The sequence below is a fragment of the Burkholderia sp. BCC1047 genome (assembly GCF_902833155.1).
GTDB lineage: Bacteria > Pseudomonadota > Gammaproteobacteria > Burkholderiales > Burkholderiaceae > Burkholderia > Burkholderia sola.
On the sequence record NZ_CADFEH010000001.1, the window covers coordinates 176,711 to 292,053 of the forward strand.

99 protein-coding genes and 2 pseudogenes (1 of these 101 cut by a window edge) are annotated in these 115,343 nt (G+C 66.6%); 72 read left to right on the top strand and 29 right to left on the bottom strand.

Annotated features, from left to right (window positions below):
• The first annotated feature begins 97 nt into the window (after window positions 1–97).
• The 5 genes from pqqA to pqqE are packed head-to-tail and all read left to right on the top strand — an operon-like array spanning window position 98 to window position 3,297.
• The gene (pqqA, locus tag HWX55_RS00680) at window positions 98–172 is read left to right on the top strand and encodes a pyrroloquinoline quinone precursor peptide PqqA (RefSeq protein ID WP_006485436.1); all 75 of its coding nucleotides are present in this window, start codon (window positions 98–100) and stop codon (window positions 170–172) included.
• A 60-nt stretch (window positions 173–232) separates the two neighbouring features.
• Entirely contained in the window at window positions 233–1,156 is a 924-nt protein-coding gene (pqqB, locus tag HWX55_RS00685; RefSeq protein ID WP_089492683.1) for a pyrroloquinoline quinone biosynthesis protein PqqB, read from the top strand.
• 2 nt (window positions 1,157–1,158) lie between these two features.
• Window positions 1,159–1,878: a pyrroloquinoline-quinone synthase PqqC gene (gene pqqC / locus HWX55_RS00690; protein WP_175973166.1), complete on the top strand. Its 720-nt coding sequence runs from the start codon at window positions 1,159–1,161 to the stop codon at window positions 1,876–1,878.
• Window positions 1,875–2,156 (top strand): pyrroloquinoline quinone biosynthesis peptide chaperone PqqD, encoded by a 282-nt coding sequence (pqqD, locus tag HWX55_RS00695; protein WP_006480620.1) that lies wholly within the window; start codon window positions 1,875–1,877, stop codon window positions 2,154–2,156. Before pqqC ends, pqqD begins: the two co-directional genes overlap by 4 nt.
• Window position 2,157: 1 nt before the next feature.
• Window positions 2,158–3,297, top strand: a complete 1,140-nt coding sequence (pqqE, locus tag HWX55_RS00700) for a pyrroloquinoline quinone biosynthesis protein PqqE (protein WP_175973168.1) — start codon at window positions 2,158–2,160, stop codon at window positions 3,295–3,297.
• Window positions 3,298–3,550: 253 nt separating this feature from the next.
• Here the strand turns inward: pqqE and HWX55_RS00710 are convergent, their stop codons facing one another.
• Window positions 3,551–3,889, bottom strand: coding sequence for a helix-turn-helix transcriptional regulator (locus HWX55_RS00710; protein ID WP_050012264.1), 339 nt, complete (start codon window positions 3,887–3,889; stop codon window positions 3,551–3,553).
• A 79-nt stretch (window positions 3,890–3,968) separates the two neighbouring features.
• Here HWX55_RS00710 and HWX55_RS00715 point away from each other — a divergent pair, with 79 nt between their 5' ends.
• Together HWX55_RS00715 and HWX55_RS00720 are read left to right on the top strand one after the other, a co-directional pair.
• Complete coding sequence (locus HWX55_RS00715) at window positions 3,969–4,868, top strand: hypothetical protein (RefSeq protein WP_050012265.1); 900 nt, start codon at window positions 3,969–3,971, stop codon at window positions 4,866–4,868.
• Window positions 4,869–5,075: 207 nt separating this feature from the next.
• The gene (locus HWX55_RS00720; protein ID WP_050012266.1) at window positions 5,076–5,306 is read left to right on the top strand and encodes a hypothetical protein; all 231 of its coding nucleotides are present in this window, start codon (window positions 5,076–5,078) and stop codon (window positions 5,304–5,306) included.
• A 28-nt stretch (window positions 5,307–5,334) separates the two neighbouring features.
• Here the strand turns inward: HWX55_RS00720 and HWX55_RS00725 are convergent, their stop codons facing one another.
• From HWX55_RS00725 to HWX55_RS00730, 3 genes and pseudogenes are all read right to left on the bottom strand, one after another.
• Entirely contained in the window at window positions 5,335–6,210 is an 876-nt protein-coding gene (locus HWX55_RS00725) for an alpha/beta hydrolase family protein (protein WP_175973538.1), read from the bottom strand.
• Between the two features lie 108 nt (window positions 6,211–6,318).
• Window positions 6,319–6,444, bottom strand: a pseudogene (locus HWX55_RS36400) (alpha/beta hydrolase); the annotation flags it as partial.
• A gap of 47 nt (window positions 6,445–6,491) precedes the next feature.
• Complete coding sequence (locus HWX55_RS00730; protein ID WP_175973172.1) at window positions 6,492–6,923, bottom strand: YciI family protein; 432 nt, start codon at window positions 6,921–6,923, stop codon at window positions 6,492–6,494.
• 213 nt (window positions 6,924–7,136) lie between these two features.
• Here HWX55_RS00730 and HWX55_RS00735 point away from each other — a divergent pair, with 213 nt between their 5' ends.
• Window positions 7,137–7,367, top strand: a complete 231-nt coding sequence (locus HWX55_RS00735) for a hypothetical protein (RefSeq protein WP_050012270.1) — start codon at window positions 7,137–7,139, stop codon at window positions 7,365–7,367.
• A 191-nt stretch (window positions 7,368–7,558) separates the two neighbouring features.
• Here HWX55_RS00735 and HWX55_RS00740 read toward each other — a convergent pair whose 3' ends face one another.
• The 3 genes from HWX55_RS00740 to HWX55_RS00750 all read right to left on the bottom strand — a co-directional run bounded on the left by HWX55_RS00740 (window position 7,559) and on the right by HWX55_RS00750 (window position 10,854).
• Complete coding sequence (locus HWX55_RS00740; RefSeq protein WP_175973174.1) at window positions 7,559–8,983, bottom strand: MFS transporter; 1,425 nt, start codon at window positions 8,981–8,983, stop codon at window positions 7,559–7,561.
• Window positions 8,984–9,144: 161 nt separating this feature from the next.
• A complete protein-coding gene (locus tag HWX55_RS00745; protein ID WP_175973177.1) occupies window positions 9,145–9,906 on the bottom strand; it encodes an ABC transporter permease in 762 nt (253 codons plus the stop codon).
• A gap of 3 nt (window positions 9,907–9,909) precedes the next feature.
• The gene (locus HWX55_RS00750; protein ID WP_050012273.1) at window positions 9,910–10,854 is read right to left on the bottom strand and encodes an ABC transporter ATP-binding protein; all 945 of its coding nucleotides are present in this window, start codon (window positions 10,852–10,854) and stop codon (window positions 9,910–9,912) included.
• Between the two features lie 424 nt (window positions 10,855–11,278).
• Between HWX55_RS00750 and HWX55_RS00755 the strand changes: the two genes are divergently transcribed.
• The 6 genes from HWX55_RS00755 (at window position 11,279) to HWX55_RS00780 (ending at window position 18,013) form a co-directional block, all read left to right on the top strand.
• Entirely contained in the window at window positions 11,279–11,575 is a 297-nt protein-coding gene (locus HWX55_RS00755) for a cupin domain-containing protein (protein ID WP_175973179.1), read from the top strand.
• Window positions 11,576–12,217: 642 nt separating this feature from the next.
• Window positions 12,218–13,822, top strand: coding sequence for a DUF2957 domain-containing protein (locus HWX55_RS00760; protein WP_175973181.1), 1,605 nt, complete (start codon window positions 12,218–12,220; stop codon window positions 13,820–13,822).
• A 71-nt stretch (window positions 13,823–13,893) separates the two neighbouring features.
• Entirely contained in the window at window positions 13,894–15,147 is a 1,254-nt protein-coding gene (locus HWX55_RS00765) for a DUF2957 domain-containing protein (protein ID WP_175973183.1), read from the top strand.
• Window positions 15,148–15,220: 73 nt separating this feature from the next.
• The gene (locus HWX55_RS00770) at window positions 15,221–16,045 is read left to right on the top strand and encodes an OmpW family outer membrane protein (RefSeq protein WP_050012277.1); all 825 of its coding nucleotides are present in this window, start codon (window positions 15,221–15,223) and stop codon (window positions 16,043–16,045) included.
• Between the two features lie 121 nt (window positions 16,046–16,166).
• Entirely contained in the window at window positions 16,167–16,670 is a 504-nt protein-coding gene (locus tag HWX55_RS00775) for a hypothetical protein (RefSeq protein WP_050012278.1), read from the top strand.
• Between the two features lie 239 nt (window positions 16,671–16,909).
• Complete coding sequence (locus tag HWX55_RS00780) at window positions 16,910–18,013, top strand: hypothetical protein (protein ID WP_175973185.1); 1,104 nt, start codon at window positions 16,910–16,912, stop codon at window positions 18,011–18,013.
• A gap of 74 nt (window positions 18,014–18,087) precedes the next feature.
• On the opposite strand, the gene betA is transcribed toward HWX55_RS00780, so the two are convergent.
• The 3 genes from betA to betI are packed head-to-tail and all read right to left on the bottom strand — an operon-like array spanning window position 18,088 to window position 21,891.
• The gene (gene betA, locus HWX55_RS00785; protein ID WP_175973187.1) at window positions 18,088–19,788 is read right to left on the bottom strand and encodes a choline dehydrogenase; all 1,701 of its coding nucleotides are present in this window, start codon (window positions 19,786–19,788) and stop codon (window positions 18,088–18,090) included.
• Between the two features lie 16 nt (window positions 19,789–19,804).
• Window positions 19,805–21,274 carry a betaine-aldehyde dehydrogenase gene (gene betB, locus HWX55_RS00790; RefSeq protein WP_089436947.1) on the bottom strand — a complete coding sequence of 490 codons (1,470 nt, stop codon included), beginning with the start codon at window positions 21,272–21,274 and terminating at the stop codon, window positions 19,805–19,807.
• A gap of 32 nt (window positions 21,275–21,306) precedes the next feature.
• Complete coding sequence (gene betI, locus HWX55_RS00795) at window positions 21,307–21,891, bottom strand: transcriptional regulator BetI (protein ID WP_175973189.1); 585 nt, start codon at window positions 21,889–21,891, stop codon at window positions 21,307–21,309.
• A 718-nt stretch (window positions 21,892–22,609) separates the two neighbouring features.
• Here betI and HWX55_RS00800 point away from each other — a divergent pair.
• The 8 genes from HWX55_RS00800 to fdhA all read left to right on the top strand — a co-directional run bounded on the left by HWX55_RS00800 (window position 22,610) and on the right by fdhA (window position 32,473).
• On the top strand, window positions 22,610–23,512 hold the full coding sequence (locus tag HWX55_RS00800; protein WP_050012283.1) for an alpha/beta hydrolase: 903 nt from the start codon (window positions 22,610–22,612) through the stop codon (window positions 23,510–23,512).
• 67 nt (window positions 23,513–23,579) lie between these two features.
• Window positions 23,580–24,149, top strand: a complete 570-nt coding sequence (locus HWX55_RS00805) for an isoprenylcysteine carboxylmethyltransferase family protein (RefSeq protein ID WP_175973191.1) — start codon at window positions 23,580–23,582, stop codon at window positions 24,147–24,149.
• A gap of 17 nt (window positions 24,150–24,166) precedes the next feature.
• A complete protein-coding gene (locus HWX55_RS00810; protein WP_175973193.1) occupies window positions 24,167–25,450 on the top strand; it encodes a glycosyltransferase in 1,284 nt (427 codons plus the stop codon).
• Entirely contained in the window at window positions 25,447–27,042 is a 1,596-nt protein-coding gene (locus tag HWX55_RS00815; protein WP_175973195.1) for a DHA2 family efflux MFS transporter permease subunit, read from the top strand. The genes HWX55_RS00810 and HWX55_RS00815 overlap by 4 nt, the downstream gene beginning before the upstream one ends.
• Before the next feature lie 10 nt (window positions 27,043–27,052).
• Window positions 27,053–27,991: a glycosyltransferase family 2 protein gene (locus HWX55_RS00820; RefSeq protein WP_175973198.1), complete on the top strand. Its 939-nt coding sequence runs from the start codon at window positions 27,053–27,055 to the stop codon at window positions 27,989–27,991.
• A gap of 2 nt (window positions 27,992–27,993) precedes the next feature.
• Entirely contained in the window at window positions 27,994–29,844 is a 1,851-nt protein-coding gene (locus HWX55_RS00825) for an efflux transporter outer membrane subunit (protein ID WP_175973200.1), read from the top strand.
• The gene (locus HWX55_RS00830; RefSeq protein ID WP_175973201.1) at window positions 29,844–31,034 is read left to right on the top strand and encodes an efflux RND transporter periplasmic adaptor subunit; all 1,191 of its coding nucleotides are present in this window, start codon (window positions 29,844–29,846) and stop codon (window positions 31,032–31,034) included. Before HWX55_RS00825 ends, HWX55_RS00830 begins: the two co-directional genes overlap by 1 nt.
• Window positions 31,035–31,276: 242 nt before the next feature.
• On the top strand, window positions 31,277–32,473 hold the full coding sequence (fdhA, locus tag HWX55_RS00835; RefSeq protein WP_027781331.1) for a formaldehyde dehydrogenase, glutathione-independent: 1,197 nt from the start codon (window positions 31,277–31,279) through the stop codon (window positions 32,471–32,473).
• A 130-nt stretch (window positions 32,474–32,603) separates the two neighbouring features.
• Here the strand turns inward: fdhA and HWX55_RS00840 are convergent, their stop codons facing one another.
• Together HWX55_RS00840 and HWX55_RS00845 are read right to left on the bottom strand one after the other, a co-directional pair.
• Entirely contained in the window at window positions 32,604–33,362 is a 759-nt protein-coding gene (locus HWX55_RS00840; RefSeq protein ID WP_175973203.1) for a hypothetical protein, read from the bottom strand.
• 188 nt (window positions 33,363–33,550) lie between these two features.
• Window positions 33,551–34,987 (bottom strand): PLP-dependent aminotransferase family protein, encoded by a 1,437-nt coding sequence (locus HWX55_RS00845; protein ID WP_175973205.1) that lies wholly within the window; start codon window positions 34,985–34,987, stop codon window positions 33,551–33,553.
• 266 nt (window positions 34,988–35,253) lie between these two features.
• Here HWX55_RS00845 and HWX55_RS00850 point away from each other — a divergent pair, with 266 nt between their 5' ends.
• Window positions 35,254–36,663, top strand: coding sequence for a discoidin domain-containing protein (locus HWX55_RS00850; RefSeq protein ID WP_175973207.1), 1,410 nt, complete (start codon window positions 35,254–35,256; stop codon window positions 36,661–36,663).
• Window positions 36,664–36,719: 56 nt separating this feature from the next.
• Here HWX55_RS00850 and HWX55_RS00855 read toward each other — a convergent pair whose 3' ends face one another.
• The gene (locus tag HWX55_RS00855; protein WP_175973209.1) at window positions 36,720–37,835 is read right to left on the bottom strand and encodes a GlxA family transcriptional regulator; all 1,116 of its coding nucleotides are present in this window, start codon (window positions 37,833–37,835) and stop codon (window positions 36,720–36,722) included.
• Window positions 37,836–38,190: 355 nt separating this feature from the next.
• Between HWX55_RS00855 and HWX55_RS00860 the strand changes: the two genes are divergently transcribed.
• From HWX55_RS00860 to HWX55_RS00910, 11 genes are all read left to right on the top strand, one after another.
• Window positions 38,191–39,465 (top strand): serine hydroxymethyltransferase, encoded by a 1,275-nt coding sequence (locus tag HWX55_RS00860; RefSeq protein ID WP_089436937.1) that lies wholly within the window; start codon window positions 38,191–38,193, stop codon window positions 39,463–39,465.
• A 42-nt stretch (window positions 39,466–39,507) separates the two neighbouring features.
• Entirely contained in the window at window positions 39,508–40,479 is a 972-nt protein-coding gene (locus HWX55_RS00865; RefSeq protein ID WP_050012295.1) for a dipeptidase, read from the top strand.
• 138 nt (window positions 40,480–40,617) lie between these two features.
• Window positions 40,618–41,151 (top strand): DUF5943 domain-containing protein, encoded by a 534-nt coding sequence (locus tag HWX55_RS00870; RefSeq protein ID WP_175973211.1) that lies wholly within the window; start codon window positions 40,618–40,620, stop codon window positions 41,149–41,151.
• A gap of 76 nt (window positions 41,152–41,227) precedes the next feature.
• Window positions 41,228–43,291 (top strand): NADH:flavin oxidoreductase, encoded by a 2,064-nt coding sequence (locus tag HWX55_RS00875; RefSeq protein ID WP_006488987.1) that lies wholly within the window; start codon window positions 41,228–41,230, stop codon window positions 43,289–43,291.
• A gap of 3 nt (window positions 43,292–43,294) precedes the next feature.
• Window positions 43,295–45,220 carry a (Fe-S)-binding protein gene (locus HWX55_RS00880; protein ID WP_175973214.1) on the top strand — a complete coding sequence of 642 codons (1,926 nt, stop codon included), beginning with the start codon at window positions 43,295–43,297 and terminating at the stop codon, window positions 45,218–45,220.
• A 4-nt stretch (window positions 45,221–45,224) separates the two neighbouring features.
• Window positions 45,225–46,394: an electron transfer flavoprotein subunit alpha/FixB family protein gene (locus HWX55_RS00885; RefSeq protein ID WP_175973216.1), complete on the top strand. Its 1,170-nt coding sequence runs from the start codon at window positions 45,225–45,227 to the stop codon at window positions 46,392–46,394.
• Window positions 46,391–47,176 (top strand): drug:proton antiporter, encoded by a 786-nt coding sequence (locus tag HWX55_RS00890; protein WP_089489634.1) that lies wholly within the window; start codon window positions 46,391–46,393, stop codon window positions 47,174–47,176. The genes HWX55_RS00885 and HWX55_RS00890 overlap by 4 nt, the downstream gene beginning before the upstream one ends.
• 53 nt (window positions 47,177–47,229) lie before the next feature.
• Window positions 47,230–48,471, top strand: a complete 1,242-nt coding sequence (locus tag HWX55_RS00895; RefSeq protein WP_050012300.1) for an aromatic ring-hydroxylating dioxygenase subunit alpha — start codon at window positions 47,230–47,232, stop codon at window positions 48,469–48,471.
• 30 nt (window positions 48,472–48,501) lie between these two features.
• Window positions 48,502–49,650, top strand: coding sequence for a hybrid-cluster NAD(P)-dependent oxidoreductase (locus tag HWX55_RS00900; RefSeq protein WP_175973218.1), 1,149 nt, complete (start codon window positions 48,502–48,504; stop codon window positions 49,648–49,650).
• Window positions 49,651–49,784: 134 nt separating this feature from the next.
• Window positions 49,785–50,648, top strand: coding sequence for a glycine betaine ABC transporter substrate-binding protein (locus HWX55_RS00905; RefSeq protein WP_124594758.1), 864 nt, complete (start codon window positions 49,785–49,787; stop codon window positions 50,646–50,648).
• Window positions 50,649–50,873: 225 nt separating this feature from the next.
• Window positions 50,874–52,529, top strand: a complete 1,656-nt coding sequence (locus HWX55_RS00910; protein ID WP_175973219.1) for an APC family permease — start codon at window positions 50,874–50,876, stop codon at window positions 52,527–52,529.
• 163 nt (window positions 52,530–52,692) lie between these two features.
• Here HWX55_RS00910 and purU read toward each other — a convergent pair whose 3' ends face one another.
• Window positions 52,693–53,577: a formyltetrahydrofolate deformylase gene (purU, locus tag HWX55_RS00915; RefSeq protein WP_124503586.1), complete on the bottom strand. Its 885-nt coding sequence runs from the start codon at window positions 53,575–53,577 to the stop codon at window positions 52,693–52,695.
• 203 nt (window positions 53,578–53,780) lie between these two features.
• Window positions 53,781–54,686, bottom strand: a complete 906-nt coding sequence (locus HWX55_RS00920; protein WP_175973221.1) for a LysR family transcriptional regulator — start codon at window positions 54,684–54,686, stop codon at window positions 53,781–53,783.
• Between the two features lie 240 nt (window positions 54,687–54,926).
• Here HWX55_RS00920 and betC point away from each other — a divergent pair, with 240 nt between their 5' ends.
• From betC to HWX55_RS00935, 3 genes are all read left to right on the top strand, one after another.
• Window positions 54,927–56,462 (top strand): choline-sulfatase, encoded by a 1,536-nt coding sequence (betC, locus tag HWX55_RS00925; RefSeq protein ID WP_175973223.1) that lies wholly within the window; start codon window positions 54,927–54,929, stop codon window positions 56,460–56,462.
• Window positions 56,463–56,507: 45 nt separating this feature from the next.
• A complete protein-coding gene (gene choX, locus HWX55_RS00930; RefSeq protein ID WP_175973225.1) occupies window positions 56,508–57,476 on the top strand; it encodes a choline ABC transporter substrate-binding protein in 969 nt (322 codons plus the stop codon).
• Between the two features lie 258 nt (window positions 57,477–57,734).
• A complete protein-coding gene (locus HWX55_RS00935) occupies window positions 57,735–58,874 on the top strand; it encodes a porin (protein WP_050012308.1) in 1,140 nt (379 codons plus the stop codon).
• Window positions 58,875–59,215: 341 nt separating this feature from the next.
• Here the strand turns inward: HWX55_RS00935 and HWX55_RS35960 are convergent, their stop codons facing one another.
• On the bottom strand, window positions 59,216–59,752 hold the full coding sequence (locus HWX55_RS35960) for a YadA C-terminal domain-containing protein (RefSeq protein WP_244140466.1): 537 nt from the start codon (window positions 59,750–59,752) through the stop codon (window positions 59,216–59,218).
• A gap of 34 nt (window positions 59,753–59,786) precedes the next feature.
• Here HWX55_RS35960 and HWX55_RS35965 point away from each other — a divergent pair, with 34 nt between their 5' ends.
• The gene (locus tag HWX55_RS35965) at window positions 59,787–60,071 is read left to right on the top strand and encodes a hypothetical protein (protein ID WP_244140468.1); all 285 of its coding nucleotides are present in this window, start codon (window positions 59,787–59,789) and stop codon (window positions 60,069–60,071) included.
• A gap of 2,840 nt (window positions 60,072–62,911) precedes the next feature.
• Here HWX55_RS35965 and HWX55_RS35970 read toward each other — a convergent pair.
• Window positions 62,912–63,673, bottom strand: a pseudogene (locus HWX55_RS35970) (ESPR-type extended signal peptide-containing protein); the annotation flags it as partial.
• A gap of 18 nt (window positions 63,674–63,691) precedes the next feature.
• Window positions 63,692–65,278: a tetratricopeptide repeat protein gene (locus HWX55_RS00945; protein WP_175973229.1), complete on the bottom strand. Its 1,587-nt coding sequence runs from the start codon at window positions 65,276–65,278 to the stop codon at window positions 63,692–63,694.
• A gap of 726 nt (window positions 65,279–66,004) precedes the next feature.
• Between HWX55_RS00945 and HWX55_RS00950 the strand changes: the two genes are divergently transcribed.
• Entirely contained in the window at window positions 66,005–67,255 is a 1,251-nt protein-coding gene (locus HWX55_RS00950) for an MFS transporter (protein ID WP_175973232.1), read from the top strand.
• A 13-nt stretch (window positions 67,256–67,268) separates the two neighbouring features.
• On the opposite strand, the gene HWX55_RS00955 is transcribed toward HWX55_RS00950, so the two are convergent.
• The 5 genes from HWX55_RS00955 to HWX55_RS00975 all read right to left on the bottom strand — a co-directional run bounded on the left by HWX55_RS00955 (window position 67,269) and on the right by HWX55_RS00975 (window position 73,293).
• Window positions 67,269–67,631, bottom strand: coding sequence for a YbjQ family protein (locus HWX55_RS00955; RefSeq protein WP_175973234.1), 363 nt, complete (start codon window positions 67,629–67,631; stop codon window positions 67,269–67,271).
• A 133-nt stretch (window positions 67,632–67,764) separates the two neighbouring features.
• A complete protein-coding gene (locus tag HWX55_RS00960) occupies window positions 67,765–69,018 on the bottom strand; it encodes a M20/M25/M40 family metallo-hydrolase (protein ID WP_124594763.1) in 1,254 nt (417 codons plus the stop codon).
• A 79-nt stretch (window positions 69,019–69,097) separates the two neighbouring features.
• Window positions 69,098–70,810, bottom strand: a complete 1,713-nt coding sequence (locus HWX55_RS00965) for a M36 family metallopeptidase (RefSeq protein WP_175973236.1) — start codon at window positions 70,808–70,810, stop codon at window positions 69,098–69,100.
• Window positions 70,811–71,287: 477 nt separating this feature from the next.
• The gene (locus tag HWX55_RS00970; RefSeq protein WP_050012313.1) at window positions 71,288–72,232 is read right to left on the bottom strand and encodes a GlxA family transcriptional regulator; all 945 of its coding nucleotides are present in this window, start codon (window positions 72,230–72,232) and stop codon (window positions 71,288–71,290) included.
• 98 nt (window positions 72,233–72,330) lie between these two features.
• The gene (locus HWX55_RS00975) at window positions 72,331–73,293 is read right to left on the bottom strand and encodes a helix-turn-helix domain-containing protein (RefSeq protein ID WP_175973238.1); all 963 of its coding nucleotides are present in this window, start codon (window positions 73,291–73,293) and stop codon (window positions 72,331–72,333) included.
• Window positions 73,294–73,534: 241 nt separating this feature from the next.
• Here HWX55_RS00975 and HWX55_RS00980 point away from each other — a divergent pair, with 241 nt between their 5' ends.
• Genes HWX55_RS00980 through HWX55_RS01010 form a run of 7 tightly spaced genes read left to right on the top strand, consistent with a single transcriptional unit; the run spans window position 73,535 to window position 79,040 of the window.
• Complete coding sequence (locus HWX55_RS00980) at window positions 73,535–74,692, top strand: amine dehydrogenase large subunit (RefSeq protein WP_175973240.1); 1,158 nt, start codon at window positions 73,535–73,537, stop codon at window positions 74,690–74,692.
• A 7-nt stretch (window positions 74,693–74,699) separates the two neighbouring features.
• A complete protein-coding gene (locus HWX55_RS00985) occupies window positions 74,700–75,254 on the top strand; it encodes a MauE/DoxX family redox-associated membrane protein (protein WP_175973242.1) in 555 nt (184 codons plus the stop codon).
• Entirely contained in the window at window positions 75,251–75,886 is a 636-nt protein-coding gene (mauD, locus tag HWX55_RS00990; protein ID WP_175973245.1) for a methylamine dehydrogenase accessory protein MauD, read from the top strand. The genes HWX55_RS00985 and mauD overlap by 4 nt, the downstream gene beginning before the upstream one ends.
• 39 nt (window positions 75,887–75,925) lie before the next feature.
• A complete protein-coding gene (locus HWX55_RS00995) occupies window positions 75,926–76,471 on the top strand; it encodes a methylamine dehydrogenase light chain (RefSeq protein ID WP_175973247.1) in 546 nt (181 codons plus the stop codon).
• On the top strand, window positions 76,468–76,968 hold the full coding sequence (locus HWX55_RS01000; RefSeq protein WP_175973249.1) for a cytochrome c: 501 nt from the start codon (window positions 76,468–76,470) through the stop codon (window positions 76,966–76,968). The genes HWX55_RS00995 and HWX55_RS01000 overlap by 4 nt, the downstream gene beginning before the upstream one ends.
• A complete protein-coding gene (locus HWX55_RS01005; RefSeq protein WP_175973251.1) occupies window positions 76,965–77,501 on the top strand; it encodes a cytochrome c in 537 nt (178 codons plus the stop codon). The genes HWX55_RS01000 and HWX55_RS01005 overlap by 4 nt, the downstream gene beginning before the upstream one ends.
• Before the next feature lie 33 nt (window positions 77,502–77,534).
• On the top strand, window positions 77,535–79,040 hold the full coding sequence (locus tag HWX55_RS01010; protein ID WP_175973253.1) for an aldehyde dehydrogenase family protein: 1,506 nt from the start codon (window positions 77,535–77,537) through the stop codon (window positions 79,038–79,040).
• Between the two features lie 53 nt (window positions 79,041–79,093).
• Here the strand turns inward: HWX55_RS01010 and HWX55_RS01015 are convergent, their stop codons facing one another.
• Window positions 79,094–79,537: a DMT family transporter gene (locus HWX55_RS01015; RefSeq protein ID WP_175973255.1), complete on the bottom strand. Its 444-nt coding sequence runs from the start codon at window positions 79,535–79,537 to the stop codon at window positions 79,094–79,096.
• Window positions 79,538–79,658: 121 nt separating this feature from the next.
• Here HWX55_RS01015 and HWX55_RS01020 point away from each other — a divergent pair, with 121 nt between their 5' ends.
• Window positions 79,659–80,540 carry a LysR family transcriptional regulator gene (locus HWX55_RS01020; protein ID WP_175973257.1) on the top strand — a complete coding sequence of 294 codons (882 nt, stop codon included), beginning with the start codon at window positions 79,659–79,661 and terminating at the stop codon, window positions 80,538–80,540.
• A 39-nt stretch (window positions 80,541–80,579) separates the two neighbouring features.
• Here HWX55_RS01020 and HWX55_RS01025 read toward each other — a convergent pair whose 3' ends face one another.
• On the bottom strand, window positions 80,580–80,873 hold the full coding sequence (locus HWX55_RS01025; RefSeq protein WP_175972950.1) for a hypothetical protein: 294 nt from the start codon (window positions 80,871–80,873) through the stop codon (window positions 80,580–80,582).
• A 321-nt stretch (window positions 80,874–81,194) separates the two neighbouring features.
• Here HWX55_RS01025 and HWX55_RS01030 point away from each other — a divergent pair, with 321 nt between their 5' ends.
• The 6 genes from HWX55_RS01030 (at window position 81,195) to HWX55_RS01055 (ending at window position 86,928) form a co-directional block, all read left to right on the top strand.
• Window positions 81,195–82,148 carry a choline ABC transporter substrate-binding protein gene (locus HWX55_RS01030; protein WP_175973259.1) on the top strand — a complete coding sequence of 318 codons (954 nt, stop codon included), beginning with the start codon at window positions 81,195–81,197 and terminating at the stop codon, window positions 82,146–82,148.
• A gap of 61 nt (window positions 82,149–82,209) precedes the next feature.
• Window positions 82,210–83,139 (top strand): 3-keto-5-aminohexanoate cleavage protein, encoded by a 930-nt coding sequence (locus tag HWX55_RS01035; RefSeq protein ID WP_050012324.1) that lies wholly within the window; start codon window positions 82,210–82,212, stop codon window positions 83,137–83,139.
• A gap of 90 nt (window positions 83,140–83,229) precedes the next feature.
• Window positions 83,230–84,195 carry an L-carnitine dehydrogenase gene (locus HWX55_RS01040; RefSeq protein ID WP_175973261.1) on the top strand — a complete coding sequence of 322 codons (966 nt, stop codon included), beginning with the start codon at window positions 83,230–83,232 and terminating at the stop codon, window positions 84,193–84,195.
• A gap of 10 nt (window positions 84,196–84,205) precedes the next feature.
• Window positions 84,206–84,694, top strand: coding sequence for a thioesterase family protein (locus tag HWX55_RS01045; RefSeq protein ID WP_175973263.1), 489 nt, complete (start codon window positions 84,206–84,208; stop codon window positions 84,692–84,694).
• 57 nt (window positions 84,695–84,751) lie between these two features.
• A complete protein-coding gene (locus HWX55_RS01050; protein WP_175973265.1) occupies window positions 84,752–85,708 on the top strand; it encodes an alpha/beta hydrolase in 957 nt (318 codons plus the stop codon).
• 23 nt (window positions 85,709–85,731) lie between these two features.
• Window positions 85,732–86,928 (top strand): TauD/TfdA family dioxygenase, encoded by a 1,197-nt coding sequence (locus HWX55_RS01055; RefSeq protein ID WP_175973267.1) that lies wholly within the window; start codon window positions 85,732–85,734, stop codon window positions 86,926–86,928.
• A 194-nt stretch (window positions 86,929–87,122) separates the two neighbouring features.
• Here HWX55_RS01055 and HWX55_RS01060 read toward each other — a convergent pair whose 3' ends face one another.
• From HWX55_RS01060 to HWX55_RS01070, 3 genes are all read right to left on the bottom strand, one after another.
• On the bottom strand, window positions 87,123–87,422 hold the full coding sequence (locus HWX55_RS01060; RefSeq protein ID WP_050012329.1) for a DUF4148 domain-containing protein: 300 nt from the start codon (window positions 87,420–87,422) through the stop codon (window positions 87,123–87,125).
• 214 nt (window positions 87,423–87,636) lie between these two features.
• The gene (locus HWX55_RS01065; RefSeq protein ID WP_089489788.1) at window positions 87,637–88,623 is read right to left on the bottom strand and encodes an oxidoreductase; all 987 of its coding nucleotides are present in this window, start codon (window positions 88,621–88,623) and stop codon (window positions 87,637–87,639) included.
• 152 nt (window positions 88,624–88,775) lie between these two features.
• Complete coding sequence (locus HWX55_RS01070; RefSeq protein ID WP_006484717.1) at window positions 88,776–89,066, bottom strand: DUF3331 domain-containing protein; 291 nt, start codon at window positions 89,064–89,066, stop codon at window positions 88,776–88,778.
• Window positions 89,067–89,730: 664 nt separating this feature from the next.
• Here HWX55_RS01070 and HWX55_RS01075 point away from each other — a divergent pair.
• The 10 genes from HWX55_RS01075 to HWX55_RS01120 all read left to right on the top strand — a co-directional run bounded on the left by HWX55_RS01075 (window position 89,731) and on the right by HWX55_RS01120 (window position 100,310).
• The gene (locus tag HWX55_RS01075) at window positions 89,731–90,495 is read left to right on the top strand and encodes an SDR family oxidoreductase (protein ID WP_175973268.1); all 765 of its coding nucleotides are present in this window, start codon (window positions 89,731–89,733) and stop codon (window positions 90,493–90,495) included.
• Between the two features lie 57 nt (window positions 90,496–90,552).
• Window positions 90,553–91,395, top strand: a complete 843-nt coding sequence (locus tag HWX55_RS01080; RefSeq protein WP_089470377.1) for an ureidoglycolate lyase — start codon at window positions 90,553–90,555, stop codon at window positions 91,393–91,395.
• A gap of 23 nt (window positions 91,396–91,418) precedes the next feature.
• Window positions 91,419–92,696: an L-fuconate dehydratase gene (locus HWX55_RS01085; protein WP_175973270.1), complete on the top strand. Its 1,278-nt coding sequence runs from the start codon at window positions 91,419–91,421 to the stop codon at window positions 92,694–92,696.
• Between the two features lie 88 nt (window positions 92,697–92,784).
• Window positions 92,785–93,561 carry an SDR family oxidoreductase gene (locus HWX55_RS01090; protein ID WP_175973272.1) on the top strand — a complete coding sequence of 259 codons (777 nt, stop codon included), beginning with the start codon at window positions 92,785–92,787 and terminating at the stop codon, window positions 93,559–93,561.
• Window positions 93,562–93,573: 12 nt separating this feature from the next.
• Window positions 93,574–95,112: a sugar ABC transporter ATP-binding protein gene (locus HWX55_RS01095; RefSeq protein ID WP_175973274.1), complete on the top strand. Its 1,539-nt coding sequence runs from the start codon at window positions 93,574–93,576 to the stop codon at window positions 95,110–95,112.
• A 27-nt stretch (window positions 95,113–95,139) separates the two neighbouring features.
• Entirely contained in the window at window positions 95,140–96,177 is a 1,038-nt protein-coding gene (locus HWX55_RS01100) for an ABC transporter permease (RefSeq protein ID WP_175973276.1), read from the top strand.
• 83 nt (window positions 96,178–96,260) lie between these two features.
• Window positions 96,261–97,202 carry an ABC transporter substrate-binding protein gene (locus tag HWX55_RS01105; protein WP_175973278.1) on the top strand — a complete coding sequence of 314 codons (942 nt, stop codon included), beginning with the start codon at window positions 96,261–96,263 and terminating at the stop codon, window positions 97,200–97,202.
• A 64-nt stretch (window positions 97,203–97,266) separates the two neighbouring features.
• Window positions 97,267–98,157: an amidohydrolase family protein gene (locus HWX55_RS01110; RefSeq protein WP_175973540.1), complete on the top strand. Its 891-nt coding sequence runs from the start codon at window positions 97,267–97,269 to the stop codon at window positions 98,155–98,157.
• A gap of 68 nt (window positions 98,158–98,225) precedes the next feature.
• A complete protein-coding gene (locus HWX55_RS01115) occupies window positions 98,226–98,993 on the top strand; it encodes a FadR/GntR family transcriptional regulator (RefSeq protein WP_175973280.1) in 768 nt (255 codons plus the stop codon).
• A gap of 171 nt (window positions 98,994–99,164) precedes the next feature.
• Complete coding sequence (locus HWX55_RS01120) at window positions 99,165–100,310, top strand: alpha-hydroxy acid oxidase (protein WP_175973281.1); 1,146 nt, start codon at window positions 99,165–99,167, stop codon at window positions 100,308–100,310.
• 52 nt (window positions 100,311–100,362) lie between these two features.
• On the opposite strand, the gene HWX55_RS01125 is transcribed toward HWX55_RS01120, so the two are convergent.
• On the bottom strand, window positions 100,363–101,604 hold the full coding sequence (locus HWX55_RS01125) for an FAD-binding oxidoreductase (RefSeq protein WP_175973283.1): 1,242 nt from the start codon (window positions 101,602–101,604) through the stop codon (window positions 100,363–100,365).
• Between the two features lie 679 nt (window positions 101,605–102,283).
• Between HWX55_RS01125 and HWX55_RS01130 the strand changes: the two genes are divergently transcribed.
• The 9 genes from HWX55_RS01130 to HWX55_RS01170 form a co-directional block, all read left to right on the top strand.
• Complete coding sequence (locus tag HWX55_RS01130; RefSeq protein WP_175973542.1) at window positions 102,284–102,991, top strand: YfiR family protein; 708 nt, start codon at window positions 102,284–102,286, stop codon at window positions 102,989–102,991.
• On the top strand, window positions 102,988–104,256 hold the full coding sequence (locus tag HWX55_RS01135; RefSeq protein ID WP_175973285.1) for a diguanylate cyclase: 1,269 nt from the start codon (window positions 102,988–102,990) through the stop codon (window positions 104,254–104,256). Before HWX55_RS01130 ends, HWX55_RS01135 begins: the two co-directional genes overlap by 4 nt.
• Before the next feature lie 86 nt (window positions 104,257–104,342).
• On the top strand, window positions 104,343–104,852 hold the full coding sequence (locus tag HWX55_RS01140; RefSeq protein WP_175973286.1) for an OmpA family protein: 510 nt from the start codon (window positions 104,343–104,345) through the stop codon (window positions 104,850–104,852).
• Between the two features lie 277 nt (window positions 104,853–105,129).
• Window positions 105,130–107,004: a type VI secretion system baseplate subunit TssF gene (gene tssF, locus HWX55_RS01145; RefSeq protein WP_175973288.1), complete on the top strand. Its 1,875-nt coding sequence runs from the start codon at window positions 105,130–105,132 to the stop codon at window positions 107,002–107,004.
• Window positions 107,005–107,137: 133 nt separating this feature from the next.
• The gene (gene tssI / locus HWX55_RS01150) at window positions 107,138–109,258 is read left to right on the top strand and encodes a type VI secretion system tip protein TssI/VgrG (protein WP_175973291.1); all 2,121 of its coding nucleotides are present in this window, start codon (window positions 107,138–107,140) and stop codon (window positions 109,256–109,258) included.
• A gap of 21 nt (window positions 109,259–109,279) precedes the next feature.
• Entirely contained in the window at window positions 109,280–109,702 is a 423-nt protein-coding gene (locus HWX55_RS01155) for a DcrB-related protein (RefSeq protein WP_089489619.1), read from the top strand.
• Window positions 109,703–109,709: 7 nt separating this feature from the next.
• Window positions 109,710–114,179 (top strand): DUF6531 domain-containing protein, encoded by a 4,470-nt coding sequence (locus HWX55_RS01160; RefSeq protein ID WP_244140460.1) that lies wholly within the window; start codon window positions 109,710–109,712, stop codon window positions 114,177–114,179.
• Complete coding sequence (locus HWX55_RS01165; protein ID WP_175973293.1) at window positions 114,169–114,537, top strand: hypothetical protein; 369 nt, start codon at window positions 114,169–114,171, stop codon at window positions 114,535–114,537. The genes HWX55_RS01160 and HWX55_RS01165 overlap by 11 nt, the downstream gene beginning before the upstream one ends.
• Window positions 114,538–115,145: 608 nt before the next feature.
• Window positions 115,146–115,343, top strand: partial view of a hypothetical protein gene (locus HWX55_RS01170; RefSeq protein ID WP_175973296.1) — the 5' end (the start) only. Its footprint extends 600 nt past the window's final position; 198 of the gene's 798 nt are visible here — the first part of the coding sequence; the start codon lies at window positions 115,146–115,148; its stop codon lies off the right edge, out of view.

The window sequence follows — 115,343 nt, forward strand, 5'->3', positions numbered from 1 at the left end:
TGCTGAATAGAAACCGACCGCTCGATTGCCGCGGTCGTTCGATTCATCCAGCAACGCATCGACTCATCGACTCATCAATTCAGACAGGAGACACACCATGCAGTGGACGACACCGTCTTACACCGACCTGCGCTTCGGCTTCGAAATCACGATGTACATCGCCAACCGCTGATCGCCGTGCGTGCCGCCCGTTTCGCCGTGATCGGCGCGGGCGGCCTCGGGAGCTGACGCCATGAAGATCAAGATACTCGGCTCGGGAGCCGGCGGCGGGCTGCCGCAATGGAACTGCAATTGCGCGAACTGCCGCCGTGCGCGCAGCGGAAGCGGCCATGTGCTGCCGCGCACGCAGTCGTCGATCGCGGTCAGCGACGACGGCGTCGACTGGGTCCTCGTCAACGCGTCGCCCGACATCCTTTCCCAGTTGCGCGCGGATCCGGACCTGCAACCGGCGCGCGCGATTCGCGACAGCGGCATCGCCGCCGTCGTGCTGTGCGACGCGCAGATCGATCACGTGACGGGCCTGCTGATGCTGCGCGAGCGTTCGACGCCGCTGCCGCTCTACGCGAGCGCGCCGGTGCTCGACGACCTGTCGACCGGCTTGCCGCTCGTGCCGCTGCTCGGCCATTACTGCGGCGTGGCCGCGCACACGATCGTGCCCGGCGAGCCGTTCGCGGTGCCGGCCGCGAGCGGGATCCGTTTCACCGCGCTCGCCGTCGACAGCAAGCCGCCGCCTTATTCGCCGCGACGCGCGTCGGCCGCGCCCGGCGACAACATCGCGCTGTCGATCGAAGACGTCGCGAGCGGGCGGCGCGCGTTCTATGCGCCGGGGCTCGCGTCGGTCACCGACGAGGTACGTGCGGCCATGGACGGCGCCGATCTCGTGCTGGTGGACGGCACGTTCTGGACCGGCACCGAGATGATCGATCTCGGCCTGTCGGGCAAGCACGCGGCCGACATGGGGCATCTCGCGCAGTGCGCGGAACCCGGGCGGCCCGGCATGATCGACTGGCTCGACACGCTGCCCGCGCGCACGCGCAAGGTGCTCACGCACATCAACAACACGAACCCGATTCTCGATCCGCATTCCGTCGAGCACGCGCACCTGCGCGCGCACGGCATCGACGTCGCGCACGACGGCATGCAATTCCAGGTCTGACGATGAACGCACCGATCCCCGCTACGGCGTTGCACGCGACGCCCTGGACCGCGACCGAATTCGAGGCGCGCCTGCGTGCGCTCGAATCGCGCTATCACATTCATCATCCGTTCAACCGGCGGCTCAACAGCGGCGCCTGTTCGCCCACGCAGATCCGCGGCTGGGTCGCGAACCGCTTCTATTACCAGATCTGCATCCCGCTCAAGGATGCGGCGATCCTGTCGAACTGCCCCGATCGCGAAACGCGGCGCCGCTGGATCCAGCGGCTGATCGACCACGACGGGCAGGGCGACAACGAAGGCGGCATCGAGGCGTGGGTGCGGCTCGGCGAGGCATGCGGCCTGACGCGCGACGAGCTGTGGTCGCTCGAACACGTGCTGCCCGGCGTGCGTTTCGCGGTGGATGCGTATGTGAACTTCGCGCGGCGCGCGCCGTGGCAGGAAGCGGTGTGCTCGTCGCTGACCGAGATGTTCGCGCCGCAGATCCATCTCGACCGGCTCGCGGGCTGGCCGTCGCATTACCCGTGGATCGAGCCGGCCGGGCTGCATTACTTTCGCAGCCGCGTGCCGCTCGCGCAGCGCGACGTCGAGCATGGGCTCGCGGTCACGCTGCAGCATTTCACGACACCGGACGCGCAGCAGCACGCGCTCGGCATTCTGCAATTCAAGCTCGACATCCTGTGGTCGATGCTCGACGCCGTCGAAAAGGCCTACCCGTTATGAACGCGATCGAAGCCGCCAGCGGCGTGCCGCTGCGCCCCTGCCTCAGGGGCATGTACCGCCTGCAATGGGAGGCGGCCCAGGATGCGTACGTGCTGCTCTATCCGGAGGGCATGGTCAAGCTCAACCCGAGCGCCGGCGAGATTCTCGCGCGCTGCGACGGCACGCGCGAACTGGACGACATCATCGGCGAGCTCGAGCGCCTGTTCATGCAATCGGATCTCGCGACCGACGTCTACCGTTTCCTCGATCATGCGCGACTGCGCGGCTGGCTGGACTGACATGACACCCGACACGCCCCGTCCGTCCGCGCCGCTGTGGCTGCTCGCGGAACTCACGTACCGCTGCCCGCTGCACTGCGCGTTCTGCTACAACCCGGTCGACTTCGCGACGCACGGCGCGGAACTCGACACCGACACGTGGCGCACGGTCATCAGCGATGCACGCGCGCTCGGCGCCGCGCAAATCGGCTTCTCGGGCGGCGAGCCGCTGCAGCGCGGCGACCTCGAGACGCTCGTCGCGCATGCGCGCGGGCTCGGCTTCTATACGAACCTGATCACGTCGGGCATCGGGCTGAACGTCGCGCGCATCGAGCGGCTCAAGGCGGCCGGGCTCGACCACATCCAGTTGTCGCTGCAGGATTCGACGCGCGAGCTGAACGATTTCCTGACCAGCACGCGCACGTTCGGACTGAAGCGCGACGTCGCGCGGCTGATCAAGGCGCACGGCTACCCGATGGTGCTCAACTGCGTGCTGCATCGCTACAACCTGCCGCACGTGGGGCAGATCATCGAGATGGCGCTCGACCTCGGCGCCGATTACCTGGAACTCGCGAACACGCAGTACTACGGCTGGGCGATGCTCAATCGCGACCAACTGATGCCGACCGTGGAGCAGGTGCGCGAGGCCGAGGAAACGGTCAACCGCTATCGCAAGCTGGTCGGCGAGCGCTGCAAGATCCTGTTCGTCGTGCCGGACTATTTCGAGCAGCGCCCGAAGGCATGCATGAACGGCTGGGGCTCGGTGTTCCTCGGCGTCGCGCCGGACGGCACCGCGCTGCCGTGCCATGCCGCGCGGTCGCTGCCGGGGCTCGCGCTGCCGAACGTGCGCGACCGGTCGCTGCGGGACATCTGGTACGACAGCGATGCGTTCAATGCATTTCGCGGCGACGACTGGATGTGCGAGCCGTGTCGCACGTGCGACGAGCGGCATGCGGATCACGGCGGTTGCCGGTGTCAGGCGTACCTGCTGGCCGGCGATCCGCGGGAAGCCGATCCGGTGTGCGCGAAGTCCGCCCATCACGGGCAGGTCGAACAGGCCGTGCAGTTCGCGCGACGTAGTGCGCCGCGCGACGAACAGCCGCTGGTTTTCCGCAGTAAGGACAATTCGCTCGCGCAATGCGGCGCGGCGTGCGACGGCTGACGGGCGCCGCCAGGACGACGGCACGGGCGAGCACGGCACCGCGCTCGTCGAACTGGAAACCGATGCGGCCGGCCGGGTGGTCGCCGCGCGTGTCGTGACCGGCAGCGGCTATCCGCGCCTCGATGCTGCCGCGCGCGATGCGGCGCTGGCGAGCCGCTGCGCTACACACGTAGAAAACGGCGTGCCGTCGCCGATGCGGGCGCGCGCGCCGATCCCGTTCAATCCCGATGAATGACCGGGCACGTTGGCGACATCACCCGTCGTCCGCCTTCGCCTGCAAACCCTTCAGCCCCTGAATCACAACCAGCAGCGCGCGTCCGTGCTCGTCCGACCCGTCCCACGCGTCGACGATCGCGTCGCGCAGCAGGTCGTTGTACCGGCGCCGCGACGGCTCGGTGTCGACACCATAGAAACTGCATAGCTTGTTGAATGGCGCGCTGCGGCGCAGCCGGCGCCCGTTCGACAGCCGAAGGCGCGACACGGTTGGCTGGCTGACCCCGGAAAGTCGTGCGATTTCGCTTGACGAGCGTGTGTCTGCCATCAAGCGGCGCAACAGGTCTTGAACGGGAAAATCTTGGTCCGGGGCTTCCATGCGATGCATTATACCTATACAGTTACGGCTGTTGAATGGGCTTGCTGTCAGCAGCGAGGCTGTATCCCCGAGAAAGTTGATGACACTGAAACACCTCCCACCCACGTTCTGCTGGACCAAGATCGGCGCCGAATCCGGCGAGGAATTGCCGACCGTCGTGCTCCGCAAGGAATGGGAGCGCCGGCTCGGCGGCGGGCGTTTTCTGTGGGGCATCAACCAGCCGCTCGGCAGCAGCGCGCAAGTCGCCGCGCATCGCACGGGTTCGCTGCTCGCATTGTTTTCGCCGGTCGCGTCGCGTCCGCGCGCGGGCGAGCGCAAGGACGCGCTGCTGTGGAATGCGTGGGTCGACGCAAGCGGTCAGGTGCGGCCGTTGCCGCCGCACACGTTCATCGCCAGCCGCTCGACGTTGCCGTCGGGCCGGCGTCGCGAGCAGCATTACGCGCTCGTGTGCGCGTCGTCCACCGCGCTGACGGTCGGTACGCAGTTGCGCGTGTTTCCCGACCATCTGCGCAGCGTGAGCACGGGCAGGCCGCTGGGCGCCGCGCAGGGCGCGGCCGTGGTCGACTGCATCGGGCGTGCGAAGGAGCAGACGGGCAAGAGCTATCCGCTCGCGCTGTCGGTCGAGCTCGAGGCACCGTATTTCGTGCGGCTCGCGCAGCCATGCGTGCTGAAGGCGCGCGATCTCGCGGAAGTGAACAAGGCCACGCGCGCGGGCGATTTCGATCGCTTCGTCGAGCTGGTCGCGCGCTTGCGCGGCCGTTCGCCGACCGACGCCGTGCGCGGCGTCACGCGCGATCTGTTCGACGTGCCGCCGCTCGAAACGGCGGCCGCGTACGTGGCGCCCACGCATGTCGCGCGCCTGCGCAACCGGCCGGCGGCCGAGCATCCCCGCGATCTCACCGGCGATCTGTTCGACCTGTCGCCGGGCGAGGCGGCCGCGTTCGCCGGGCTCGCGCATCCGCGCATCGGGCGCGCGTGACGCCGGGCGCGACGCCGTTCGCGCAAGAATTTGTTGCAATCTCGCCGTAGCGGATCGGCGAGCGCGGAGCGACAATCGGCACGAAGCGCGCGGTGCGGCGGCCGATGCGTCGACACGCGACGGGTCGTGGTTCACGTCGCCGACATGCGTACCACGCACACTGAGCGTCGGCGTGCTTCACACTGCAATCCTGACGGAGGAGTGTCGATGTCGACCCACATCTGTTCGCCGGAAGCCCGGGCCGCACAACGCTTCGTCGAAGCGACGCGCAACGTCGATCAGGCGTTTCGCGCGGTGCGCGGCGAAAGCGACGACGACGGCTCGTCGGCCGAATACGCACGCGCGATGTCGCGTCTCGATCGCGCGCTCGACGAGCTGGCGCGTGCGCAGGAATTCTTCGATCGCGTCGTCGGCGCGGACACCACGCACGGCAACTGACGGCTTCGTCGTTTCTCTTTTTCGTGCGTCAGCCCGCGCGCGTCATAGCCGGTGCAGGCGGCGCGGCACGGTACGCGTAGCCGCGATGCTGGAACGACGTCGCGAAGAACCGCATCTGGTAGCGGATCGCATTCGCCCAGTAATCCCACGTATGGCCGCCCGGCCGCTCCGCATAGTCGTGCGGCACGCCGAGCGCGACGAGCCGTTCGTGCAGCGTGCGGTTCGAGTCGACAAATGCGTCGTCGCGGCCGCAATCGATCGTCAGGTCGAGATGGGCGCGCACGAATGCCCGCGCGTTTTCGACGATCACGTTGCGGTTCCAGAACGACGGATGGCGATCGGGATCGCCGAACACGTGTGCGATCCCCGGCTCGTCCGTGCAGCAGCGCGGATCGACCGCGCCGCTGATGCTGCCCACCGCGCCGAACGTGTCGGGCCGGTCGAGCGCGATGCGCAGTGCGCCGAAGCCGCCCATGCTGAGCCCGGTGATCGCGCGCGCGTGCTGGGCGGCGATCGTGCGGAAATGCAGGTCGACATAGGACACGACTTCATCGCCGACGAAGGTCTCGTAGCGGCTGCCCGAATCGAACGGGCTGTCGATGTACCAGCTTTCATGTCCGCCGTCGGGCATCACGAGGATCACGCGATAGCGGTCGGCCAGCGCGGCGATGTGCGTGTTCGACGTCCAGTCGGTATGGTCGCCGCCGGAGCCGTGCAGCAGATAGACGACGGGGTAACGTTCGCCATGGTTGTCGCGCGCGTAATCGTCGGGCAGCACCATGGTGGCCTTCAGCGTTTCGTTCATCGCGGCGCTCGGAATCGCGACGACCCGCGCATGAAAGGCGAACGCAGGGCTCGTGACGGCGAGCAGCAGTAGCAGCCAGAAGGTACGTGCCAGGCGCATCGATCCTTGCATGTGTCGTTCCAGTCCGGGGCGGGGCCGGGAAAACCCTGTTCCGACGACTTTAGCAATCGCGCCTTTCAACCATATTTCGGCGAACCCTACGGGTTGTCAGGCGGACGGCTTGCATACGATGCGCGCGATGGCGGCGCGCAACGCATCGGGCCGCTCGGCCGCGACCAGGTGCCCGCAGCCGGCGATCGTGTCGAAACCGGCGCAGCGTGCGAGCGCGTGGTCCGCTTTGGCACCCCGCGGACCGCGCCCACACCGCCCGCTTGCCCCGCTCAGCGCTTCTGCCGCGCGTCCATTTCCGCGACGATGCGCGCTTCCTGCTCCTGAAGCTCGGGCGTAAACGCGTCGCCGAATTCCTCGAGTTCGTACAGCGGGCGGATCTCGATGTCGGAGTCGCCGGGCATCGGGTTCGGGCAGCGCTTCACCCATTCGACGGCTTCCTCCATCGATTTCACCTGCCACAGCCAGTAGCCGGCGACGAGCTCCTTCGTTTCGGCGAACGGGCCGTCGACGACCGTGCGGTTCCTGCCGGAAAAGTGCACGCGCTTGCCGCGGCTGCTCGGGTGCAACCCATCGGCGGCGAGCAGGATGCCGGCTTTCACGAGTGCCTCGTTGAACTGGCCCATCGCGGCCAGCATGTCGGTGTCGGGCAGCCGACCGGATTCGGAATCGGCGGTGGCTTTGACGATGACCATGACGCGCATTGTCGTCTCTCCTTGAAAGGGAACAGGGCGCTTGCCGACGGTGCGACGGCAAAACGATCGGTTACGACAACACGACGCGCGACGGCGACGCGAATCGACATCACGGGCGAGAAATTTTCACGCGCGAGGGAGTCGGTGCGCCGCGGCCGCTGTCACGGAGCGCATCGGCAAAACTGGTATGCTGATCCGCATCACGTGTACGCGGAGGGCGCCATGGCTGCTAAGGAAGTCTCGAAGAAGAAGTACCTGAAAATCCTGAACAAACGCCTGCGCGCGGAGCCGGCGGCCCCGGCCGGCGCGTCGTTCGTCTTTTTCCCGCTGGGCGCGAAGGCGAAGCACGCGACGGGCGTCGTGTCCGGCGACACGCGCAGCAAGCGCGAACTGGCCGTGATGGCCGCGGTCCAGCGCAAGGCGGCCGAAGAGTTCGTCGTCGCCGACGCCTGACGGGCGCCGCTGTACCCGTGCCGGATGACCGCCGCCGCGGCTTACGCGGCGGCGGCCTCGTACTGGACGATCGCGCGGCGAGCACGCGCGGAATGTCATGCGCGATCGCCGTGCCGTACATCGGCAGGATGAGGTCGAGATCGAGGAGCACCTGGATTCGCCTCGAAACGGCCTGAAAACCCACCCGGCGATCAGGACGCCTCGTCCGCCGCCGCTGCCGGATACCGCCCGCTGCCACCCGCGTCGTCGCCTGCCGCCAGTTGCTCCAGCGCGAGCCCCTTCGTCTCGATCCCGAGCGTCCACACGGCGATGGCCGCCGCGATGAACGACAGCGCGCCAAGCGTGAACACGCCGCCCTGGCCGAACACCGGCAACACCACGCCGACCACGTAAGGCCCGATCAGCGAGCCGATCCGGCCGATCGCCGACGCGAAGCCCGAACCCGTCGCGCGGGCGCCGGTGCCGTACAGCTCGGGCGTGTACGTGTACAGCGCCGCCCACATCCCGAACAGGAAGAACTGCATCGCGAGGCCCGTGACGATCAGCAGCGTCGTGCTGCCGCCGTACAGTGCGCTCTGGCCGTACGCGTACGCCATCGCGCCGCCGCCGATCAGCGACGCGATGCAGGTCGGCTTGCGGCCCCAGCGCTCGACGAGCCACGCGGCGCACAGGAAGCCGGGCACGCCGCCGAGCGAGATCAGCACCGTGTAGAACACCGATTTCGTGACTTCGAAGCCGGCCTGCTGCAGCAGCGCGCCGAGCCACGACGTGAGGCCGTAGAAGCCGAGCAGCGCGAAGAACCACAGCAGCCACACCATCACCGTGCGGCGGCGGTACACGCCGCTCCAGATCTCGCGCAGCGCGCCGTGGCCGCGCGCGGCGGCCGGCTCGGCGAGCCGCGACGGCGGCGGCAGCGTCGTGACGCCGGCCGAGCGCATCACCTTCGCCTCGATCGTCCGCATCACCGTGTCGGCTTGTGCGTGCCGGCCCGCATGTTCGAGCCAGCGCGGCGATTCCGGCACGATGCGGCGCACGACCAGCACGAACACGGCCGGAATCGCGAGCAGCGCGAACACGGTCCGCCAGCCGAATTGCGGCAGCACGAAATACGCGACGATGCCGGCCGTGATGAAGCCGAGCGGCCAGAAGCCGTCCATCAGCGCGATCAGGCGGCCGCGCTTCTCGGTCGGCACGAATTCGGACAGCAGCGTCTGCGCGACCGGAAACTCCATCCCCATCCCGATGCCGAGCAGCACGCGGTAGACGATCAGCGCGTCGACGCTCTGCGCGGTCGAGCACAGGTACGACGCGGCGCCCCACAGCACCATGCTCCACTGGAACACGGGCCGGCGGCCGAAGCGGTCGGCGAGCAGGCCGGCCACGGCCGCGCCGAGCACCATCCCGAAGAAGCTCGCGCTCGCGACGAGGCCGGCGGCGGCCGTCGACAGCCCGAACTCCTTGCGGATCGAGCCGAGCACGAACGTCATCGTGCCGAGATCGACCGAGTCGAAGAAGAACGCGATCGCGATGATGAAGAAGATCCGCTTGTGATAGCCGGAGAACGGCAGGCGTTCGAGCCGGGCGGCGGCGGAGGCGGGAGCGGTGGCGGTGGGCATGGCGTCCTCTGAAATGAAAAAGGGGCCGCGCAGCGCATGCTCGACGGCCCCGATGCTTCGTATTCAGTAGACGCGACCACAAACTGCCGCATCGGAGGAAAAGCGCCGCCTGCTTGCCCAAATGCGTCATCGTCGGGCGGCGCGCGCGACGCTCGCCGGCGTCAATTCTTCAGTTTGTAGCCGGTGCGGAACATCCACGCGACGATCGCGAGCAGGATCACGAGGAACAGCGCGGTCGCGGCGAGGCTGATCCACACGTGCACGTCGGCGATCCCGTAGAACGACCAGCGGAAGCCGCTGATCAGGTAGACGATCGGATTGAACAGCGTGACCACGCGCCACGCGGGCGGCAGCATGTCGACCGAATAGAAGCTGCCGCCGAGGAACGTGAGCGGCGTGATGATCAGCAGTGGCACGAGCTGCAGCTTCTCGAAGCTGTCGGCCCAGATGCCGATCACGAAGCCGAACAGGCTGAACGTGACGGCCGTCAGCACCAGGAACAGCACCATCCAGACCGGGTGCAGGATGTGCAGCGGCACGAACAGGCCGGCCGTGGCGAGGATGATCACGCCGAGCAGGATCGACTTCGACGCGGCCGCGCCGACGTACGCGATCACGATCTCCCAGTACGACACGGGCGCGGACAGGATCTCGTAGATCGTGCCGGTGAAGCGCGGGAAGTAGATGCCGAACGACGCGTTCGAGATGCTCTGCGACAGCAGCGACAGCATCACGAGGCCCGGCACGATGAACGACCCGTAGCCGATGCCGTTCACGTCGCTGATGCGCGAGCCGATCGCCGAGCCGAACACGACGAAATACAGCGACGTCGAGATCACCGGCGCGATGATGCTCTGCATCAGCGTGCGGCGCGTGCGAGCCATTTCTGCGCGGTAGATCGCGCGGATTCCTTGCCAGTTCATACGTCAGGCTCCTTGCACGCCGTTGCGGCGGTTGTCGATCAGGCTGACGAAAATGTCCTCGAGCGAGCTCTGCGTCGTGTGCAGGTCGCGAAAGCCGATGCCGGCCGAGCCGAGCGCGTTGATCAGCTTCGCGATGCTCGCGTCGTCGCGCTGCGAGTCGTACGTATAGACGAGCGCGGCGCCGTCTTCCGCGCGTTCGAGCCCGAACGGCGCGAGCGCGGGCGGCACGTCCGCGAGCGGCTGCTCGAGCTGCACGGTGAGCTGTTTCTTGCCGAGCTTGCGCATCAGTTCGCGCTTTTCCTCGACGAGCACGAGCTCGCCGCCGAGGATGATGCCGATCCGGTCGGCCATTTCCTCCGCTTCCTCGATGTAGTGCGTGGTCAGCAGGATCGTCACGCCGCTTTCGCGCAGCGAATCGACGAGCTTCCACATGTCGCGGCGCAGCTCGACGTCGACGCCGGCCGTCGGTTCGTCGAGGAACAGGATGCGCGGCTCGTGCGACAGCGCCTTCGCGATCATCACGCGGCGCTTCATGCCGCCCGACAGCGTCATCAGCTTGTTGTCGCGCTTGTCCCACAGCGACAGCGCCTTCAGCGTCTTCTCGATGTACGCGGGGTCGGGCGCCTTGCCGAACAGGCCGCGGCTGAACGATACGGTGGCCCAGACGGATTCGAACGCGTCGGTGGTCAGCTCCTGCGGCACGAGGCCGATCATTTCGCGGGCCGCACGGTATTGATCGCGGATGTCGTGGCCGCCGACCGTCACGCGGCCTTCGGTCGGCGTGACGATGCCGCAGATCGAGCCGATCAGCGTCGTCTTGCCGGCGCCGTTCGGCCCGAGCAGCGCGAAGATCTCGCCGGGGCGGATGTCGAGGGTCACGTGCTTCAGCGCCTGGAAGCCGGACGCGTAAGTCTTGGAGAGGTCGGAGACGGAAAGGATCGGTTGCATGCTCACGGATGGCACGGCCGGCCGGCGCGACGGCGGGCGCCGCGCGTGCCCGGCGCCGCCGCCGCTGCGAAGCGGCCGGGACCGGGGACGGCATGGCGAACGGGCGTCATGTCGAACGGCAGGGTGGTGCGGGATCGCGGGACCGCCATATTAGCAATCGGCAGATCGAAATGCATTCTGATGGAAAGGCCGGGTCGTGCCGGTGCCGAATTTGGGTGGATTGCGGTGATATTGCTCAATGATTCGGTGCTTTATTCGAGTGGTGCGAACAATTCCGGTCGTTTTCCGTCAATCGGCCCGCGCTCGCGTGGCCACCCGGCCGGCTGGCCGACTGTGCCGCCCGCCGGCCCTCGCGCCGTACCGGGACGACACGCGTGGCGCTCGCGATAATGCGTTCCTTTCCCGGCGATACGGAGCGGCGCGCATGTCTTTGATCGATTTGAAATCCGTGGCAAACGCGCAGGCCTGCGCATGGCAATCCACGATCGTCGGCGAAGTGGGGCAGGCTCGGATCAAGGTGCTGCGCATGGATGCCCAGCCTTACGAAGCGGAAGTGCACGACTACAACGAGGGGCTGCTGGTGCTCGACGGCACGCTGATGCTCGAGGTCGAAGCGGAAACGGTCGTGGTCGGCGCCGGGCAGATGTATCTCGCGCGCGCCGGCACGCGCCACGCGGTGCTGCCCGGCAGCCACGGCACGCTCGCGATCATCGACGTGTGAGGGTGCGCCGCAGCATGCATGCTGGCCGCTGAAGGCCGACGGGCTTGGCCCGGCGCGGATTCGCAGGGCCGTTCAAACGCGTGTTCCACGCGGCGTTTATTTGTCTGAGCAAATAAAATGAAGGCCGTTTGAAAATCTGTTAAATACCGTATAAACGCTACGATCGCGCGGCGTCCTTCGTTTGGAACTCTGCATCCATTTACTTGCGGGAATGGTCCGATCATAGTCTCGACACACGACGCATCACGAAAACGAATCAAGCGTACGTATGGAGACCAACATCATGAGACGCCTATCCGCCGGGCCGGCGGGACTGCCGCTTCCCGATTTTTCGCTGAATGCAGGCGCGACGCAGGTCGCATGCCTGCGCCGTCACCTCGCCGTGTAGCGGCAGGCCGTAGCGGCGAGCCGTAGCGGCAAGCCACTTTCCGTTTCGATCGTTCCGACGGCGCTGTGCCGCATGACGGCGCCGCGGGAGCGCGTTTGTCCGCCGCCGCCGCGTGTGCCGCCTATGCCCGACCGGTTCGCGGCGGTCCCGCGTGCAGCGTCATGCGCCGCGCATTCGTGCGGCGGCGCGATACCAACCGGCAGGCCATGCAGCCCGGCCGGACGAGACTTGTCGTACCTGAAAAGGAGGGGTTAATGATTTGCATTCCTGAATGGCGGAAGGCGATCCTGTCGTGCGCGGTGCTGGTGCTGCCGTTCGTCGCCGGTTGCGGCGGCGGCGACGATCCGGGGCCGATCACCGTGCCGCAGTGCTCGGGCAGCGCATGCGGGCCGAGCGGCGCCGAAACGACGCCGCCCGTCGTGACGAAGCTGTGCCCGGACGCGCTCGATTACACGACGACGTATACGGGCGGCGCCGGCAGCGGCGAGTACGTGAAGGTGAAGTTCGACACGACGAAGCTGACTTACCAGATGCAGTTCATCGACTCGTCGGTGCCGACCTCGGCAGGGCAGATCAACGACACGCGCGCGGGCCTGACGATCAGCGGCGCGTTCCATCATCCGACCAACCTCCCGACGGCCGAGCAGAATCGTTGCGCATTCGTGCTCGACAGCGGCGCGACGAGCGACGGCGCGTATTCGGTGACGATCAATCGCGCCGATCCGCCGATGCTGTTCGTCGGCAACGGCGTGGTCGGCGGCGGCATTCCGGGCGCGACGATCGCGTTCCAGGGCATCGAACTCGCGCCGGGTTTCTTCCTCGGCTCGGTGCCGTCGCGCACGTTCGACTTCTATCCGTTCATCGGCTTTACCGACACCGAAACGGACTTCACGAAGGTGGCCGGCGTATACAACGAAGTCGGCATTCATCTGTCGCCGACCGGCACAACCTATCAGACCACCACGCCGCAGGGCTGGCAGCCGGACGTCGTGAACTGGAACCAGACGCTCAATGCGGACGGCTCCTGCACGATCACGCAAGGCAGCGACTACTCGTGTCAGACGACCGGTTCGCCGTGGACCTTGCGCAAGAATGCGGACGGTACGCCCGACAACGTATTCGTCAGCCATGCGCAATCGGGGCAGGCCTATCCGTCGGCAGGCCAGGGACAGCCGCTCGTGATCCTCGTACCGAGCCAGGCGCACGGCGTGATGATCGTCGGCAAGCTGAACGGTGCGCTGGTGCCGGTCGTGATCCGCGTCGGGTATGCGTTTGCCGCGCCGGGCAATCCGCTGGGCTCGGTGGCCGATGCGGAGGTCGGCATCTCGATGCTCGCGCCCGCCAAAGCCGTCGCGCCCAACGTGCTGAAGGGCGGGTTCATCGGGGCGACGAGCGCATCCGCATGCGGCGTGGTGACCAACGACGGGCCGTCGGGCAGCGCGGCAGGCCAGGGGCCGAGCTTCAATCCGTTCGTTCCGCATCCGGACCTGCCCGGCGCGTTCAACACGACTTTCAATTACTTCACGCCGTCTGCCGGCAACTGCAGCGACGGCGCCGCCGTGTCGACCATCGCGGCGAACTACACGTCGACGCTGTTCCAGGGCAATACCGCGGCGTTCATCGATCCGCAAACGTCGTCGCCGACCGCGCAGTTCGGGCTCGACTACACGCAGGCATCGCCCGGCAAGGTGAAGGTCACGGCCAACAGCGACTTCAACGCGAAGGGCGCGGCCGGCAACGTGGCGATCTTCAAGAAGGGCGATACGGGGTGGATCGTGACGGCCGGGAACGTCTACGCGATGGTCGTCAACAACAGCCAGGTCAACCCGTTCTTCACGGTCGGCGCGTTCGTCCAGTAACCCGGCATCGAACACGTCACACCGGCGGCGCATGCGCTGCCGCCGGTGAATCGAATTTCAAGAGGATTCCTATGAATTTGAAGCATTGGATGGCCGCGGCATCGCTCGCACCCGTGCTGGCCGCATGCGGCGGCGACGGCGACCCGCCGCCCGCGCCGGTGGTCCGGCTGTGCCCGCAGACGATCGACTACAACACGGTGTTCGTCGGCGGCTCCGGGTCGGGCGAGCTCGTGAAGGTGCAGCTCGACACGACGAAGATGACGTACCGGATGACCTACCTCGCGTCGCCGGTGCCGACCACCGCGGGCACCGTGCAGCCGACCCGCGACACCGCGCCCGCGAACGTGGTCGACGGCACGCTGGCCGACGAAACGGGGCTGCCCACGGTGAAGCTGAACCAGTGCACGTTCCGGATGCAGAACGCGAGCCTCGACCCGAGCCGGCCGGCGCGGCTGTTCCTCGGCGAAGGCGTGCTGGGCGGCGCGATCCCCGGCGCGACGATCCAGTTCGACGGCGTGATCGGCGTCGGCAAGATCCCGAAGACGACGTTCCCGTACTACCCGTTCATCAGCTTCTCGTCGCTCGAAACCGACCTGACGAAGATCGCCGGCACGTACAACCAGCTCGGCTATCACCAGGTGCCGTCGCAGAACTTCCAGCCGGTGGCGCTCGACCAGAAGGTGACGATCAACGCGGACGGCAGCTATACGGAAACCGACAACTTCGGCAAGAAGAACGGCGGGCAGCCGCTGGCGTCGAGCGCGACCGTGAACCAGCCGTTCACGCTGCGCCCCGATGCGCCGGCATTCCAGTCGCTCAACTACCAGCCGCAGATTCCGCCGACGCTCGCGGCGCTCGATCCGGCGAAGGCCGGCAAGGGGATCCTGATCGTCGGCAAGCTGCGCAACCAGCTCGTGCCGATCTTCATCCGCACCGGCGCCGCGAACGCGGACCTCACGCAAGGGGCGCCGAGCGCGGACGACGAATCGGGCATCTCGTTCCTGAGCCCGCAGACGGCGGTCTCCCAGGGCTCGCAGAACGGCGAGTACACGGGCGTCGACAGCGCGTTCAACTACCGCGCGACCGCGCTCGTCGGCGCGCAGGCCACGCTGCTCGATCCGTTCAATGCGTCGCAGGCCGCGCTCACGCGCGCGCTGAACCTCGACTACACGCAGACAGTGCCGGGCGTCGTGACGACCGTGCACGCGGACGCGGCGTCGGGGCCGGCGACCGGCAAGTTCGTGTTCACCGGCGGCGTGTTCGGGTTCCTCGACATGGCCGATACGAGCAATCCGTACTTCACGGTCGGCGCGTTCGTGCAGTGACCGCGTGTGGATGGAGACACGGCGGCGCCGCGCGCGAATGCGCGGCGCCCCGACAGAATGAGGGGGAGACTTCATGAAGAAGCTGATTGTCGCGGGTGTCGTCGCAGGCGTGTCGACGCTCGCATCGGCCCAGCAGGCGGGCGACAACGTCGCGACGCTGGGCTGGCTGCACATCATGCCGCAGGATTCGACCAACGGGCTGACGACGAATCTTGCAAGCATGCCGATCAACGGGCCGCTGCGCCTGCCCGGTTCGTTCACGTCGCCGGGCACGAGCCTGACGGTCAACAACGCCGACACGGTCGGCCTCACGCTCACGCACTTCTTCACCGATCACATCGCGGTGACGTCGGTGCTCGGCGTGCCGCCGGAATTCACGCTGACCGGACACGGCGTGATCAGGCCGCCCGGCCCGGCCGGCGCGCTCGGCAACGTCGACATGGACAAGTCGGCGAACCAGCCGGCCGTGAAGAACGCGCGGCAGTGGAGCCCGACGGTCATTCTGCAGTACTACTTCAATTCGCCGACGGCGAAGTTCCGTCCGTTCGTCGGGATCGGCGTGGCCTACAGCTGGTTCAGCAACATCGAACTGAACGGCAACTTCGCGAAGGACATCAACGAGAACCTCGGCAGCGTGCTCGCGGCGGGCGCCGGCAAGCCGGGCGCGACGTCGGTCGAGGGCAAGGCGTCGTCGTCGTTCACGCCGGTCTACAACGTCGGCGCGAGCTATGCGATCGACAAGCACTGGGGGCTCACGGCGACGCTGACGTATATGCCGCTGAAGACCTATTCGTCGCTGGTGATCAAGGCGGCCGACGGCTCGACGCTCGCGACCACGCGCACGCGACTGAAGGCCGACCCGTTGATCACGTTCGTCGGGATTTCCTACAAGTTCTGAGCCGACCGGCGCGCATGACGCGTGCCGGCGGCTTCCTGCGATCGGTCGGCCGGATCGTTCCGGCCGGAAGATCGCGTTCCTGGCGGCGTGCCGCCATTTGTGAAGAGAGGGGGCAGTTCAAATGAGCATTCGCAAAATCGTATCGCTTGTTGCTGCAGTGGCTTTCACCGCGGTTTCGGCCGCGCCTGCTTTCGCGGTCACCGTTTCGCGCGCGGACGGTCAGCCGATGAACCCGAACGGCGAGCCGTTCTCCGCATCGGGTCTCACGAACCTGAGCAAGGGGTCGATCACGGCGGCCTGTACCGCGACCTTCAACGGCACGATCACGTCGACCGGCATCGTCAACATCACGTCGACGACGTTCACGGGCGGCGCGACGTGCTCGCTGATCAGCGGCAGCGCGAGCAGCACGTCGCCGTGGACCGGGCAGGCCGACAGCACGACGCAGCTGTCGATCAACAACGTGAAGGTGAACGTCACGCTGCTCGGCGCGTGCGGGCCGAGCAAGGTCGTGACGGCGTGGAGCGATGCGAACTCGTCGCTGACGTTCAACAACGCGACGCTGACGCCGGATTGCACGGTGGGCGGCACGGTGCTGACGTCGCCGAAGTTCCACGTGCAGTAAGCGTCGCGCGATCGACGCGGAACCCGCCGCGCGCGAGGGCCGTGCGGCAAGCGCGGCGGGCTTTCGCGGCTTGATGCTTCGATGGGGTCGAGCCGTCGTGCGTATCGGCGCGGCGGCCGGTTGACCGCCCGTGTCGCGATCCGGCACGGGCGGAGTGGCAGGGCGGCGTCGCGTACTGCGCCGCCCGATTCGATTGAAACAAAACCAGGTCAATTAGCCAGAACCATCCCGGACGACCCATGCTTACCGATCCAGCAAAGTATGGCGACGCCCGCGGCGCGACGCCCGACCGGCTGCGCACGGCCGCGTGGCTGCAGTACCTGATCGAACATCTCGACGGGGCGGCTTGCGCCGGCGACCCGGTTGTCGTCCCATCGCACGCGATACATCTGGGCGCTGGCGCGAGCCTGTCCCGCGAAGCGAGGGCCGTGCTTCACCGGCTGGTCCCGTGGATCGCGACGGACGGCAGCGGCTGCGCGTGCGATCCGGCCGATTCGCCCGGCGCATGCTCGCACGTGCCTTCCGCGCGGCAACTCGCGCAAGCCGAACGTTGCTGTCCGGGCTCGCGTGCCGTATTCGACACCGCGCACGGCGTGATCGATGCGTGCGCATTCGACGATCCCGAACTCGGCTGGGCCGCGCTCGAACGGATTGCCGGCGGCGTCGAACGCAGCGGCGACGACGCGGGCGCATGCATCGCGAACGAACACGACGGGCCGCGCGAGACGCCGCCTGCGAAGAACCTGAGAGAAAAGCTGACGGCGGTCGCGACAACGGGCACGGAAACGCCGACCCGTCCCGGCGCCGTGATCGACGCGATCGTGCTGCGCGCCTGTGGCCCGCGCGACGACGCCGCGCGTATCGACGAGATGGCCGCGCTCGCGATGTTCTCCGCGGAGCTTGCGGCTGGCCACGGCGTTTCCGTTCAGGCGTACGGCGGTCAGCACAATCTCGTCGCGCGCGCGATCCGCGTGCATCGCGCCGATCTCGCATCGACGGACGGGCTGCTTGCCGCGCTCGCCGTGTGCCGGCTCGATCGGCTCGTCGGTGCGGGCAGCTTCTGGGCCTATTACCTGTTGGCGGGCATCGCGATCGCCGCACCGGATACGGTGCGGGAAATCGGCCGCAGGTTTCATGGCGACACGTGGCAGACGTGTGTCGACCACGTGCTCGCGTGGCCGGCGGTCAGCCGCTTCGGGCCGACGGAGGATGCCGCGTTCGAGCGCCTGCGCGACGCGATGAGCCTGACGTCGCGCTGGAACCCGATCGTCCGCGCCAAGCGGATGCGGACGCGGAGCGTGTCGGCCGCGCGGCCGCGCAGCGCAAACGAGCCGGCCCAATGAAACGCGGCTCGCGGCGAGAACGCCGCGAGCCGCAGGAGTGGTATCGCGGCGCCCGGTGCGGGCGGCCGCCTTCGTCAGACCGTCTCGGGCTGCCGCACGGCCTTCGCGACGTTGCGCGCCGGTGCGCCGTTCGCGACGAAGTACGGCACGTCGACACGCGCGAGCGGCGTGCGGCCGCGGATCTTGTCGGCGATCTTCTCGGCGATCATGATCGTCGGCGCATTGAGGTTGCCGGTCGTGATGATCGGCATGATCGACGCATCGACGACACGCAGCCCGTCGAGCCCGTGCACGCGGCCTTCCTCGTCGACCACCGCCATGTCGTCGTAACCCATCTTGCACGAGCACGACGGATGGAACGCGGTTTCCGCGCGGGCGCGCACGAACGCGTCGAGTTCCTTGTCGCTCTTGCAATCGGCGCCCGGATTCAGCTCGCGGCCGCGATAGCGGTCGAGCGCCGGCTGCCGCATGATCTCGCGCGTCGCGCGGATCGCATCGCGGAACTCGCGCCAGTCGAGCGCTTCGGCCATGTAGTTGAACAGGATGCTCGGATGGTCGTTCGGGGCGCGCGAACGCAGCTTCACGCGGCCGCGGCTCGGCGAGCGCATCGAGCCGACGTGCGCCTGGAAGCCGTGCATCTCGATCGCGTTCGAGCCGTTGTAGTTGATCGCCACCGGCAGGAAGTGATACTGGATGTTCGGCCACGGGTCGTCGTCGCGCGTGCGGATGAAGCCGCCCGCCTCGAAGTGATTGCTCGCGCCGAGGCCCGTGCCGTTCAGCATCCATTCGAGGCCGATCTTCGGCTGGTTCCACCACTTGAGCGCCGGGTACAGCGACACCGGCTCCTTGCACTCGTACTGGATGTACATCTCCAGGTGGTCCTGCAGGTTCTGGCCGACGCCGGGCAGATCGAGCACGACGGGGATGTCGAGTGCCTTAAGCCATGCGCCGGGGCCGACGCCCGAGCGCTGCAGCAGTTGCGGCGACGCGATCGCGCCGCTGCACACGAGCACTTCGCGGCGCGCATGCGCGGTCGCGCGCTCGCTGCCGCGCAGGTACGTGACGCCCGACGCGCGCTTGCCGTCGAACAGGATGCGATCGGCGAGCGCGTGCGTGACGATCTCGAGGTTCGGCCGCACCTTCGCCTGGTCGAGATAGCCGCGCGCGGTGCTCGCACGGCGGCCCTTCGGCGTGACGGTGCGATCCATCGGGCCGAAGCCTTCCTGCTGATAGCCGTTCAGGTCGTCGGTGCGCGGATAGCCGGCCTGCACGCCCGCGTCGACCATCGCCTCGAACAGCGGGTTCGCGCCCGGCTTGCTGGTCGTGACCGACACGGGGCCGCTGCCGCCGTGATAGTCGTTCGGGCCGACGTCGCGCGTCTCGGCTTTCTTGAAGTACGGCAGGCAGTCGAGATACGTCCAGTTCTCGAGGCCCCTGTGCGTCGACCAGTTGTCGTAGTCGAGCGCGTTGCCGCGGATGTAGCACATCCCGTTGATCAGCGACGAGCCGCCGAGCCCCTTGCCGCGCCCGCACTCCATCCGGCGGTTGTCCATGTGCGGCTCGGGATCGGTTTCGTACGCCCAGTTGTAGCGGCGGCCCTGCAGCGGATAGGCGAGGGCGGCCGGCATCTGCGTGCGGAAGTCGAAGCGGTAGTCGGGACCGCCCGCTTCGAGCAGCAGCACCGTGACGTCCAGATCTTCCGTCAGGCGCGTTGCGAGCACGTTGCCCGCGGAACCCGCGCCGCAGATGATGTAATCGTATTCGCGTGTCGTCATGACGGATCTCCTTGTCTTAGAACACCGGGTTGTAGCGGCCGAGCTCGACCTGCACCGACTTGATTCGAGTGTAGTGCTCGAGCGTCGTGATGCCGTTCTCGCGTCCGACACCGGATTGCTTGTATCCGCCAACCGGCATTTCGGCCGGCGATTCGCCCCACGTGTTGATCCAGCAGATGCCGGCTTCGAGGCGATGAATCGTGCGGTGCGCGCGCGACAGGTTCTCGGTCACGACGCCGGCCGCGAGCCCGTAGTGCGTGTCGTTCGCACGCGCGATCACTTCGTCCTCCGATTCGAAATCGAGGATGCTCATCACCGGCCCGAAGATTTCCTCGCGCACGATCTTCATGTCGTCGCGGCAATCGCCGAACACGGTCGGCGCGACGTACTGACCGTTCGCGAAGTGGCCGTCGGTCAGGCGCGTGCCGCCCGCGAGCAGCTTCGCGCCTTCGGCCTTGCCGCTCTCGATGAAGCCGAGCACCTTGTCGAGCTGCGCGGCCGACACGAGCGGGCCGAAGTTGGTGTCGGCATCGGTCGGCTTGCCGACGCGGATGCGCTTCACGCGTTCGAGCACCTTCTGCGTGAACGCGTCCTTGATCGAGCGGTGCACGAACACGCGCGTGCCGTTCGTGCAGACCTGGCCCGAGCTGAAGAAGTTGGCGGTCACCGCGATGTCGGCCGCGCGATCGAGGTCCGCATCGTCGAACACGATCAGCGGCGACTTGCCGCCGAGTTCCATCGTCACTTCCTTCAGCGACGACGCGCCGGCGAGCGACATCACCTTCTTGCCGGTTTCGACGCCGCCGGTGAACGACACCTTCGCGATGTCCGGATGGCCGGTGAGCAGCGCGCCGACCGAGCCGTCGCCCTGCACGACGTTGAACACGCCGGCCGGCACGCCGGCTTCCGTATAGATTTCCGCGAGCTTCAGCGCGGTCAGCGGCGTGACTTCGCTCGGCTTGAACACCATCGCGTTGCCGGCCGCGAGCGCGGGCGCGGTCTTCCAGCACGCGATCTGGATCGGGTAGTTCCACGCGCCGATGCCCGCGCACACGCCGAGCGGCTCGCGGCGCGTGTAGACGAACGATTCGGCGCGCAGCGGCACCTGCAGCCCTTCGATCGCAGTCGCGAGGCCCGCGTAGTACTCGATCACGTCCGCGCCGGTGACGATGTCGACCGCGAGCGTCTCGCCGATCGGCTTGCCGGTGTCGCGCGTTTCGATCGCTGCGAGTTCGTCGTTGCGCTCGCGCAGCAGGTCGACCGCGCGGCGCAGGATGCGCGAGCGCTGCATCGCGGTCATCGCGGCCCATTCGCGCTGGCCTTCCTGCGCGGACGCGACCGCGCGGTCGACGTCGGCCGCGCTCGCCTGCTGCACCTGCGCAAGCAGTTCGCCGGTGGCGGGATCGAAGGTGTCGAAAGTCTTGCCGCTGGTGGCGTCGACGTAACCGCCGCCGATGTAGAGGCGCTGCAAACCGTATACGGACATGAGGATCTCCTTGAGGGCGACTGCGTCGCGCGTCAGTCGGACGCGAGCAGCAGGTCGATGTAATCGTGGGCGAGCTTCAAAGCAGCCCGGGTGTCGATCGGGCCGCCGGCGAGTGCGCCGCGCAGCCACAGGCCGTCGATCAGCGCGGCGAGGCCGCTGGCGGCCTCGCGCGCCTTCGCGAGCGGCAACGCCTTCGCGAATTCGGCGCACAGGTTCGAATGCAGGCGCCGCGTGTTCACGTGCTGCAGGCGCTTGAGCATCGGGTCGTGCATGCTCTGCGACCAGAACGCGAGCCACGTCTTCATCACGGGCGTGCTGACCTGCGTCACGTCGAAGTTCGCGGCGACGACCGCGCGCAACCGCGAACGCGGGTCTTTTCGTGCGGCGACGCGGCGGCGCGTGGTGGCCGACCACAGGTCGCGCAGTACGTGCCGCATCGTCGCTTCGAGCAGGCCGTCCTTGTCGCCGAAGTAATGGCTGACGATGCCCGTCGAGATGTTCGCGCGTTGCGCGACCGACGCGAGCGTCGTGCCGGGCAGGCCCGCTTCGTCGATCGAGCGCAGCGTGGCGTCGATCAACTGCGCGCGGCGTATTTCCCGCATTCCGACTTTCGGCATCGCGACTCCCTTCGCCCGGGCGGGCCGTCCATGGAAGTCGACAGCTTAGCGGTTTTTTATTGATCGTTCAATCAACAAAAAATCGGGGCCGAACGGCGGGCTGCGTTCCAAACGGGAAGAATCGCCGCCGCCGGAGCCATGTGCAAGTGCGGAAAAACGAGTTGAAAGAAGGTTAATTAAGTTTGAATCTGTTTAAAACGGTTCGTGAAAAGATGATGCAATGCGGAGGACCGTTTCCATGCGTGATTTCATTACAAATGGAAAGAATGTCGAAATCTGAAAAATCATTCACGATATGAAATCGTAAAATCGGATGGTGAAGGTGGGTGGTTCTATGGAAACCGTTTAAATCCGGCGATTAAAACTTCGTAACTTGTTGATTTAAATAGATAAATATGGATTTTTTAACGCTGAGGTGGATTGTTCGCAAACGATTGCCATCGTCATTTTTGAGATTCCGCATATCATGGAAATCGACAAATAAATTTGAATCTCGCGGATTTTCGGGCCGAGTAGAGGGATTTTTGGAATGACTTGAGTGAGCAATGTCGACCGTATTAGTATGGCGCCGCACCACGAGGAATGAATGGCGCCGCCGGCAATTGCCGCGGTGCGTCGGCAATCGGCGCGTCATCGACCGCGCACGGGCCCGACGTCAGCCATTGCGCAGTTGCAGCATGCCGCGACGTCGAGACGCCGCATTCACCGGAGAACGACGATGCCGACCGAAAAACACGTGGTCCCGCTGCCGAATGGTCTGAAGGTTTACGTCGAACGGAACGTGTTCGATCCGGCCTTCGACACGGCGATGCTCGTCAACGGCGCGCTCGCGACGACCGCGTCGTTCGGCCAGACCGTCCAGTATCTCGGCGAGCGGATCAACACGATCTGCTTCGACCTGCCGTATGCGGGGCAGTCGCGCCAGCACAACCCCGGCTGCTCGATCCTGACCAAGGACGACGAAGCCGCGATCCTCCAGTATCTGGTCGAGCACTTCGCGCCAGCGTTCCTCGTGTCGGTGTCGTGGGGCGGCGTCGCGTCGCTGTTCGCGCTCGCGCGCGGCTGCCCGAGCGTGCGGCGCGCGGCGATCTGTTCGTTCTCGCCGTTCCTGAACGACGCAATGATCGACTACGTGACGCGGGCCCGCGACCACATCGCGGCCGGCGAGAACCTGAAGGCCGCGCAGCTGCTGAACGACACGGTCGGCCGCTATCTGCCGCGCATCATGAAGCTGTACAACTACCGCTATCTCACGCGCCTGCCGCGCGACGAGCAGGACCAGGTCGCGTTCCACGTCGACCAGATCCTGTCGCTGCAGCCCGAGCGCTACTTCAGCGAGTTCTCGAACATCGGCTGCGAACTGCTGTTCCTGAACGGCGAGCGCGACGAATACACGACGCCGGCCGACGTGCGGCAGCTTGGCGCGCACGTGGCGCGCGCACGGTTCGCGACGGTGCCCGACGCAGGCCATTTCCTCGACATCGAAGGCCGCGCGCAGCGCGAAGCCACCCGTACCGCGCTGCTCGATTTCTTCTGCGGCGAAGCGCCCGCCGCGGCCGGCATCGCGCGTGCCGCCGCGCACGCATGCGTGCCCGCGCCGATGCACGCGCTGTCGTCGTGACGCCGTCCGTCGCGCAGCGGGCACGTCCCGCGCATCCGAATTCTCATCCCAACGAGGCAGGCCAGCCGTGAATATCGTTCAGACCATCGCCATCGTCGTTCCGTGGGCCGCGTGGCTCGCTTACTGGATCGCCACGTCGCAGGGCGTCAAGACGACCGTACGCAAGGAGGCGTCGCGCTCGCGCACGCTCCAGTCGATTCCGCTGATCGTCGGCGGCGCGCTGATCATCCTGCCCGATCCATCGTGGCAGGCGCTCGCGCCCGACTGGCAGCGCTTCGGCCTGCAGGCGCAGTGCGGGCTCGCGGTGCTGGTGGCCGGCCTGCTGTTCTCGGTATGGGCGCGGCTGCATCTCGGCACGAACTGGAGCGTGTCGGTCACGCTGAAGGAAGACCACGAACTCGTGCGCACGGGGCCGTATGCGTTCGTGCGTCACCCGATCTACACCGGCTGCCTGATCGCGCTGGTCGGCGCCGCGCTGATCGGCAGCGAATGGCGCGGCGCGCTCGGCGTGCTGCTCGTGTTCGCGTCGCTCGCGTACAAGGTGCGCGTCGAGGAGAGCTGGCTGACCGGGTATTTCGGGCCGGCCTATGCGCAGTACCGCCGCGAGGTCGCGGCGCTGATCCCCGGCTTCTACTGACACCCGCGAGGCGCGCGATGGCGAAGATGATCGTGACCGCGATCGGTTCGGCGGGCGACGTGCATCCGTTGCTCGGCGTCGCGCGCACGCTCGCCGCGCGCGGTCACGACGTCGTGTTCTGCACGCACGCGCCGTTCGAGGCGGCCGTGCGCCGCTGCGGGTTCGCGTTCGTGCCGGTCGGCACCGCGGCCGACTATGACGCGGCGATGGCGAACCCCGCGCTGTGGGATCCGCGGACGTCGTTCCGCACGCTGTGGCGAGTAATCGCGCCGACGCTGCGCCCACATTACGACGCGCTGCGCGCGCTGACCGATGCCGACACGGTGCTGGTCGGCACGCTATGGGCGTTCTCCGCGCGCTTCATGCAGGAATTGCACGGCACGCCGTACGTGTCGGTGCAGGTGTCGCCGTCGACGCTGCTGTCCGCGCATGCGCCGCCGACTCATCCGCGCCTGACGATTCCGGCGCGCTGGCCGTTGCCGGTGAAGTCGGCGCTGATGACGCTGATCGAGCGGCAGGTGCTCGACCGCGTGTGCGGCCCGGCGCTCGACGCGGTGCGCCGCGAGCTCGGGCTTGCGCCCGCGCGGCGCGTGCTCGGCCGCTGGCTGCATTCGACCGACGGCGTGCTGTGCCTGTTTCCCCAGTGGTTCGCGCCGCCGCAGCCGGACTGGCCGTCGAACCATCTGCAAAGCGGTTTTCCGCTGTTCAACGATATTTCGACCTCCGACGATGATGGGGCACTCGATGCGTTTCTCGCGGCCGGCGAAGCCCCGGTCGTGTTCACGGCCGGTTCGACGCTCGTCGATCACGCGGCGTATGCGCGCGCGGTGGCGGACGCGCTGCGCGCGACCGGCGCGCGCGGCATCCTGCTGACGCCGCACGATGCGGCGCAGGATGGCGACCGGCTGCTCGTGCGCCGCTTCGTGCCGATGCGCACGCTGCTGCCGCGTTGCCGCGCGCTCGTGCATCACGGCGGGATCGGCACGGCGGCGCTCGCGTGCGAAGCCGGGATCGTGCAGGTCGTCACGCCGTTCGCGCACGATCAGTTCGACAACGCGCAACGCGTCGTCGCGAACGGTTGCGGCGTGCGGGTCGACGGGCCGCTCGACGGCGCGCGGCTCGGCGCGGCGCTCGCGCGCGTGCTCGACGAACCCGCGTTCGCGGTGCATGCGGCACGGACGCGTGCGCTGCTTGCGGCCGCGCCGGACGGCTGCGGCGCGGCCGCCGATTTCATCGAACGCTTCGTGCCCACGCGCGGGCGGCCGGCCGCGCGGGCCGATGTCGCGGTGGCCGGCACATGAGCACCGCGTCGCCGCTGCACGACGGGCCCGTCGCGCCGTCCGCGCTCGACGTGTCGGCGCCGGTGCCCGCCGCGCAGCCGGTACGCGGCATCCGGCTCGCGCTGCTGACGTTCGCGCTGTCGCTCGCGACCTTCATCGAGGTGCTCGACTCGACCGTGACCAACGTCGCGGTGCCGGCGATCTCCGGCAGTCTCGGCGTGTCGAACAGCCAGGGCACGTGGGTAATCAGCTCGTATTCGGTCGCGGCCGCGATCGCGGTGCCGCTCACCGGCTGGCTCGCCCGCCGCGTCGGCGAGTTGCGGCTGTTCGTCGGCGCGGTGCTGCTGTTTACGCTGACGTCGCTGCTGTGCGGGCTCGCGCGCGACCTGCACGTGCTCGTGATCTGCCGCGCGCTGCAGGGGCTGTGTTCGGGGCCGATGGTGCCGCTGTCGCAGACGATCCTGCTGCGCACCTTTCCTCCGACCCAACGCACGATCGCGCTCGCGCTGTGGGCGATGACGGTGCTGCTCGCGCCGATCTTCGGGCCGGTGGTCGGCGGGTGGATCGTCGACAACTTCTCGTGGCCGTGGATCTTCCTGATCAACTTGCCGATCGGACTGTTCTCGTTCGCGGTGTGCACCGCGATGCTGCGCCCCGACGCGCAGCGCGGCGCGGCCGGCCCGATCGACGTGCCGGGCATCGTGCTGCTCGTGATCGGCGTCGGCTCGCTGCAGGCGATGCTCGATCTCGGCCACGACCGCGGCTGGTTTGATTCGCCGCTGATCGTCACGCTCGCGGTGGTCGCGACGCTCGCGATCGTGTCGCTGCTGATCTGGGAAGCAGGCGAAGCGCATCCGGTGGTCGACCTGAGCCTGTTTCGCGACCGCACGTTCTCGTTCTGCGTGCTGATCATCTCGCTCGGGATGATGAGCTTCTCCGTGGTCGGCGTGGTGTTCCCGCTGTGGATGCAGGCCGTGATGGGCTACAACGCGTTTCATGCGGGGCTCGCGACCGCGTCGCTCGGCGTGCTCGCGCTCGTGTTCTCGATCCTCGTCGGCCTGCATGCGCACCGCTTCGACGCGCGCGTGCTCGCGACGTTCGGCTTCCTCGTGTTCGCGGCCGTGCTCGCCTGGGACGCCCATTTCACGCTGAAGATGACGTTCGCGCAGATCGCAGCACCCGGGCTGATCCAGGGGATCGGGCTGCCGTGCTTCTTCATTCCGCTGACCGCCGCGACGCTGTCGCGCATTCCGGACGACCGGCTCGCCGCCGCGTCGAGCCTGTCGAATTTCCTGCGCACGCTGTCGGCCGCGTTCGGCACCGCGATGAGCGTGACGCTGTGGGACAACCGCGCGACCTATCACTACGACGTCGTGTCGCAATCGGTCACGCACGCGTCGGCGAACACGCAACGCTTCGTGCATGCGCTGAACGCGATGGGCGTGGACGGCGTGCGCGAGCTGACGACGCTGCATCACGTCGTGATGCAGCAGGCCTACATGATGGCGACCAACGACATGTTCTGGATGGCGAGCATGACGTGTGTCGCACTCGCCGCGATGATGTGGCTGACGCGGCCGAAACGCGGCGCGGCCGCATCGTTCGGACATTGAGGAGCAGACCATGACGACACTCGGCGCACTCGTGATCCTGTATCACCCGAGCGACGCGCAGCTCGACGCGTTGCGCGGATGGCGACACGCGTGCGACGCGCTGCTCGTCGTCGACAACACGCCGCAGCCCGATGCGCGGGCCCGTGAACTGTGCACACGCGAAGGCATCGCGCTGCTGCATCACGGCAATCGCGGCGGCATCGCGGGCGCGTACAACGCGGGGCTCGCGGCGCTGTTTCGCGACCGCATCGACGCGGTCGCGCTGTTCGATCAGGATTCGTCGGTGCCGGCTGCCTATTTTCCGACGATGCGCGACGTCTGCGCGGGGCTCGCCGGGCGCGCGTTCCTGGCCGGCCCGCGCATCTTCGACGAGAACGCGCGCAGCTTCCTGCCCGAACTCGCGACGAACGGCATCGGCGTGCGCCGCCTGCACATCGAGCCGGGCACGCCGATGCAGCGCTGCGCGTTCCTGATTTCGTCGGGCTGCGTCGTGTCGCGCGACGCGTTCGACGTGCTCGGCCGTTTCGACGAAACGCTGTTCATCGATCACGTCGATACCGAATACAGCTTCCGCGCGCTGTCGCGCAACGTGCCGCTCTATGTCGTGCCGTCGCTGGTGCTGCCGCACCGGATCGGCGCGAAACGGCGGCACGCGATCGGCCCTTTTGAAATGACGTCGATGAATCACTCGTGGCAACGGCGCTACTACAGCGCGCGCAACGCGGTGCAGCTCGGGATGCAGTACGGGCTGCGCTTTCCGGTGGCGCTCGCGCCGAACCTGCTGACCGTGTGGCAGGTCGTGCAGATCGCGCTGGTCGAGCGCGACAAGCGCGCGAAGCTGGCCGGCATCCTGTTCGGCGTCGCGGACGGCCTGTTCGGCCGGCTCGGCCCGCTCGAGCGCACGCGGCCGCGTCTGGCCGCGCGGGCGCAGCGCATTCGGCAGGGGTGACGATGCGGCGGACGAAGCAAGCGGCGGGTACGCCGCGTGGCGTGAGGGGCGGCTCGATGATCGCGGCCGCGGCGGCGTTGCTCGCCTTGGGCGGATGCGTGCCGTCGGGCTTCCTGCCGTCGCTGTCGATGCGCGCGCCGGCTGACGATGCGCTCGCGCATACCGCCGGCCTCGGCGCGAACGGCGCATGGCCGGCGCCCGACTGGGTGAAGCAGTTGCAGGACCCGCAGCTCGACGACCTGGTCGCGGAGGCGTCGCAGCACAGCCCCGATCTGCAGGTCGCACAGGCGCGGCTGCGGATCGCCCAGGCGCAGCTTCAGCAGTTCGATTCGCTGACCGGGTTGACCGGCACGGCCGGCGCGACGATCAGCCGGGCACGGATGCCGAAGCCCGGCGACATCGCCGACGTCACGGCCGGCGGCTATCGCGTGCCGGTGCAGATTTTTGGCGATCCGAACGTATCGCCGTCGTCGATCTTCGTCGGGCTCAACTACCAGCTCGACCTGTGGGGCAAGAACCGCGCGGCGACGAAGGGCCTGATGTCGCTGCGCGATGCGGCCGGCGTCGAGGCCGAACAGGTGCGGCTCACGCTTGCCGTCGCGATCGTCACCGTGTATTGCCAGCTCGACCAGGCGTACGCGGTGCGCGACCTGTTGCAGCAGAAGCTGAAGATCAGCCAGCGCGTGACGGCCGTGCTGCGCGAGCGCACCGCGCGCGGCCTCGACAACGCGTACGACGCGAGCGACGCGTCGATCAAGCGCAGCCGCCTGCTCGAACAGATCGCATTGAACGACGAGCAGATCAAGCTCGCGCAACTGCAACTCGGCGTGCTGTCGGGCCGTGGCCCGGAGCGCGGGCTCGCGCTGCAGCGGCCGCGCGTCGGCGCGTTCGCGGGCGGCGCGGTGCCCGCCCGGCTGCCGGCCGACCTGCTCGGCCGCCGGCCCGATATCGTCGCCGCGCGGCTGCGGGTCGAGGCCGCGTTCGCGAATGCCGACTCGACGCGTGCGCAGTTCTATCCGGACGTGAACCTCGTCGCGCTCGGCGGCGTGTTCGCGTTGACGCCCGCGTCGCTGTTCTCGCGCGATTCGCTCGCGGGCTCCGTCGGCCCCGCGATCTCGCTGCCGATCTTCGATCGCGGCCGGCTGAAGGCGAAGCTCGGCGCGGACGTCGCGCAGGCCGACGTCGCGATCGGGCTGTACAACAAGACCGTCGACGACGCGCTCGGGCAGGTCGCGCAGCTCGTCACGTCGCTGCAGACGTCGCAGACGCTCGTCGCGCAGCAGCAGGACGCGGTCGCGGCCGCGCAGAAGATCGTGCAGATCGCGACCGATCGGCATCGACGCGGCGTGCTGATGCAGAAGGACGTCGATGTCGCGGATCTCACGCTGATCGACGAGCGCGCGCAGATGATCGCGCTGCTCGGCAAGCAGCGGACATTGCGCGTCGGGTTGATCGGCGCGCTGGGCGGCGGGTTCGATGCGGGCGCAACGGTCGTGCAGGCGCAGGCGCCGGTCGGGCAGCGGGCGCGTAGCGGGGCGGCCAGACGCGGGGCGGCAACTGCCGTGGCCGCGAACCGGGGAGCGGTGGCGGGCCCTTCGAACGATTCGCAAGCGGGGCGCGCGGCCATGTCGCCGGCTGCCGCCGCGACGAGTGCTGCGTCCGCGCCGGAACCCGCACGACGTGACGATACGGCGCGCCCGTCCACCGTCGGTGCGCCTCAACCCAACGCAACCCCGCGCGGCATACCCGTTCTCGCGCGCACAGCCCCGGCCAACCCGACGCGGGGCTTGTCGCCGACGCCCGCGATTCCCGTCTTCCAGCACGATCGTCTGATCGTTACGCAAAGCGACTGATGCACCACGACAACCTTCATTCCGCCGCGCCGCCGGCCGCGCTGAACGATCCGGCCCTCGATGCGCGCCGCGCGACGCGCCGCAAGCGCTTCACCGTGTTCTTCGCGATCGTGCTGCTGGCCGCGATTGCGTGGACCGCCTACTGGCTGTTGAGCGACCGGTACTACGAAGACACCGACGACGCATACGTCGCGGGCAGCATCGTGCAGGTCGCCGCGCAGATCCCGGGCGCGGTGACCGACGTGGTGGTCGCCGACACGCAGGCCGTGCGCGCGGGGCAGACGCTCGTGAAGCTCGACGACACCGAGGCGTCCGTCGCGTTCGCGCAGGCGAAGGCGCAGCTCGCGCAGGCCGTGCGGCAGGTCGCGAACGCGAAGATCTCGAACACGATGTACGTCGAGGCCGTGAATGCGCGGCGCGCCGACCTGTCGCTCGCGCAGCGCGCGCTCGCCGCGCGTTCCGGCGCATCGGTCGAGATCGTCGCGCCGGAAGAACTGGCGCGGGCGCGCGCGGCGGTGGCCGGCGCGCAGGCGAACCTCGCGGCCGCGCAGGCCCAGCTCGACGCGGCGCGCGCGCTCGGCAGCAAGCTGCCTGTCGACGAAAGTCCGGCCGTCGTGCAGGCGGCCGCGCAGTTCAAGCTCGCGTACCGGAACCTGAAGCGTACGACGATCGTCGCGCCCGTCGACGGCACGATCGGGCAGCGCTCGGTGCAGGTCGGCCAGCAGGTCGGGCCCGGCGTGCCGCTGATGTCGATCGTGCAGCTCAACCGGCTGTGGGTCGACGCGAATTTCAAGGAAGGGCAGATCCGCCACATGCGCGTCGGTCAGCCGGTCGAGGTCGTGTCGGATCTCTACGGCTCGCGCATCGCCTATCGCGGCCGCGTGCAGGGCTTCTCGGCGGGCACGGGCAGCGCGTTCTCGATGCTGCCGTCGCAGAACGCGGCCGGCAACTGGATCAAGGTCGTGCAGCGCGTGCCGGTCGTGATCGCGCTCGATCCGCGCGATCTCGCCGCGCATCCGCTGCGCGTCGGGCTGTCGATGCGCGCGACGGTCGACACGCACGACCGCAACGGCCACGCGCTCGACAGCGAGCCGCCGACGCCCGCCGTCAGCACGCGCGTGCACGACGGCGTCGCGGGCGACGCGGAAGCGGCCGCCGCCGCGATCATCCGCGAGAATCAGGGCGGGTAGCGGCTGCCGGTCGGGGCGCGGCCGGCAGCAACGGCCGGTCCGGCCCCGGTGCGTCTCGCGCCCGGTAGATTTGCGCCCGACTTTCGTATTTCCGCCATCGATGTCGGCGCCGATCAAACGCATGTCGCGTTTGAGACATCGGCGCCCCTGCCTCCGGGACTACTCTCGAACAGCACGTTGCGCGTGCGCCGCATGGCGCCGGCGCGCCGCGGCGCCATCCAACGAGACATGGAGACAATACGATGAGCAGCAATCGAGGTGTCGTCTATCTTGGGCCGGGCCAGGTCGAAGTCCAGAAAATCGATTATCCGAAGATGGTCGACCCGAGCGGCCGCGCGATCGGCCACGGCGTAATCCTGAAAGTGGTCAGCACGAACATCTGCGGCTCCGATCAGCACATGGTGCGCGGCCGGACGACCGCGCCGGTCGGCCTCGTGCTCGGTCACGAGATCACCGGCGAAGTGGTCGAAGTGGGGCGCGACGTCGAGACGCTGAAGATCGGCGATCTCGTGTCGGTGCCGTTCAACGTCGCGTGCGGCCGCTGCGCGATGTGCAAGGACACGCATACGGGCGTGTGCCTGAACGTGAACCCGTCGCGTGCGGGCGGCGCGTACGGCTACGTCGACATGGGCGGCTGGATCGGCGGCCAGGCCGAGTACGTGCTCGTGCCGTATGCCGATTTCAACCTGCTGAAATTCCCGGATCGCGATCAGGCGATGGCGAAGATCCGCGACCTGACCTGCCTGTCCGACATTCTGCCGACCGGTTATCACGGTGCGGTGAGCGCGGGCGTGAAGCCCGGCTCGACGGTGTACATCGCGGGCGCGGGCCCGGTCGGGATGGCGGCGGCAGCGTCGGCGCGCCTGCTCGGCGCGGCCGTGACGATCGTCGGCGACATGAACGCGGAACGCCTCGCGCATGCGCGGGCGATGGGCTTCGAGACGGTCGACCTGTCGAAGGACGCGTCGCTCGGCGAGCAGATCGAGCAGATCCTCGGCGTGCCCGAGATCGATTGCGCGGTCGACTGCGTCGGCTTCGAGGCGCACGGCCACGGTTCGTCGGGCCATTCGGAGGAAGCGCCCGCGACGGTGCTGAACTCGCTGATGGAAATCACGCGCCCGGCCGGCGCGATTGGCATCCCGGGCCTGTACGTGACGGACGATCCGGGCGCGAAGGACAAGGCGGCGCAGCACGGCAGCCTGAGCATTCGCTTCGGCCTCGGCTGGGCGAAGTCGCATTCGTTCTTCACGGGCCAGACGCCGGTGCTGAAGTACAACCGCAACCTGATGCAGGCGATCCTGTTCGACCGGCTGCCGATCGCGAAGATCGTCAATGTCGAAGTGATCTCGCTCGACCAGGCGCCGGAAGGCTACAAGAAGTTCGACGGCGGCGCGCCGCGCAAATTCGTCATCGACCCGCACGGGTTGCTGGCGGCGTGATGTGCTAGCGTTCGACACGCACCACGCGAAGCGGGCGGTTCCGGAAACGGGCCGCCCGCTTTTTTCGTTGCGGGAGCGACGGTGACGGCAGTGCAACGCGACGACCGCTGAGCCCGAGCCCGGGTCATGCTCAGTGGCCGCGATAGAGCTTCGCGAGTTCGGCGTTGCTGGCCGCGGCGCGACGTGTGCGCCCGGTGTGCACGCTGACGCGGCGGATCGCGCGCGTGCGATGGGCGGTGTCGCGGCTGCCTTTCCAGTCGGCCACGCGGACCGCACCGGCGCGCGTCCGGTCAGGCGTACGCAACGATGGCGCAGCTTGTGCAACCGCCATCTTGCGAGCAGGTTTGGCTGCGAGTGGGGCGCCTGGTGGCGGACTGGCCGCCACTTGCGTTTCGTCGGGCGAATGAAACGGGTAGACGGGTGCCGGCACGACCGGCAGCAACGGATCGTTCGACGCGGGCAGCATGGCTTCGGTCGCGACGGCGGCCGGCGCACCGGATCCGCGACAAACGGGATCGGCCTTGCAGGTCTGGTCGACCGCCACGTAGCCGCCGACCAGCAGCACGAGCGTAAGGATGCTCAGGATCGGCGCGCTCGACGCGCGCGGCCGCTGGAAAGCCGCGTTGCGCAGCGCGCGTGCGACGCGCGATGACCACGTATGGAATGACCGCGGCGCATGTGTGGCATGCGCGTCGGCCGGCGTGTGGCGGATCGGTTCGAACGGCCCGTTCCATTGACCGCAGACGGGGCAGTGCTCGAGCGCACGGAACGCCACGAAGCCGCATTCGCGGCAGCGGCAGCACGTCGCGTGCCGCGATTCGGCGCGCGCATTCAGCACGGCACGCCAGGCATCGCGCGCGCGGACGCTGCGGCTAGGCAAGACGCGCATGTCAGCGACAGGCGTGCGCGATCGTCGGGCTAGAGATCGGCGGTCGTTCGCATGCGGTGCTCATGGGATTCTCCATAACATCGGACGGGTGGAACCCGTTCGTCCACGTCTGCCTGCTGCTTCATTCTTGGTCGTTCGCGCGCGAAACGCAAGGCGCATGTCGCGCATTCCGCTCCGCACGTTTCGTCCTAGCCGCCGTGCCGCTGTCGGGCCGCGAGCGTGCCGAGCGTCTCCAGCGCGCGCTCGACCGCCGGTGTCCACGGCCGCCCGTAATTGAGTCGCAAATAGCGGCGGAAACCGCCGGTCGTGGAGAAGATCGGTCCGGGTGCAATGCTCACACCGTTCTCCATCGCCTCGCCGAACAGGTGCATCGCATCCATGTGCGGCGGCAGCTCGATCCACAGGAAATACCCGCCGCGCGGCGCGAATACTTCGGTATCCGTCGGAAAATACGCGCGCACGGCGGAGAGCATCTGCGCCTGGTGCGCGGCGAGATTGCGGCGCAGCTTGCGCAGGAAGCGGTCGTATGCGCCGTCGCGCAGGTAGCTCGAAATCGCCATCTGCGCGGGTACGTCGGCGGCCGGCGCGCTCGCGCCTTTGGCCGCGCGGATCTGCCGGACGAAGCGGCCGGCTGCGACCCAGCCGATCCGGAATCCGGGCGCGAGGCATTTCGAGAACGATCCGCAATGCAGGACGAGCCCGCTGTCGTCATACAGTTTCGCGGGGCGCGTGGGCGCCGTGCCGAACTGCAGTTCGCCATACACGTCGTCCTCGATCAGCGGCACGCCGCGCGATGCGAGCAAGTCGATCAGCGCGCGCTTGCGCTCGTCGGTCAGCGTCGCGCCGGTCGGGTTGTGGAACGACGTCATGAACCAGCACGCGCGCACCGGATGCGTGTCGAGCGCCTCGGCGAGCGCATCGAGATCGAGGCCCGTGCGCGGGTCGACCGGAATCTCGACGGCCTTCAGATGCAGGCTCTGAACGGCCTGCAGCACCGCGTGGAAGGCCGGCCGTTCGATCGCGACGATGTCGCCCGGGCGCGTCAGCGCCTGCAGGCTGAGCGTCAGCGCTTCGGTCGCGCCCGTCGTGATGACGATTTCCTCGAGCGGCAGCGACGCGCCCGCGTTCAGGTAGCGCAACGCGATCTGACGGCGCAGCGCTTCGTTGCCGGGCGGCAAGCCTTCGAGCAGTTTCGTGCGGTCCATGTGGCGCGCGGCCGACGCGACCTGGCGCCACAGGCTGCTCATCGGGAACAGCGAATAGCTCGCGAATGCCGAGCCGAGCGGCACGATGTCGTCGCATTTGAGCGAGTCGAGCAGACGGAACAGCGCATCGTCGTCGCCGGGTTGCGCGGCTTCGTTTTGCGCGGCGCCCGGCTTGCGCGGCGGATCGCGCGCGAACCGCACGTGCTTGTCCGCGACGTTCGCAACGAAATAGCCGGAGCGCGCCCGCGCGACGATCAGGCCCTCGCTTTCGAGCGCGTAGTACGCACGAAACACCGTGGAAGGACTCACGCGATGCGCGCGGCATGCCGCCCGCACGGTGGGGATGCGCGCGCCGGGCGCCAGATCGCCGCGCCGGATCGCGTCGGCGATCGTCTGTGCCAGCACCGCATAGCGCTTCATGCGCGTCCTCCCGGCCATCGACCTCGATGACAAAGAGTAGTACGGCAGCCGTCACGTGCAAGCGCGCCCCACATCGCTGATCCGTATGTTTTATCGGCGCTCTGATCCTGTTCTTTCGTTTGACAAACGGGCATCCTCTCGCAAGCTTTGTTCCCGCTGTCCGACCGATACGGAATTCACGCTGCCCGACCGCGAATCCGTGACGCCCGCGCGTGTCGCGCGAGTCCTTTTCTGCGGCGTCCGTACCTTACCCGGAAGTATCCAGCGTGACATTGAAGACCCTCGTCGCGGGCCTCGCGGCCGGCATCGCCCTCAATCTGTTCAGCGGCGTGGCCGCCGCAGCCTGCGTCAACAATCCGGCCGCCCAGCCGAACGCGACGTTCCCCGCCGCGCTGACCGGCAAGCTCGTCTATCACAGCTACGTCAAGTACGGCGACGGCACGAGCCAGTTGTTCCTCTACGATTTCTCGGCCCATACGCTGACGCAACTCAGCAAGAGCGCGTGGGGCATCACCGATCCGATGAACGGCGTGTTCAGCCCCGACGGCAAGTGGCTCGCGTTCATGGGCATCCGCAACGGCGCATGGAACGTGTTCATGCTGCAGCTCGGCGCCGGCACGCCGCCCGTCAACATGACGAACAGCACGGGCGCCACGCGCAACGAAGACCCGAAGTTCAGCACGGACGGCAAGACGCTCGTGTTCAAGCAGAACGGCGACGTCAAGCAGGCGACGCTGTCGTACACGAGCGCGGGCCCGGTGTTCACGTCGGTCGTGAGCCTGACGAACGCGCCGGCCGGCGCCGAATACTCGATGCCGTTCCTCGCGCCGGACGCGAGCGCCGTGTACTACGCGACCGGCACCGGCTCGAACATGGGGCTGATGAAGCGGACGATCGCGACCGGCGCGACCGCCGTGTTCGATCGTCCGGCCGGGCTGCAGACGTACTACCCGACCGTGCGCGCGGACGGCATGGTGTACTACGCGCGCTGGAAGGACAGCGGCGGGGCCGACCAGATCTATGCGAAGACGGCGGACCCGGCCTCGACGCCGAGCGCGCTGGCGCTCAACGACTGCATGAGCAACAACTCGGATCCGGCGCCCGTCAGTGGTACGAACTACCTGTTCTTCTCGTCGACGACGGCCGGTGGTTATCAGCTCTATGTGGGCGACGTGACGACCGGCCAGCGCTGGAGCCTGTCGCAGTTCGGCGTGAATGCCGATGCGACGAAGGCGAAGCTCGGCGCGAACTACTACGGCGGCGCGGCCGCGGCACGCACGCTGCTGTCGCAGGGACGGCCGGCCGCGGCGTCGGCAAGCTACAACGCATCGCTCACGCCGGACAAGGCATTCGACGGCAACACGACGAGCACGCGCTGGGATTCGCCGGAAGGCACTGGCGTCGATCCGCAATGGATCTCCGTCGATCTCGGCGCGACGAAGACCATCAGCAGCATCGATCTGTACTGGGATGCGGGCGCGCTCGTCTACCAGATCCAGACGTCGAACGACAACGCGAACTGGACGACGATCTACTCGACGAGCAACGGCGGTTCATATAGCCACGTCACGCTGCCGAATCTCAACGGAAGCGGCCGCTACGTGCGGATGCTCGGCACCAAGCGGGCGACGCAGTGGGGGTATTCGCTCTATGAAATGCAGGTGTGGGGATCGTAAGGGCAAGGAAAAAAGCGACCTTCGAGGTCGCTTTTTTGCTTCATGCACCGCCCGCCTCACGCATGCAGCACACGCGCCGGAAACGCCGGCCCAGCACTTACCGCGCCCTGCGCGAGCGGCGCCACCTGCTTGCGTCGCTCACGCGTCGGCGCGACGCCGAACGCATCGCGATAGCTCTTGCTGAAGTGGCATGCCGACTGGAAGCCGCACGCCATCGTGATATGCATGATCGACATGTCGGTCTGGAGCAGCAGCTCGCGCGCACGGCGCAGCCGCAGCGTCAGGTAGTAATGCGTCGGCGTCATCCCGAGATGCTCGCGGAAGAGGCGCTGCAATTGCCGCTGCGACATGTTCGCGAGCCGCGCGAGCTCCTCGCGCGACAGCGGCTCCTCGATGTTGTTCTCCATCAGCGAGATCACTTCGAACAGCGACTTGTTCGCCGAGCCGAGGCGGGCGACGAGCGGCATGCGCTGCTGTGCGCTCGTGTCGCGCACGTGTTCGACGATGAACTGCTCGGCGATCTGCGTGACGCGCGCGGTGCCGACGCGTGCGGCGATCAGGTTCAGCATCATGTCGAGCGGCGCGACGCCGCCCGTGCAGGTGATGCGGTCGCGGTCGATCACGAACAATTCCTTCAGGAAGCGCGTGTCCGGAAACTCTTCCTTCAGCGCCGACATGTTCTCCCAGTGGATCGCGCACGCGTAGCCCGCGAGCAGCCCCGACTTCGCGAGTGCATAGGTGCCCGTGCACAGGCTGCCGAGCGGCAGCCCCAGGCGCGCGAAGCGGCGCAGGGTCGACAGGTGGGCGGGCGTGGTCGCGCGCTGCACGTCGACGCCGCCGCACACGAATACGATATCCGGTTGCCCCACGCATTCGGCCGGCCCCGTGTCGACCGTGAGGCCGTTGCTCGCCGTGACCGGACCGCCGTCCGGGCTGATCACCGACCAGCGGTAGAGCGGCTGGCCGCTCAGGTAGTTCGCCATCCGAAGCACCTCGATCGCATTGGTGAACGCGATCATCGTGAAGTTCGGTAAAGGCATGAACGCGAAGTGGGACAGCGACGCTGTGCGGTCGGGCGACATGGGGAGCGTTCCTTGAATCTCTAATAGCTTTTGGCCCGGGGCACGAATCGGGCTGCGGTATTGTGTGAGCGAGTGCAACAAGCGTGCCATACGGCTAAACCCTAGCTCCATACGTTGTCTGGGCATCCGGCCGTTGCTGCACTGCACCGTATCCGGGAGAAGCCGCACGCGAACGTGCGGCAAACGCACTGCCGGTGTGCGTGTCCATAGGTGAACCATCGATACCGTTTCGGGCGCTCGTCCCGAAAAGCACGACCGGTCACTTGTACAAAACGGACGCGCATGGCGGAAAAGGCAAAGAACGCGTCTAAATTCATCAATCCGCCGAAAATCCGAACGACAAGAATAGAGCCGTCGGCAGCCTTGCACTGGACGAGCGGGAAACCCAGTGATGGCGGGCCTTGAGCTTCGGTTGCAGCCCTTTATTCTTCGTCACGGACGCACTATGTCGAACACTCAGCCTTTCTTCTCGCAGACCCTTGCCGAGCGCGACGCGCCGGTGCGCAGCGCCATCCTGAAGGAACTCGAGCGTCAGCAGTCGCAAGTCGAGCTGATCGCGTCGGAAAACATCGTGTCGCGCGCCGTGCTCGAGGCGCAGGGCTCGGTACTGACCAACAAGTACGCGGAAGGCTATCCCGGCAAGCGCTACTACGGCGGCTGCGAATTCGCCGATGAAGTCGAGGCGCTCGCGATCGAACGCGTGAAGCAGATCTTCAACGCCGGCTATGCGAACGTGCAGCCGCACTCGGGCGCGCAGGCGAACGGCTCGGTGATGCTCGCGCTCGCCAAGCCGGGCGACACGGTGCTCGGCATGTCGCTCGACGCGGGCGGCCACCTGACGCACGGCGCGAAGCCGGCGCTGTCGGGCAAGTGGTTCAACGCGGTCCAGTACGGCGTGAACCGCGACACGCTGCGCATCGACTACGACCAGGTCGAGGCGCTCGCGCACGAGCACAAGCCGAACCTGATCATCGCCGGCTTCTCGGCATACCCGCGCGCGCTCGACTTCGCACGCTTTCGCGCGATCGCCGACAGCGTCGGCGCGAAGCTGATGGTCGACATGGCGCACATCGCCGGCGTGATCGCCGCGGGTCGCCACGCGAACCCGGTCGAGCACGCGCACGTCGTCACGTCGACCACGCACAAGACGCTGCGCGGCCCGCGCGGCGGCTTCGTGCTGACCAACGACGAGGACATCGCGAAGAAGATCAACTCGGCCGTGTTCCCCGGCCTGCAGGGCGGCCCGCTGATGCACGTGATCGCCGGCAAGGCCGTCGCGTTCGGCGAAGTGCTGCATGCGGATTTCAAGACCTACATCGACAGCGTGCTCGCGAACGCGCAGGCGCTCGGCGAAGTGCTGAAGGCCGGCGGCGTCGATCTCGTCACGGGCGGCACCGACAACCACCTGCTGCTGGTCGACCTGCGCCCGAAGGGCCTGAAGGGCGCGCCGGTCGAGCAGGCGCTGGAACGCGCTGGCATCACCTGCAACAAGAACGGCATTCCGTTCGACACCGAGAAGCCGACGGTCACGTCGGGCATTCGCCTCGGCACGCCGGCCGGCACGACGCGCGGCTTCGGCGTCGCGGAGTTCCGCGAGATCGGTCGCCTGATCCTCGAAGTGTTCGACGCGCTGCGTGCGAACCCGGAAGGCGACCCGGCAACCGAACAGCGCGTGCGCCGCGAGATCTTCGCGCTCTGCGAGCGCTTCCCGATCTACTGATCGACCCACCCCACAAGAACAGTCACACGAGCGAGAGCAGATATGAGCACGCTGCATCAGGACAGCATCATCATCGACGGACTGAACATCTCGAAGTTCGAGAAGCCGGTGTTCGAGGACATGCGCAAGGGCGGCATCACGGCCGCGAACTGCACGGTGTCGGTGTGGGAGAACTTCACGAAGACCGTCGACAACATCGGCGTGATGAAGAAGAAGATCCGCGACAACGGCGAGCTGCTGACGCTCGTGCGCACGACGGACGACATCTTCCGCGCGAAGCAGGAAGGCAAGACAGGGATCATCCTCGGCTTCCAGAACGCGCATGCGTTCGAGGACAACCTCGGCTACATCGAGGCGTTCGCCGACATGGGCGTGCGCGTCGTGCAGCTTTGCTACAACACGCAGAACCTGGTCGGCACCGGCTGCTACGAACGCGACGGCGGCCTGTCGGACTTCGGCCGCGAAGTGATCACCGAGATGAACCGCGTCGGCATCATGGTCGACCTGTCGCACGTGGGCGGCAACACGTCGTCGGAAGCGATCGCGTTCTCGAAGAAGCCGGTGTGCTATTCGCACTGCCTGCCGTCGGGCCTGAAGGAACATCCGCGCAACAAGAGCGACGCGCAGCTGAAGGAAATCGCCGATGCGGGCGGCTTCGTCGGCGTGACGATGTTCGCGCCGTTCCTGAAGCGCGGCATCGAGGCGAACATCGACGACTACATCGAGGCGATTGACTACGTCGTGAACCTGATCGGCGAAGACGCGGTCGGCATCGGCACGGACTTCACGCAGGATTTCGCGAAGGAATTCTTCGACATGCTGACGCACGACAAGGGCCGTTATCGCCAGCTGACGAACTTCGGCAAGGTGATCAACCCGGACGGCATCCGCACGATCGGCGAATTCCCGAACCTGACCGCGGCGATGGAACGCCACGGCTGGAAGGAGTCGCGGATCCGCAAGATCATGGGCGAGAACTGGGTGCGCGTGTTCAAGGACGTGTGGGGCGCGTAAGCGCCCGCCGAGCCGAACCGCACCCGTCGTTTCAACATAAAAAAATCGGGACGTGCCAGCGCTTGCCGCGCGGGCACGCGGACGATGTCGCGCCTGCGCACTGAGCCGCGCGGCCACTTTCCTCACGGAGTCACCACGATGCAACCGCAACTGCCGATCAACGTCGATCCCGATACCGGCGTCTGGACCACCGACGCGCTGCCGATGCTGTACGTGCCGCGCCACTTCTTCACGAACAACCACGTCGCCGTCGAGGAAGCGCTCGGCGTCGAAGCGTATGCCGAGATCCTCTACAAGGCCGGCTACAAATCCGCCTACCACTGGTGCGACAAGGAAGCCAAGCTGCACGGCCTGACCGGCATGGCCGTGTTCGAGCACTACCTGAAGCGCCTGTCGCAGCGCGGCTGGGGCCTGTTCTCGATCATCGAGGCCGACCCGGCGAGCGCCCGCGCGAAGATCGAACTGCGCCACTCGTCGTTCGTGCTCCAGCAGCCGGGCAAGGAAGGCAAGCTCTGCTACATGTTCGCGGGCTGGTTCGCGGGTGCGATGGACTGGGTCAACGACACGACGCCGGAAGGCAAGGGCGCGCCGCGCGCGTACTCGAAGGAAGTGCAATGTGCGGCCGAGCATCACGACCACTGCATCTTCGAAGTGTCGCCGATCGCGCACTGATGCACTGACGCATTGATTCACTGAAGCAGAACAACACCCGCAACACGAGACATTCGAACGCCAGAGGTCGCCAGCGATGCGTTATCCCCACCTGTTCAAACCCATGCAGCTGAACCAGCTGACGCTGCGCAACCGGATCGTCAGCACCGCGCACGCGGAGGTGTATGCCGAGCCGGGCGGCCTGCCGGGCGACCGCTATATCCGCTACTACGAAGAAAAGGCGAAGGGGGGCGTCGGCCTGGCCATCTGCGGCGGGTCGAGCCCGGTATCGATCGACAGCCCGCAAGGCTGGTGGAAATCGGTGAACCTGTCGACCGACAAGATCATCGATCCGCTCACGCGCCTGGCCGACACGATGCACAAGCACGGCGCGAAGATCATGATCCAGGCGACGCACATGGGCCGCCGCTCGTCGTTCCACGGCGAGCACTGGCCGCACCTGATGTCGCCGTCGGGCGTACGCGAACCCGTGCACCGCGGCAACGCGAAGATCATCGAGATCGAGGAAATCCGCCGCATCATCGGCGATTTCGCGGCGGCCGCGAAGCGCGTGAAGGCGGCCGGCATGGACGGCATCGAAATCTCCGCCGCGCACCAGCACCTGATCGACCAGTTCTGGAGCAAGCGTTCGAACCACCGCACCGACGAATGGGGCGGCAGCCTCGAAAACCGCCTGCGCTTCGGCATCGAAGTGCTGACGGCCGTGCGCGAGGCGGTCGGCAAGGACTTCTGCGTCGGCCTGCGCATGTGCGGCGACGAATTCCACGAGGACGGCCTCGATCACGAAGCGCTGAAGGAAATCGCGCAGGCGATGTCGGAGACGGGCCTGATCGACTATCTGAGCGTGGTCGGCTCGGGTGGCGATACGCACAACACGATCGCCAACTGCATGCCGCCGATGGCGTTGCCGCCGGAGCCGTTCGTGCACCTCGCGGCCGGCATCAAGTCGGTCGTGAAGATTCCGGTGATGCACGCGCAGAGCATCCGCGATGCGGGCCAGGCCGAGCGCCTGCTCGCGAACGGCATGATCGACCTGGTCGGCATGACGCGCGCGCAGATCGCCGATCCGCACATGGTGATCAAGATCCGCGACGGCCGCGAGGACGAAATCAAGCAGTGCGTCGGCGCGAACTACTGCATCGACCGCCAGTACAACGGCCTCGACGTGCTGTGCATCCAGAACGCGGCGACGTCGCGTGAAGCGACGATGCCGCACATCATCGAGAAGTCGCGTGGCCCGAAGCGCAAGGTCGTGGTGGTCGGCGCCGGCCCCGCGGGCCTCGAGGCCGCGCGTGTCGCGAAGCTGCGCGGCCACGACGTCGTGCTGTTCGAGAAGAACGCGGAAGTCGGCGGCCAGGTGATGATCGCCGCGAAGGCGCCGCAGCGCGAGCAGATGTCGGGGATCATCCGCTGGTTCGACATGGAAACGAAGCGCCTGGGCGTCGACCGGCGTCTCGGCGTGGCCGCCGACGAGAAGATGATCATGGCCGAGAAGCCGGACATCGTCGTGCTCGCCACCGGCGGTTCGAGCTTCACGTGGCAGGTGCCGGCGTGGGGCGTGGCCGAAGGGCTGGCCGTCAGCTCGTGGGACATCCTGACCGGCAAGGTCGAGCCGAAGCAGAACGTGCTGCTGTTCGACGGCGTGAGCACGCATGCGGGCGCCGGCGTGGCCGACTTCATGGCGAGCCGCGGCTCGAAGGTCGAGGTCGTCACGCCGGACGTGAAGGTCGCCGACGACTGCGGCGGCACCACGTTCCCGATCTTCTACCGGCGCCTGTACGCATTCGGCGTGATCCCGACGCCGAACACGATGCTCGATCGCGTCTATGAAGAGAACGGCAAGATGATCGCCGTGCTGCGCAACGAGTACACGGAAGAACTGGAAGAGCGCGCGGTCGACCAGGTGGTGATCGAGAACGGTTCGTCGCCGAACGACGAGCTGTACTGGAAGCTCAAGCCGGAATCGGTGAACCGCGGCCAGATCGATCCGCACACGCTGTTCGCGGCCGAGCCGCAGCCGTGCCTGTCGGAAGAACTCGGCAACGGCCGTTTCCTGCTGTTCCGTGTCGGCGACTGCATCTCGATGCACAACGTCCACGGTGCGATCTACGACTCGCTGCGTCTCGTGAAGGATTTCTAAAAGATGAACCCGTCCTTCCTCATTACTGCCCTGTTGTGGCTGTCGGTGGCGGGGCTCGCGTTCGCGGTCGCGAAGCGCTCGTCCTACTGGCGTCTGGGCCGCGCGACGGCGCCCGGCTCGTTCGGCGTCGCGAACCTGTTCGCGATTCCGAAGCGTTATTTCGTCGACCTGCACCACGTGGTCGCCCGCGATCCGTACATCGCGAAGACCCACGTCGCGACCGCCGGCGGTGCGATCGGCGCGCTCGCGCTGGTGTTCGTCAACTACGGCCTCGCGATCTACTCGCCGTGGCTCGACAAGCTGATCTTCCTCGCGGCGCTCGCGATGCTGGTCGGCGCGGTGTTCGTGTGGCGCCGACGCGCGGCGAAGGACGTGCCGGCGCGCCTGTCGCGCGGCCCGTGGAATACGCTGCCCTGGCTGCTCGGTTCGTTCGCGCTCGGCCTCGTGCTGTTCATGCTGGTGCCAACCGGCGCGATGTCGGGTGCGTTCGCGGTGCTCTGCGCGCTGCTGATCGGCGTCGGTGCGTTCACGATGACGGTCGGCGCCGCGAAGGGCGGCCCGATGAAGCATGCGATCGCCGGCCTGCTGCACCTCGCGTTCCACCCGCGCCAGGAGCGTTTCGCGGCCACGCGCGAATCGTTCACCGGCAACGGCACGGCCACGCCGCCGACCGCGCTGAAGCTGCCGGACATCGAGCATCAGGAGTACGGCGTCGCGAAGCCGGTCGAATTCCGCTGGAACCAGCTGCTGAGCTTCGATGCGTGCGTGCAGTGCGGCAAGTGCGAAGCCGCGTGCCCCGCGTTCGCGTCGGGCCAGCCGCTGAACCCGAAGAAGCTGATCCAGGATCTCGTCGTCGGGATGGCCGGCGGCACCGATTCGGCGTACGCGGGCAGCCCGTCGCCGGGCATCCCGGTCGGCCAGCATCGCGGCGAGCCGAACGGCCCGATCGTGTCGGGCCTGATCGAGGAACAGACGCTGTGGTCGTGCACGACCTGCCGCGCGTGCGTGCAGGAATGCCCGATGCTGATCGAACACGTCGACGCGATCGTCGACATGCGCCGCAACCGCACGCTCGTGCACGGCACGGTGCCGGGCAAGGGCCAGGAAGTGCTCGCGAACCTGCGCGAGACCGGCACGATGGGCGGCTACGACACGGCCGCGCGCTACGACTGGTCAGTCGACCTGAGTGCGCCGGTCGCGCAACCCGGCAAGCCGGTCGACGTGCTGTTCGTCGCGGGCGAAGGCGCATTCGACATGCGCTACCAGCGCACGCTGCGTGCGTTCGTGAAGGTGCTGAACAAGGCGGGCGTCGACTACGCGGTGCTCGGCCCGACCGAAACGGACACGGGCGACGTTGCCCGCCGGCTCGGCGACGAAGCGACGTTCCAGCAGATGGCGAAGCGTCTGATCGGCACGCTCGGCACGCTGTCGTACAAGCAGATCGTGACGGCCGACCCGCACGTGATGCACAGCCTGCGCAACGAATACCGCGCGCTGGGGCTGCGCGTGACGGTCAAGCATCACACGACCTATCTGGCCGAACTGGCCGACAGCGGCAAGATCGCGCCGAAGGCGGTCGAGGCGCTGCAGGAGAAGCGCACGACCTATCACGATCCGTGCTACCTCGGCCGCTACAACGGCGAGATCGAAGCGCCGCGCAAGCTGTTGAAGACGATCGGCATCCAGGTCGTCGAGATGGAGCGCAACGGCATGCGCGGCCGCTGCTGCGGCGGTGGCGGCGGTGCGCCGCTGACCGACATCCCCGGCAAGCAGCGCATCCCGGACATCCGCATCGCCGACGCGCGCACGATCGGCGCGGACGTGGTCGCGGTTGCGTGCCCGAACTGCACGGCCATGCTCGAAGGCGTCGTGGGCCCGCGCCCCGACGTGCTCGACGTCGCCGAACTCGTCGCCGCCTCGCTGGAGTGAATCGATGAATACGATCAAACGAATCGATCCGCGCCGGCCGTTCATCATCACGGCCGCCGGCCTGAAGCGCATCACGCTCGGCGAGGAAGGCAGCGCCGATGCGAACGCCGCGCAGTGGTCCGCGCACGGTCATGGCGCAGCGGCCGCGAAGCCGCGCCGCGCGCTGCAGGACCCGAAGCACGTGATGCTGGTGGTCGCCCACAGCGAACGCGGCGCGCTCGACGACCATTCGCGGCAGGCGATCGCCGCCGCCGCGGTGCTCGCCGACGCGCAGACGGAAGTCGCGCTGCTCGCGTTCGGCGAATTGAAGGACGACGTGGCCGAACTCGGCGTCGACAAGCTGCTCGAGCTGACCGGCTTCGACCGCCGCGCGTTCGATCCCGAAAGCGAACTGCAAGCATTGCAGGCGTGTGTTGCCGCGCTCGCCCCGAAACACGTGTTCGTGCCCGACAACGCGACGGGCGACGGCGATCTCGGCCGGCGTTACGCGGCGGCCGCCGGCGCGAGCGTCGCGACGCACGTCGTCGAGATCGACGCGAAGCATGTGGGCGCGTATGCGCAGGCCGGGCGAGCGTTCGCGACCCGCGCGCTGCCCGACGTGATCCTGCTCGCGCAGAACGCGGTGGACGCGAAGCTGCCGTTCGTCGGCGCGGGCGAGCGCGTGGCGTCCGATTTCATCCGCCCGGCGCATGACGCCGCGCAGCCGTACCGCGATCTCGGTCTCGACGAAATCGACGCGGCCCAGGTCGCGCTCGAGGAAGCCGATTTCATCGTGTCGGCCGGCAACGGCGTGTCCGACATCGGCGCGTTCGAGCGGCTGGCCGGCGTGTTCGGCGCGGCGATCGGCGCGAGTCGCGTCGCGGTCGACAACGGCCACTTCACGCGCGACAAGCAGGTCGGCGCGACCGGCAAGACGGTCGAGGCGAGCGTGTACATCGCGTTCGGCATCTCGGGCGCGGTGCAGCATTTGCAGGGGATCAAGGACTGCCGCCACGTGATCGCGGTGAACCTCGACGGCAGCGCGCCGATCGCGAAGCGCGCGAATCTGACGGTGGTTGGCGACGCGCAGGCGACGATCGCCGCGCTGATCGAACAGGTCCAGGCCGCGCGTGCCGCGCGCGGCGAATCGCCGGCCGCGGTCGGCACCCGTGAACCCGAAGGAGTCGCCGCATGAACGCCCCCCGCTCATTGCAACGCATCGCGGTGCTCGTGTCCGTCGGCCGGCATCCGGTCAGCGGCATCGCGCGCTACAGCCGCAACGATGCGGCCGCGCTCGAAACCGGCCGCCAGCTCGCCGAGAAGCATCGCGCGACGCTCGACGTGATCCACGCGGGCGACCCCGCGAACGCGGCGCTGGCTGAGTATCTCGCGCTCGGCGCGCGGGAGGTCGAGGTGCTGGCCTGCCGCGACGGCGACGATGCCGTGCACGCGCTCGCCGCGCGCGTCGAAGGCTACGACCTCGTGCTGACCGGCACGCGCGCCGAGGGCGCGTACGACACCGGGATGCTGCCGTACCGCGTCGCCGCGGCGCTGGGTTATCCGCTCGTCGGCTCGGCCGTCGACGTGACGGTCGAAGGCGGCCGCGCGGCGGTCCGGCAATTTTTGCCGAAAGGGCTGCGACGGCGGGTCGACGCGGCGCTGCCGGCCGTTGTCGCCGTGCACCCGCTCGCGGGTGTCGAGCCGCGCTATGCGTATGCGCGGCTGCGCGCGGGCGCGATCCGGCCGGCGCTCGCGGCGAGCGGCGCGGACGCCGATGCGGCCGCGTGGACGGTCGGCCCGATCGAGCGTAAACCCGTAAAACTGGTCGCCGCCGAGAAGCGCTCCGGGCATGCCCGGATGCTGTCCGCGACGACGACCGAAAGCCGTGGCGGCAACGTCGTAAATGAAGGGAGTTCGGTCGAAAAAGCACAAGTGATCCTCGCGTATTTGCGCGAGCATCAGCTCATCGACTACTGATTTTGATGCCTGTCGGCAAGCAACCCAGGGATGCAAGGAATCCGGAGCAAACGATGAAAGTATCGGCAGACATTCGTGCACTGATCGAACGCCGCAAGGAAGGCCACAGCCTCGAGGCGCCGTTCTACACGAGCGAGGACATCTTCGCGCTCGACATGGAGGCGATTTTCCGCCAGCACTGGATCCAGGTGGCGATCGAACCGGACATTCCCGAGCCGGGCGATTACGTGACCGTGGAGCTGGGCAGCGATTCGATCCTGATCGTGCGCGACGACGACATGGCGATCCGCGCGTTCCACAACGTGTGCCGTCACCGCGGCGCGCGCCTGTGCAACGAAGACAAGGGCTCGGTCGGCAACATCGTGTGCCCGTACCACAGCTGGACGTACAACCTGACGGGCCAGCTGATGTTCGCCGAGCACATGGGCGAGAAGTTCGACCGTTGCAAGCACAGCCTGAAGTCGGTGCATGTCGAGAACCTCGCGGGCCTGATCTTCATCTGCCTCGCCGACGAGCCGCCGGTCGATTTCGCGCAGATGCGCGCGGAGATGGAGCCGTACCTGCTGCCGCACGATCTGCCGAGCACGAAGATCGCCGCGCAGATCGACATCATCGAGGAAGGCAACTGGAAGCTCACGATGGAGAACAACCGCGAGTGCTATCACTGCGTCGCGAACCATCCGGAGCTGACGATCTCGCTGTACGAATACGGCTTCGGCTACCAGCGCTCCGACGCGAACGCCGAAGGCATGGACGCATTCGCTGAAACGTGCGTGCGGCGCGGCAAGGAGTGGGCCGAGATGGGCCTGCCGTCCGCCGAAATCGAAAAGCTGCTCGACGTGACGGGTTTCCGCACGCAGCGCCTGCCGCTCGACCGTCACGGCGAATCGCAGACGCTCGACGCGAAGATCGCGTCGAAGAAGCTGCTCGGCGGCTTCGACAAGGCCGACCTCGGCGGGCTGTCGTTCTGGACCCAGCCGAACTCGTGGCACCACTTCATGAGCGATCACATCGTGACGTTCTCGGTGATCCCGCTGTCGGCCGGCAAGACGCTCGTGCGCACGAAGTGGCTCGTGCACAAGGACGCGAAGGAAGGCATCGACTACGACGTGAAGAACTTGACGGCCGTGTGGAACGCGACCAACGACCAGGATCGCGCGCTCGTCGAATTCTCGCAGCGCGGCGCGACCAGCAGCGCGTACGAGCCGGGCCCGTATTCGCCGTACACGGAAGGTCTCGTCGAAAAATTCTCGGCCTGGTACATCGGCCGGCTCGCCGAAAAAACCGGCGCGTAGTCGTCAGCGGAACAGCAAGCGGAGTTAGAAATGATGCGAGATGCGGCCAATTTCGAGCCGGCGGACAGCCGGGTGACGCACCCGGCCTTCTGGAACGCGCTGCCCGAGCGCTGGACGAGCGACGTCGAGGAAACGCTGGTGTGCTGCCACGTGCGGCAGGAAACCCACGACGTGAAGAGCTTCTTCTTCCGTTCACCGCAGGGCCGCACGTTCTCGTTCGAGCCCGGGCAGTTCATCACGCTCGAGCTCGACATCGACGGCGAGACGATCAATCGCTGCTACACGATTTCGTCGTCGCCGGCGCGGCCGCACACGATCTCGATCACGGTGAAGCGCGTGCCGGGCGGCAAGGTGTCGAACTGGCTGCACGACAACTTGCAGCCGGGCGCACCGGTGCGCGTGCTCGGCCCGGCCGGCGAATTCACGTGCGCGCGGCATCCGGCGCGCAAGTACCTGTTCCTGTCGGCCGGCTCGGGCATCACGCCGCTGATGTCGATGAGCCGCGCGCACCATGATCTCGCGGAAGATCGCGACATCCTGTTCGTGCACAGCGCGCGCACGCCGGACGACATCATCTTCGCGCGCGAGCTCGACCTGATCGCGTCGAACCACACGAATTTCCGCACGTCGTTCGTCGTCGAGCGCGTCGGCGCACGCACCAACTGGCCGGGCGTCACGGGCTTCCTGACGCTGCCGCTGCTGAAGCTGATCGCGCCGGATTTCATGGAACGCGAGATCTTCACGTGCGGCCCCGCGCCGTACATGAAGGCCGTGCGCGACCTGCTCGACGAAGCCGGTTTCGATCGCAAGCAGTATCACGAGGAAAGCTTCTCGTTCGAAACGCTCGCGCAGACCGCGAGCGATGAAGTGCTCGCCGAACTCGTGCCGCCGGCGGAAGGCGGCGACGCCGCGACGAAGCAGTACACGGTCAGCTTCGCGAAGAGCAACCGCGAGATTTCGTGCGGCTCGGAGCAGCACGTGCTCGACGCGGCGCGCCAGTCGGGCGTGCGGCTGCCCGCATCGTGCACGCAGGGCATGTGCGGCACCTGCAAGGTGAAGCTCGTGTCGGGGCAGGTCGAGATGAAACACAACGGCGGTATCCGCCAGCGCGAGATCGATCAGGGAATGGTGCTGCTGTGCTGCAGCAAGCCGCTGTCGGATCTCGTGATCGACAAGTAGTCGAAACGCGTCATCGGCTGTCCGGGCGCGTCGCGTCCGGACAAGCATCTGTCGGAAAACAACGATACCGCGGATTTGTGGTTGAAGAACCTAGAGAGACAACGCGCACGGTGCGCAGACCAAGGAGATCGACCATGAAATTGTTCGGAAAACTGTTTTGGACCGGCACCCTGTCGGCGATGGTGGCATTGAGCGCATCGGCGCTCGCCGATACGAAGCCGACGCTGAAAATCGGCTACGTCGAAGGCTGGGACGACAGCGTCGCGACGTCGAACGTCGCGGCCCGCGTGATCGAGAAGAAGCTCGGCTATGAGGTGAAGCTCGTGCCGGTCGCTGCCGGGATCATGTGGCAGGGCGTCGCGCGCGGCGATCTCGATGCGACGCTGTCCGCGTGGCTGCCGGTCACGCACGGTTCGTACTGGAGCGAATACAAGAGCAAGGTCGTCGACGTCGGCGCGAACTTCCCCGACGCGAAGATCGGCCTGATCGTCCCGGATTACGTGAAGGCGAAGAGCATCGACGACCTGAATGCGGAGAAGGCCAGCTTCGGCGGCCGCATCGTCGGCATCGATGCGGGTGCGGGCGTGATGCGCAAGACCGACGAAGCGATCAAGAACTACGGGCTGAGCTACACGCTGATGCCGAGCTCGGGCAGCGCGATGACGGCCGAGTTGTCGCGTTCGGTCGGCGCGAACAAGCCGGTCATCGTGACCGGCTGGGCGCCGCACTGGATGTTCGCGAAGTGGAAGCTGCGCTTCCTCGAGGATCCGAAGAAGGTGTTCGGCGGCGCCGAACACGTCGACAGCGTCGTGAATCCGGGCCTCGAAACCAAGGCGAAGCCGGTCGTCGCGTTCCTGAAGAAATTCCAGTGGAAGCCGGGTGAAATCGACAGCGTGATGCTGGCGATCCAGAACGGCTCGAAGCCGGAAGCCGCTGCGGATGCGTGGATTGCAGCGCATGCCGACCGCGTGAATTCGTGGACGGAAGGCGCGCAGTAAGCCCCTCGAAATACGTCGTACGAATCATCATAAAAACACGCCGGGAATGGCATGCAGGAATCCGAAATAATCAGGATGCAATGCGGCCATATCCCGGTTTTATTTTGCTGATTCTGCAAAAAAGCCCGTAAATTGTTACACTACGGCCCTTGTGCGGAATCATCTGCTTTGCATCGGACCAGAGTCAGCGCGAAAGCGCCAACTCTGATCGAGAGGAGGAATTGGATGAGTCAAGCAGGACTGCGTGCGAATCGCACCAGTGATGTCGAGGCAACGATCTCACATGATTCGACGGGCCACACGCTGCATCGTGGCCTGACCTGGAAAGACGCTTTTTGGGTGACGAGCGGCGTGCCGGCAGGCGTGCTGTTCACGATCGGCGGCGTATGTGCGACGATCGGCCAGCCCGCGTGGGCGATCTGGATCGCCGCGATCACGATGGGGCTGATTCAAAGCGCGACTTATGCGGAAATATCCGGGCTATTTCCCCATAAATCGGGCGGCGCGTCGGTGTACGGCGCGATTGGCTGGGTCCGTTACAGCAAGCTGATTGCCCCGGTTTCCGTGTGGTGCAACTGGCTCGCGTGGTCGCCGATGCTTGCGCTCGGCTGCGGCCTCGCGGCGAGCTATGCGCTCACGAGTCTCTTTCCCGCCAATGCGGCGGTGCTGCACTGGCAGCTCAAGGTGGCGGATCTCGGGTTCATCAAGCCCGGTCTTTCCCTGCGAATCAACGCGACGTTCATCATCGCGACGATTCTGCTTCTCATCACGTTCAAGCTTCAGCACAGCGGCGCGTCGAAGGCCGCACGTACGCAGCGCATTCTCGGCATTGCGTCGCTCACGCCGCTCCTGATCGTCGGCATCGTGCCGTTCGTCACCGGCGACGTGCCGATGTCGAACCTGCTCCCGCTGCTGCCGCTCGGTCACGACGCGCAGGGCAACCTCACGGCCGCGACGTTCGGCTCGTGGAACGGGCAGGGCGTGACGATGGCGCTCGGCGCGATGTTCATGGCCGGCTGGGCGTCGTACGGTTTCGAGACGGCCGTCTGCTACACGCGTGAATTCCGCGATCCGCGGCGCGATACGGCCAAGGCGATTTTCTGGTCGGGTGCGCTGTGTCTGGTCGTGATGACGCTCGTCCCGCTCGCGTTCCAGGGCGCGCTCGGCACGCAGGCGATGCTCGATCCGGCGATCGGCGACGGCACCGGCGTCGCGGCCGCGATGGCGAAGATCGTCGGCGGCGGCGCGTGGGTCGCGAATGCGGTCGTCGTGATGCTGATGCTGTCGATCCTGCTGATCGTGATGACGTCGATGATGGGTTCGTCGCGCACGCTGTACCAGGCGTCGGTCGACGGCTGGCTGCCGAAGTACCTGTCGCACGTGAACGAGCACGGCTCGCCCACGCGCGCGATGTGGACCGACCTCGGCTTCAACCTCGTGTTGCTGATGATGTCGGACTACATGACGGTGCTGTCGATTTCGAACGTCTGCTACATGCTGTTCGTATTCCTGAATCTTCAGTCGGGCTGGATCCACCGGATGGATCGCGGCAGCTGGGATCGGCCGTTCCGTTGCCCGACCTGGCTGCTCGTCGGCGGCGCGATCTGCGGGTACGCGAACCTCGTCTACGTCGGCGCGGGTGCGAACCTGCAAGGCGAAGGCACGCTGCGCAACGGGCTGATCGCGATGCTGCTGATCGTGCCGGTGTTCCTCTATCGTCACTACTGGCAGGATCGCGGCCGGTTCCCCGCGCAGATGCAGCGCGACATGGAGCTGGAAGTGCCGAAGCGCGCGCTGTGGCTGAGCCTGATGCCGTATGCGGCGCTGATCGGTGCGGGGTTGACGATCGGGTTGTCGTATTACTTCGCGTGGGTGAAGTGACGCGGTAATGCGTGCGTGTCGCGGCACGCGATGGCTTCGGAAACCGCACACGGGGCCATCGCGCGAAGCGCCGGCGCAGCACGCCGACAAAAAAGGCTCGACCGGTTACATGCCGGTCGGGCCTTGTTCGTTGACGCCGCGTTCGAGCGCGGCTGCGATCCGCTTACGGAAACACCACTGTCCGGTCGCCATTCAAAAACACCCGCCGCTCGATGAACGCCTTCACCGCGCGCGCAAGCGTGAGGCTTTCGACGTCGCGCCCCACCGCGAGCAGTTGCTCCGGTCGCAGCGCATGATCGACGCGCTCGACGACCTGCTCGATGATCGGGCCTTCGTCGAGATCGTCGGTGACGAAGTGCGCGGTCGCGCCGATCAGCTTCACGCCGCGCGCATGGGCCTGGTGATACGGCTTCGCGCCCTTGAAGCCGGGCAGGAACGAGTGATGGATGTTGATCGCGCGGTTCGCGAGCTTCGCGCTCGTCTCCTGCGACAGCACCTGCATGTAGCGCGCAAGGATCACGAGCTCGGCGCCGCTCGATTCGAAGAAGTCGAGCCATTGCGCTTCCTGCTGCGCCTTGGTGTCCGCCGTGATCGGGAAGTGGCGGAACGGCAGCCCGTGCTGCACGGCGAGCGGCTCGAAGTCGGGGTGGTTCGACACGATGCCGACGATGTCCATCTTCAGCTCGCCCATCCGCCAGCGGAACAGCAGATCCGCGAGGCAGTGCTCGAGTTTCGACACCATGATCAGCACCTTCGGCCGCGCATTGACGTCGTGGATCGCCCACTGGATGTCGCCGTCGTGGCCGCCGAGTCCGGCCGCGATCGGCCCGAATTCCTGACGCAGCGCGTCGATCTGCAACGTCTCATCCGTCGGATGAAAGACGCAGCGCACGAAGAAGCGGTTGCTGAGATCGTCGTCGAACACGTTCAGCGCATCGACGTAGCAGCGATGGCGATCGAGAAAGCCGACGACGGCGGCGACCTGACCGGCCGCGCTCGGGCACGACAGTGTCAGGACGAATTGATCGGGGCGGTGCTCGGCGGTCATGAGACTCCTCGGATGGCATGGGGCGCATGGCCGCGCGACGGCGCACGACAGCGCCGCGCCGCGCGGGTAGCGGGAGGCTCAAGTAAATCAGGACGATTCCGGGGCGGATAGAACCAACGCGCCGTGTGGCTGGTATCGGCGCGCCAGCGGGCCCGGGCCCGGGCCCGGGAGCGGGGAAGGGGAACGTGGGCGGGTGCGCTCCCTCAGGCCGCCGCGCACGCGTCGAGCAGCCAGCGCCGGAACACGTGGGTCGCGTCCGGCTCGGGCCGCTGCGGCGGGCGCACCAGGAAGTAGCCGCGCGACGTGACGACGGGCGCGTCGACCAGCTTCACGAGCTGGCCGGACGCGACGAGTTCGTCGACGAGCGGCGCCCAGCCGAGCGCGACGCCTTCGCCGAGCAGTGCCGCATGGATCACGAGCGCATAGCTGTTGAAGGTCACGCCGCGCGCGGCGGCCGGCGGTTCGAGCCCGTGCGCGTCGAACCAGCCCGACCACGACAGCCAGCGCTCGGGGCGCGTCGGCTGCACGTGCAGCAGCGGCAGCGGAAGCAGGTGGTCGGCCCGCGCGACGCCCGGGTGCGCGTCGCGGAACGCCGGCGAGCAGACGGGCGTGACGGATTCCGGAAACAGCCGCGCGGCCGTGCACGACGGCCAGTGGCCGTCGCCGAACAGGATCGCGATGTCGCCGTGGTCGCGCTGTGCGTCGTAATCCTGTGACGTGACGACGCGCACGTCGACGTCCGGCATCACGTGCTTCAGCCCGGCCAGGCGCGGCATCAGCCAGTAGGTCGCGAAACCGAAATCGGTGACGATCGTGAGCGCGCCGTGCTCGCGGCGCGCACGCAGCGTCGCGGTCGCGCCGCGCAGCGTGTCGAGGCTCAGCCGCACGGCTTCGTACAGGCACTGGCCGTCGGCCGTCAGCGTGACGCCGCGCGGGCTGCGTTCGAACAGCGGCACGCCGAGCTCGGCTTCGAGCTGGAACACCTGCTGGCTCACGGCCGGCTGCGTCGAGCCGAGCTCGCGCGCGGCGGCCGTGAAGCTCGCGAGCCGGGCGGCCGATTCGAACGCGCGCAGCGCCTGCATCGACGGTAACGGTTCGGATTTCGACATAAGTCCCTCTAATGGCCCCATAAGGGCCAGACGCCTACCCGCGCGAATTCGGGCGGGCGATAGTGCAGCGGACGGTGCGGCAGATGCGCGTCACGCGTCGCCGCGCAACGCGTTCCGCGATTCTAGCCAGCGCGGCCGCTACGCGCGGCGGTTTCTGCGGATCGCCTCCGTCATGCCGGACGTCTCGCTGCCAAAGCGGCGCGCCGTTCCATTCGAACACCGCTTTCCCCACGATCGCCGATGACGAACCCGACACCCAACATCCTGATCCTGATGGCAGATCAGCTCACGCCGTTCGCGCTGCCCGCGTACGGCAACCGCGTCGCCCGTACGCCGACGCTCGACCGGCTCGCCGCCGAAGGCGTGGTGTTCGACGCCGCGTACTGCGCGAGCCCGCTGTGCGCGCCGTCGCGTTTCTCGCTGCTGACCGGCAAGCTGCCGTCGGGCATCGGCGCCTACGATAACGCCGCCGAATTGCCGGCGCAAACGCTGACGTTCGCGCATTACCTGCGCGCGGGCGGCTACCGGACGATGCTGTCCGGCAAGATGCATTTCTGCGGGCCCGATCAGTTGCACGGCTTCGAGGAGCGACTCACGACCGACATCTATCCGGCCGATTTCGGCTGGGTGCCCGACTGGGACAGCCCGACCGAGCGGCCGAGCTGGTATCACAACATGAGCTCGGTGCTCGATGCGGGCCCATGCGTGCGCACGAACCAGCTCGACTTCGACGACGAAGTGACGTTCGCCGCGAAGCAGAAGCTGTACGACGTCGCGCGCGAACGCGCGGCCGGGCACGATGCGCGGCCGTTCTGCATGGTCGTGTCGTTGACCCATCCGCACGACCCGTATGCGATCACGCGCGAATACTGGGATCTGTACGGCGACGAAGACATCGACATGCCGGCCGTGCGGCTCGATGCGGCCGAAAGCGATCCGCATTCGCAGCGGTTGCGCTTCGTCTGCGAAAACGACCGCACGCCGCCGACCGACGCACAGATCCGCGCCGCGCGCCGCGCGTATTACGGCGCGACGTCATATGTGGACACGCAGTTCGGCAGCGTGCTGGCCGCGCTCGAGCAATGCGGGTTCGCCGACGATACGATCGTGATCGTCACGTCCGACCACGGCGACATGCTCGGCGAGCGCGGGCTCTGGTACAAGATGACGTTCTTCGAAGGCGGCTGCCGCGTGCCGCTGATCGTGCATGCGCCGGGCCGCTTCGGCGCCGCGCGCGTGCGCGGGCCCGTGTCGCACGTCGACCTGTTGCCGACGCTCGTCGATCTGGCCGGCGCGGCGCCAGCCGGCGGCTGGCCGGACGCGGTCGATGGCGCGAGCCTCGTGCCGCATCTGCACGGCGCGCCCGCACACGACGTCGCGCTCGGCGAATACCTCGCGGAAGGCGCGCTCGCGCCGGTCGTGATGATTCGGCGCGGCGACTGGAAATACGTGCATTGCCCGGCCGATCCCGACCAGCTCTACCACCTGTCGGACGACCCGCGCGAGCTGACGAACCTGGCCGGGCAGCCGGAAGCCGCCGACGTGCTCGCCGCATTCCGCGCGGAGGCCGCGCAGCGCTGGAACCTGCCCGAACTCGACCGGCAGGTGCGCGCGAGCCAGCGGCGCCGGCGCTTCCATTACGCGGCGACGACGCAGGGCCGCATCCACGCGTGGGATTGGCAGCCGTTCACCGACGCGAGCCAGCGCTACATGCGCAATCACATCGAACTCGATACGCTCGAGGCGATGGCGCGTTTTCCGCGCGTCGGGCGTTGAACGTCCCGCATCGCGATCATTGAAGAACGACGGAGGAAGCGAACCATGAAACGGCAACGCAATGCAGCATTCCGAAGAATCGGCGCGGCGCTCGCCGCCGCCGCGTGCGTGGTGGCGACGCAGCCTGCGTCCGCCGCCGATCCGCAGACCTGCGGCGACGTGAAGATGGCGGCGCCCGGCTGGACCGACATCGACGCGACGAACGCGATGGCGGGCGTCGTGCTAAAGGCGCTCGGCTACCGGCAGGACGTCGCGAACCTGTCGGTGCCCATCACGTACCAGGGGTTGAAGAAAGGGCAGGTCGACGTGTTCCTCGGCAACTGGATGCCCGCGCAGGCGCCGCTCGTGAAGCCGTTCGTCGACGAGAAATCGATCGACGTGCTGCACGCGAACCTGAGCGGTGCGAAGTTCACGCTCGCGGTGCCCGACTATGTGGCCGCGGCCGGCGTGCACACGTTCGCCGATCTCGCGCGCTACGCGGACCGCTTCGGCGGCAAGATCTACGGGATCGAGCCCGGCGCGCCCGCGAACCAGAACATCAAGCGGATGCTGTCCGACCACGCGCTGGGGTCCGCGAACTGGTCGCTCGTCGAATCGAGCGAGACGGGCATGCTCACGCAGGTCGAGCGCGCGGTGCGCGACAAGCGCTGGATCGTGTTTCTCGCGTGGGAACCGCATCTGATGAACACGAAGTTTCATCTGACGTATCTGTCGGGCGGCGATGCGTACTTCGGCCCGAACTACGGCGGCGCGACGGTCAACACGGTCACGCGTGCCGGGTTCGCCGGCCAGTGCACGAACCTCGCGCGGCTGTTCCGGCAGATGACGTTCTCCGTCGACGTCGAGAACCGGATGATCGCCGACATGCTCGACCACAAGACGTCGCCCGCGCTCGCGGCGCAGCATGCGCTGAAGGCCGAGCCCGCGCTGCTTGCCGGCTGGCTCGACGGCGTGACGACGGCGGCCGGCGCACCGGGCCTGCCGGCCGTGCGCGCGGCCCTCGACGGCCGCTGATTGCCTCCCTCCCGGCGGCCGGTTTTTACCGTGCCGCCGTCTACGTGTTTTCCCGACCCGTCGCATCGTGACCATTTAGTGTCGCCTTCAGACGGGTGACCGGAAATATGGGTTTGTATTTTTCGCCAATGGCTGCGTTATTGCGGAAAACGAAATACCGAAGCCAGCAGACGTACCGAATTCGAATCAGCCGGCGTATTGCGGCACGCGCCAGGCCACGGTTCTTTCCATCGAACGGTTCAGGGAGGGTGGTCGACAATGAAGCAAAAGAAAGTCGCCGTAGCCGCCGCGCTTGCATGCGCGGCCTGTATTCCCGCCATCGGGCATGCGCAGAGCAGCGTGACGCTGTACGGGATTCTCGACGCGGGCATCACGTACGTGAACAACACGGGCGGCTCGCACGTGGTCAAGTTCGACGACGGCATCGCCTACGGAAACCGCTTCGGCCTCAAGGGCACCGAAGACCTGGGCGGCGGCCTGAAGGCCGTGTTCACGCTCGAGAGCGGCTTCCACCTCGGCAATGGGCAACTCGGCTTCGGCGGCGCGGAATTCGGCCGGCAGGCGTATGTCGGCCTGCAGAACGACTGGGGCACGCTGTCGTTCGGCAACCAGCTCGACATCACGAACGAACTCGTGTCGATCTACAACATCTCGGCGTGGGGCAGCGGCTATGCGATCCACCAGGGCGACTTCGACCGCTTCAACGGCGACCGTCTGCCGAACTCGGTGAAGTTCCTGTCGAACGACCTGAGCGGCTTCAAGTTCGGCGCGATGTATTCGTTCGGCAACGTCGCGGGCAACTTCCATCGCAACAGCGCATGGAGCGCGGGCGCGAGCTTCACGAAGGGCGACTTCTCGATCGGCGCCGCGTACACGCGCCTGAACAACCCGAACGGCATCTACGCGTTCGACCCGTACGCGATGATCGGCACGCATACGTTCCTCGGCCAGCAGACCGTCACCGTCGATCCGGCGACCGGCGCGCGCACCGACCTGTTCTCGAACACCGCGATGGACGTCGACAGCCAGGGCACGTTCGGCATCGGCACCAGCTACACGATCGGCAAGCTGACGCTCGACGCGAACTACTCGTACACGACGATCAAGGGCTTCGGTCAGTCGTCGCACATGCAGGTGTACGAAGGCGGCGGCCTGTACCAGTTCACGCCGGCGCTGAGCTTCATCGCGGGCTACCAGCACACGCGCTTCGAAGGCCACCATTGGAACCAGGGCACGGCCGGCCTGCACTACCTGCTGTCGAAGCGCACCGACATCTACATCTCCGGCGATTACCTGCGTGCGTCGCAGGGCGTCGATGCTGTGATCGGCTACAGCTTCACGCCGTCGACGACGCAGACGCAGGCCGACGTGCGGATCGGGATGCGGCATTCGTTCTAAGCGGCGTGGCAGGATGATGTGACGTCTTCAGCGAGGTCTCTCTTTGGCGCGAACCACGGTTCGCGCTTTTTTTTGTTCGACGGGGGAGCGGGCACGAGGGCTGGCGAGTCGAGGACACTCAGGAAGGCCAGCGCCTGTTCGGCGTCGCGATGGGCTCGACCGAGACGGGCGGCCGGCCGCAGCGACGCACGCGGGGCGCGTGCATCGGAAGATCCGGTGCACGCGCCACGACCCGGCGGCGCGATCGACGCGGCCGCCGGAATCGTCGGCACCCGCGCCCGCATGCGTGAGAACCGACATTCCGATTCGCATGATCGTTCCCACGAGAGCGGATGCACCGCTTACCACTGGTAGGCGGCGCCAGCACCGTATGTATTGCCGCCCGCACCGTTGATCGCCACCCCTCCCTTGACCTTCAGGTTGTTCGTGATTCGAGCGGTAAAACCAAGGGCCACTGCCTGATATCCCTGATAGCCGGCCGTACCTATGCCGAACGAGAGCGTCTTCCCGGGATCGACTTCCGGGATCATCGTCAGCGCGGCGGCACTGGCAATTCCGGAATAGGCCATTCTTGCCACCTGATTCACGTTCGACTGCACGGCGCCCAATTGCGACATGTTGACCGCGTCCGTCGGGTTCATCCCAGGCGCCAGATTCGTGATCCTGCGCTCGTTGTCAGGCGAGCCCACCGACACCGTGTTCGACTCGGTCGCGATCGAGCCCGCGCCGAGTGCGACCGAATTCGTCGCTGTTGCTATCGCTCCCGCGCCGAGCGCAACCGAGTTGTTTCCCGAGGCGAGCGCGTTGGTGCCCGCTGCCGTGGCGGAACTGTTGGCGACCTGTGCTGCCGCGCCTGTCGCGACCGGCTCTGACGACATGCCCTGAACTGCTTGCGCGGCAGAGACGGCCCTTGTGCCGGTCGACAGCGAAGTCGAACTGGTAGACAGCGAAGTCGTCCCTGTCGATGAGGTGCTTTGCGCGGTACTGGCACTCGTCGAGGTCGATGTCGAGAGCGCGGTAGCAGGAGACGTACTCGTGTTTTGCGATCCGCCTTTGCCGAACCCCGGGGAGTTTATCTGCGTGGACAGGGAGGCCAGCCCCGTCGACAGCGATGTCACCGCGGTATTCAACGTCGTCACCTTGCCGTTTGTCGTACTCAAGCCGGTCGATAGAGACGCAACGCCGGTGAAGAGCTGAACCACGCTGGTCGATGTGGAAGTGCTCAACGTCGACAGGTTGCTGTTGACCGTGCTCAGGCTGTTGAGCCAGGTCGTAATCGAGCCGGCATACGAAGTCGACAACGACGCCAGATTGCTGTTCGTCGTGTTCAGGCTCGTGGAGAGTGACGTCACGCCGTTCGCCGCCGCACTGATCCCGGTCGATGCGGATGTCGACAGGCTTGATACGTTGTTGTTGGTCGCGTTCAGACTCGTCGATAGTGAATTGACCCTGCCGGTCGTCGTGTTCAAGCTCGTGGAAAGCGAGCCGACCGTGCTGTTCGTCGTGTTCAGCCCCGTTGACAGCAAGCTGACGTTGCTGTTCGTCGTGTTCAGGTTTGTCGACAGTGAGCTGACGTTGCTGTTGGTCGTATTCAAGCTGGTCGACAGCGAGCCCACGTCGGTCGATTCCCGCGTCGACAGCGCCCCGAGGGCGCTGTTCGTGGTGTTCAGGCCCGTCGACAATGAACTCACGCCGCTTTGTGCCGTGCTGATGCCGGCTGCCGTCGAGGTCGACAGGCTCGCCACGTTGCTGTTGGTCGTGTTCAAGCCCGTCGACAGAGAGGTCACACCGCTTTGCGCCGTGCTGATACCAACCGCCGCCGAAGTCGACAGGCTCGTCACGTTGCTGTTGGTCGTGTTCAAGCCCGTCGACAGTGAACTCACGCCGCTTTGCGCCGTGCTGATGCCAGCCGCAGCCGAGGTCGACAGGCTCGCCACGTTGCTGTTCGTGGTGTTCAGGCCTGTCGACAGCGAGCTGACATTCCCGTTGGTCGTATTCAGGCTGGTCGACAGCGATCCGACGTCGGTCGACTCCTGCGTCGACAGCGCACCGACGGCGTTGTTCGTGGCGTTCAGCCCCGTCGATAATGAACTCACGCCACTTTGTGCCGTGCTGATGCCCACCGCAGTCGAGGTCGACAGGCTAGTTATGTTGCTATTGGTCGTGTTTAGCCCCGTCGACAGAGATGTCACGCCGCTTTGTGCCGTGCTGATACCGGCCGCTGCCGAAGTCGACAGACTCGCCACGTTGCTGTTGGTGGTATTCACGCTGGTCGACAACGATCCGACGTCGGTCGACTCCTGGGTCGACAGCGCGCTGACGGTGCTGTTCGTGGCGCTCAGGCCCGTTGACAGCGAACTGACATTCCCGTTGGTCGTATTCAGGCTGGTCGACAGCGATCCGACGTCGGTCGATTCCTGCGTCGACAGTGCACCGAGGGTGCTGTTGGTGGTGTTCAAGCCCGTCGACAGTGAACTCACGCCGCTTTGCGCCGTGCTGATACCGGCCGCAGCCGAAGTCGACAGACTCGTCACGTTACTGTTCGTGGTGTTCAGGCTAGTCGACAACGAGTTGACATTGCCGTCGGTCGTGTTCAGGCTGGTCGACAACGACCCGATGTCGGTCGATTCCTGTGTCGATAGCGTACCGACGGCGTTGTTCGTGGCGTTCAGGCCCGTCGATAACGAGCTGACATTCCCGTTGGCCGTATTCAGGCTGGTTGACAGTGAACCCACGTCGATCGATTCCTGCGTCGACAGCGCACCGACGGCGCTGTTCGTTGCGTTCAGCCCCGTCGACAATGAATTCACGCCACTTTGTGCCGTGCTGATGCCCACCGCAGCCGAAGTCGACAGGCTCGCCACGTTGCTGTTGGTGGTGTTCAGGCCCGTCGACAACGAGCTGACGTTGCCGTTGGTCGTATTCAGGCTGGTCGACAGCGAGCCCACGTCGGTCGACTCCTGCGTCGATAGTGCACCGATGGCGTTGTTCGTGGCGTTCAGCCCCGTCGACAGAGATGTCACGCCGCTTTGCGCCGTGCTGATACCGGCCGCAGCCGAAGTCGACAGACTCGCCACGTTACTGTTGGTGGTGTTCACGCTGGTCGACAACGATCCGACGTCGGTCGACTCCTGGGTCGACAGCGCGCCGACGGCGTTGTTCGTGGCGCTCAGGCCCGTCGACAGCGAACTGACATTACCGTTGGTCGTATTCAGGCTGGTCGACAATGACCCCACGTCGGTCGATTCCTGCGTCGATAGCGCACTGACGGCAGTGTTTGTAGCGTTCAGGCCCGTCGACAACGAGCTGACATTACCGTTGGTCGTGTTCAGGCTGGTCGACAATGACCCCACGTCGGTCGACTCCTGGGTCGACAGTGCGCCGACGGCGTTGTTCGTGGCGCTCAGGCCCGTCGACAGCGAACTGACATTACCGTTGGTCGTATTCAAGCTGGTCGACAGTGAACCCACATCGGTCGATTCCTGCGTCGACAGCGCACCGACGGCGTTGTTCGTGGCGTTCAGGCCCGTCGACAACGAGCTGACATTACCGTTGGTCGTATTCAAGCCGGTCGATAGTGAACCCACGTCGGTCGATTCCTGGGTCGATAGCGCGCCGACGGCGCCGTTCGTTGCGTTCAGGCCCGTCGACAATGAACTCACGCCGCTTTGCGCTGTGCTGATACCGGCCGCAGCCGAAGTCGACAGGTTCGCCACGTTGCTGTTGGTCGTGTTCAGACCTGTCGACAACGAGCTCACGCCGCTTTGTGCCGTGCTGATCCCCGTCGACGTCGAAGTCGACAGGCTTGTCACGTTACTGTTGGTCGTGTTTAGGCCTGTCGATAACGAGCTCACGCCGCTTTGCGCCGTGCTGATCCCCGTCGAAGTCGAGGTCGACAGGCTCGTCACGTTGCTGTTGGTGGTGTTCAGGCCCGTCGACAACGAGCTCACGCCGCTTTGCGCCGTGCTGATGCCGGCCGCGGCCGAAGTCGACAGGCTCGTCACGTTACTGTTCGTCGTACTCAAGCTGGTGGAGAGCGAAAAGAGTTGCCCGCCGTTCACCGCATCCGTCGAACCGGACGCCACGTTGCCGCTCGATACATTGATGATCTTGCGTTGCAGCGAGCTGCTGCCCACGCTTACCACGTTGGCTGCGCCCCCGTCGGTGCTGCTGGAACCCAGCGCAACGGAGTTTGCCCCCGTCGCCGTCGCGCTGTAGCCGATCGCCGTGGTGTTGGTGATATTGAGCGGGTTAACGCTGGTTCCCGATCCAGAAGATGCACCCAACGCCACGTTCCCGTTACCGTTCACGTACTGACCGGCGCTCGCACCGATTGCCGTGTTGTTGCTGCCGGTAACGGCATAGCTGGAATTGGCGCCGCTTCCCGTGTTGTTGCTGCCCGTGACGCTGTAGCTCGAATAAGCCCCGTTACCCGTATTCGAGTCGCCCGTGACGTTGTAGCTCGAAAAGGCACCGTTACCTGTGTCCGAGCTGCCGGTCAAACCGGTACCGCTCACATACCCGTAGAACGTATTGTTGGTCCCGCTCCCTGTATACGTCGCCGAGGTGTTTCCACAAGTGTCGCTGCTGGGACCATGGTTATAGCAGACACCGTCCGCCCATCCCGGTTGCGGAAGAGACATGCACGCGCCGGCAGCCAACGCGGCAGCAGCCACGGTCCTGACTCGCCGTACCGCACGGGACCTGCCCCCTGACTTCCCCTGTCCCGTCGCGCTTTCCGCGACGACAACCATCTGATTCAGTCGTTTGCTGAAAATGCACTTGTAGATCTTGTTCATGTCTGCCCCCGGTTCTCATCAGCGCCAGTTCGCGGAGAGCGCTTGCAGACAGGTTCCCCAGTCCGCGCGCGCTTCTTGCCTGTATGTCACGACATCGGGATACCAGGCGGTGTCTCCAAACCACCGCCAATCGGCATGCCTTTTCAAAAGCACATGTGTCTTCAGTCCGAGCGCACCCGCAAGATTGGCGCTCGACGTACACACCGACACGATTTCATCCAGACACTGCATTGCCGCTGCAGTCCGGCTGAAGTCGGTCAAAAAATGAGAAAGATCGGTAACCGGCAAATCGGGTACGCCGGCGAGAACCGCACGATGTTCAGTGGGCATCAGCGAATAGAAGTGCACACTGCCGATGTCTTTCAGATATACGTTCAGCAGCTCCGACGGCACACTGCGCGCAAGCCGGTTCGGCGCGGTCGAGACGGGATTGGCCGACCACACGATGCCGATATGCCGGCAGCCATCGCCCGAGCGCGACTGCGTGACCAACTGCCGCGCAGTGCGCTGATCCTCTGGCGTGGGCTTCAGATAAGCGACCGGCTCAGGTTTGTCCAACCACAAAGGTAAATCGCCGATCGGGATTCGCCATATTCGTGAGGACTCTTGATCGAACGAGCGAAGATCCAGTTCTTGTGTGACCATTCCCCCCAATACCGATGCCGACGGAAAACTCTCGCGGAACAGCCGCACGAGCGCGGGCCGGCACACTACCACCACGCGCATGTTGGCCAACCGCGCCCGCTTCAGCAGCAGCGGCAGAAACGCGGCAAACAGGATCTCGTCGCCGGCACCCTGTTCGCCGGAAACGATCAACGTCGATCCCGATTCGAACTGGCCGCTCCAGGTGGAATACGGAAAGCTCATGCCCTTGAGGCTGATTTCCTTGCCCGCATCAAAACGCCTCGCATAATGTGGCCAGGCGTCCCTGAACCGCCCCCTGCCAAGCAGAAAATGCGCGTATTCCCAATGCGTGACCGGATCGTCGTCTTCGGCGATTTGCGTCTCGAACAGGGCACGGGCACGCTCATCCAGTCCCAGATGGGCGCAGCATACGGCCATTCGGTGTGCCGCCTTGTCGCGCAATCGGCCCTCGAGGTGAGCCAGTCGGTCAAAGCATTCGAGCGCCTTGTCGAAATGCTCGCGGAGCCGGAGAAGCTCGCCGTAATTCCATAATGCATTGGCACAATCCGGATCTTTTTCCAGGCAGGCGCGATACTCATACATCGCACGTTCCTGCTGCCCGGATTCATGCAAGGCAACGGCCAGGTTGTAGCGAATCTGCGGATCGTGAGGCGCGAGCGCGGCGGCCTGCGCGAACGCTTCGAGCGCCTCGTGCCGTCGCCCACCTTGGTTCAATGCCACGCCCAGGAGCAGACGCAGGAAGCCGCAGCCCTGATCGACGGAGATGGCCTGCCTTGCGCACGCGGCACCTTGCTCGAAGTGCCCATCATTCAAAAGTTGCAACGCTCGCTGCGACAGCGCCGCGGTGCGCGTCGGCCAGCCGGGCTCGACCTCCGTTGTCGCACGAGCGGTAAGCGGCAATACGCTGGTGATGCATGCCAGCCTTGAAGGTGGCGAATGCAAGTCTTTTCTGCATTTCATATGTGCCCCCGAACACGTCGTTTATCGAGTTGTCATCGCGCTCGGGAGCGCGGCTCAATCAACGTGTACGGAGGCGTGATACGAGAAGGCAGCCGCATGGCGGCCGTAGCGTACTTGGACATGATTTCCCCGACCTGCGTTTTGGTTGTTCGTTGCCTGCACTGGGCTCTACCGCCGTGCGGCTTGGATGTGTGCAAAACACGTGAGCAAGGAGTGGACCAGCACGCGGCGGCCCAATGACCAAGAGGCCGAGCGACCGATAGGTGATGTGAGGCAACGCTCGGACCCCAGCGTTGTTTCAGTTCTGAAACGCCAGAAGGACGGGCCGATTCGCCAAGTCCCGCGCGCAGCAAGGAAACACCCGTACGACGCAGCTTTGCGTCGACGGTAGGCATTCGATTCCTGCGTGTCCCATTGCTGTGATTTATCTAAAGATGTTTCAATCGCGCAACTCGCGGCAGGGAACGATGCCGTTTGGGGAGGCCCACGAAGAGCCATTTTTTGTGCGGCGCGCCGGCTTGATATGGACCGGGACATACGCCCGGCGGGTTTTCCGTCGTTGGCATATCATCCCGGTTTGGCCGCGTCTGCACGTTCAGCCGACTGTCTCCGCGATCCGGGGACCGACATCGCGTCGCGATGGGAAAGCCGTTGCGCAAGCACGCACATGCGGACGTTGCCGCTCCGTGAGCGGTTGCGTTCGCACCGCCAACCGCCGAGATCCCGATGACCACCCCCGTGACCGATTCCAGTCCGTTATCCCCGTCACCCGCCAACCTGTTCCGCCACGCACCGTTCCAGCGTTTCTGGGGCACGCGCGTGATGTCTTCCCTGGCTTTCCAGATCCTGTCGGTTGCGATCGGCTGGTATGTATACGCGCTCACGCACAGCGCGTTCGCGCTCGGTCTCGTCGGCCTCGCGCAGTTCGTGCCGATGTTCGCGCTGACGCTCGTCGTCGGGCAGGTGGCCGACCGCTACGACCGCCGGCGCATCGCGACGATCTGCCAGAGCGTCGAGGCGCTGGCCGCCGGCGTGTTCCTGATCGGCGCGGTGCAAGGGTGGCTGGCCGCGCCGGCCGTGTATGCGCTCGCGGCGATCGTCGGCACGGCGCGCGCGTTCGAGTCGCCGTCGGTGTCGTCGCTGTTGCCGGCCGTCGTGCCGCGCATCGACCTGCCGCGCGCGACCGCGCTGTCGACGTCCGCGAACCAGGCCGCGCAGATCCTCGGGCCCGCGTTCGGCGGGTTGCTCTACGGTGTCGGCGCGCCCGTCGCATTCGGCACGAGCGTCGCGGCCTTCGCGATCGCGGCGATGCTGAGCGGCACGATTCCGCTGCGCACCGCACCGCCGGCCCGCGAGCCGGTCACGCTGCGCTCGGTGTTTTCGGGTATCGCGTTCATCCGGCGCGAGCCGGCGATCCTCGGCGCGCTGTCGCTCGACCTGTTCGCGGTGCTGTTCGGCGGCGCGACCGCGCTGCTGCCGATCTACGCGCGCGACATCCTGCAGGTCGGCCCGTGGGGGCTCGGCGCATTGCGCGCGGCGCCGGCGGTCGGCGCGCTCGCGGGCACGCTGTGGCTCACGCGTTTCCCGTTGAAAGGGCGGCCGGGCCGCGCGATGTTCGGCGGCGTGATCGCGTTCGGCATCGCGACGATCGTGTTCGGATTGTCGCGGCACTTCGCGTTGTCGCTCGTGGCGCTGGCCGCGCTCGGCGCATCGGACGTGATCAGCGTCGTCGTGCGACTGTCGCTCGTGCAACTGCGCACGCCGGACGACATGCTCGGCCGCGTGAGCGCGGTCAACTCGCTGTTCATCGGCACGTCGAACCAGCTCGGCGAATTCGAATCGGGCGTGACGGCCGCGTGGTGGGGCGCGCCGACGGCGATCGTCGTCGGCGGCGCGGCGACGATCGCCGTCGCGCTCGCATGGATGCGGCTCTTTCCGCAGCTCACGAACATGAAGTCGCTCGAACGCGACGCGTGACGCGCATCACGCGTCATGCATCCTGCGTCACGCGCACGGCCGTGCCGTAGCAGATGACTTCGGTCACGCCCGTGCCGATCTCGGTCGAGTCGTAGCGCATCGCGACGATCGCGTTCGCGCCGAGCTTGCGGGCGTCGGCGAGCATCTTGTCGAACGCCTGCTCGCGCGCCTTCTCGCACAGCGACGTATAGAGCGTGATGTTGCCGCCGAAGATCGTCTGCAGCGACGCGCCGAACGAGCCGACGATCGAGCGCGAGCGCACGACGATGCCTTGGGCGACGCCGAGCGAGCGGACGGTCGTATGGCCGGGCAGGTCGAAGGCGGTCGTGACGCGGGTGGGCGACAGATCGTCGATGGAGCGGATGGGTTCGGTCATGGTGGCAAGTGTGTAGCGAGTGGTCGAACGACGATTCTAGCCGGACCGAGACAACGCATTCGAACGGGCGCCCCCAAAAGCAGACGGGCGCCCGTGTCGTTGCCGAACGCGAGAGCCGCTCGGCAACGCACGCTCAGCGCTTGATCGTCGCGCCGGCAATGCCGCCGAGATCGACCGCATAGGCGAGCGCGAGCTTGCCGAACTTCAGCGCATGGTTCGCCTGTCGATCCGAGTTCTCCAGCGTGTCGTTCACCGTGTGGATGTATGGGCTGTCGTTCTGGTCGGCTTCGAACGGGAACGATGCCGGGTACCCCTGCGCATTCCACGACGCGTGATCCGAGCACGCATAGCCGCACTGCGACGTGCCGATCGCGAGCTCCGGTAGGTAGGTCGCCGCCAGGTTCTTCACATAGGTGTTCTGCGCGGCGTTCGTGTAGTCGGTGATCAGGTAGATGTCCTTCGGATCGCCCTTGTAGTTCGTCATGTCGAGCTGCAGCACGCCGACCACGTTCGCATTCTGCGTGCGGAACTGCTTCGCGATCGCCTTCGAGCCGAGCAGGCCGGCTTCCTCGGCCGCATACCCGACGAACTTGATGGTCCGTTTCGGCCGGTAGTTGTTCGCGAGCAGCACGCGCAGCGCCTCGGTCAGGCTGGCGATGCCCGACGCGTCGTCATCGGCGCCGGGCGAGCGCGAGTTCTCCGTCGTGCGGCCGACGGTCGAATCGAGGTGGCCGCCGAGCACGACCGTGCCCGCGGCCGGATCGCTGCCGCGGATCGTCAGGATCACGGATTTCTGCGGAAAGCCCGTGTGCGCGAACTGTTCGACGGTGATGTCGGCGCGTGAGCCCGCCAGCTGCTTCCACTGCAGCGCGAGCCAGTCGGACGCGGCGACGCCGTGCGACGTCGTGTAGTAGCGATTCGTGAAGCCGGACAGCGACGTGATCGTGCCGACGATGTTGCTCGCTTGCAGTTGCTGGACCCACGTGCCGATCTGCGGCACGTTGGACACCGTGTACGCGGGGGCGGCGGCCTGTTTCGCGAGCGTCGCCGGCAATGGCTGCAGCGCCTGCCGCGCGTCGTCGAACGAATCGTGCACGACGTAGCCGGGCCCGTGGCCGCGCGTGTGGTGGACGGCGTGGGCCAGCTCGCCGAGCCGGGCATCGTCGATCTCGACGACGTGAACGGTTTCGCGGCGCGCGGCGCCGTCGGCCGCCTTGCCGGCATCGACGGTCGTGCTGTACTGCGCGGTTGCGGTCGCATCGATGCGTTGAAGCTGGCGGAACGCGGTGTCGCCGAGCGTGATCCAGACGGGCGTCGCGTGCGCGGCGGCGCTCAGCAGCATGCCGCCCAGCGCGGCGCTCAGGCGGGTCGGTGTCAGAGTAGGCATGTTCGATCTCGTGAGGATGGCGATGTCGATGAAGGGAGCGCGCCGCAGGTCGTGCGATGCGCTCCCGCCTGCTGCGGTATTACGACTTCTGCGGAACGGTCACGCCGTACGTGCAGCTCTTGTTGTACGCGTTGCCGATCGCGGTGAGCTGCGCGCTGCTGTAGCCGAGCGCGGATGCAGCCGTCAGCACGGCCTGCGCGGCGGCCTTCTGGTTGGTCGAGCTGTTGGTCATCGACAGCCCCTTCAGGAACGCCTTGTCCATCGCCTGCGCGCCGATCGCGTCGCGCGCGACGAGGTTGCACGACGCCCAGTACTGGCCGGCCGTGTGGATCTCCGCGCCGCGCGCCTGCGCATAGGTGCGCCCGACGTTCCAGTTGGTCACGCGGCCGCCCCAGAACTCGTTGTGACCGTCCCAGTTGTAGACCCAGTGATACTGCGCATCCGAGGGGCTCCACTGGTTGAAGTCGCGGCTGTACGCGGCGGCGAGATAGTCGCCGGTGCCTTCCGACAAGCCTTCCTGTTGCGACAGGCCGCCGTTGGTGACCCAGTCGTGGATGCCGTGGCCGAGTTCGTGGATCACGACGTCCGCGTCTTCCGCGTCGTCGACGCCGCCTTGCCCGAACGTCAGCCTGCCGCTGCTCGACGAATACGACGAGTTGTCGTCGCCCGATTCGCCGTGCGGGTCGTACTGCACGCCGCCCGTGTACTGGTACGGCAGCGCCTTGATGCCGAGCGTCTGGTTCACGTAGCGCAGGAACGTGTCGATGTGGTAGTACACGTTCACGGCCTCGAAATACAGGTTGCCGCGCGTGAACTCGAACGCGGGCGTGGATTGCGATGGGCAGGCCTTGTCGAGCGGCGCATCGAAATCGATGCACGACGCGTACGGGCCCGTCAGCGTGTAGCGCGTACCCGACTGCGCGAGATCCTTCAGCGTCACGCGCACGCGCGCGGCCGCGAGCTGCGTCGAATCGGCGTCGTTGCTGTCCTTGTAGCCGGTGCCGCCGTAGCTGCTTTTCGTCGGCGACAGCGGATCGGGGCGGAACACGAAGCCGGTGCCGTCGGTCGCGTAGAACGCCTTGTCCTCCGCGCGCAGCACTTCGCCGCTTGCCGAGTCGATCAGCAGTTCCCAGTCGCCTTTCGGGCCGTCCTGCGGACGGCCGCGCACCTTCCACGCGGTGTGCGTGCCGGCCTTGTCGACGAACGCGACGAGCTGCGCGTCGAGATGCGTGAAGCCGCTCACGCCGAGATACGCGCGGGCGCGGTCGAGCGCCTGCTGCTGGTCGACGGCCTGCGACTTGCGCGTCGTCGCGACCACGCCGTTGATCGTGTTGCTCGCGACGTACAGGATGCGGCCGTCCTTCGCGACGGTCACCGCGATGTCGCTGCCGTACACGGGCAGCCCGCCGGCCTGCTGCTGCAGGCGCACGACGGTGAAGTCGGCGTCGTTGCGCTCCGACGTGACGACGAGGCTCGCGAGTGCGGCCGCGTCGAGCCCGAGCTGCGCCGCCTGCGACGCGACGAAGTCGCGCGCGGTGGCGGCGGGCGTCGCGGCGGCCTTCCTCGCGCGATAGGCCGGGTTGTACAGCGTGACGGCGACGCCGTCCGCGCGGAACTGCCCGGCGGCCGTGTCGGCCTTCGCGGCCGGCGGCGCGACGCCGCGCGTCAGGCTTTCGCGCAGGCTCGCGGCCTGCGGATTCGGCACTTTCGTATCGGCCTGGGTGCCGCCGACGATGCCGAAACCGAGCACGAGACCCAGGGCGAGCGGCAATGCTTTGCGTGATGTCTGCATACGTGATCCTCATCTCAACGGTTGGACACGCCCGCGCGCTCGTGGCGAGCAGGCACGACACGGCCCGCGCGCCGGTTCGATGGAACCGGTGCGGCGAAGCGGTGTGGGAATGTCGACTGACTAAGGATCCCTAAATGTCAGGTCGAAAAGAAGCGGGCAGGCGAAGCGGAGGAGAAGCGAACGGCAGGCAGGTGCGGCGACGGCGAATCGAGCATCGTCATGTCATACCCCTCGGATCGATCGTGATATCGGTGGGCAGCCTGCGGAGCGCGACGCGCGCGAGATGCAGCAGACGTGTCGTTAGGCTGCCTATCTAACTTTTTTTGGTATGTTACAGAATATTTTCAACGACATTCCAGATTATTTTCGACGACCGCTTCGGTTCGTCGACCAGTCGCCGACATTGTTCAGCGAACGGATGGAAACGCCGCCGGAACGCGCAATACCGCGCCGGATTGTGATCAAAAGCCGAGACGATCAGCGCGTCGCACGCCGGTCGCTGCGCGGGCTCATCCCGAATCGTGCGCGATAGGTGCGCGAGAAATGCGACGGCGATTCGAAGCCGCACGCGACGCAGACCGACGTGATGCTCATGTCGGTCTGCTGCAGCAGCTCGCGTGCGCGATCGAGGCGCAGGTTCAGGTAGAAGTGCGTCGGCGTGTCGTTCAGCGTCGCGCTGAACAGCCGTTCGAGCTGGCGCCGCGTGATCGACACCTCCTGCGCGAGCGCGTCGGAGCCGAGCGGGTTCTCCATGTGCCGCTGCATCGTGCCGATCACCTGGATCAGCTTGCGGTTGTGCACGCCGTAGCGCGCGGCGATCTCGAGCCGCTGGCTGTCCGAGCGCTGCCGGATGCGGCTGACGACGAACTGCTCGGAGATTGCGGCCGCGAGATCGGCGCCGTGCCGGCGGCCGATCAGGTCGAGCATCATGTCGATCGACGCGGTGCCGCCCGCGCACGTGATGCGCCGGTCGTCGATCTCGAACAGCTCCTGGGTCGCGTTCAGGCCGGGATAGCGCTCGCGGAACGCGGCCAGCGCTTCCCAGTGCAGCGTGAGCGATTGCGACGCGTCGAACAGCCCGGCTTCCGCGAGCACGAAGCTGCCCGTATCGATGCCGCCGAGCGTGGCGCCGTGCCGGTGCTGGCGGCGCAGCCAGTCGCCGAGCGTGCGCGTGTAGCACACGAGCGGATCGAAGCCGGCGACGACGAACACCGTATCGACCTGCGGGACGTCCGCGCACGCGGCTTCGGCGGCGACCGGAATGCCGTTGCTCGCGGCGACGGGCGCGCCGTCCGCGCTGATCACGTGCCAGCGATACAGCTCGGTGCGAAAGCGGTTCGCGACGCGCAGCGGCTCGACCGCGGACATGAAGCCGAGCGCGGAGAAGCCGGGCAGCAGCAGGAAGTGGAAATCCTCGGGCATCGGGGCGTGGGGTGGAAGCAGGGGGTGCCGCGCACCGCGCGGGCCGGCGCGGTGCGCCGAACGTTCAAGCCGGGATTATCGCGGTTTTTTTCCGGCGCTCAGCGCGTTTTTGCACCACGCACCGTGCGGCGCGCCGTCGTCGACGGCAATTCGCCGAATTGCGCCTTGTACGCGTTCGCGAAATGCCCAAGATGCATGAAGCCCCAGCGCGCGGCCGCTTCGCTGATCGGCAGGTCGGATTGCCGCGTGTCGAGCAGCAGGCGCCGGACCTGTGCGAGGCGCAGCGCGCGCGTGTAGTTGAGCGGGCTCGTCTGGACGACCGACTGAAAGCTGTTCTGCATCGTGCGCCGGCTCACGCGCAGTTGCGTGCACAGGCTCAGGATGTCGACGGGCGCTTCCGGGTGCTCGATCACGTAGTCGTGCACGCGGCGCACGATGTCGGCGTGACAGGCATGCGTGAGCCGGTTCGACGGGTCGGGCATCCGGTACGTGAGGAGATCGACGAGCACGTTGCCGACGTCGGCGCGTAGCGCGTACTGCGCGGGCGCCGCGTCGAACGCATCGGGCGCCGACAGCACGCGTTCGAGCAGCGTCGCGAGCTGCATGCTCGCACGGTCGCGCGCGGCGACCGGCACCTCGACGACGCCGCGCCGCAGCGCGCGTGCGTCCAGCCGCACGTCGGCCGCATCCTCGATCTGCTGCATCAATTCGGGTTCGACGACCACGCCGATCAGCGACATGTCGTCGGGTGAATGGAGTTCGAACGGCGTGCCGCCGCGCGCCATCACGATCGTGCCGCGCTCGAGGCGCGCATCGCCGAACGCGAAGGTGCCCGAGCCGGTGAGCGGCATGCCGAACACCGTATGGCCGTGCGGCAAACATCCGCGCTGGATGATGCGCACGTTCGCCGCTTCCTGGAACAGCTGCGCGCCGTCGAACACCGCGTTTTTGACCGCGCTGCGATACGCGCCGGACCCGATCTGGTCGTAACGCTGATTCCAGCCGCGCAGCGCCTCGGCATGCCGGTCTGCGTCGTCGAACCTCTGATGAAACGCGAGCACGGCCCCTCCGGCGATCGTTCGAACCGCGCAAGATTAAACCGACCGAATAGTCGGCGCAATACGGGGCAGCGCTATTCCGTGTGCATGTTTCAGAGGGTCGGAAGGGGCGGTACAGCGAGGCTTTCACGCGCATTTCCAATATCCCGAATCGGCACGTACGCGTTGCCGGTCCGGGTGCTGACGGGATTTATTGTCGAACTACAGTCGCCCCACATAACGTGAATTCCCCACTGGAGGCGGCATGAGGACAAGGCGACGAACCGCGACGCTCGCGGCGACGCTGGCGTTGGCGGCGGCATGGGCCGGCAGCGCGAACGCGACGGAAAAACCCGAAGAGCTGGTCGTGCAGAAGATGCCGCCGTGGCATCCGCACGAGGTCTATGTCGTCGACATCTCGATGCCGTCGATGACCGACGGGCGCATCCACGTGTACGACGCGGATGCGAAGAAGCTGCTCGGCCAGATCGACGGCGGCTTCGCCCCCGGCTTCGCGATCTCGCCCGACCGCAAGACGAGCTTCGTCGCGACGACCTATTTCTCGCGCGGCTCGCACGGCACGCGCACCGACGTCGTCGAGATGATCGACAACACGACGCTCGATCACGCGGGCGAGATCGTGATTCCGGCGAAGCACGGGCAGCATGTGCCGTCGCCGTACAACACCGCGTTCAGCGCCGACGGCAAGCGGCTGTACGTCGCGAACATCACGCCGGCCGCGTCGGTGACGGTGATCGACGCCGTCTCGAAGCAGGTGCTGTCGGAGATCGACATGGCTGCGTGCGTGCTCGCGTATCCGTCGGGCAACGACCGGTTCACCGCGCTGTGCGAAAGCGGCAAGGCGCTGACCGTCACGCTCGACGCGAGCGGCAAGGAAACGAAGCGCACGATGTCGGACGCGTTCATCGACGTCGACAAGGATCCGGCGTTCGTGAACGCGTCGCGGTACAACGGCGGCTATCTGTTCACCACGTACGGCGGCACCGTGCGCAGCGCCGATTTCAGCGGCGACAAGCCGGCGTTCGGCACGCCGTGGCCACTGCTGACGGACGCCGAGCGCGCCGAAGGCTGGCGTCCGGGCGGCTTGCAGCAGACGGCCGTGCACGCGAAGCAGAACCGTTACTACGTGCTGATGCACAAGGGCGCCGACGGTTCGCACAAGGATCCCGGTACGCAGGTGTGGGTGGTCGACCTGAAGACGAAGCAGCGCGTCGCGCGCTGGGATCTCGCGCAGCTGAAGGTCGAGCCGCTCGTGTCGATCCAGGTCAGCGAGGACGACAAGCCGCTGTTCTACGGGCTGACGGCGACCTCCGATCTCGTCGTGATGGACGCGCGTACCGGCACGCTTCAGCACGTCGAGAAGCAGATCGGCAATACGTCGTCGCTGCTCGTCAACCCGTGAGGCCGCGATGACCGTCGATCCCGTACTCGCCACCAGCGCGCAGGCCGGCGCGGCCGCCGTCGTGCTGCTCGGCGCCTTCGCGAAGATGCGCCGCCCCGCCGCGTTCCGCCACGCGCTCGCCGGCTACCGGCTGCTGCCCGATGCGCTGACCGCGCCCGTCGCGTTCGCGATTCCGCTCGCGGAAGTCGTCGCCGCCGTGGCGCTGCTGTTTCCCGACACGCGCGCGGCCGGCGCGACCGGCCTGATCGCGCTGCTCCTGGCGTTCGCGGCCGGCCTCGCGATCAACCTGCTGCGCGGCCACACCGACATCGACTGCGGCTGTTCCGGTTTCACCGCCGCCCGTGCGGACGCGCCGCGCGGCATCGGCTGGCTGCACGTCGGCCGCGTGCTGCTGCTCGTCGCGCTGGCCGCGACCGCGTTCGTCGAACCGGGCACGCGCGCCGTCGTGTGGTTCGACTACCTGACGCTGTTCTTCTCCGTGCTGCTGATCGTCTGCGCGCTGCTCACCGTCGACGTGCTGCTCGCCAACGTCCCGCGCCTTTCTCACCTGAGGAATTCATGATGCAAACCGCTCTCACCGTTTCCACCGCCCTGTTGTGGGTGGCCGTCCTCGCGCTCGGCGCGATCTGTCTCGCGCTGGTGCGCCAGATCGGCATCCTGTACGAACGCATCATGCCGGCCGGCGCGCTGATGATCGACAAGGGGCCGGCGGTCGGCACGATCGCGCCGACGTTCGAACTGACCGACATTCGCGGCGCGCACGTGAAAGTCGGCGGCATCGATGCAGCGGGCAAGGCCACGCTGCTGTTCTTCCTGTCGCCGACGTGCCCGGTCTGCAAGAAGCTGCTGCCGCTGCTGCCGTCGCTGCAGGCCAGCGAGGCGACGCCGGTGAACATCGTGCTCGCGAGCGACGGCGATGCCGACGAACATGCGCGCTTCGCGCGAAAGCACGACCTCGGGCGCTTCCCGTACGTGCTGTCGCAGGAGCTCGGCCTCGCGTACCAGATCGGCAAGCTGCCGTATGCGGTGCTGCTCGACGAAACGGGCGCCGTGCGCGCGAAGGGGCTCGTCAACACGCGCGAGCATCTCGAGAGCCTGTTCGAGGCGAAGGAGCGCGGCGTCGCGTCGCTGCAGCAGTTCGTGCACGGCGATCACAGCCACGATGCGCACGACGCGCATGCGCAGCACGCATGACGGGCCGAACCTTTTTCAACGTCATTGGAGAACGACGACATGGGCGTGTTTGATTCATGGTTCGAGCGGTCGGCGCGCGGCGTCGCGCAGCACAGTTCGCGGCGCAGCGCGATGGCGAAGCTCGGCAAGGTGCTGGTGGGGTCGGCGCTGCTGCCGCTGCTGCCCGTCGATCGCACCGCGTATGCGGCCGATGCGGCATCGGGTGCGTCGGGCGCATCCGGTGCCGCCGCGGCGGGCGCGAGCGACGACCCGACGAGCTGCGACTACTGGAAATACTGCGCGATCGACGGCTGGCTTTGCAGCTGCTGCGGCGGCACGTCGAGCAGTTGCCCGCCGGGCACGACGCCGTCGCCGATCACGTGGATCGGCACCTGCCGCAATCCGCACGACGGTTCGGACTACATCGTGTCGTACAACGACTGCTGCGGCAAGACCTCGTGCGGCAAGTGCTTCTGCAACCGCAACGAGCGCGAGAAGCCGTTGTACAAGCTGTCGCTGAACAACGACATCAACTGGTGCATGGCAAACGGTAATTCGAACTACCACTGTTCGGTTTCGGTTCTGCTGGGAGCGGCAAAACAATGAAAGTGAAGCAAGCAGGAAAGACCGTCGCTGCATGCATGACGGCCGTGGCGGCCTTCGCGTTACCCGGCGCGGCCGGCGCACAGGAAACCGTGCATTACCCGGCCGGAAAAAGCCTGTTCGACGCACAGTGCGCGGTGTGTCACCAGGCTGGCGGAAAAGGGCAGGACGGTCTGGCGCCGCCGCTGACCGAGTATCCGGGCAAGTACGCGGCGGCGGAAGCCGGGCGGGCGCAACTGATTGCGACGCTGCTGCACGGGATGTTCGGCGAGATCGAGGTGCACGACAAGCGCTACAACTTCAAGATGCCGTCGTTCGCGAGCGCGAGCGACGACGACATCGCGCACGTGCTGAACTACGTCGTGTTCGACCTCAACGCGCAGCACGGCGATGCGAAGCCGTTCACCGCGGCCGATATCCGCGCGGCGCGCGCGAAGCAGATGGACGGCACGGCCGTGCATGCGCAGCGCGCGGTGGTGATCAAGGGGCTCGGCCTGTGAACGGCATCCGCGCGTCCGTGCACGGCACGCGGTGTGCATCGCCGTCGCGGTTCGGCGGCGTGGCGCATCGCTTGTCGTGTTGGTTGCTGTTGTCCGGCGCCGCGGCCTGCGCGTTCGTCGCGTCCACGCCCGCACTGGCCGAAGGCGCGGCCGACACCGCGCTCGCGCGACAGCACTGGGTGCTCAACTGCATGGGCTGCCACACGGCGACGGGCGGCGGCATTCCCGGCAAGGTGCCGCCGCTCGCGAATTCGCTCGGCTATTTCACGCATCTGCCGGCCGGGCGCGAGTACGTGATGCGCGTGCCCGGCGCGTCGAACTCGGCGCTGTCGGATCGGGAACTGGCCGACGTGCTGAACTGGGTGCTGACGACGATGAACCGCGATGCGTTGCCGCGCGACTTCAGGCCGTATACGGCCGCCGAAGTCGCCGCGTATCGCCGCCCCGCGCTGTCCGACGTCGCGACCGTGCGCACCGGGCTCGTCCGCGCGTTGCAGGCACGCGGGATCGACGGCATCACGGAGCGCTACTGACCGACTCACTCAACGAATCAGGGAGACAGAAACATGGAGACGAACGAAACCTTTGTGCTGCTCGACGCGACGCGCGCATTTCTCGCGAAGCCGAAGAAGATGCTGATCGGCGCCGAGTGGAGCGATGCCGCGTCGGGCCGCCAGCTCGACGTCGTGAACCCGGCCGACGGCACCGTGATCGCGCGCGTGCCCGAAGCGGACGAGCGCGACGTGCAGCAGGCGGTTGCCGCCGCACGCCGTGCATTCGATGCAGGCCCGTGGCGCACCGCGAAGACCACCGACCGCGAGCGCCTGATGCTCGTGCTCGCCGACCTGATCGAAGCGAACGCGCGCGAGCTTGCCGAGATCGAATCGCTCGACAACGGCAAGCCGGTGACGGTCGCGCAGGGGCTCGACGTCGCGATGGCCGCGCAGTGCTTCCGCTACATGGCCGGCTGGGCGACGAAGATCGAAGGCAGCGTGATCGACGCCGGCATGCCGTACCTGCCGGGCAGCGAGATCTTCGCCTATACGCGCAAGGAACCCGTCGGCGTGGTCGGCGCGATCATTCCGTGGAATTTCCCGCTGCTGATGGCCGCATGGAAAATCGCGCCGGCGCTCGCGACCGGCTGCACCGTCGTGCTGAAGCCGGCCGAAGACACGCCGCTGAGCGCCTTGCGGCTGGGCGAGCTGATCCAGGCGGCCGGCTTCCCGGACGGCGTCGTCAATATCGTCACCGGCTACGGTCATACGGCCGGCGCGGCATTGTCGCGCGATCCGCGCATCGACAAGATCGCGTTTACCGGGTCGACGCAGACGGGCAAGACGATCGGCCACGCGGCGCTCGACAACATGACGCGGATGTCGCTGGAACTCGGCGGCAAGTCGCCGGTGATCGTGCTGCCCGACGTCGATCTCGACAAGGCCGCGCAGGGCGTCGCGAACGCGATCTTCTTCAACCAGGGGCAGGTGTGCACGGCCGGCTCGCGCGCGTACATCCACTCGAAAGTGTTCGACGGCGTGATCGAGCGCGTCGCGAAGCTCGCCGCGAGCCTGAAGATCGGCCCGGGGATGGACCCGGCGACGCAGATCGGCCCGCTCGTGTCGGCGAAGCAGCGCGAGCGCGTGCGCGGTTACATCGACTCGGGGTTCGGCGAGGGCGCGCGCGCGGCGGCGGGCGGCCGCGCGATCGACGGCCCCGGCTTCTTCGTCGAACCGACGGTGCTGGTCGATACGACGCAGGCGATGCGCGTGGTGCGCGAGGAAATTTTCGGGCCGGTGCTCGTCGCGATGCCGTTCGACGACGTCGATACGGCCGTGCAGCTCGCGAACGACACGCCGTACGGGCTCGGCGCGAGCATCTGGTCGAACGATCTTGCGGCGATCCACAAGCTGATCCCGCGTATTGCCGCGGGCACGGTGTGGATCAACTGCCATTCGCTGCTCGACAACGCGTTGCCGTTTGGCGGGATGAAGCAGTCGGGCTTCGGCCGCGAACTCGGCCGCGCGGTGATCGACCAGTACACGGAGAGCAAGTCGGTGATGATGAACTACGCGTGAGCGTCGCGGCGCGTGCGCGCGTGGCGGGCATATCGGCCACGCACGCGCCGCCGTCACGCGCGGATCAGCACGACCCCGACGATGAGGCACGCCGCGCCGGCGATGCGGATCGCGCTCGCCGAATGCTGCTGGATGCCGAGCACGCCGAAGTGGTCGAACGCGTGCGCGCCGGTCATCTGCCCGACGACGATCAGCGCGAGCGTCGTCGCCGCGCCCAATCGCGGCACCATCAGGATCGCGACGCCGACGAATACCGCGCCGAAGAATCCGCCCGTCCAGCTGAACCACGACCCGGCGCCGGACAACGTGCCGCTCACGCGCGGGTGAGGCGACAGCAGCGCGACCGCCAGCATCGCGGCGAGGCCGACGACGTAGCTGACCGACCCGGCCCACCACGGTGAACCGATCTGCGTGCGCAGGTTCGCGTTGAGCACCTGCTGCAACGCAACACTGATGCCGGCCGCCACGACCAGCAAATAAGAGAGGACGGTAGTCACGAAGATGAACGCTCCGAAAGCTTGGCCGCCACGGTGGTGCGGGCACGGAAGGCTTTCATTCTGCGCAGCGCGCCGGTATAACACAAATATCGAATCTGGCGCTCATCCATCTCGTTTCGGCATGCCATCACTCCGGCAAATCCAGTATTTCCTGACCGTGGCGGACCTCGGCGGCTTCACGCCGGCCGCGGGTGCGCTCCATGTCGCGCAGTCGGCGCTCAGCCGGCAGATCGGCCAGCTCGAGGACGAACTCGGGTTCCTGCTGTTCGACCGCGAACCGAGAGGCGTGCGGCTTACGCCGGCCGGCGCGCTCTACCGCGAACGCGTGGCGTCGATCCCGGCCACGCTGACGGCGGCCGCCGACGAAGGTGCGCAGTTCTCGCGCGGGGAGGCCGGCGTGCTGCGGCTGCTGCATTCCAGTACCGTGCCCGTCAGCAGCCTGATGCCGGATCTCGACCGCTTCATGCGCGATTGTCCGGGCGCGCGCATCGATCTCGACCGCGCGTCGTCCGAGGATCAGGTGACGGGCATCGCGAACGGCCAGGCCGACGTCGGGATCGTCCGGTTACCGGTACTGCGGCGCGATGCACGCGTGCGTTTCGTCGAGCTGGCGGCCGAACGCCTGTGCGTGGCGGTGCCGGCCGATCATCCGCTCGCGGGCCGCAAGCGCGTCGCGATCGCGCGGTTGCGGCGCGAGCCGTTCGTCTCGGCCGTGTATCGGGAGCGGGGTGGCCTCGCGCGCGTCGTGATCGATCTGTGCCTGAAACGCGGCTTCGTGCCGGCGGCCGCGCGGATCGTGTCGCCGAAGACGTCGATGCTGAATCTCGTCGCGGCCGGCCACGGCGTGGCGATCGTGCCGGCGCGGATGGCGAGCATCGGGATCGACGGCGTCGTGTTCGTGCCGATTTCGGACGAAGATGCGAGATCGGTGTGCGCGCTGGTGCTGCCGGTCGAGCCGACGGTGCTCGCGGACGCGTTCGAGCGGGTCGTGACGGCGGGCTGACCGCGCCGCATTGCCACCGTATCGGCCCAGTGTCGATACTCAGACGCGGTACCCCGCATCGTGCATCAACCGGCGCGAAGCGTCGCCGCGCGGGCCTTCCGCATCGAATTGCGCGCGAAGTTTCGCATCGGCGCCGCGCATCACGCGGCGGCGCATGGGCACGACGAGGGCGACGAGGGCGACGACGAAGAAAGCGGCAAGCATCATGGTGTTCCTTGGCGGAAAGACCGGAGACGGACATCGCGACGGCCGGCCGTGTCCGTCCGCATCCGTTCGAGCGACGCGCAACGGCCGGACGATACGAGTCGGCACGGCAACGGGCAGGCCGCGCACGATCGCTCGGCGACTGCCAGCATAGGGCCGGCCCACGGGATCCGGCGACCTGTCGGAAATCCGTCAGCAAGGCCGTGGCCGAATCGAAAGGTGTGCGCCGCATCCGGGCAATCCCGCCGCTCCCCGGAGAAACCCCAAACCCCCGTCCGTCAAGCCTCAGACGAAACCTAGTGGTTTCCACTCATAGTCGCAAACAGGCAAGAACAGGTCGCCGCCGGTCTTCTCGCGGCGAATATGGCTCGTTACTTTTACTCCCACGATGCAGGCCGGCGCATACTCCGCGCACCGGCTGCCGCGAGACCAACCGGGAGGAACCGAACCATGAAGTCGACGAAGATCGCCGCGCTTGCCGCGGCCGTGCTGGCGACCGGCGCGTTCACGCAAGCCGCGCTGGCCGAGACGGAGGCCGCGACCTGCCGCACCGTGCGTTTCGCGGATATCGGCTGGACCGACATCACGTCGACCACGGCGCTCGCGTCGACCGTGTTCGAGGCGCTCGGCTACAAGCCGACCACGACGATCGCGTCGGTGCCGATCTCGTTCGCCGGTCTCAAGAGCAAGCAGCTCGACGTGTCGCTCGGCTACTGGTGGCCCGTGCAGCAGAAGCAGCTGCAACCGTTCCTCGACAGCAAGTCGATCAACGTCGTCGAGCCGCCGAACCTGTCCGGCGCGAAGGCGACGCTCGCGGTGCCGAGCTACGCGTACCAGGCCGGCCTGAAGACCTTCGACGACATCGCGAAACATCGTGCGGAGCTTGACGGCAAGATCTACGGGATCGAGCCGGGCAGCAGCGCGAACGCGACGATCCAGAAGATGATCGACACGAACCAGTACGGGCTGGGCGGCTTCAAGCTCGTCGAATCGAGCGAGGCCGGGATGCTGGTGACGGTCGAGCGCGCGGTCCGCGACAGGAAGTGGGTCGTGTTCCTCGGCTGGGAGCCGCATCCGATGAATATCCAGCTCAGCATGAACTACCTGTCCGGCGGCGACGCGGCGTTTGGCCCGAACTACGGCGAAGCGCGCGTGTACACGCTGACCGCGCCCGACTTCATCGCGCGCTGCCCGAACGCGGGCAAGCTCGTGACGAACCTGCGCTTCTCGACGCAACTCGAGAACCAGCTGATGCAGACGGTGATGAACAAGACCAAGCCGGCCGATGCCGCGAAGGCGTACCTGAAGAAGAACCCGCAGGTGCTCGATCCGTGGCTCGCGGGCGTCAAGACGTTCGACGGCAAGGACGGCCTGCCTGCCGTGAAGGCGTATCTCGGCCTGTAACGGCCCGCGCCCATACGCTGTTAGCAATGCGACACAACCTGAATCAAGCGAGGCATCCAGCATGAATCACGAAGTCATCATCACCTGCGCGGTCACCGGCGCGGGCGATACGGTCGGCAAGCATCCGGCGATTCCGGTCACGCCGAAGGAGATCGCGGCCGCCGCGATCGAAGCCGCGAAAGCCGGCGCGACGGTCGCCCACTGCCACGTGCGCGATCCACAGACGGGGCGCGGCAGCCGCGACCCGAACCTGTATCGCGAAGTGGTGGACCGCATCCGCTCGGCCGACGTCGACGTGATCATCAACCTGACGGCCGGCATGGGCGGCGATCTCGAGATCGGCCCGGGCGAGGACCCGATGCGTTTCGGCAAGGGCACGGATCTCGTCGGCGGCCTCACGCGTCTCGCGCACGTCGAGGAACTGTTGCCCGAGATCTGCACGCTCGACTGCGGCACGCTGAATTTCGGTGACGGCGACTACATCTACGTGTCGACGCCCGCGCAGTTGCGCGCCGGTGCGAAACGCATCCAGGAACTTGGCGTGAAGCCGGAACTGGAGATCTTCGATACGGGCCATCTGTGGTTCGCGAAGCAGTTGCTGAAGGAAGGGCTGCTCGACGATCCGCCGCTGTTCCAGCTGTGCCTCGGCATTCCGTGGGGCGCGCCGGCCGATACCGGCACGATGAAGGCGATGGTCGACAACCTGCCGCCGGGCGCGCACTGGGCCGGCTTCGGGATCGGCCGCATGCAGATGCCGATGGTCGCGCAGGCGATGCTGCTCGGTGGTCACGTGCGCGTCGGTCTCGAGGACAACATCTGGCTCGACCGCGGCGTGCATGCGACCAACGGCACGCTCGTCGAGCGCGCCCGCGAGATCGTCGAACGGCTCGGCGGCCGCGTGCTGACGCCGGCCGAAGGCCGCCGCAAGCTCGGCCTGCCGGCGCGCGGCGAACGTCCGCTCGAACGTCGCGCGCTCGCCGAATTCGCGTGAGTTTTTTCACCGACTGACTGACATGACAGGGCGGCCTGCGCGCACGCGCGGCCACCCACCGATTTCCCCTGATTCGAAGGATGCGTTGACATGGCTGTGAAGACCGACATCAACACGTTTGCCGCCATCGGCACCGGCGTGATCGGCAGCGGATGGATTGCCCGCGCGCTCGCGCACGGTCTCGACGTGGTCGTGTGGGACCCGGCGCCGGGCGCCGAAGCGCGGTTGCGCGCGAACGTCGCGAACGCGTGGCCCGCGCTCGAACGCGTCGGCCTCGCGCCGGGCGCCGATCCCGCGCGGCTGCGGTTCGTGTCGACGATCGAAGCATGCGTCGCCGATGCCGATTTCATCCAGGAAAGCGCGCCCGAGCGCGAGGCGCTGAAACTCGAACTGCACGAACAGATCAGCCGCGCGGCGAAGCCCGACGCGATCATCGCGTCGTCGACGTCCGGGCTGCTGCCGACCGATTTCTACGCAAGGGCGACGCATCCGGAGCGCTGCGTGGTCGGCCACCCGTTCAACCCCGTCTACCTGCTGCCGCTCGTCGAGGTGCTCGGCGGCGCGCGCACGTCGCCGGAAGCGGTCGAAGGCGCGATGGAGGTCTATCGTACCCTCGGCATGCGGCCGCTGCACGTGCGCAAGGAAGTGCCGGGCTTCATCGCGGACCGTCTGCTCGAGGCGTTGTGGCGCGAGGCGCTGCATCTGGTCAACGAAGGCGTCGCGACGACCGGCGAGATCGACGATGCGATCCGCTTCGGCGCGGGCATCCGCTGGTCGTTCATGGGTACGTTCCTGACCTACACGCTGGCCGGCGGCGATGCGGGCATGCGACACTTCATGCAGCAATTCGGCCCTGCGCTCGAACTGCCGTGGACGAAGCTGGTCGCGCCGACGCTGACCGACGCACTGATCGACCGCGTCGTCGAAGGCACGACCGAACAGCAGGGCACGCGCAGCATCAAGGAGCTCGAACGCTATCGCGACGAGTGCATCACCGAGGTGCTGAAATCGATCGCCGCGGTGAAGGCGCGGCACGGGATGCGATTCGACGAATAAAGGACAGGCGATGACGGGCGATACCCCGCTGACGATTTACCGCGACGTGGTGCGGCCCGAATGGGTCGACTACAACGGCCACCTGCGCGATGCGTTCTACCTGCTGATCTTCAGCTTCGCGACCGATGCGTTGCTGGATCGCATCGGCCTCGACGACGCCGCGCGTCGCGAGCGGGGGCGCTCGGTCTACACGCTCGAAGCGCACGTGAACTACCTGCACGAGATCAAGGAAGGCACGCCGGTGCGCGTCGATGCGCGCGTGCTCGCGCACGACGCGAAGCGGCTGCACCTGTATCTCGAACTGTTCGCCGGCGGGCATGACGACGCGGTATCGGCGAGCGAGCAGATGCTGCTGCACGTCGATACGCGCGACGGCGCGAAATCGGCGCCGTTCGACGACGACGTGGCCGCGCGCGTGGCCGAACTGCATGCGTTGCAGCGCGAGTGCGCGGCGCCGGCTTATGCGGGCCGCGTGATCGGGCTGCCGCCGCGCCGCTAGCGGCGCGCTTCATTTCACGATCTTCTCCCTTCGATCTTCGACCGCGGAGCGCACACGATGCTCGAACCGGAAATCGCGGCGTTCGTCGCGGCCGTCGACGCGTGGTATCCGGCCGATGCGGCGGCGCGTTCACCCGACGAGCAGCGCCAACTCTACGACCGCTTCGCGGCCGAATGGACGCCGGCCGCGCTGCCGGCCGGCATCGTGCAGCAGGACGCCGTGTGGCGCGCGCCGGACGGCCGCGCGATCGCGCTGCGGCGCTATACGTCCGCGCACGGCACGCCGCGCGGCACGGTGCTGTTTTTTCATGGCGGCGGTTTCGTCGTCGGCTCGCTCGACAGCCATGCGCTGATCACCGCGCAACTGGCGGCCGACACGGGCCTCGACGTGGTCGCGGTCGACTATCGCCTCGCGCCCGAACACCGCGCGCCGGCCGCGCTCGAGGATTGCGTGGCAGTCACGCGTGCCGCGCGCGACGCACGCTGGACGTTCGGGCCGTGCGTGCATCCGCTGACGCTCGCGGGCGACAGCGCGGGCGGGATGCTCGCGGCGGCGGTGGCGACCGCGCTGCGCGATGCGGGCGAAGGCAGCGTGGACGGCATCGCGCTCGTTTATCCGATGCTCGGTTTCGAACCGCAGTCGCCCGCGCGCGAAACGGAAGCGCACGCGCCGATGCTGACGCTCGACGACGTGCGTCGCTATCGCGCGCTGTACTGGGGCGGTGACTTGTCCGACGTGCTGCGAAACGGCAACCCGTTGCTGCGCGCGTCGGTGCCGCTCGAAGCCGGGCGGTTCGACGGCTTGCCGCCGGTGCTCGCGATCGGCGCGGAGCACGATCCGCTGCGCGACGATGCGCGCGTGTACGTCGAACGGGTTCGCGCGGCGGGCGGCGTCGCGCACTACTGGATGGGAGAGGGGCTGGTGCACGGCTGCTGGCGCGCGCTCGGGACGAGCCCGCAGGCCGCACGGATGCACCGGACGGTCGGCAGTTTCTTGCTCGCACCACACGCGTAGCGGGCGTTTTCCGGGAGGCAACGATGCAGGCGGCAGCGCAACACCGTATCGAGGACTGGCGGACATTTTCGGCCGACGCGGCGATCGCGGCGGCGACGATTGGCGACGGCAAGGTGGACGTCGAATGGAGCGACGCGCGACGATCGCCGTTCCATTTCGACTGGCTGCGCGACAATTGCGCGTGTGCCGCGTGCGTGCATGCGATCACGCGCGAACAGGTGTTCGAGATCGCCGATGCGCGCGAGGACCTGTCCGCGCTTACCGTGCACGTCGAAACCGACGGCGCGCTGCATGTCGAATGGAACGACGGGCACCGCAGCGCGTGGTCGCCGGGCTGGTTGCGTGCGCATGCATATGACGACGCGTCGCGCGCGGAGCGCGTGGCCGCGCACGGGCGGCACATATGGACCGGCGACGATGCGACGGCAATCGGCGTGTTCGCGTGGCGCGACGTGATGGAGGACGACCGCGCGTTGCTCGCATGGCTCGGCGCGCTGCAGCGCACGGGGCTGACGCTCGTCGAAGGCGTGCCGGCCGAGCGCGGCCGCGTCGACGAGGTCGCGCGCCGCGTCGGCCTGATCCGCGAAAGCAATTTCGGCGTGCTGTTCGACGTCGAATCGAAGCCGCGCCCGGACAGCAATGCGTATACGTCGCTGAATCTTCCGCCGCACACCGACCTGCCGACGCGCGAATTGCAGCCGGGCGTGCAGTTTCTGCATTGCCTCGCGAACGACGCGACGGGCGGGGACAGCATCTTCCTCGACGGCTTCGCGCTCGCGGACGCGCTGCGGCGCGAACATCCGGACGATTTCGAGCAGCTCGCCTCGACGCCGTTCGAGTTCTGGAACAAGAGCGCGAACAGCGACTACCGCTGTTCGGCGCCGGTGATCGGGCGCGATGCGCGCGGCAACGTGACGGAAGTGCGCGTCGCGAACTTCCTGCGCGGGCCGCTCGATGCTCCGGCCGGCTCGGTCGAGGCCGTCTATCGCGCGTACCGGCGGTTTCTCGCGCTCGCGCGCGAGCCGCGCTTTCGCGTGCAGCGCCGGCTGCGGGCGGGCGACATGTGGGCGTTCGACAACCGGCGCGTGCTGCATGCGCGCACGGAGTTCGACCCGTCGACGGGCCGCCGGCATTTGCAGGGCTGTTACGTCGATCGCGACGAATTGCTGTCGCGGTGGCGCGTGCTGTCGCGGGCGGTGCCGGCCGACGCTGCGCGCTGATCGACACACACGGCGTCTTCACGCACGACCTCTTGGGGAAAAAGCACCCGGACGCGAGGCGCCCGGGCGAAGCCACCCGCTGCCGGGCGGCGGAGGTATGCGTTTCACAAAACAGACGAGCCCCGCGAAGGGGGCTCGTCAGGACTACGTGACTTCATCGCGCGACGCGCGGCGCCCGCCGAGGGCGCATCGGCTTACTGGCCGAAGAAGATCGAGTCGCGTGCGTTCGACGAAGCGGCTGCCGGCGCGCCCGAATGGACGAGCGGAGCCGGTTGTGCGCCGTAGCCGCTGGTGTCGGCGCCATGAACGCGCGCTTCGGCGCTCTGGATGTCGTTCGGGTAGTACGGGCTCGACACGCCCGGCTTGTAGCCGGCTTGCTCGAGCTGGACCAGTTCGTTGCGCACTTGAGCGCGCGTCACGGTGCTTTGAGCGAATGCGCCGAACGAAGCGGACAGGGCGGCAGCGGCAACGACTGCGGAAACGAGCGATTTCATGGTGACCTCCGGTGTTTTATTGAGTTCGCTCCCGACACCATGTCTTGAGCGATTGATCAAATCTTAGTCACCGGCGTGCTGAGGGTAAACGCTGATTTTGACGATAAATTGTTTCCTGGCCGGTAACAGTGCGGCGGCGCATCAGTCTTTCAACGGGCTTTCTTTTCGGTCAGCGTAATAAGTATGAGGAATGTTGCGATCGCCGGCGCACGACTCAGCGCGCTTCGGCCGCCGTATCGAGCGGCCGGCCCGGCGAGCGGCCGGCGGGTGCCCCGGCGCTGAGGAAGCGCACGCCGGTCGCGGCTTCCGACGCTTCCCACAGCAGCGCCGCCGCCGCGACGCTGCGCGCCGCGCGCGGCACGCTCGCCGGCGCCGGCAGCCCGCGCGATTCGAACCAGCCGGACGGGCCGATGTACGCGCCGCCGGCCAGATCGGGCGACGTCGCCGCATGAATCGCCGGCAGCGCGCCCTGGTCGGCCGGTTGCGCGAGATAACGGTTCGCGGCGCGCATCAGCGCGGCGCGGGCGGGCGAGCGGTCCATCGCCGGGCCCGCGAACTGCAGGTTGGTCGCCGCATAGCCGGGATGCGCGGCGACGCTGATGCCGGCGAACGCCGCGCGCGCGAAGCGGCGCTGCAACTCGATCGCGAACACGAGGTTCGCGAGCTTGCTGTCGCAATAGGCGAGATAACGGTTGTAGCGCTGCGCGGCGCGCAGGTCGTCCACGCGAATCCGGCCACCGCGGTTGAAGCCGCTCGACATCGTGACGACGCGCGCCCGGTGCGCGGCGCGCAGCGCCGGCAGCAGATGGCCGGTCAGCGCGAAATGGCCGAGGTGGTTGGTGCCGAACTGCATCTCGAAGCCGTCGCGCGTGTGCCGCAGCGGCAGGAACATCACGCCGGCGTTGTTGCAGAGGATGTCGACGCGGCCGTGGCGTTCGCCGACGTCGGCCGCGAAGCGTGCAATCGATGCGAGATCGGCGAGGTCGAGCGGATCGACTTCGACGCGTGCATGAGGATGAAGCCGGCGGATCGCGTTGGCGGCCTGCGCGCCGCGTGCGCCGTCGCGGCAGCCCATCACGACCGTCGCGCCTTTCGCGGCCAGCGTTTCCGCGAGATGCCAGCCGAGGCCGCTGTTGGCGCCGGTCACGACCGCGACCTTGCCGCCTTGCGCCGGGACGTGGCGCGCGCTCCATGCATGCATGTCTGCCTCCATCGGCGCGGCCGGTCGGCCGTCGCACGTAATCGTTACATTGAGTGGTGTAACGATAGTGCGGGCGGACGGAGCAGACAAGCGGGGGAATTAGACCGGCGCTTCTAGGGGCTCAGGGCGTGGCGCCGCAAGCCCGGCGGGTGTTACCTGCTGCCGGCCAGCGCGAGGACTTCGGCGGCGGAGATCATGGCGGCGGCGTTCGCGGGGGCCGGGCGCTCGGCCGGGCGGAATACTTCGTCGCCGCGGTGGATGACCTGACGCGACAGCGCGCAGGTGCCGGTGCGCTGCGCGAAGCGGCGGCGCCAGCGCTGTTCGCCGTAATGACAGCGGCCGGGTTCGACCCAGCGGACGACGAGCAGCGTATCGGAACGTTCGAGGATTTCGACGTGGACGTCGGCGGGATCGAGCGCAGGCAGGGATTTGGAGGCCTTCATTTTGCCGTTTCCTAAAGCCCGTGCGGGTTCGGCCATGGCAGTGGGTGTCACTACCCAAGGGCGAATCCGTAGGGGTTTCCATGAGTGGTGCGCTAAATGTAAGCGTCTGTGACCGGAAAAAACATCCTGTCCGGCTCGAATTACCTTTTGCCGATTTAGAAACAATCGACGCTGATTTTCTTGGAAAACCAAAGACAAAAAGCCCCGGACAAGAAGCCCGGGGCGGAAAATCGGCCCGCGCACCGTGTCTGCTCGCCCAGTCACGGGATACATCGCCGGGGGACGGAGGTGCCCGCTCGGGATCCGGAGCGGGCGGGGGCGATGTACCGGAAGCGCGGTCCGGCAACACCATGATGGCGTGCGGCACCCGTTGGCACCCTGACGCGAACATGACTTTTTTGTCAGTTTCGCCCGTGCGCGGTACGGGACGCGCCTGAAGAATCGGCTGGAGCGCACGCGGTATTGGGTTTGAACGGATAGTGGGGCAGCACTTCAACGCCGCTTGCGCGCCGCATTCTCGTGCGCCGCACGGATTGACCCGCCCCGGGTAAATACTGAATCCCAATTTCGTGACAAACGCGCGATCCGTTTCTATGATTGGTTGGACCTTTAGTCCTTTGTGCCAATCGGCCGACTGGCGGCCGGCTTTTTCGGAGAGAAGCTCATGAGATTGCAGGGCAAACGCGCGCTGGTGACGGCGGCCGGGCAGGGCATCGGCCGCGCGACCGCGCTGCGGTTCGCGAACGAGGGCGCCGACGTCCTGGCGACCGACATCAACGAAGCCGCGCTGGTGCGGCTCGAAGCCGATGCCGAGCGCGCGGGCGGCCGGCTGGCCACGCGGCGGCTCGACGTGACCGACGCGAACGACGTCGCCACGCTTGCCGCGAACGAACGCGCGTTCGACGTGCTGTTCAACTGCGCGGGCTACGTGCATCACGGCTCGATCCTCGATTGCGACGAAGACGCATGGGCGTTCTCGCTGAACCTGAACGTCACGTCGATGTACCGGCTGATCCGCGCGCTGCTGCCCGCGATGCTCGAAGCCGGCGGCGCGTCGATCGTCAACATGGCGTCGGCCGCGTCGAGCGTGAAGGGCGTGCCGAACCGCTTCGTGTACGGCACGACCAAGGCGGCCGTGATCGGGCTGACCAAGGCGGTGGCCGCCGATTTCGTCGAGCGCGGCATCCGCTGCAATGCGATCTGCCCGGGCACGATCGAATCGCCGTCGCTGGCGCAGCGGATCGCCGACCAGGCGCGCACGCGCCACGTGTCCGCCGACGAGGTGCGCCAGGCGTTCGTCGCGCGCCAGCCGATCGGCCGCATCGGCAGCGCGGACGAAGTGGCCGCGCTCGCGCTCTATCTGGCGTCCGACGAAGCGTCGTTCACCACCGGCACGATTCACCTGATCGATGGCGGCTGGTCAAACTGACCGTGTCGAACTGACCGCGCCTTCCTGTTTACCTTCCGATTCCATTCAGACAACGCTATGAAACTGCTGAGATTTGGCGACAAACACCATGAAAAGCCGGGCCTGCTCGATGCGCACGGCCAGATTCGCGACCTGTCCGGCGTGATCGACGATATCGCCGGCGACGCACTGACCCCTGCGTCGCTCGCGCGGCTGCGCGACATTCCGCCGTCGTCGCTGCCGCTCGTCGAAGGCACGCCGCGGCTCGGCGCGTGCGTCGGCCGCGTCGGCAAGTTCATCTGCATCGGGCTCAATTATTCGGATCACGCGGCCGAATCCGGAATGGAGGTGCCGAAGGAGCCCGTCGTATTCGGCAAGTGGACGAGTGCGATCTCGGGCCCGAACGACGACGTCGAAATCCCGCGCGGCTCGGAAAAGACCGACTGGGAAGTCGAACTCGGCGTGGTGATCGGCCAGGGCGGCCGCTATATCGACGAAGCCGATGCGTTGTCGCACGTCGCCGGCTACTGCGTGGTGAACGACGTGTCGGAGCGCGAATACCAGCTCGAACGCGGCGGCACGTGGGACAAGGGCAAGGGCAACGACACGTTCGGCCCGATCGGCCCGTGGCTCGTGACGGCCGACGAAGTGCCCGACCCGCACGCGCTGCGGCTGTGGCTGGAAGTGGACGGCCACCGCTACCAGAACGGCACGACCGCGACGATGGTGTTCCGCGTGCCGCACCTGATCAGCTACCTGAGCCGCTTCATGAGCCTGCAGCCGGGCGACGTGATCTCGACCGGCACGCCGCCGGGCGTCGGCCTCGGGCAGAAGCCGCCGGTCTACCTGCGCGCCGGACAGGTCATCACGCTCGGCATCGACGGCCTCGGCGAGCAACGCCAGCGCACCGTGCAGGCTTGACTCCCTTCAACGGACGGTTCGTCATGCCTATCATTCGATCTATGCGCGTCCTCGACGTGCGCTTTCCGACCTCGCGCCAGCTCGACGGTTCCGACGCGATGAATCCGGACCCCGATTATTCGGCGGCCTACGTCATCCTCGAAACCGACCGCGACGGGCTGGAAGGTCACGGGCTCACGTTCACCATCGGGCGCGGCAACGAAATCTGCTGCGCGGCGATCGACGCGATGCGCCACCTCGTCGTCGGCCTCGACCTCGACTGGATCCGCGAGGACATGGGCCGTTTCTGGCGGCACGTCACGTCGGACAGCCAGTTGCGCTGGATCGGCCCCGACAAGGGCGCGATCCACCTGGCGACGGGCGCCGTCGTCAACGCGGTGTGGGACCTGTGGGCGAAGGCCGTCGGCAAGCCACTGTGGCGGCTCGTTGCCGACATGAGCCCGGAGGAGCTGGTGCGGGCGATCGACTTCCGCTACCTGACCGACTGCCTGAGCCCGGACGAAGCGCTCGACCTGCTGCGCCGGCAGGCGCCCGGCAAGGCCGCGCGGATCGCCGCGCTCGAGCGTGACGGCTACCCGTGCTACACGACGTCGGCCGGCTGGCTCGGCTACAGCGACGACAAGCTGCGCCGGCTGTGCCGCGAGGCGGTGGAAGAAGGTTTCGAGTACGTGAAGCTGAAAGTCGGCGCGAACCTCGCCGACGACATCCGCCGCGTGACGATCGCGCGCGAGGTGATCGGCCCCGACCGCAAGCTGATGATCGACGCGAACCAGGTGTGGGAAGTCGACGAGGCGATCGACTGGGTGCGCGCGCTCGCGTTCGCGCGGCCGTGGTTCATCGAGGAGCCGACGAGCCCCGACGACGTCGAAGGGCATCGCAAGATCCGCGAGGCGATCGCGCCGGTGCAGGTCGCGACCGGCGAGATGTGCCAGAACCGCGTGCTGTTCAAGCAGTTCATCGCGCGCGGCGCGATCGACGTCGTGCAGATCGACGCGTGCCGGCTCGGCGGCGTGAACGAGATTCTCGCGGTGATGCTGATGGCCGCGAAGTACGGGCTGCCGGTGTGCCCGCATGCGGGCGGCGTCGGGCTGTGCGAATACGTGCAGCACCTGTCGATGATCGACTACGTGTGCATTTCCGGCACGAAGGAAGGGCGCGTGACCGAATACGTCGATCACCTGCACGAGCATTTCGTCGAACCGTGCGTGGTGCGCGGCGCGGCGTACATGCCGCCGACGGCGCCCGGCTTCTCGATCGAGATGAAGCCCGAATCGCTGGAGCAGTACCGGTTCCGCGGCTGACGCAGGGCAACGCACGACGGCGCGCCATTTGCGTGGCGCGCGTCGTGCGCACCGTGCGCGGCGACAACATGAACGACGGAGACGCGAAGTGGATTTGAATCTGCAAGACAAGGTCGTGATCGTGACCGGCGGCGCGTCGGGCATCGGCGCCGCGATCTCGATGCGGCTGGCCGGCGAAGGCGCGATTCCCGTGGTGTTCGCGCGCCACGCGCCCGACGATGCGTTCTGGCGTGCACTTGCACAGAAACAGCCGCGCGCCGCGTGCGTCACTGTCGAACTGCAGGATGACGCGCAGTGCCGCGGCGCGGTCGCGCAAACCATCGCACGCTTCGGCCGCATCGACGGCCTCGTCAACAACGCGGGCATCAACGACAGCATCGGGCTCGACGCGGGGCGCGACGCGTTCGTCGCGTCGCTCGAACGCAACCTGATCCATTACTACGTGATGGCGCACTACTGCGTGCCGCACCTGAAGGCGACGCGCGGCGCGATCGTCAACATCTCGTCGAAGACAGCCGTGACCGGGCAGGGCAACACGAGCGGCTATTGCGCGTCGAAGGGTGCGCAGCTCGCGCTGACGCGCGAATGGGCGGTCGCTTTGCGTAACGACGGCGTGCGCGTGAACGCGGTGATTCCCGCCGAGGTGATGACGCCGCTCTACCAGAACTGGATCGCCGGTTTCGACGATCCGGAAGCGAAAGTCGCGGAAATCGCCGGCAAGGTGCCGCTTGGTCAGCGCTTCACGACGGCCGACGAGATCGCCGATACGGCGGTGTTCCTGCTGTCGGATCGGGCATCGCACACGACGGGCCAGTGGCTGTTCGTCGACGGCGGCTATACGCATCTCGATCGTGCGATCAGCTGAGGGCCGCGTTCCATGCAACCCGACCTGAACCCGAACACCGCGCCGCCGTTGATCGCGCTGACCGGCATCGGCAAGCGCTTTCCGGGCGTGCAGGCGCTCGACGATTGCCGTTTCGACCTGCGTGCGGGCGAAGTGCATGCGCTGATGGGCGAGAACGGCGCCGGCAAGTCGACGCTGATGAAGATTCTCGCGGGCGTCTACCCGCGCGACGCGGGGGAGATCCGGATGGACGGCCGCCCGGTGGAGATCGCCGATCCGCGTGCCGCGCAGGCGCTCGGCATCGGCATCGTCCATCAGGAGCTGAACCTGATGAACCACCTGAGCGTCGCGCAGAACATCTTCATCGGTCGCGAGCCGCGCGGCCGCTTCGGCGTGTTCGTCGACGAAGACCGGCTGAATCGGGAAGCTGCCGCGATCTTCCAGCGGATGCGGCTCGATCTCGACCCGCGCACGCTCGTGGGCCGGCTGACGGTCGCGAAGCAGCAGATGGTCGAGATCGCGAAGGCGCTGTCGTTCGACTCGCGCGTGCTGATCATGGACGAGCCGACCGCCGCGCTGAACAACGCGGAGATCGCCGAGCTGTTCCGCATCATCGGCGACCTGCGCGCGCACGGCGTCGGCATCGTCTACATCTCGCACAAGATGGACGAGCTGTGCCAGATCGCCGATCGCGTGACCGTGATGCGCGACGGCAAGTACGTCGCGACCGTGCCGATGGCGGGCACGTCGATGGACACGATCATCGCGATGATGGTCGGCCGCCAGCTCGATGCGGACACCCGCACGCCGCCCGATACGTCCGCGAACGAGATTGCGCTCGAAGTGCGCGGGCTGTCGCGCGGCCGCGCGATCCGCGACGTCGGCTTCACGCTGCGGCGCGGCGAGATCCTCGGCTTCGCCGGGCTGATGGGCGCGGGCCGCACCGAGGTCGCGCGCGCGGTGTTCGGTGCGGACCCGGTCGATGCGGGCGAGATCCGCGTGCACGGCCGGGCCGTGACGATCCGCACGCCGGCCGACGCAGTGAAATACGGGATCGGCTACCTGTCCGAGGATCGCAAGCACTTCGGGCTCGCGGTCGGGATGGACGTGCAGAACAACATCGCGCTGTCGAGCATGCGCCGCTTCGTGCGCCGCGGCCTGTTCCTCGATGCGCGCGCGCTGCGCGACGCCGCGCAGTCGTACGTGCGCCAGCTCGCGATCCGCACGCCGTCGGTCGCGCAGCCCGCGCGGCTCTTGTCGGGCGGCAACCAGCAGAAGATCGTGATCGCGAAGTGGCTGCTGCGCGACTGCGACATTCTGTTCTTCGACGAGCCGACGCGCGGCATCGACGTCGGCGCGAAAAGCGAGATCTACAAGCTGCTCGATGCGCTCGCCGCCGACGGCAAGGCGATCGTGATGATCTCGTCGGAATTGCCCGAGGTGCTGCGCATGAGCCACCGGATTCTCGTGATGTGCGAAGGCCGCGTGACCGGCGAGTTGCGCGCGGCCGACGCCACGCAGGAAAAGATCATGCAGCTCGCGACGCAGCGCGAGTCGACCGTGTTGTCCTGATTGTCCCGATTCAGACGCCCAACGATCATGTCCAACGATACGCATCCCGTTCCGCCCCTTGCCACCGGCGACACGCCGGCCGCCGCGTCGACCCTGAAAGCGCGCTTCTTCAACCCGGCCGCGCGGCAGAAGCTGCTCGCGTTCGCGAGCCTCGTGCTGCTGATCGCGTTCTTCAGCTTCGCGTCGTCGAACTTCCTCGACGTCGACAACCTCGTGTCGATCCTGCAGGCCACCGCCGTGAACGGCGTGCTGGCCGTCGCCTGCACGTACGTGATCATCACGTCCGGCATCGATCTGTCGGTTGGCACGCTGATGACGTTCTGCGCGGTGATGGCCGGCGTCGTGCTGACGAAATGGGGCATGCCGCTGCCGCTCGGGATCCTGGCCGCGTTGTGCTTCGGTGCGCTGTCCGGCTGCGTGTCGGGCTTCGTGATCGCGAAGATGAAGGTGCCGCCGTTCATCGCGACGCTTGGCATGATGATGCTGCTCAAGGGGCTGTCGCTCGTGATCTCGGGCACGCGGCCGATCTACTTCAACGACACGCCGGGCTTCACGTCGATCGCGCAGGATTCGCTGATCGGCAACCTGATTCCCGCGCTGCCGATTCCGAACGCGGTGCTGATCCTGTTCCTCGTCGCGATCGGCGCGTCGATCGTACTGAACCGCACGATCTTCGGCCGCTACACGTTCGCGCTCGGCAGCAACGAGGAGGCGCTCAGGCTGTCCGGCGTGAACGTCGATGCGTGGAAGATCGCGGTCTACACGTTCAGCGGCGCGGTGTGCGGGATCGCCGGGCTGCTGATCGCGTCGCGGCTGAACTCGGCGCAGCCGGCGCTCGGGCAGGGCTACGAGCTCGATGCGATCGCGGCCGTCGTGATCGGCGGCACGTCGCTGTCGGGCGGCGCGGGCAGCATCGTCGGCACCATCATCGGCGCATTCATCATGAGCGTGCTGACCAACGGCCTGCGCATCATGTCGGTCGCGCAGGAATGGCAGACGGTCGTGACGGGCGTGATCATCATCCTCGCCGTCTACGTGGATATCCTGCGCCGGCGTCGCCGCTGACGTTGACGCGTGGACGTGCAGGCATGCGCTTCACCGCCGGTTTCGGCCGGCATTTCATTCGATACGAAAAAAGGAGACGCGAAGTGATCAGGAGCAAGGTGTTGAACGCGATCGTCGGGCTGACGTTCGCCGTCGGCGTCACGGCTGGCGCGCATGCGCAGGAAACCTACATCCCGCTGATCTCGAAGGGCTTCCAGCATCAGTTCTGGCAGGCCGTGAAATCGGGCGCGACGCAGGCCGCGAAGGACTACAAGGTGAAGGTGACGTTCGAAGGGCCCGAAACCGAGGCGATGGTCGACAAGCAGATCGACATGCTGTCGGCCGCGATCGCGAAGAAGCCGGCCGCGCTCGGCTTCGCGGCGCTCGACAGCAAGGCCGCGCTGCCGCTGCTGAAGAAAGCGCAGGCCGAGAAGATCCCGGTGATCGCGTTCGACTCGGGCGTGGACAGCGACATTCCGGTGACGACGGCCGCGACCAACAACAAGGCGGCCGCCGCGCTCGCCGCCGACAAGCTCGCCACGCTGATCGGCGACGAAGGGCAGGTGGCGGTGGTCGCGCACGACCAGACGAGCCGCACCGGCATCGACCGCCGCGACGGCTTCCTCGACCGGATGAAGTCCGCGCACCCGAAGGTGCAGGTCGTGACCGTGCAGTACGGCGAAGGCGATCAGCTGAAGTCGACCGAAGTGACGAAGTCGATCGTGCAGGCGTATCCGAAGCTCAAGGGGCTGTTCGGCACCAACGAGGGGTCGGCGATCGGCGTGGTCAACGGCGTGCGCGAGATGAAGCGCAAGGTCGTGATCGTCGGCTACGATTCCGGCAAGCAGCAGAAGGACGCGATCCGCAGCGGGCTGATGGCCGGCGCGATCACGCAGAACCCGATCGGGATCGGCTACAAGACGGTCGAGGCGGCGGTGAAGGCGATCAAGGGCGAGAAGCTGCCGAAGGTGATCGATACCGGGTTCTACTGGTACGACAAGACCAATATCGACGATCCGAAGATCGCGGCGGTGTTGTACGACTGAACGTGGCGGATGGGCGGCGGCGGCGATGACCGCCACCGCCGCGGTGATCGAACACGAGGGCATCATGGGCGCAGCGCGTATCGATTCGCATCAGCACTTCTGGCGTTATCGCGCGACCGACTATCCGTGGATCGGCCCTGGGATGGGCGTGCTCGCGCGCGACTACCTGCCCGACGCACTGTGGCCGCAGATGCATGCGCAGGCGCTCGGCGCGTCGATCGCGGTGCAGGCGCGCGCCGGGCGCGACGAGACGGCGTTCCTGCTCGATCTGGCGCGCGACGACGCACGCATCGCGGCGGTGGTCGGCTGGGAGGATCTCGGTGCGCCGGCGCTGGCCGACCGCGTTGCCGAGTGGCGCAGCCCGAAGCTGCGCGGTTTCCGTCATCAGGTGCAGGACGAAGCCGACGTCGGCGCGTTCGTCGCCGATCCCGGCTTCAATCGCGGCGTCGCGTGGCTGCAGGCGAACGGCTATGTGTACGACGTGCTCGTGTACGAGCGCCAGTTGCCCGACGTGCGTGCGTTCTGCGCGCGGCACGATGCGCACTGGCTCGTGCTCGATCACGTCGGCAAGCCCGCGCTCACCGAGTTCGCACGCGACGACACGGCGCTCGCGCGCTGGCGCGCGTCGCTGCGTGAACTCGGCGCGCTGCCGCACGTCGCGTGCAAGCTGTCGGGGCTCGTGACCGAAGCCGACTGGCGGCGCGGGCTGCGCGCGCAGGACATCCGGCATATCGAGCAGTGTCTCGACGCGGCGCTCGACGCGTTCGGCCCGCAGCGGCTGATGTTCGGGTCGGACTGGCCCGTGTGCCTGCTCGCGGCGTCGTATGACGAGGTCGCGTCGCTCGTCGAACGCTGGGCCGAAGCGCGGCTGTCGGCGGCCGAACGCGCGGCGTTGTGGGGCGGCACGGCCGCGCGCTGCTACGCGGTGCCGGGCGATGTGAAGCGCGGCATATAAAATAGGCGCGAACGGTCGATGCGATGCATCGGACCGTCCGGAACGAAACCGATTACCAGCGTCAACGTATGTCCATCCAGCCGATTCAGAACCGCCGCCTCTACCAGCAGATCGCCGACAAGCTCAGTGCGATGATCGAGTCCGGCGATTTCCCGCCGGGCAGCTATCTGCCGCCCGAGCGCGAACTCGCCGAACGGTTCGGCGTGTCGCGCACGTCGGTGCGCGAGGCGCTGATCGCGCTCGAAGTGAACGGGCTCGTCAGCGTGCGCGTCGGCGACGGCGTGAAGGTGCGCCATCCCGAGACGGCCGCCGCGCCCGAACCCGCATCGGCCCCGGGCGCGACGGTCGCGCCGTTCTCGATCGTGGAGATCGATCCCGAGCTCGGCATCGCGCTCGATCTCGACACCGAAATCCCGCCGTTCGCGCTGCTGCAGGCGCGCCGGCTGATCGAGCCGGAAGCCGCGGCGCTGGCCGCGAAGCACGGCTCGGACGCGCAGATCGAAGGGATCCACGAAGCGTTCCTGCGCAACCAGGACGACAACCGCAGCGGCTCGCTCACGCACCCGGGCGACCGGCTGTTCCATATCCGCATCGCGGAAGCGAGCGACAACGCCGCGTATGCGCTGATGATCAAGCAACTGCTTGCGCACAAGTACGACCTGATGTTCCAGCGGCTGCAGTCGCTGTACATGCCGAACGACATGCCGCACCGGTCGGAGCGCGAACATCGCGCGATCCTCGATGCGATCCGCGCGCGCGACCCGGACGCCGCGCGCCGTGCGATGGCTGAGCATCTCGACGAAGTGATCCGCATTTTCGGCCGCGCGCTCGATTGAGCGTGTGAATCGATTTCCTGTATGGTCGGCAGCGGTGTCCGCGATGCGTACCCACCCCGGTGCCGACGCGGCCTCGTACGGGGTGATGACCCGGCCGTCGCCATAGAACGAACGCCGCGATGCGTGCCGGCCCACCGGCATGCCGCTCGTGCGCCGAATGGAGTGTGACGAATGCGCGTGAACGATTGCCACAATTTCCACGATTTCCGCGAGCTGGCGCGACGGCGATTGCCGGGACCGATCTTCAATTACATCGACGGTGCGGCCGACGATGAAACCACGTATCGACGCAACACGAGCGCGTTCGAAAGCTGCGATCTGGTGCCGGACGTGCTGCGTGGCGTGCGCGATGTCGATCTGTCGGTGACGGTCATGGGGCAAAGGCTCGGCATGCCGGTTTACTGTTCGCCGACCGCGCTGCAACGCCTGTTTCATCACGACGGCGAGCGCGCCGTCGCCGCCGCGGCCGCGAAATTCGACACGATGTTCGGCGTGTCGTCGCTCGGCACCGTGAGCCTCGAAGAGGCCCGTGCGATCAGCGCGGGCCCGCAGGTGTACCAGTTCTATTTCCACAAGGACCGCGGTCTCAACCGCGAGATGATGAACCGCTCGCGGGAAGCCGGCGTGAACGTGATGATGCTGACGGTGGACAGCATCACCGGCGGCAATCGCGAGCGCGACAAGCGCACCGGCTTCTCGATTCCGTTCCGGCTGACGCTCGCGGGGATGACCGAGTTCGCGTTGAAGCCGGCCTGGGTGTTCAACTACCTGACCCACGAGCGATTCCGTTTGCCGCAACTCGACCGGCATGTCGACATGGGCGGCGGCGCGATGTCGATCAGCCGCTACTTCACGGACATGCTGGATCCGTCGATGTCATGGGACGACGTCGCCGCGATGGTGCGGGAGTGGAACGGGCAGTTTTGCCTGAAAGGCGTGATGTCGGTCGACGACGCGCGCCGGGCGGTGGACATCGGTTGCACCGGCATCGTGTTGTCGAATCACGGCGGACGGCAACTGGATGGTTCGCGCGCCGCGTTCGACCAGCTTGCCGAGGTGGTCGACGCGGTGGGCGACCGGATCGACGTGATGATGGACGGTGGTGTACAGCGCGGTTCGCACGTGCTGAAGGCGCTGGCACTGGGCGCGAAGGCCGTCGGGCTCGGGCGTTATTACCTGTTTCCGCTCGCCGCCGCCGGGCAGCCCGGCGTCGAACGTGCGCTGCAACTGATGCGCACGGAGATCGAACGGGACATGCGGCTAATGGGCTGCGCGTCCGTTGCGCAGCTCGGGCGGAATCAGCTGCGCTTTCGCTGACGGCGGGTTTCGGCGCCAGCCGAGCCTTCGTGCCGGCGCCGGTATCGCGCGCTCAGAAGCGATCCGCGCGATACGGCGCCGGATCGGTGAACGGCGCTTCGCCGGTCATCATCTCGGCCAGCAGGCGGCCGGTGACGGGGCCGAGCGTCAGCCCGTGATGGTTGTGTCCGAACGCGAACCACAGCCCGCGATGCGCGGGCGCGGGGCCGATCACCGGGCGCATGTCGGGCGTGCACGGGCGGAAGCCGAGCCACGGATGCGGGTCGAGCCGCTCGCCGAACCCGAACACCGGCCGCGCGACGCGTTCCGCGCGTTCGAGTTGCACACCCGTTGGCGGAAGCCCGCGGCGCGCGATCTCGACGCCGGTCGTCAGCCGCAGCCCGCGCCGCATCGGCGCGATCACGTAGCCGTATTCGCGATCGACGATCGGCGCCGACGGCACGCCGCGCGCGGACGGCGCGTAGTGCATGTGATAGCCGCGCTTCTCGCGCAGCGGGATCTTGTAGCCGAACTTGCCGAACACCGTGTCGGACCACGGGCCGAGCGCGACGACGACGGCCGGCGCGGCCGCCGGGCCGTCGTCGGTCCGGACCTGCCAGCCGGGCGACAGCGCGTCGAGGCTCGCGGCGTCGCCGGTCAGCAGCGTGCCGCCGCCCTGCACGAACAGGTGCGCATACGCTTTGACGAGCGCGGCCGGATCGACGACGCTTTTCGGGTCGAGCCAGTGCAGCGCGCCGCAGAAGCCCGGGGCGAGGCTCGGTTCGTGCGCGCGCAGCGCGGCCGCGTCGAGCGGCGTGATGCCGAGCCCGTGGCGGCGCGCGGTGAGGCTGGCGTCGGCCACGCCGCGTTCGAAGGCGGCCGGCGTGCGGAACGCTTCGAGCCAGCCGCTCGCGCGGACCAGTTCGCCGGCGCCGGCGCGCGCGATCAGCGCATCGTGTTCGACGATGCAGCGTTCGATCAGCGGCAGCATGTCGCGCGACGCCGCCGCGTGACGCAGCGGCGCCGATTCCCACCAGAACCGTGCGAGCCACGGCGCGAACGCGGGCAGCGACGCGCTGTGCCAGTAGAGGTCGGTCGAGCGGTTCAGCGCATAGCGCATCAGCGTGAACGGGCTGCGCGGGAACGGATACGGTTCGACCGACGAGCGCTCGATCAGCCCGGCATTGCCGAAGCTCGTGCCTTCGCCGGGCGCGCCGCGATCGACGAGGGCGACCTTGCGGCCACGATCCTGCAGGTGCAGCGCGGCGGAAACGCCGACGATGCCGGCGCCGAGAACGATGACGTCGAAATCCATCGATGGTGAGTGACGGTTGGCGGGGCGCTTGCCCGCGGTACGGTGCGCGCGCCCGGGTTGAAGAGGGTTCGAGCTGCAAGCATACTCGCGGCGGCGCGCCGCACCAAGAGGGCGCACGCAGCCGATACGCGGTCGCTGGCCCGTGCGCGACGATTGCCGCGGGCCCTGACGCTGCGGGCAGCGGAATGCGCAGGTACCGGCATTACGGGAGTACGTGATGACCGAATCGTCCGCATCCGCATCCGCGACGTAGCTGAAGCGCTGTCGGGCGACCTGCGGCGTCTAGTTAGCGGCGGGCGATGGGCCGGCCGGCATGCTCGCGCATGAACGCATGTTCGGGATGCGGTTTGTCAGGCGAGACTGCCGTGCGTTCAGGTCCGCGCGTATCGCGATCGCGCCGCACGCGAGTCCATATGAAGTTTGCCGCGCACGGACGGCCAATCCGCCGATCAATTCACCGACGTCGAGATCGAATCGACGTCGGCCCACGCGCCCGTCCGCCTCATCGTGCAGCCACACAGAATCCGCCTGTTTTCCGACGTTTTCCCGGGTGATCCCCACTGCTTGGTGATCCGAATTTTTACCTAAGATGGAAGGAATCGTGCGCGTGATACGGTGCCTGCGCGCGCATGGCAGGCAGGAGGCAGGGCCGGGAACGACTGCGGCAGATGTTTCCATCATGGATGCAAGTGTGTGCGCGGCGGCTGCGAGTCTCGCAGTCGCATCGACGCCAGCGTGCGCGGCGGCCATCGCCGCGCGAAAGGCGTCCGGCCGGCGGGGCCGAGTCGCCACGTTCCGTCAGGCGTTTGCCGCAATCGTTTGCGTTCTGAGCGCCGTACCGGTCGTCGCCGGTGCGCCTGCCGTGATGGACGAGCACCCGATCGATGCGGTGCAAGTTGCCGCCACCACCACGCCGGCCAGTCCAACGGGTCCCGCCTTTTCGTCACACGACTCCGCCGTGCGACAGGTGGTGCTCGGCATCATCAGCTTCACGCGCTGGCCGACGACGCCCGTCCGCCTGCATCTGTGCGTGACGGGCAGGCCCGACTACGCGGGCGGCCTCACCGACACGCTGCAGGCCGGCTCGACCGTGCTCGACGTGCAGCGCGTTCGCTTCGACGACCCCGCACTCGGTGTCGCGTGCGACGTCGTCTATCTCGGCGCCCTCGGCAACGACGAGCGCGCACGGGTCAGGGTCGTGTTGTCCGGCCGCCCGGTGCTGACCATTGCCGAACACGATATGTCCTGCACCGCGGGCGCGATGTTCTGCGTCACGGTCGAAGGTGAACGCGTCACCTTCGACATCAATCTCGATGCCGTCGCGCGCAGCGGCGTGCGCGTGCATCCGAACGTCCTCAATCTCGCACGACGGCCGGTGGCGCCATGACACGCTCCGCGCTCCCCGTTCCCGCTTCGCGCCCGCCGCGCCCGACGCTGCAAAGCGTGCTGCGCCGTGCGCATCTGCGGCTCGCGTTCGTCGCCGTGACGATGGCCGCGGTGTCGTTGATCGTCGTCGCCGTGATCGCGTTGCGCGCGTATGCCGGCAACAACCTGAACCTGCTGGCGCGCTCGCTCGGTTATACGGTCGAGGCGGCGCTCGTGTTCGGCGATCGCGTCGCGGCGAACGAGGCGATCGGGATGATCGCCGGCGACGAGGACGTCGCGCAGGTGGTCGTCACCGACAGCAAGGGACAACTGTTCGCGACGTGGCAGTTGCCGGCCGGAAACGGGATCGCCCGGCTCGAGCGCGCCGTCGCCGACGTGGCGCTGCCCGGGCCGGTCACCGCGCCGGTGATGCATGACGGCATCATCGTCGGCCACGTCGTCGTGCGCGGGCGCGGGCACCAGTTCTTCGGCTTCCTGCTCGGCGGCATCGGCGGCATTCTCGGCTGCCTCGCCGTCAGCGTGTTCGGCGCGTATGTGAGCTCGAAGCGCCTGCTGCGCAACATCGTTTCGCCGTTGCGCGCGCTGGCGGGTGTCGCGCATGCGGTGCGGCGCGAGCGGGCGTTCGCGCGGCGCGTCGAGCCGACGGCGATCGCCGAACTGAATCAGCTCGGCGACGACTTCAACGCGTTGCTCGACGAATTCGAAGACTGGCAGAACACGCTGCGCGACGAGAACGCGTCGCTCGAGCACAAGGCGACGCACGATGCGCTCACCGGGTTGCCCAACCGCATGCAGTTCGAATCGCGCCTCGCGCTTGCGCTGTGCGATGCCACGTTGACGGGTCATCGGGTCGCGGTGCTCTATCTCGACTGCGACCGCTTCAAGGAGATCAACGATTGTCTCGGCCACGACGCCGGCGACGCGGTGCTGATCGGCATCGCGGCGCGGCTGCGCACGCGCGTGCGTGAGACCGATCTCGTCGCGCGCCTGGGCGGCGACGAATTTGCGGTGATGCTGGCGGCGGTGCCCGAGGCGGGCAGCGTGTGCCGGATCGCCGACGAGATTTTGTCCGGCATGGCGCCGTCGATCGAGCTGTCCGACGGCCGCGTGGTGGCCACCATGATGAGTGCCGGCGTTGCGCTGTATCCCGATCACGCGTCGGACGCGAGCGGCCTGCTGCGCGCGGCGGATATCGCGATGTACCGCGCCAAGCGCGCGCGGCCGGGATCGTGGCAGTTGGCGGAGAGCGTTGCGGGGCCGGTGTGATGTCGATCGACTCGCGCCGCGGACGAGGCCGCGGCGGCGGTTAAAAGAAGCGCTTGCGGAGCGGGCGCGATGGAAGGGGATGCGAAATGAACCACTCGTTTCCTGTGAGCATGAGGCGGACGTGCGTCGGGAGTGCGCTGCTGCTGTGCATGCTGCTGGGGGGCTGCCAGACGCCGCCGCTTCATCGCGGGCTGACGCAGACGCAGGTCACGGCGCTGAAGTCGGCCGGGTTCCAGGAGACTGGGCAGGGGTTCGAGTTCGGGGCGGCCGGGCCGATCCTGTTCGATTTCGACCGGTACAACCTCAAGCCGGATGTCAGGCGGATCGTCGAGCGGATCGGGCGGACGTTGCAGTCGGCGGGGATCAACGGGGTGCGGGTCTATGGGTATTCGGATAACGAGGGGACGGAGAAGTACGACGTCGAGTTGTCGAGGCGGCGGGCTGAAGTCGTTGCCGTCGAGCTGGTTGACGTGGGGCTCGATGCGAAGCGGATCGCGATCGTCGGGAAAGGGAAGCGCGATCCGATAGGGGATAACAAGACGCCGGGAGGGCGAGCGCAGAATCGGCGGGCGGCGATCGTGGTTTCGCCGAGGTGAGGCGACGCGTTGCGTGTGGCCGCCGCGTCGACGAGCACGCTGTGCTGTCTGTTTTAACGGTTCGCCACCATTGGCGAGAAAATGTCCGAGTGACAGTTTGCAAGCGGCGAGCCTTGATGTTCGTGGAAAGCAGGATGGCCATCGACCGAATTCGTCGCCGCCAACATGGTGGCCGTTCAATTCATTGGAAATATAAAGCGACCTATCCGAATAAGATCGTTCCGCTTTCATGAATGCTGCATCGTCGTAGGCGAATGCAGCGACGGACGGAACGAGTATGGCCATCGAACCCAAGGATCTGCTGCCGCACTTCGAACGCGAGATGACGCTGCTGCGCCATTCGATGCAGACGTTTGCTCAGCGCTTTCCCAAAATAGCCGCTCGGCTGGCGATCACCGGCGAGCATTCGGACGATCCGCACGTCGAACGCCTGTTGCAGTCGTTCGCGTTGATGGCGGCGTGTCACGACATCCGTCTCGAAGATGACGTGCCTGCGTTCACGCACGGTTTCCTCGACACGCTGCACGGCGTCTTCCTGCGTCCGTTCCCTTCATGCGCGATTGCGCAATTCGAGGGCGACCGCAGCGGCGAACTGACCGCGCCGCGCGTCGTGCCACGCGGCGACCGGCTGATTGCGCCAGTCGGCAAGGAAGTATTCCGCATCGCCGACGACGTCGCGGTCGTGCCGCTGACGGTGTCGTCGGTGCGCTACACGACATCGTCTGTCGCGCCGCGCGACGTCGCGTTGCCCGCGGAAACGACCGGTTTGCTGACCTTCACGTTCGAACTCACGACGCCGAAGGCGACGTTCGCCATCGTGCCGGACACATTGCGCGTGCATTTCACCGGCGCGCGGGAAATCGTCGCGGCGCTCGCCGATGCCGCGTTGCTCCTTGCCGGCCGCAGCTTCGCCGAAGCGGGCGATTCAACGCGATGGAAGCGTCTGCCGGACGCGACGTTCACGGCCGTCGGCTTCGAGCCTGCCGATGCGGTGCTCGACGTGCGGCCGGACGATGCGCTCTGGCCGCTCCACTTGCTGATGACGTATTGCGCGGTGCCGGATCGCTTCGATTTTGTCGACCTGGACATGCGGGCGATCAAGCGAATCGCCGGCGGCAGCCGTCGCGTCGCGCTCCACCTCGCGATCGCGGGCGTGCATCCGGATTCGCACCGCGCGCAACGCCTGGCCGCCGCCACGGCCGACCACGTCCGGCTGTTTTGTGCGCCGGTCGTCAACCTGTTTTCGGACGACGCCCAGCCGATCGAGACGCGCGCCGGCTGCGCCCATTACGCGGTGAAGGCGCTCGCGCAGGCGGGAGCATCGCGCACGGCGATCTGGTCGATCGACACCGTGCGTCATGTTTCCGACTCGGGCGCGTCGACGCTGGCACCGTTCCGGTCGCTGCAGCATGGCACGGGCATGCGTTCCGGATTGTTCTGGACGGTATTGCGCGACGAGGCACGCCGGGCACCGAAGGAGCCTGTTGATTCCCGGTCCAAGGAGGCGGACACGACCCCGACGCCGGCCGAGACAGCCGAGTCGCTCCGCGGTGTCGAACTGGAACTGGTCGACCAGGACGGACGACCCGCCGATCCCGGCCATCGCAAGCTGGAAATCCGGCTGTCCTGCACGCAGGGCGATCTGTCCGGGATGCGGGAGCGCGAGCTCGCGTTGCCCAGCGGCGACCCGGTGGGAACGATTTCGCTGCTGAACCGGCCGACCGCGAGCCGGCCACCCGCTTTCCGCCATGGGGAGCTGTGGGATCTGCTGTCGCTCCTCGTGCCGCAGGCGATCCGGCTGGACAAGGGCGGCCTGACCCAGCTCAGGCGGGTATGCGCGCGCTGTGCGGAGGACTCCGTCGACGCCGGCCGGCGCTTCGACGCGCTCGTGTCGCTGTCGACGGCGCGCGTGCGGTGCTGGCTGCCCGGCAAGCCGGCGTCGGCATTCGTGCACGGGCTGGAGGTGCGGCTGGTCGTCGACGAGCAGCGTTTCGCCGCGTTCAGCCTGAGCGGATTCGCGCAGGTGATGGACCGGTTGTTCGCGCCATACGTGCCGGTCACGAGCTTCGTGCAGGTCGTGCTGTTTTCGGCCGCTACCGGCGCGCTGCTTCGGCGTGGGACGCCGCGTCCGGGTACCCAGCCGCTGGTTTAGTTTCTCGCTTTTCAGGGCTCGAACGAAAACGTTTGCGGACGTCTTTCAAGCGCTCGGGTTTTACCCTACATTATCGAAGCCGCGGACCGGCGAGCCGGCCGATGGAACCTGAGATCACACGCAAGGAACAAGAATGAGTTTCGCTCCGAACGGGGGTATTCCCAGTGGATTGGGCGGCAGTGCGCTCGGCTCGTTGAGCGCGCTCGGGGGTCTCGCCGGCCCGGTGGCGTCGAGTGTGGCCGGCAGCCTCGGGCCGCTCGCCGGCCTGGCCGGGCACGTCGACACCGTCCAGCGCGCGCTGCAACTCGCGCAGACCGGCTTCTCGCTGATGGAGAAGACGCCCGGCGCCATCGCCGAAGCGATCAACGGCGCCGCGAACCCCGCGCGCCTGACCCAGCTCAACCGCTACGTGACGCTCGATACGCCGCTCGGCCCGGATGTGCTGCTGGTCAGCGCGGCCGTCGTCGACGAGTACGTGAACCGGTTGCCGGAAATCCACCTCGACCTGCTGTCGCATCGCCACGACCTGCGCCCGGAGGATCTGATCGGCCAGCAGGTCAAGATCCGCTTCGACCAGCAGGCGCGTTTGTCGACGCTCGAACGCGTCGTGGCGTCGGGCGCCGGCGACAACGACCGCTACTTCGACGGCTACGTCGCGTCGTTCGACCGGGCCGGCAACCCCGGCAACGTCACGCAATACCACCTGACGGCCGTGCCGTGGTTCTGGTTCCTCACGCGCTCGACCGATTGCCGGATCTTCCAGAACAAGACCGCGCAGGACATCCTCACCGAGATCTTCCAGGAACACGGTTTTTCCGATTTCACGTTCGACATCCGGACGAGCCAGAAGCCGCTCGAGTACGTCGTGATGTACCAGGAGAGCTACTACAACTTCTGCGCGCGGCTGATGGAGCAGGAGGGGCTCGTGTGGACGCATCGCTACGAGAAGGACAAGCACTTTCTCGTGATCGGCGACACGAACCTGCTGTTTCGCCCGATCGACGGGCTCGCCACCGTGCCGTTCGCCGCGACCGAGGCGAGCGAGGACAGCGGCATCGACCAGTTGCACGAAGGCCGGCGTTTCGGCGTCGGCAAGGTCACGTTCCGCGACTTCAATCACCAGAATCCGTCGTCGCCGCTGATGCTGGTGGAGGCCGGTCCGCAGAACCTCAAGCATGCGCGGCTCGATGCGACCGAGCGGTTCGAGCACCAGTCGCTGTACGACCACGGTGACGACGGCAACCGCTACGCCCGTTTCGCGATGGAGGCCGAGGAGGCGCAAGCCCATCGCTATACCGGCGGCGGCTATGCGTGGCGCATGACGACGGCCGGTGCCGTGGCCGTCGCGAATCATCCGGTCCTCGAAAACAACCAGGAGTACGTGATCCTGCACGTGCGTCACGAGGCGGTGAACGACTATACGCAGCACAGCGCGAAGCTGCCGTACCGAAACAGCTTTGCGCTGCTGCCGAAGAAGATTCCGTACCGTGCGCCGCGCGCGACGCCGAAGCCGGTGATTCACGGCACGCAGTCGGCGATCGTCGTCGGGCCGAAGGGCGAGGAAATCTATACGAACGGCAGTGCGGTGAAGGTGCATTTTCCGTGGGACCGGCGCGGCAAGAAGGACGGCTCCGATTCGATGTGGGTGCGCGTGTCGCAACCGTGGGCGGGCGATGGCTGGGGCGCGGCCGCGATTCCGCGGATCAAGCAGGAAGTGCTGGTGGCGTTCAATCAGGGCGATCCGGATAACCCGGTGATCGTCGGCCGCGTGTTCAACGGCGAGCAGGGCAACCCGTATCACGGCGCGGCCGGGCAGACGATGGGGATCAAGAGCCAGACGCACAAGGGGCAGGGGTCGAACGAGTTGCTGATGAGCGACGTCAATGGTGCACAGATGCTTTACATGCATGCACAGAAGGACATGCATACCGTTGTCGAGGACGCGCAGTGGACTCAAGTTCTCAAAGGCGACCGGACCGTCGAGGTCGGCAAGGGCAACCATACGACGGCTATCGCAGTGGGCAACCTGTCGGACGTTGTAGTGCAGGGCAATACGCTGCATCAGACTCCGCAGGGCGTGCACACCCTGGAAGCCAAGGAACTCTGGATCAAGATCGGTGGCGATGGCGGTACGCGGATTCACATGACTGCCGACTCGATCGACATCTATAAGGGCGATTCGGTGATCCACCTGGATGACAGCAACATCAACATCCAGGCTGCTCGGACCGACATCAACCCGAAGAACGGCTAACCCCAATAAGGATAACAAAGCATGTACCAGATGCAGGAAGGCACGTTGGCGCTGCCCGTGGAGTGGCAGGATAAAACGATGAACGTATTTGTGTCGGCAGCGACAGGCACGGAAGGCGTGAGCTTCGTGATTACGCGCGAGCGCCTGCCGTGGGGCATGAAGTTCGCCGAATATGTGACAAGCGAAATCCGGAAGGTGGCGAAGCAGGTTCCAGATTACGCCGAGGTGGCAAATGAGGACGCCACGGTATCCGGGCGTGCTGCGCACGTGCATGAGTTTACTTGGGCGAACAACCAGGCGCCCATTCACCAGCGGCTGACGATGGTGGAATACGGGCAGGTCGTGCTGATGCTCACCTTCACCGCGCCCGGTACGCTGAGTGACACACAGCGCGACCAAATCCGGGCGGTGATTCAAAGCCTTCAGTTGCGCGATCCGATCTGAGGCGGCAATGTCGGACACGCCGAATTACAACGAGCCGAGCGGCAGCGCGCAGGAACGTCTCGATCAAATCGCCAGGCTGGAGGACGGTGAGGCCGCGAAAGCGGCCGAGCAGCCGTTTTACGAGCACCTCAACTATGGGATGCTCGGCGCCGATGCGGGCCTGACCGCCATCGAGGGGACGGCTGCCGGGCTGGGTGCCGCCGGTACGGCGCTGGCAGGTGGTGCGACCGGCGGGGCGGCACTGGGTGCGGGCGCGGTTGCAGCGGGCACCGTCATGCTTCCGCTGGCGATTGCAGTCGGTGGCGCTTGGGCGCTCGACAAGGTTGGCGTGACCGGCTGGCTGTCAAAGGAGTTCACGCAGGTTGGCGATGCGCTGGGCCTCACAATCGGCCGAGGCGATCCGCACCCCGCATGCATTGGCGATCGGATTGCGCACTCGTCGGGTTTTATGGGGATTCTCGCCGGCATTGCCGTGGGGGTCGCGATTGGCGTGGCGGTGGCGGCGACCGTGGCAACAGGTGGACTCGCCGGCGCGCTGATCGTCGGGGCATGCATGGCGGGCGGCCTGACGCTGGGTAGTGCGCTCGCGTCAGCCAGCCAAAGTATGGGAACCAACTGTGGCGAGATCGTCACCGGTTCGAGCAATGTGTATTTTGAAGGTAAGAAAGTGGCGCGCGTCACGGACCTGGTGAAATGCGATCACCATTCCGGCGCGCCGCAGGCACTCGTCGACGGCAGCAAAACCGTGTTCGTCAACGGCCTGCCGCTGGTGCGGATCGGCCACGAAACCCACTGTAGCGGCAAGGTCAATTCGGGGCGCAACAGCATCTGGATCGACAAGACGACCGGGAATTATGGCCCGAAGAACCCGGAGTTGTCGGCGACTCAGGAGTTCCTGGCGGGTTTGCTCGGGGGGCTCGTAGGCGGTGGGGCGGGAAAGTTTGCCGGCAAGGGGCTGCGCGAGAAATTCAGACCTGAGCCCACCCGATCTGCGGAACAAAGGGGTATCAAGGACGAGAATCGACCGAAGTGCAAGGATCCGGTTGATCCGGTATCCGGAGAAATGCTGGAGATCCGTACCGATCTTGCCATTCCCGGCGTCCTGCCCCTCGAGTTCAAACGACGCTATCGGACTCGATCGGACGATCACGGATTGCTCGGTCACCGCTGGTCGGACAACTGGTCGCAGCAATTGACGTTCGATGGTGGCCGCTTCGTGAGATTCCACGACGGCGCCGGCCTTGCGATCGGCTTTGACGCGCCGGATATGGCGCTCAACGGCATCAACTTGCGCGAGCCGCGTTATCGGCTGGTCGGAAGCCGGCTCGATCCGCGCATCTTCGATCGCGATACGCGACAACTGCGTATTTTCGCGCCGCTCGTTGACGGGCGCTCGTCTCGCCTCGAACGGATCGAGGACCTCGACGGCAACGCGATCGTTCTTTCCTACGATAGTGCTGGTCGTTTGAGTGGCATGGTCCATAGCGGTGGCTATCGGCTCGAAGTTGCCTATCCCGGGCGCGACCGTCGGCTGCAACGGATCGTTCTCCATGATGCGGACGGTGGTTCCAGAACGCTTGTGGACTACGACTACCAAGACGGCATGCTTACCCACGTGGCGAGCTTCCAGTTTGGGCAGTTCCACTACGCGTACGACGAACACGGCTGGATGACCCAATGGCGGGATACAGACCAGACCGATGTTCGATATCGGTACGACACCGCTGGTCGTGTAGTCGAGACAGGTACACGGCAGGGCTATCACACGGGCCGATTCATCTACGAAGCCGGCCGCACACGCGTGATTGACGTCGACGGCGAATGGACCTACGCCTATAACGACGAAGGTCTTGTAACGGCCGAAACCGATCCGCTCGGCCATTGCACTTACTCCGAATGGGAGCTTGGTCGTTTGGTGGCCCGGATTGATCCGCTTGGCCGACGGACGGACTATCGATACGACGATCGAGGCCAACTGACTTCGGTTACGGACAACTCGGGGCGCACGCTCGGCTTCGAATACGATGACGCGCAGTTGCTCACTGGGGCGAGTTTGCCGGACGGCGGCCGGATCAAGCTCGAGTACGATCACCTGCGCCGGTTGATTGCACGCACCGAGTCGGACGGCACCAAGACGACCTATCGGTACGGCCAGAACGGCGAACTGCTGCGCATCGTCGCCGGCGATCGCGAAACTCGCCTTGACTACGACGACCGGTTCCGACTCACCGACATCGTATTGCCTACGGGCGCTCGCTTCCGGCGCAAGCTCGACCTGTTGGGTCGGATACTGGAGGAAACGTCGCCCGACGGGCATGTGACCCGCTTCGACTACACCAACGGCCCGGACAATCGACGTGGCTATCTGAGAGTGATCGCGCGCCCCGATGGCACGGTTTCGAAAGCGCGATACAACAGCGAGGGCCTGCCGGTCGAGTGGATCGATCCGCTTGGGCGCACGACTCAGCGAACCTATGGCCCGTTCGATCTGTTGACGGCATCGATCGATGCCGCCGGCCATGCCACGCATTTCGAGTACGACCACGCGACGCGATTGACCAAGGTCGTCAACGCACTGGGCGAAGCTTACACCTATCGCTACGATCCAGCAGGGCGGCTCGCAACGGAAATCGACTGGGGTGGCCGCACGACCCAATACGAGCGGGACGCTGCCGGTCGTCTCCTCGTGAAAACACTACCTGATGGTGGACAGTGGCGTTACACGTACGATCGTTTCGACCGTCTCGCGGAGATTGATGCCGGGGATGTGAAGCTTGCGTATCGCTACGACTTACGCGGACGATTGGAGTCAGCCCAGGTGCAAGGTAGCCACGCTCATGTGACGCGCTTTGCTTACGACAGGAACGGACGACTGATCGGCGAGGATCAGCACGGCGAACTGCTGCGGCATGTCTATGACGCTGACGGGCAGCGGCGTCTACGGATAACGCCGGGGCGGGAGACGGCCTATGCATATGATGCGTTGGGTGCGCTGACGCAGGTCGGAGGGCTCACGATTCAGCGCGACGGCCTGGGACGCGAAATTGGCCGGCAAGCGGGGACATTCGTTACGCAGCAGCAGTACGATGCGCTCGGCCGCGTCCGCCGACAGATCGCGGGCCCTGCCATAGCGTTCGAGGCCTTGCAAGCCGACCCGGCCCATGCGCTCGGGCAATTGACACGACAGGTCTATCACTACGACGCCGCTGGACAACTGGAGCGGGTCGACAGCGACGCTGACACGCTTACGTACCGACGTGACGCGCGCGGCCAGATCGTTTGTGCAGAAAGTCTGCTGCAGCCGGCGGAGCACTTTCGTTACGACGCGGCAATGAACATTGCCGCGCACGGCCGCCAGGCTCCCGTGGATGCTCACCATTACCACCGAGGCGGCCTGCCGGAACGGATCGGCCATGCGCGCTATCGGTACGACGCACGTGGCCGCACGATCGAGAAGACGGTCGAACAGCCCGGGTTCCGGCCAAAGACGTGGCAATACACGTGGGACGGGCTCAATCGGCTCGTGAAGGTTGCGACGCCCGAACGCGGCGTTTGGCTGTACCGCTACGATGCTTTCAACCGGCGAGTCGAGAAGCAGCAACTCGGCGGCCGCGAAACCGTGAAGTTCCTGTGGGACGGTCCGACGCTTGCGGAGCACTGGATCGAGCAGCGAGACGGTACGACTGGCCAGGTCGTGACCTGGCATATCGAGCCGGGCAGTTTTTCGCCGCTCGCGCAAGAGACCGAGGATGGGCTGTATCCAGTTCTAACAGACCAGGTAGGTTTGCCGAAGGCGGTGTTCGACAAAACGGGAAAACTCGTGTGGAAGGCCGCGTACTCGTTGTGGGGAAAATTGCTGCCGACTAGGCGAGCGGCCAACGATGCGCACAGCAGTTCGATCGATACGACGCTGCGATTTCCGGGCCAGTGGTCAGACGAAGAGACAGGACTCAGCTATAACCTGAATCGTTACTACGATCCGGATTCGGGGCAGTACTTGAGTCCGGATCCACTTGGGCTGAAGGGTGGCTCCCGGACACAATCGTATGTGCACGATCCGTTAGCGTGGTGTGACCCAGATGGACTGCAGGAATGCGAAAAGAAGAGGATGGGCGTCAACGAATCAGGGCACCACGTACCAGCTGTCCGGAAGTCAGTCGGGCGCCCGTTTGAAGTTGCACGCTCGGACAAAACACGGCCGACGCTTTTCCCGAGAGGGGCCGATCCGGAGCATGATCATTGGCGCCTACATGATGCTGAACGGGAAACTATCGGGCCCCGGCAAGGGAGTTTCCCGGGAACAGACGACCAGCTCTTTGACGCTTATCGAAAGGCCTATTCCGGCTTGGACGATATCAAGGTTGACGTAAAATCACCCAATGGGACGTACACTCTTGCCGAAGGTGTGACACCTCGCCAAGCAGTCGACGTGATCCAGAATTGGTTTAAGGAACAGGGGTTGTGGAATGGTAAATAAGATTTTGACTGATATCGATTCGGAGATATCTAAGCCAGGTTTTTTCGATTTTTTTACTGGTCTCGACTCCGATGATGTGCTTGACAAAAGGGACGCCGCATCGTTCGATGATCTTTGGATGCAGTCGTTTAACGATGTCGACGGACTCGCTCTTTCAGCCGACGACAAGAAATTTTTGAATTCTATTAGAGAGAAGGCGTTCAAGTTCTCATTTCGGGCATCAGGAAATTCTGATATCGCGGGAAGAGTTTCTGACGATGTCGAGCTAATCGCCAAAAGTATGTTGGCTGGGAGATTGGATAGTTGGCCAATTAAGGTTCTATGGGACACTTATACAAAAGGGAGCTTTCCATGCTGAACGAGGGTGATGGATAGTTCTCGCTTCACGGGTTTTTAAAACCCGGAGCACTGGGCGAGCCGAGGTGTTTAAGTGCGACAGCCCTCTTCGCAGTCGTGGCAATACTTCGCTGACTGTGCAATAGTGCAGTTCGGTAGTCTATCGACGCGGTTTGTACAAGTGCTTAAACATGGCATGGTCGGGTAGCGCCGCTTTGGGTCAGAATTGCCGAAGCAGTTCGTGTCACGCATGGAGTGTCAGCAATATTCACTACGCTATGATGCTGCTATTGCGAGCGGGATTCTCGTGTAAATGGTTCCGCCGCTTCTTGATTCCGAGGGCACATGCCCGGCAGGCTCTGCAATGTACTATCGTTGCGCTCAGTGGCACTCGATTTTGACATTCATGGAACCTGAGAGGGCGTAAAATGGCTCATGGAATAGAATCATTTAAATTACATTCGATATGGCCCCGTATGAAAGAAGGGCATGGTGACCAAGGGTAGTCATGCCCCGTGGTGCTGGATGTGCGAGACAGTAGTGAGCGTCATTGCCGCTGCGGCTGCTTGCTGCAACGAATTGCTGTTGCGTTGTCTGACATGAAGTACATGGTTGTCCAACCGAGAAGATATGAGCACGGGAATCGCAATTTATGGGATGGACCCGACTCGGGTCGCGGCCATTCTGGAAATAGCTGAAAGCCTCTTTCGTCGACTTGGGGAGGAAGTATCTGAGGTGACATTTATGGAATTCGGCGCTCGAGATGGCGTGAAGATCATTGAGGATCATAAAATTTCCATCAGTGATTTAAGGAAAGGCGTTTCCGAT

What these genes read in the sequence shown, in the direction of transcription:
- pqqB (WP_089492683.1), top strand. Translation starts at nt 233, where the DNA reads ATGAAGATCAAGATACTCGGCTCGGGAGCCGGCGGCGGGCTGCCGCAA.
- pqqC (WP_175973166.1), top strand. Translation starts at nt 1,159, where the DNA reads ATGAACGCACCGATCCCCGCTACGGCGTTGCACGCGACGCCCTGGACC.
- pqqD (WP_006480620.1), top strand. Translation starts at nt 1,875, where the DNA reads ATGAACGCGATCGAAGCCGCCAGCGGCGTGCCGCTGCGCCCCTGCCTC.
- pqqE (WP_175973168.1), top strand. Translation starts at nt 2,158, where the DNA reads ATGACACCCGACACGCCCCGTCCGTCCGCGCCGCTGTGGCTGCTCGCG.
- HWX55_RS00710 (WP_050012264.1), bottom strand. Translation starts at nt 3,889, where the DNA reads ATGGAAGCCCCGGACCAAGATTTTCCCGTTCAAGACCTGTTGCGCCGC.
- HWX55_RS00715 (WP_050012265.1), top strand. Translation starts at nt 3,969, where the DNA reads ATGACACTGAAACACCTCCCACCCACGTTCTGCTGGACCAAGATCGGC.
- HWX55_RS00720 (WP_050012266.1), top strand. Translation starts at nt 5,076, where the DNA reads ATGTCGACCCACATCTGTTCGCCGGAAGCCCGGGCCGCACAACGCTTC.
- HWX55_RS00725 (WP_175973538.1), bottom strand. Translation starts at nt 6,210, where the DNA reads ATGCGCCTGGCACGTACCTTCTGGCTGCTACTGCTGCTCGCCGTCACG.
- HWX55_RS00730 (WP_175973172.1), bottom strand. Translation starts at nt 6,923, where the DNA reads ATGCGCGTCATGGTCATCGTCAAAGCCACCGCCGATTCCGAATCCGGT.
- HWX55_RS00735 (WP_050012270.1), top strand. Translation starts at nt 7,137, where the DNA reads ATGGCTGCTAAGGAAGTCTCGAAGAAGAAGTACCTGAAAATCCTGAAC.
- HWX55_RS00740 (WP_175973174.1), bottom strand. Translation starts at nt 8,983, where the DNA reads ATGCCCACCGCCACCGCTCCCGCCTCCGCCGCCGCCCGGCTCGAACGC.
- HWX55_RS00745 (WP_175973177.1), bottom strand. Translation starts at nt 9,906, where the DNA reads ATGAACTGGCAAGGAATCCGCGCGATCTACCGCGCAGAAATGGCTCGC.
- HWX55_RS00750 (WP_050012273.1), bottom strand. Translation starts at nt 10,854, where the DNA reads ATGCAACCGATCCTTTCCGTCTCCGACCTCTCCAAGACTTACGCGTCC.
- HWX55_RS00755 (WP_175973179.1), top strand. Translation starts at nt 11,279, where the DNA reads ATGTCTTTGATCGATTTGAAATCCGTGGCAAACGCGCAGGCCTGCGCA.
- HWX55_RS00760 (WP_175973181.1), top strand. Translation starts at nt 12,218, where the DNA reads ATGATTTGCATTCCTGAATGGCGGAAGGCGATCCTGTCGTGCGCGGTG.
- HWX55_RS00765 (WP_175973183.1), top strand. Translation starts at nt 13,894, where the DNA reads ATGAATTTGAAGCATTGGATGGCCGCGGCATCGCTCGCACCCGTGCTG.
- HWX55_RS00770 (WP_050012277.1), top strand. Translation starts at nt 15,221, where the DNA reads ATGAAGAAGCTGATTGTCGCGGGTGTCGTCGCAGGCGTGTCGACGCTC.
- HWX55_RS00775 (WP_050012278.1), top strand. Translation starts at nt 16,167, where the DNA reads ATGAGCATTCGCAAAATCGTATCGCTTGTTGCTGCAGTGGCTTTCACC.
- HWX55_RS00780 (WP_175973185.1), top strand. Translation starts at nt 16,910, where the DNA reads ATGCTTACCGATCCAGCAAAGTATGGCGACGCCCGCGGCGCGACGCCC.
- betA (WP_175973187.1), bottom strand. Translation starts at nt 19,788, where the DNA reads ATGACGACACGCGAATACGATTACATCATCTGCGGCGCGGGTTCCGCG.
- betB (WP_089436947.1), bottom strand. Translation starts at nt 21,274, where the DNA reads ATGTCCGTATACGGTTTGCAGCGCCTCTACATCGGCGGCGGTTACGTC.
- betI (WP_175973189.1), bottom strand. Translation starts at nt 21,891, where the DNA reads ATGCCGAAAGTCGGAATGCGGGAAATACGCCGCGCGCAGTTGATCGAC.
- HWX55_RS00800 (WP_050012283.1), top strand. Translation starts at nt 22,610, where the DNA reads ATGCCGACCGAAAAACACGTGGTCCCGCTGCCGAATGGTCTGAAGGTT.
- HWX55_RS00810 (WP_175973193.1), top strand. Translation starts at nt 24,167, where the DNA reads ATGGCGAAGATGATCGTGACCGCGATCGGTTCGGCGGGCGACGTGCAT.
- HWX55_RS00815 (WP_175973195.1), top strand. Translation starts at nt 25,447, where the DNA reads ATGAGCACCGCGTCGCCGCTGCACGACGGGCCCGTCGCGCCGTCCGCG.
- HWX55_RS00820 (WP_175973198.1), top strand. Translation starts at nt 27,053, where the DNA reads ATGACGACACTCGGCGCACTCGTGATCCTGTATCACCCGAGCGACGCG.
- HWX55_RS00825 (WP_175973200.1), top strand. Translation starts at nt 27,994, where the DNA reads ATGCGGCGGACGAAGCAAGCGGCGGGTACGCCGCGTGGCGTGAGGGGC.
- HWX55_RS00830 (WP_175973201.1), top strand. Translation starts at nt 29,844, where the DNA reads ATGCACCACGACAACCTTCATTCCGCCGCGCCGCCGGCCGCGCTGAAC.
- fdhA (WP_027781331.1), top strand. Translation starts at nt 31,277, where the DNA reads ATGAGCAGCAATCGAGGTGTCGTCTATCTTGGGCCGGGCCAGGTCGAA.
- HWX55_RS00840 (WP_175973203.1), bottom strand. Translation starts at nt 33,362, where the DNA reads ATGCGCGTCTTGCCTAGCCGCAGCGTCCGCGCGCGCGATGCCTGGCGT.
- HWX55_RS00845 (WP_175973205.1), bottom strand. Translation starts at nt 34,987, where the DNA reads ATGAAGCGCTATGCGGTGCTGGCACAGACGATCGCCGACGCGATCCGG.
- HWX55_RS00855 (WP_175973209.1), bottom strand. Translation starts at nt 37,835, where the DNA reads ATGGCACGCTTGTTGCACTCGCTCACACAATACCGCAGCCCGATTCGT.
- HWX55_RS00860 (WP_089436937.1), top strand. Translation starts at nt 38,191, where the DNA reads ATGTCGAACACTCAGCCTTTCTTCTCGCAGACCCTTGCCGAGCGCGAC.
- HWX55_RS00865 (WP_050012295.1), top strand. Translation starts at nt 39,508, where the DNA reads ATGAGCACGCTGCATCAGGACAGCATCATCATCGACGGACTGAACATC.
- HWX55_RS00870 (WP_175973211.1), top strand. Translation starts at nt 40,618, where the DNA reads ATGCAACCGCAACTGCCGATCAACGTCGATCCCGATACCGGCGTCTGG.
- HWX55_RS00875 (WP_006488987.1), top strand. Translation starts at nt 41,228, where the DNA reads ATGCGTTATCCCCACCTGTTCAAACCCATGCAGCTGAACCAGCTGACG.
- HWX55_RS00880 (WP_175973214.1), top strand. Translation starts at nt 43,295, where the DNA reads ATGAACCCGTCCTTCCTCATTACTGCCCTGTTGTGGCTGTCGGTGGCG.
- HWX55_RS00885 (WP_175973216.1), top strand. Translation starts at nt 45,225, where the DNA reads ATGAATACGATCAAACGAATCGATCCGCGCCGGCCGTTCATCATCACG.
- HWX55_RS00890 (WP_089489634.1), top strand. Translation starts at nt 46,391, where the DNA reads ATGAACGCCCCCCGCTCATTGCAACGCATCGCGGTGCTCGTGTCCGTC.
- HWX55_RS00895 (WP_050012300.1), top strand. Translation starts at nt 47,230, where the DNA reads ATGAAAGTATCGGCAGACATTCGTGCACTGATCGAACGCCGCAAGGAA.
- HWX55_RS00900 (WP_175973218.1), top strand. Translation starts at nt 48,502, where the DNA reads ATGATGCGAGATGCGGCCAATTTCGAGCCGGCGGACAGCCGGGTGACG.
- HWX55_RS00905 (WP_124594758.1), top strand. Translation starts at nt 49,785, where the DNA reads ATGAAATTGTTCGGAAAACTGTTTTGGACCGGCACCCTGTCGGCGATG.
- HWX55_RS00910 (WP_175973219.1), top strand. Translation starts at nt 50,874, where the DNA reads ATGAGTCAAGCAGGACTGCGTGCGAATCGCACCAGTGATGTCGAGGCA.
- purU (WP_124503586.1), bottom strand. Translation starts at nt 53,577, where the DNA reads ATGACCGCCGAGCACCGCCCCGATCAATTCGTCCTGACACTGTCGTGC.
- HWX55_RS00920 (WP_175973221.1), bottom strand. Translation starts at nt 54,686, where the DNA reads ATGTCGAAATCCGAACCGTTACCGTCGATGCAGGCGCTGCGCGCGTTC.
- betC (WP_175973223.1), top strand. Translation starts at nt 54,927, where the DNA reads ATGACGAACCCGACACCCAACATCCTGATCCTGATGGCAGATCAGCTC.
- choX (WP_175973225.1), top strand. Translation starts at nt 56,508, where the DNA reads ATGAAACGGCAACGCAATGCAGCATTCCGAAGAATCGGCGCGGCGCTC.
- HWX55_RS00935 (WP_050012308.1), top strand. Translation starts at nt 57,735, where the DNA reads ATGAAGCAAAAGAAAGTCGCCGTAGCCGCCGCGCTTGCATGCGCGGCC.
- HWX55_RS35960 (WP_244140466.1), bottom strand. Translation starts at nt 59,752, where the DNA reads ATGTCGTCAGAGCCGGTCGCGACAGGCGCGGCAGCACAGGTCGCCAAC.
- HWX55_RS00945 (WP_175973229.1), bottom strand. Translation starts at nt 65,278, where the DNA reads ATGAAATGCAGAAAAGACTTGCATTCGCCACCTTCAAGGCTGGCATGC.
- HWX55_RS00950 (WP_175973232.1), top strand. Translation starts at nt 66,005, where the DNA reads ATGACCACCCCCGTGACCGATTCCAGTCCGTTATCCCCGTCACCCGCC.
- HWX55_RS00955 (WP_175973234.1), bottom strand. Translation starts at nt 67,631, where the DNA reads ATGACCGAACCCATCCGCTCCATCGACGATCTGTCGCCCACCCGCGTC.
- HWX55_RS00960 (WP_124594763.1), bottom strand. Translation starts at nt 69,018, where the DNA reads ATGCCTACTCTGACACCGACCCGCCTGAGCGCCGCGCTGGGCGGCATG.
- HWX55_RS00965 (WP_175973236.1), bottom strand. Translation starts at nt 70,810, where the DNA reads ATGCAGACATCACGCAAAGCATTGCCGCTCGCCCTGGGTCTCGTGCTC.
- HWX55_RS00970 (WP_050012313.1), bottom strand. Translation starts at nt 72,232, where the DNA reads ATGCCCGAGGATTTCCACTTCCTGCTGCTGCCCGGCTTCTCCGCGCTC.
- HWX55_RS00980 (WP_175973240.1), top strand. Translation starts at nt 73,535, where the DNA reads ATGAGGACAAGGCGACGAACCGCGACGCTCGCGGCGACGCTGGCGTTG.
- HWX55_RS00985 (WP_175973242.1), top strand. Translation starts at nt 74,700, where the DNA reads ATGACCGTCGATCCCGTACTCGCCACCAGCGCGCAGGCCGGCGCGGCC.
- mauD (WP_175973245.1), top strand. Translation starts at nt 75,251, where the DNA reads ATGATGCAAACCGCTCTCACCGTTTCCACCGCCCTGTTGTGGGTGGCC.
- HWX55_RS00995 (WP_175973247.1), top strand. Translation starts at nt 75,926, where the DNA reads ATGGGCGTGTTTGATTCATGGTTCGAGCGGTCGGCGCGCGGCGTCGCG.
- HWX55_RS01000 (WP_175973249.1), top strand. Translation starts at nt 76,468, where the DNA reads ATGAAAGTGAAGCAAGCAGGAAAGACCGTCGCTGCATGCATGACGGCC.
- HWX55_RS01010 (WP_175973253.1), top strand. Translation starts at nt 77,535, where the DNA reads ATGGAGACGAACGAAACCTTTGTGCTGCTCGACGCGACGCGCGCATTT.
- HWX55_RS01020 (WP_175973257.1), top strand. Translation starts at nt 79,659, where the DNA reads ATGCCATCACTCCGGCAAATCCAGTATTTCCTGACCGTGGCGGACCTC.
- HWX55_RS01030 (WP_175973259.1), top strand. Translation starts at nt 81,195, where the DNA reads ATGAAGTCGACGAAGATCGCCGCGCTTGCCGCGGCCGTGCTGGCGACC.
- HWX55_RS01035 (WP_050012324.1), top strand. Translation starts at nt 82,210, where the DNA reads ATGAATCACGAAGTCATCATCACCTGCGCGGTCACCGGCGCGGGCGAT.
- HWX55_RS01040 (WP_175973261.1), top strand. Translation starts at nt 83,230, where the DNA reads ATGGCTGTGAAGACCGACATCAACACGTTTGCCGCCATCGGCACCGGC.
- HWX55_RS01045 (WP_175973263.1), top strand. Translation starts at nt 84,206, where the DNA reads ATGACGGGCGATACCCCGCTGACGATTTACCGCGACGTGGTGCGGCCC.
- HWX55_RS01050 (WP_175973265.1), top strand. Translation starts at nt 84,752, where the DNA reads ATGCTCGAACCGGAAATCGCGGCGTTCGTCGCGGCCGTCGACGCGTGG.
- HWX55_RS01055 (WP_175973267.1), top strand. Translation starts at nt 85,732, where the DNA reads ATGCAGGCGGCAGCGCAACACCGTATCGAGGACTGGCGGACATTTTCG.
- HWX55_RS01060 (WP_050012329.1), bottom strand. Translation starts at nt 87,422, where the DNA reads ATGAAATCGCTCGTTTCCGCAGTCGTTGCCGCTGCCGCCCTGTCCGCT.
- HWX55_RS01065 (WP_089489788.1), bottom strand. Translation starts at nt 88,623, where the DNA reads ATGCATGCATGGAGCGCGCGCCACGTCCCGGCGCAAGGCGGCAAGGTC.
- HWX55_RS01070 (WP_006484717.1), bottom strand. Translation starts at nt 89,066, where the DNA reads ATGAAGGCCTCCAAATCCCTGCCTGCGCTCGATCCCGCCGACGTCCAC.
- HWX55_RS01075 (WP_175973268.1), top strand. Translation starts at nt 89,731, where the DNA reads ATGAGATTGCAGGGCAAACGCGCGCTGGTGACGGCGGCCGGGCAGGGC.
- HWX55_RS01080 (WP_089470377.1), top strand. Translation starts at nt 90,553, where the DNA reads ATGAAACTGCTGAGATTTGGCGACAAACACCATGAAAAGCCGGGCCTG.
- HWX55_RS01085 (WP_175973270.1), top strand. Translation starts at nt 91,419, where the DNA reads ATGCCTATCATTCGATCTATGCGCGTCCTCGACGTGCGCTTTCCGACC.
- HWX55_RS01095 (WP_175973274.1), top strand. Translation starts at nt 93,574, where the DNA reads ATGCAACCCGACCTGAACCCGAACACCGCGCCGCCGTTGATCGCGCTG.
- HWX55_RS01100 (WP_175973276.1), top strand. Translation starts at nt 95,140, where the DNA reads ATGTCCAACGATACGCATCCCGTTCCGCCCCTTGCCACCGGCGACACG.
- HWX55_RS01110 (WP_175973540.1), top strand. Translation starts at nt 97,267, where the DNA reads ATGGGCGCAGCGCGTATCGATTCGCATCAGCACTTCTGGCGTTATCGC.
- HWX55_RS01115 (WP_175973280.1), top strand. Translation starts at nt 98,226, where the DNA reads ATGTCCATCCAGCCGATTCAGAACCGCCGCCTCTACCAGCAGATCGCC.
- HWX55_RS01120 (WP_175973281.1), top strand. Translation starts at nt 99,165, where the DNA reads ATGCGCGTGAACGATTGCCACAATTTCCACGATTTCCGCGAGCTGGCG.
- HWX55_RS01125 (WP_175973283.1), bottom strand. Translation starts at nt 101,604, where the DNA reads ATGGATTTCGACGTCATCGTTCTCGGCGCCGGCATCGTCGGCGTTTCC.
- HWX55_RS01130 (WP_175973542.1), top strand. Translation starts at nt 102,284, where the DNA reads ATGGATGCAAGTGTGTGCGCGGCGGCTGCGAGTCTCGCAGTCGCATCG.
- HWX55_RS01135 (WP_175973285.1), top strand. Translation starts at nt 102,988, where the DNA reads ATGACACGCTCCGCGCTCCCCGTTCCCGCTTCGCGCCCGCCGCGCCCG.
- HWX55_RS01140 (WP_175973286.1), top strand. Translation starts at nt 104,343, where the DNA reads ATGAACCACTCGTTTCCTGTGAGCATGAGGCGGACGTGCGTCGGGAGT.
- tssF (WP_175973288.1), top strand. Translation starts at nt 105,130, where the DNA reads ATGGCCATCGAACCCAAGGATCTGCTGCCGCACTTCGAACGCGAGATG.
- tssI (WP_175973291.1), top strand. Translation starts at nt 107,138, where the DNA reads ATGAGTTTCGCTCCGAACGGGGGTATTCCCAGTGGATTGGGCGGCAGT.
- HWX55_RS01155 (WP_089489619.1), top strand. Translation starts at nt 109,280, where the DNA reads ATGTACCAGATGCAGGAAGGCACGTTGGCGCTGCCCGTGGAGTGGCAG.
- HWX55_RS01160 (WP_244140460.1), top strand. Translation starts at nt 109,710, where the DNA reads ATGTCGGACACGCCGAATTACAACGAGCCGAGCGGCAGCGCGCAGGAA.
- HWX55_RS01165 (WP_175973293.1), top strand. Translation starts at nt 114,169, where the DNA reads ATGGTAAATAAGATTTTGACTGATATCGATTCGGAGATATCTAAGCCA.